The 112,974-nt window shown below is 61.3% G+C and carries 113 protein-coding genes and 1 pseudogene (2 of these 114 running past the window's edge); 61 read left to right on the forward strand and 53 right to left on the reverse strand.

Annotated features, from left to right (window positions below; translation table 11 throughout):
• From LMTR13_RS14250 to LMTR13_RS39240, 4 genes are all read left to right on the forward strand, one after another.
• Positions 1-1,423, forward strand: the 3' portion of a protein-coding gene (locus LMTR13_RS14250) for an amidase (RefSeq protein WP_065732682.1). Its footprint begins 116 nt before the window's first position; 1,423 of the gene's 1,539 nt are visible here — the last part of the coding sequence; the start codon falls outside the window, past its left edge; the stop codon is at positions 1,421-1,423.
• Positions 1,424-1,911: 488 nt separating this feature from the next.
• On the forward strand, positions 1,912-2,973 hold the full coding sequence (locus LMTR13_RS14255; RefSeq protein ID WP_156795623.1) for a YncE family protein: 1,062 nt from the start codon (positions 1,912-1,914) through the stop codon (positions 2,971-2,973).
• Between the two features lie 92 nt (positions 2,974-3,065).
• On the forward strand, positions 3,066-3,239 hold the full coding sequence (locus LMTR13_RS40750; RefSeq protein WP_156795624.1) for a YeeE/YedE family protein: 174 nt from the start codon (positions 3,066-3,068) through the stop codon (positions 3,237-3,239).
• A complete protein-coding gene (locus tag LMTR13_RS39240) occupies positions 3,236-3,397 on the forward strand; it encodes an amidase family protein (protein ID WP_083219040.1) in 162 nt (53 codons plus the stop codon). The genes LMTR13_RS40750 and LMTR13_RS39240 overlap by 4 nt, the downstream gene beginning before the upstream one ends.
• Before the next feature lie 1,032 nt (positions 3,398-4,429).
• Here the strand turns inward: LMTR13_RS39240 and LMTR13_RS14265 are convergent.
• Positions 4,430-4,636 (reverse strand): DUF2905 domain-containing protein, encoded by a 207-nt coding sequence (locus tag LMTR13_RS14265; protein ID WP_249727198.1) that lies wholly within the window; start codon positions 4,634-4,636, stop codon positions 4,430-4,432.
• 152 nt (positions 4,637-4,788) lie between these two features.
• On the opposite strand from LMTR13_RS14265, the gene LMTR13_RS14270 reads away from it, so the two are divergent.
• From LMTR13_RS14270 to cax, 5 genes and pseudogenes are all read left to right on the forward strand, one after another.
• Entirely contained in the window at positions 4,789-5,517 is a 729-nt protein-coding gene (locus LMTR13_RS14270; RefSeq protein WP_065728428.1) for an SAM hydrolase/SAM-dependent halogenase family protein, read from the forward strand.
• Positions 5,514-5,705 (forward strand): hypothetical protein, encoded by a 192-nt coding sequence (locus tag LMTR13_RS14275; protein WP_065728429.1) that lies wholly within the window; start codon positions 5,514-5,516, stop codon positions 5,703-5,705. Before LMTR13_RS14270 ends, LMTR13_RS14275 begins: the two co-directional genes overlap by 4 nt.
• A gap of 94 nt (positions 5,706-5,799) precedes the next feature.
• Entirely contained in the window at positions 5,800-7,071 is a 1,272-nt protein-coding gene (locus LMTR13_RS14280; protein WP_065728430.1) for a radical SAM protein, read from the forward strand.
• Between the two features lie 674 nt (positions 7,072-7,745).
• Positions 7,746-7,949 (forward strand): annotated as a pseudogene (locus LMTR13_RS42480) (hypothetical protein); the annotation flags it as partial.
• A 372-nt stretch (positions 7,950-8,321) separates the two neighbouring features.
• The gene (gene cax / locus LMTR13_RS14285) at positions 8,322-9,425 is read left to right on the forward strand and encodes a calcium/proton exchanger (protein ID WP_065728431.1); all 1,104 of its coding nucleotides are present in this window, start codon (positions 8,322-8,324) and stop codon (positions 9,423-9,425) included.
• A gap of 63 nt (positions 9,426-9,488) precedes the next feature.
• Here cax and LMTR13_RS39250 read toward each other — a convergent pair whose 3' ends face one another.
• Both LMTR13_RS39250 and LMTR13_RS14290 read right to left on the reverse strand, forming a co-directional pair.
• Positions 9,489-9,671 (reverse strand): hypothetical protein, encoded by a 183-nt coding sequence (locus tag LMTR13_RS39250; RefSeq protein ID WP_083219042.1) that lies wholly within the window; start codon positions 9,669-9,671, stop codon positions 9,489-9,491.
• Between the two features lie 100 nt (positions 9,672-9,771).
• A complete protein-coding gene (locus LMTR13_RS14290) occupies positions 9,772-10,290 on the reverse strand; it encodes a GNAT family N-acetyltransferase (protein ID WP_065728432.1) in 519 nt (172 codons plus the stop codon).
• 115 nt (positions 10,291-10,405) lie between these two features.
• Between LMTR13_RS14290 and LMTR13_RS14295 the strand changes: the two genes are divergently transcribed.
• Entirely contained in the window at positions 10,406-12,616 is a 2,211-nt protein-coding gene (locus LMTR13_RS14295) for a DUF3141 domain-containing protein (protein ID WP_065728433.1), read from the forward strand.
• Positions 12,617-12,650: 34 nt separating this feature from the next.
• On the opposite strand, the gene LMTR13_RS14300 is transcribed toward LMTR13_RS14295, so the two are convergent.
• The 4 genes from LMTR13_RS14300 to pflB are packed head-to-tail and all read right to left on the reverse strand — an operon-like array spanning position 12,651 to position 18,271.
• The gene (locus tag LMTR13_RS14300) at positions 12,651-13,508 is read right to left on the reverse strand and encodes a formate/nitrite transporter family protein (protein ID WP_065728434.1); all 858 of its coding nucleotides are present in this window, start codon (positions 13,506-13,508) and stop codon (positions 12,651-12,653) included.
• Between the two features lie 25 nt (positions 13,509-13,533).
• Complete coding sequence (locus LMTR13_RS14305; RefSeq protein WP_065728435.1) at positions 13,534-15,135, reverse strand: aspartate:alanine exchanger family transporter; 1,602 nt, start codon at positions 15,133-15,135, stop codon at positions 13,534-13,536.
• Positions 15,136-15,162: 27 nt separating this feature from the next.
• The gene (pflA, locus tag LMTR13_RS14310) at positions 15,163-15,990 is read right to left on the reverse strand and encodes a pyruvate formate-lyase-activating protein (protein WP_065728436.1); all 828 of its coding nucleotides are present in this window, start codon (positions 15,988-15,990) and stop codon (positions 15,163-15,165) included.
• Between the two features lie 13 nt (positions 15,991-16,003).
• Positions 16,004-18,271, reverse strand: coding sequence for a formate C-acetyltransferase (pflB, locus tag LMTR13_RS14315; RefSeq protein ID WP_065728437.1), 2,268 nt, complete (start codon positions 18,269-18,271; stop codon positions 16,004-16,006).
• Between the two features lie 346 nt (positions 18,272-18,617).
• Between pflB and LMTR13_RS14320 the strand changes: the two genes are divergently transcribed.
• Genes LMTR13_RS14320 through fabI form a run of 3 tightly spaced genes read left to right on the forward strand, consistent with a single transcriptional unit; the run spans position 18,618 to position 21,594 of the window.
• Complete coding sequence (locus tag LMTR13_RS14320; RefSeq protein WP_065728438.1) at positions 18,618-19,586, forward strand: phosphate acetyltransferase; 969 nt, start codon at positions 18,618-18,620, stop codon at positions 19,584-19,586.
• 5 nt (positions 19,587-19,591) lie between these two features.
• Positions 19,592-20,806, forward strand: coding sequence for an acetate/propionate family kinase (locus tag LMTR13_RS14325; RefSeq protein ID WP_065728439.1), 1,215 nt, complete (start codon positions 19,592-19,594; stop codon positions 20,804-20,806).
• The gene (gene fabI / locus LMTR13_RS14330; protein WP_065728440.1) at positions 20,803-21,594 is read left to right on the forward strand and encodes an enoyl-ACP reductase FabI; all 792 of its coding nucleotides are present in this window, start codon (positions 20,803-20,805) and stop codon (positions 21,592-21,594) included. Before LMTR13_RS14325 ends, fabI begins: the two co-directional genes overlap by 4 nt.
• 36 nt (positions 21,595-21,630) lie before the next feature.
• Here fabI and LMTR13_RS14335 read toward each other — a convergent pair whose 3' ends face one another.
• From LMTR13_RS14335 to LMTR13_RS14355, 5 genes are all read right to left on the reverse strand, one after another.
• Positions 21,631-22,089 (reverse strand): MaoC family dehydratase, encoded by a 459-nt coding sequence (locus LMTR13_RS14335; RefSeq protein ID WP_065728441.1) that lies wholly within the window; start codon positions 22,087-22,089, stop codon positions 21,631-21,633.
• A gap of 21 nt (positions 22,090-22,110) precedes the next feature.
• Positions 22,111-22,761 (reverse strand): 3-oxoacid CoA-transferase subunit B, encoded by a 651-nt coding sequence (locus LMTR13_RS14340; protein ID WP_065728442.1) that lies wholly within the window; start codon positions 22,759-22,761, stop codon positions 22,111-22,113.
• A gap of 3 nt (positions 22,762-22,764) precedes the next feature.
• Positions 22,765-23,412 carry a CoA transferase subunit A gene (locus LMTR13_RS14345; protein WP_065728443.1) on the reverse strand — a complete coding sequence of 216 codons (648 nt, stop codon included), beginning with the start codon at positions 23,410-23,412 and terminating at the stop codon, positions 22,765-22,767.
• Positions 23,413-23,490: 78 nt separating this feature from the next.
• The gene (locus LMTR13_RS14350) at positions 23,491-24,108 is read right to left on the reverse strand and encodes a hypothetical protein (protein WP_065728444.1); all 618 of its coding nucleotides are present in this window, start codon (positions 24,106-24,108) and stop codon (positions 23,491-23,493) included.
• Positions 24,105-25,031, reverse strand: coding sequence for an alpha/beta fold hydrolase (locus tag LMTR13_RS14355; protein WP_065728445.1), 927 nt, complete (start codon positions 25,029-25,031; stop codon positions 24,105-24,107). The genes LMTR13_RS14350 and LMTR13_RS14355 overlap by 4 nt, the downstream gene beginning before the upstream one ends.
• Before the next feature lie 131 nt (positions 25,032-25,162).
• Between LMTR13_RS14355 and LMTR13_RS14360 the strand changes: the two genes are divergently transcribed.
• Genes LMTR13_RS14360 through LMTR13_RS14380 form a run of 5 tightly spaced genes read left to right on the forward strand, consistent with a single transcriptional unit; the run spans position 25,163 to position 30,688 of the window.
• Positions 25,163-27,649 carry an alpha/beta hydrolase gene (locus LMTR13_RS14360; RefSeq protein ID WP_065728446.1) on the forward strand — a complete coding sequence of 829 codons (2,487 nt, stop codon included), beginning with the start codon at positions 25,163-25,165 and terminating at the stop codon, positions 27,647-27,649.
• 8 nt (positions 27,650-27,657) lie between these two features.
• Positions 27,658-28,521: an alpha/beta fold hydrolase gene (locus LMTR13_RS14365; protein WP_065732683.1), complete on the forward strand. Its 864-nt coding sequence runs from the start codon at positions 27,658-27,660 to the stop codon at positions 28,519-28,521.
• Positions 28,522-28,545: 24 nt separating this feature from the next.
• Positions 28,546-29,151: a hypothetical protein gene (locus LMTR13_RS43940; protein WP_472297449.1), complete on the forward strand. Its 606-nt coding sequence runs from the start codon at positions 28,546-28,548 to the stop codon at positions 29,149-29,151.
• The gene (locus tag LMTR13_RS14375) at positions 29,103-30,224 is read left to right on the forward strand and encodes an AI-2E family transporter (RefSeq protein ID WP_065728447.1); all 1,122 of its coding nucleotides are present in this window, start codon (positions 29,103-29,105) and stop codon (positions 30,222-30,224) included. Before LMTR13_RS43940 ends, LMTR13_RS14375 begins: the two co-directional genes overlap by 49 nt.
• Complete coding sequence (locus LMTR13_RS14380) at positions 30,224-30,688, forward strand: potassium channel family protein (protein WP_065728448.1); 465 nt, start codon at positions 30,224-30,226, stop codon at positions 30,686-30,688. Before LMTR13_RS14375 ends, LMTR13_RS14380 begins: the two co-directional genes overlap by 1 nt.
• On the opposite strand, the gene LMTR13_RS14385 is transcribed toward LMTR13_RS14380, so the two are convergent.
• Complete coding sequence (locus LMTR13_RS14385) at positions 30,666-31,349, reverse strand: helix-turn-helix domain-containing protein (protein ID WP_065728449.1); 684 nt, start codon at positions 31,347-31,349, stop codon at positions 30,666-30,668. The genes LMTR13_RS14380 and LMTR13_RS14385 overlap by 23 nt on opposite strands.
• A 667-nt stretch (positions 31,350-32,016) precedes the next feature.
• Between LMTR13_RS14385 and LMTR13_RS14390 the strand changes: the two genes are divergently transcribed.
• From LMTR13_RS14390 to LMTR13_RS14400, 3 genes are all read left to right on the forward strand, one after another.
• A complete protein-coding gene (locus tag LMTR13_RS14390) occupies positions 32,017-33,471 on the forward strand; it encodes a sensor histidine kinase (RefSeq protein WP_210184858.1) in 1,455 nt (484 codons plus the stop codon).
• Positions 33,472-33,480: 9 nt separating this feature from the next.
• Positions 33,481-34,092, forward strand: a complete 612-nt coding sequence (locus LMTR13_RS14395; protein ID WP_065728451.1) for a response regulator transcription factor — start codon at positions 33,481-33,483, stop codon at positions 34,090-34,092.
• Positions 34,093-34,311: 219 nt separating this feature from the next.
• Positions 34,312-34,686, forward strand: a complete 375-nt coding sequence (locus LMTR13_RS14400) for a response regulator transcription factor (RefSeq protein WP_156795625.1) — start codon at positions 34,312-34,314, stop codon at positions 34,684-34,686.
• Between the two features lie 22 nt (positions 34,687-34,708).
• Here the strand turns inward: LMTR13_RS14400 and LMTR13_RS14405 are convergent, their stop codons facing one another.
• The gene (locus LMTR13_RS14405; RefSeq protein WP_065728453.1) at positions 34,709-35,281 is read right to left on the reverse strand and encodes an invasion associated locus B family protein; all 573 of its coding nucleotides are present in this window, start codon (positions 35,279-35,281) and stop codon (positions 34,709-34,711) included.
• 7 nt (positions 35,282-35,288) lie between these two features.
• Entirely contained in the window at positions 35,289-36,164 is an 876-nt protein-coding gene (locus LMTR13_RS14410) for an alpha/beta hydrolase family protein (protein WP_065728454.1), read from the reverse strand.
• A gap of 132 nt (positions 36,165-36,296) precedes the next feature.
• On the opposite strand from LMTR13_RS14410, the gene LMTR13_RS14415 reads away from it, so the two are divergent.
• Both LMTR13_RS14415 and LMTR13_RS14420 read left to right on the forward strand, forming a co-directional pair.
• Positions 36,297-37,970 carry a SulP family inorganic anion transporter gene (locus LMTR13_RS14415; protein ID WP_065728455.1) on the forward strand — a complete coding sequence of 558 codons (1,674 nt, stop codon included), beginning with the start codon at positions 36,297-36,299 and terminating at the stop codon, positions 37,968-37,970.
• Positions 37,971-38,193: 223 nt separating this feature from the next.
• Complete coding sequence (locus LMTR13_RS14420) at positions 38,194-38,631, forward strand: hypothetical protein (RefSeq protein ID WP_065728456.1); 438 nt, start codon at positions 38,194-38,196, stop codon at positions 38,629-38,631.
• 42 nt (positions 38,632-38,673) lie between these two features.
• On the opposite strand, the gene ppk2 is transcribed toward LMTR13_RS14420, so the two are convergent.
• Positions 38,674-39,474 (reverse strand): polyphosphate kinase 2, encoded by an 801-nt coding sequence (gene ppk2 / locus LMTR13_RS14425; protein WP_065728457.1) that lies wholly within the window; start codon positions 39,472-39,474, stop codon positions 38,674-38,676.
• Between the two features lie 41 nt (positions 39,475-39,515).
• On the reverse strand, positions 39,516-39,968 hold the full coding sequence (locus tag LMTR13_RS14430) for a hypothetical protein (protein WP_065728458.1): 453 nt from the start codon (positions 39,966-39,968) through the stop codon (positions 39,516-39,518).
• Between the two features lie 162 nt (positions 39,969-40,130).
• Between LMTR13_RS14430 and LMTR13_RS14435 the strand changes: the two genes are divergently transcribed.
• The 9 genes from LMTR13_RS14435 to LMTR13_RS14475 all read left to right on the forward strand — a co-directional run bounded on the left by LMTR13_RS14435 (position 40,131) and on the right by LMTR13_RS14475 (position 48,631).
• On the forward strand, positions 40,131-40,580 hold the full coding sequence (locus LMTR13_RS14435; protein ID WP_065732684.1) for a hypothetical protein: 450 nt from the start codon (positions 40,131-40,133) through the stop codon (positions 40,578-40,580).
• Positions 40,573-41,805: an HlyD family secretion protein gene (locus LMTR13_RS14440; RefSeq protein ID WP_065728459.1), complete on the forward strand. Its 1,233-nt coding sequence runs from the start codon at positions 40,573-40,575 to the stop codon at positions 41,803-41,805. The genes LMTR13_RS14435 and LMTR13_RS14440 overlap by 8 nt, the downstream gene beginning before the upstream one ends.
• A gap of 10 nt (positions 41,806-41,815) precedes the next feature.
• Positions 41,816-42,232, forward strand: coding sequence for a hypothetical protein (locus LMTR13_RS14445; RefSeq protein WP_065728460.1), 417 nt, complete (start codon positions 41,816-41,818; stop codon positions 42,230-42,232).
• Between the two features lie 81 nt (positions 42,233-42,313).
• Positions 42,314-43,114, forward strand: a complete 801-nt coding sequence (locus tag LMTR13_RS14450) for a DUF2092 domain-containing protein (protein WP_083219043.1) — start codon at positions 42,314-42,316, stop codon at positions 43,112-43,114.
• Positions 43,111-43,395, forward strand: coding sequence for a hypothetical protein (locus tag LMTR13_RS14455; protein ID WP_065728461.1), 285 nt, complete (start codon positions 43,111-43,113; stop codon positions 43,393-43,395). The genes LMTR13_RS14450 and LMTR13_RS14455 overlap by 4 nt, the downstream gene beginning before the upstream one ends.
• A 95-nt stretch (positions 43,396-43,490) precedes the next feature.
• Positions 43,491-45,398, forward strand: a complete 1,908-nt coding sequence (locus tag LMTR13_RS14460) for a sensor histidine kinase (protein ID WP_065728462.1) — start codon at positions 43,491-43,493, stop codon at positions 45,396-45,398.
• A 176-nt stretch (positions 45,399-45,574) separates the two neighbouring features.
• The gene (locus tag LMTR13_RS14465) at positions 45,575-47,245 is read left to right on the forward strand and encodes a DUF3300 domain-containing protein (RefSeq protein WP_065732686.1); all 1,671 of its coding nucleotides are present in this window, start codon (positions 45,575-45,577) and stop codon (positions 47,243-47,245) included.
• Positions 47,242-48,177: a DUF2950 domain-containing protein gene (locus LMTR13_RS14470; RefSeq protein ID WP_065728463.1), complete on the forward strand. Its 936-nt coding sequence runs from the start codon at positions 47,242-47,244 to the stop codon at positions 48,175-48,177. The genes LMTR13_RS14465 and LMTR13_RS14470 overlap by 4 nt, the downstream gene beginning before the upstream one ends.
• A 16-nt stretch (positions 48,178-48,193) precedes the next feature.
• On the forward strand, positions 48,194-48,631 hold the full coding sequence (locus LMTR13_RS14475) for a hypothetical protein (RefSeq protein ID WP_236843388.1): 438 nt from the start codon (positions 48,194-48,196) through the stop codon (positions 48,629-48,631).
• Positions 48,632-48,765: 134 nt separating this feature from the next.
• Here the strand turns inward: LMTR13_RS14475 and LMTR13_RS14480 are convergent, their stop codons facing one another.
• Positions 48,766-48,978, reverse strand: a complete 213-nt coding sequence (locus LMTR13_RS14480; protein WP_065728465.1) for a response regulator — start codon at positions 48,976-48,978, stop codon at positions 48,766-48,768.
• A gap of 77 nt (positions 48,979-49,055) precedes the next feature.
• Between LMTR13_RS14480 and LMTR13_RS14485 the strand changes: the two genes are divergently transcribed.
• Positions 49,056-49,412 (forward strand): response regulator transcription factor, encoded by a 357-nt coding sequence (locus tag LMTR13_RS14485; RefSeq protein ID WP_065728466.1) that lies wholly within the window; start codon positions 49,056-49,058, stop codon positions 49,410-49,412.
• A gap of 26 nt (positions 49,413-49,438) precedes the next feature.
• On the opposite strand, the gene LMTR13_RS14490 is transcribed toward LMTR13_RS14485, so the two are convergent.
• From LMTR13_RS14490 to LMTR13_RS42495, 3 genes are all read right to left on the reverse strand, one after another.
• Positions 49,439-51,058, reverse strand: coding sequence for an MASE4 domain-containing protein (locus tag LMTR13_RS14490; protein WP_083219044.1), 1,620 nt, complete (start codon positions 51,056-51,058; stop codon positions 49,439-49,441).
• 345 nt (positions 51,059-51,403) lie between these two features.
• Positions 51,404-51,724: a hypothetical protein gene (locus tag LMTR13_RS42490; protein WP_236843389.1), complete on the reverse strand. Its 321-nt coding sequence runs from the start codon at positions 51,722-51,724 to the stop codon at positions 51,404-51,406.
• Positions 51,725-52,128: 404 nt separating this feature from the next.
• Positions 52,129-52,545: a hypothetical protein gene (locus LMTR13_RS42495; protein ID WP_083219045.1), complete on the reverse strand. Its 417-nt coding sequence runs from the start codon at positions 52,543-52,545 to the stop codon at positions 52,129-52,131.
• Between the two features lie 473 nt (positions 52,546-53,018).
• On the opposite strand from LMTR13_RS42495, the gene LMTR13_RS42500 reads away from it, so the two are divergent.
• Positions 53,019-53,453 (forward strand): hypothetical protein, encoded by a 435-nt coding sequence (locus tag LMTR13_RS42500; protein WP_083219046.1) that lies wholly within the window; start codon positions 53,019-53,021, stop codon positions 53,451-53,453.
• A gap of 120 nt (positions 53,454-53,573) precedes the next feature.
• Here LMTR13_RS42500 and LMTR13_RS43670 read toward each other — a convergent pair whose 3' ends face one another.
• The gene (locus tag LMTR13_RS43670; protein WP_418219773.1) at positions 53,574-53,993 is read right to left on the reverse strand and encodes a hypothetical protein; all 420 of its coding nucleotides are present in this window, start codon (positions 53,991-53,993) and stop codon (positions 53,574-53,576) included.
• 779 nt (positions 53,994-54,772) lie between these two features.
• On the opposite strand from LMTR13_RS43670, the gene dusA reads away from it, so the two are divergent.
• Positions 54,773-55,732: a tRNA dihydrouridine(20/20a) synthase DusA gene (dusA, locus tag LMTR13_RS14505; protein WP_236843390.1), complete on the forward strand. Its 960-nt coding sequence runs from the start codon at positions 54,773-54,775 to the stop codon at positions 55,730-55,732.
• 107 nt (positions 55,733-55,839) lie between these two features.
• Here the strand turns inward: dusA and LMTR13_RS14510 are convergent, their stop codons facing one another.
• The 5 genes from LMTR13_RS14510 to LMTR13_RS14530 form a co-directional block, all read right to left on the reverse strand.
• Positions 55,840-56,907 (reverse strand): maleylacetate reductase, encoded by a 1,068-nt coding sequence (locus LMTR13_RS14510; RefSeq protein WP_065728470.1) that lies wholly within the window; start codon positions 56,905-56,907, stop codon positions 55,840-55,842.
• A 63-nt stretch (positions 56,908-56,970) separates the two neighbouring features.
• On the reverse strand, positions 56,971-58,347 hold the full coding sequence (locus LMTR13_RS14515) for an MFS transporter (RefSeq protein WP_065732688.1): 1,377 nt from the start codon (positions 58,345-58,347) through the stop codon (positions 56,971-56,973).
• 41 nt (positions 58,348-58,388) lie between these two features.
• Positions 58,389-59,414 (reverse strand): amidohydrolase family protein, encoded by a 1,026-nt coding sequence (locus LMTR13_RS14520; RefSeq protein ID WP_065728471.1) that lies wholly within the window; start codon positions 59,412-59,414, stop codon positions 58,389-58,391.
• A gap of 27 nt (positions 59,415-59,441) precedes the next feature.
• Positions 59,442-60,674 (reverse strand): acyl-CoA dehydrogenase family protein, encoded by a 1,233-nt coding sequence (locus LMTR13_RS14525; RefSeq protein WP_065728472.1) that lies wholly within the window; start codon positions 60,672-60,674, stop codon positions 59,442-59,444.
• A 51-nt stretch (positions 60,675-60,725) separates the two neighbouring features.
• Positions 60,726-61,244 carry a flavin reductase family protein gene (locus LMTR13_RS14530; RefSeq protein WP_065732689.1) on the reverse strand — a complete coding sequence of 173 codons (519 nt, stop codon included), beginning with the start codon at positions 61,242-61,244 and terminating at the stop codon, positions 60,726-60,728.
• A 176-nt stretch (positions 61,245-61,420) separates the two neighbouring features.
• Between LMTR13_RS14530 and LMTR13_RS14535 the strand changes: the two genes are divergently transcribed.
• From LMTR13_RS14535 to tnpC, 4 genes are all read left to right on the forward strand, one after another.
• Complete coding sequence (locus tag LMTR13_RS14535) at positions 61,421-61,903, forward strand: MarR family winged helix-turn-helix transcriptional regulator (RefSeq protein ID WP_083219452.1); 483 nt, start codon at positions 61,421-61,423, stop codon at positions 61,901-61,903.
• Between the two features lie 754 nt (positions 61,904-62,657).
• Positions 62,658-63,062, forward strand: coding sequence for an IS66-like element accessory protein TnpA (tnpA, locus tag LMTR13_RS39275; protein ID WP_083218906.1), 405 nt, complete (start codon positions 62,658-62,660; stop codon positions 63,060-63,062).
• Complete coding sequence (gene tnpB / locus LMTR13_RS14540) at positions 63,059-63,427, forward strand: IS66 family insertion sequence element accessory protein TnpB (protein WP_418219759.1); 369 nt, start codon at positions 63,059-63,061, stop codon at positions 63,425-63,427. The genes tnpA and tnpB overlap by 4 nt, the downstream gene beginning before the upstream one ends.
• Before the next feature lie 53 nt (positions 63,428-63,480).
• On the forward strand, positions 63,481-65,118 hold the full coding sequence (tnpC, locus tag LMTR13_RS14545) for an IS66 family transposase (RefSeq protein ID WP_065726659.1): 1,638 nt from the start codon (positions 63,481-63,483) through the stop codon (positions 65,116-65,118).
• Positions 65,119-65,371: 253 nt separating this feature from the next.
• Here the strand turns inward: tnpC and LMTR13_RS14555 are convergent, their stop codons facing one another.
• From LMTR13_RS14555 to LMTR13_RS14585, 7 genes are all read right to left on the reverse strand, one after another.
• Positions 65,372-66,478: a radical SAM protein gene (locus tag LMTR13_RS14555; RefSeq protein WP_156795626.1), complete on the reverse strand. Its 1,107-nt coding sequence runs from the start codon at positions 66,476-66,478 to the stop codon at positions 65,372-65,374.
• Positions 66,463-67,374 carry a polysaccharide deacetylase family protein gene (locus LMTR13_RS14560; RefSeq protein ID WP_065728475.1) on the reverse strand — a complete coding sequence of 304 codons (912 nt, stop codon included), beginning with the start codon at positions 67,372-67,374 and terminating at the stop codon, positions 66,463-66,465. The genes LMTR13_RS14555 and LMTR13_RS14560 overlap by 16 nt, the downstream gene beginning before the upstream one ends.
• 7 nt (positions 67,375-67,381) lie before the next feature.
• Positions 67,382-67,861, reverse strand: a complete 480-nt coding sequence (locus tag LMTR13_RS14565; protein ID WP_197521106.1) for a sugar transferase — start codon at positions 67,859-67,861, stop codon at positions 67,382-67,384.
• Between the two features lie 644 nt (positions 67,862-68,505).
• The gene (locus tag LMTR13_RS14570; protein WP_065728477.1) at positions 68,506-69,063 is read right to left on the reverse strand and encodes a TIGR02281 family clan AA aspartic protease; all 558 of its coding nucleotides are present in this window, start codon (positions 69,061-69,063) and stop codon (positions 68,506-68,508) included.
• A gap of 28 nt (positions 69,064-69,091) precedes the next feature.
• Entirely contained in the window at positions 69,092-69,295 is a 204-nt protein-coding gene (locus tag LMTR13_RS14575) for a DUF1289 domain-containing protein (protein WP_065728478.1), read from the reverse strand.
• Between the two features lie 46 nt (positions 69,296-69,341).
• Positions 69,342-70,946 (reverse strand): sensor histidine kinase, encoded by a 1,605-nt coding sequence (locus tag LMTR13_RS14580; RefSeq protein ID WP_065728479.1) that lies wholly within the window; start codon positions 70,944-70,946, stop codon positions 69,342-69,344.
• Positions 70,947-71,147: 201 nt separating this feature from the next.
• Complete coding sequence (locus tag LMTR13_RS14585) at positions 71,148-72,020, reverse strand: NAD(P)-dependent oxidoreductase (protein ID WP_065732691.1); 873 nt, start codon at positions 72,018-72,020, stop codon at positions 71,148-71,150.
• A 174-nt stretch (positions 72,021-72,194) separates the two neighbouring features.
• Here LMTR13_RS14585 and LMTR13_RS14590 point away from each other — a divergent pair, with 174 nt between their 5' ends.
• The 4 genes from LMTR13_RS14590 to LMTR13_RS14605 all read left to right on the forward strand — a co-directional run bounded on the left by LMTR13_RS14590 (position 72,195) and on the right by LMTR13_RS14605 (position 76,473).
• Positions 72,195-72,632: a VOC family protein gene (locus LMTR13_RS14590; protein WP_065728480.1), complete on the forward strand. Its 438-nt coding sequence runs from the start codon at positions 72,195-72,197 to the stop codon at positions 72,630-72,632.
• 175 nt (positions 72,633-72,807) lie between these two features.
• Positions 72,808-73,941, forward strand: coding sequence for an Mrp/NBP35 family ATP-binding protein (locus LMTR13_RS14595; RefSeq protein ID WP_065728481.1), 1,134 nt, complete (start codon positions 72,808-72,810; stop codon positions 73,939-73,941).
• Between the two features lie 184 nt (positions 73,942-74,125).
• Complete coding sequence (locus tag LMTR13_RS14600) at positions 74,126-75,214, forward strand: TRAP transporter substrate-binding protein (protein WP_065728482.1); 1,089 nt, start codon at positions 74,126-74,128, stop codon at positions 75,212-75,214.
• 170 nt (positions 75,215-75,384) lie between these two features.
• Complete coding sequence (locus LMTR13_RS14605) at positions 75,385-76,473, forward strand: TRAP transporter substrate-binding protein (RefSeq protein WP_065732692.1); 1,089 nt, start codon at positions 75,385-75,387, stop codon at positions 76,471-76,473.
• A gap of 89 nt (positions 76,474-76,562) precedes the next feature.
• Here LMTR13_RS14605 and LMTR13_RS14610 read toward each other — a convergent pair whose 3' ends face one another.
• The 7 genes from LMTR13_RS14610 to LMTR13_RS14640 form a co-directional block, all read right to left on the reverse strand.
• On the reverse strand, positions 76,563-78,218 hold the full coding sequence (locus LMTR13_RS14610; protein WP_065728483.1) for a TRAP transporter large permease: 1,656 nt from the start codon (positions 78,216-78,218) through the stop codon (positions 76,563-76,565).
• A gap of 28 nt (positions 78,219-78,246) precedes the next feature.
• On the reverse strand, positions 78,247-78,828 hold the full coding sequence (locus LMTR13_RS14615) for a TRAP transporter small permease subunit (protein WP_065732693.1): 582 nt from the start codon (positions 78,826-78,828) through the stop codon (positions 78,247-78,249).
• Between the two features lie 238 nt (positions 78,829-79,066).
• Positions 79,067-80,674 carry a TRAP transporter large permease gene (locus LMTR13_RS14620; RefSeq protein ID WP_065728484.1) on the reverse strand — a complete coding sequence of 536 codons (1,608 nt, stop codon included), beginning with the start codon at positions 80,672-80,674 and terminating at the stop codon, positions 79,067-79,069.
• Positions 80,671-81,210, reverse strand: a complete 540-nt coding sequence (locus tag LMTR13_RS14625; RefSeq protein ID WP_065732694.1) for a TRAP transporter small permease subunit — start codon at positions 81,208-81,210, stop codon at positions 80,671-80,673. The genes LMTR13_RS14620 and LMTR13_RS14625 overlap by 4 nt, the downstream gene beginning before the upstream one ends.
• Positions 81,211-81,437: 227 nt before the next feature.
• Complete coding sequence (moaA, locus tag LMTR13_RS14630; RefSeq protein ID WP_065728485.1) at positions 81,438-82,466, reverse strand: GTP 3',8-cyclase MoaA; 1,029 nt, start codon at positions 82,464-82,466, stop codon at positions 81,438-81,440.
• Between the two features lie 259 nt (positions 82,467-82,725).
• Positions 82,726-83,418 carry an HAD family hydrolase gene (locus LMTR13_RS14635; RefSeq protein ID WP_065732695.1) on the reverse strand — a complete coding sequence of 231 codons (693 nt, stop codon included), beginning with the start codon at positions 83,416-83,418 and terminating at the stop codon, positions 82,726-82,728.
• A gap of 115 nt (positions 83,419-83,533) precedes the next feature.
• Positions 83,534-84,070: a cupin domain-containing protein gene (locus LMTR13_RS14640; protein ID WP_065728486.1), complete on the reverse strand. Its 537-nt coding sequence runs from the start codon at positions 84,068-84,070 to the stop codon at positions 83,534-83,536.
• Positions 84,071-84,295: 225 nt separating this feature from the next.
• Between LMTR13_RS14640 and LMTR13_RS14645 the strand changes: the two genes are divergently transcribed.
• The 6 genes from LMTR13_RS14645 (at position 84,296) to LMTR13_RS39280 (ending at position 88,872) form a co-directional block, all read left to right on the forward strand.
• A complete protein-coding gene (locus tag LMTR13_RS14645) occupies positions 84,296-85,321 on the forward strand; it encodes an AraC family transcriptional regulator (protein WP_236843391.1) in 1,026 nt (341 codons plus the stop codon).
• Positions 85,322-85,451: 130 nt separating this feature from the next.
• Positions 85,452-86,150 (forward strand): ribose-5-phosphate isomerase RpiA, encoded by a 699-nt coding sequence (gene rpiA, locus LMTR13_RS14650; RefSeq protein WP_156795627.1) that lies wholly within the window; start codon positions 85,452-85,454, stop codon positions 86,148-86,150.
• A gap of 24 nt (positions 86,151-86,174) precedes the next feature.
• Positions 86,175-86,720, forward strand: a complete 546-nt coding sequence (locus LMTR13_RS14655; protein WP_065728489.1) for a DUF2059 domain-containing protein — start codon at positions 86,175-86,177, stop codon at positions 86,718-86,720.
• Between the two features lie 72 nt (positions 86,721-86,792).
• Positions 86,793-88,178 carry a glutathione-disulfide reductase gene (gene gor / locus LMTR13_RS14660; protein WP_065728490.1) on the forward strand — a complete coding sequence of 462 codons (1,386 nt, stop codon included), beginning with the start codon at positions 86,793-86,795 and terminating at the stop codon, positions 88,176-88,178.
• Between the two features lie 128 nt (positions 88,179-88,306).
• Positions 88,307-88,537 carry an AbrB/MazE/SpoVT family DNA-binding domain-containing protein gene (locus LMTR13_RS14665; protein ID WP_065728491.1) on the forward strand — a complete coding sequence of 77 codons (231 nt, stop codon included), beginning with the start codon at positions 88,307-88,309 and terminating at the stop codon, positions 88,535-88,537.
• Positions 88,534-88,872: a PIN domain-containing protein gene (locus LMTR13_RS39280; RefSeq protein WP_083219050.1), complete on the forward strand. Its 339-nt coding sequence runs from the start codon at positions 88,534-88,536 to the stop codon at positions 88,870-88,872. The genes LMTR13_RS14665 and LMTR13_RS39280 overlap by 4 nt, the downstream gene beginning before the upstream one ends.
• Here LMTR13_RS39280 and LMTR13_RS39285 read toward each other — a convergent pair.
• Positions 88,793-89,739 (reverse strand): IS630 family transposase gene (locus LMTR13_RS39285; protein WP_197521107.1). Its coding sequence is split into 2 segments (ribosomal slippage): positions 88,793-89,398 and positions 89,401-89,739, totalling 945 coding nucleotides; the frame shifts between segments, so codons are not numbered across the junction. The genes LMTR13_RS39280 and LMTR13_RS39285 overlap by 80 nt on opposite strands.
• Positions 89,740-90,262: 523 nt before the next feature.
• Between LMTR13_RS39285 and LMTR13_RS14685 the strand changes: the two genes are divergently transcribed.
• On the forward strand, positions 90,263-91,114 hold the full coding sequence (locus LMTR13_RS14685) for a 3-hydroxybutyryl-CoA dehydrogenase (RefSeq protein ID WP_065728495.1): 852 nt from the start codon (positions 90,263-90,265) through the stop codon (positions 91,112-91,114).
• Between the two features lie 96 nt (positions 91,115-91,210).
• Here LMTR13_RS14685 and LMTR13_RS14690 read toward each other — a convergent pair whose 3' ends face one another.
• On the reverse strand, positions 91,211-92,287 hold the full coding sequence (locus LMTR13_RS14690; RefSeq protein ID WP_065728496.1) for a flavodoxin family protein: 1,077 nt from the start codon (positions 92,285-92,287) through the stop codon (positions 91,211-91,213).
• A gap of 79 nt (positions 92,288-92,366) precedes the next feature.
• Positions 92,367-92,957, reverse strand: a complete 591-nt coding sequence (locus LMTR13_RS14695; RefSeq protein ID WP_065728497.1) for a cysteine hydrolase family protein — start codon at positions 92,955-92,957, stop codon at positions 92,367-92,369.
• Positions 92,958-93,136: 179 nt separating this feature from the next.
• Between LMTR13_RS14695 and LMTR13_RS14700 the strand changes: the two genes are divergently transcribed.
• Positions 93,137-93,367, forward strand: coding sequence for a hypothetical protein (locus LMTR13_RS14700; protein ID WP_236843392.1), 231 nt, complete (start codon positions 93,137-93,139; stop codon positions 93,365-93,367).
• Positions 93,368-93,434: 67 nt separating this feature from the next.
• Complete coding sequence (locus tag LMTR13_RS14705; RefSeq protein WP_065728498.1) at positions 93,435-93,698, forward strand: hypothetical protein; 264 nt, start codon at positions 93,435-93,437, stop codon at positions 93,696-93,698.
• 7 nt (positions 93,699-93,705) lie between these two features.
• Here the strand turns inward: LMTR13_RS14705 and LMTR13_RS14710 are convergent, their stop codons facing one another.
• Positions 93,706-94,608: an alpha/beta hydrolase family protein gene (locus LMTR13_RS14710; protein ID WP_065728499.1), complete on the reverse strand. Its 903-nt coding sequence runs from the start codon at positions 94,606-94,608 to the stop codon at positions 93,706-93,708.
• A 240-nt stretch (positions 94,609-94,848) separates the two neighbouring features.
• Here LMTR13_RS14710 and LMTR13_RS14715 point away from each other — a divergent pair, with 240 nt between their 5' ends.
• Genes LMTR13_RS14715 through LMTR13_RS14725 form a run of 3 tightly spaced genes read left to right on the forward strand, consistent with a single transcriptional unit; the run spans position 94,849 to position 98,389 of the window.
• The gene (locus LMTR13_RS14715) at positions 94,849-96,237 is read left to right on the forward strand and encodes a class II 3-deoxy-7-phosphoheptulonate synthase (RefSeq protein WP_065728500.1); all 1,389 of its coding nucleotides are present in this window, start codon (positions 94,849-94,851) and stop codon (positions 96,235-96,237) included.
• A 1-nt stretch (position 96,238) separates the two neighbouring features.
• Positions 96,239-96,592 (forward strand): diacylglycerol kinase, encoded by a 354-nt coding sequence (locus LMTR13_RS14720; protein ID WP_065728501.1) that lies wholly within the window; start codon positions 96,239-96,241, stop codon positions 96,590-96,592.
• 45 nt (positions 96,593-96,637) lie between these two features.
• Complete coding sequence (locus LMTR13_RS14725; protein ID WP_065728502.1) at positions 96,638-98,389, forward strand: NAD+ synthase; 1,752 nt, start codon at positions 96,638-96,640, stop codon at positions 98,387-98,389.
• Positions 98,390-98,517: 128 nt separating this feature from the next.
• Here LMTR13_RS14725 and LMTR13_RS14730 read toward each other — a convergent pair whose 3' ends face one another.
• The 5 genes from LMTR13_RS14730 to LMTR13_RS14750 form a co-directional block, all read right to left on the reverse strand.
• A complete protein-coding gene (locus tag LMTR13_RS14730; protein WP_065728503.1) occupies positions 98,518-98,922 on the reverse strand; it encodes a cytochrome C oxidase subunit IV family protein in 405 nt (134 codons plus the stop codon).
• Positions 98,923-98,931: 9 nt separating this feature from the next.
• Positions 98,932-99,654: a heme-copper oxidase subunit III family protein gene (locus LMTR13_RS14735; protein ID WP_065728504.1), complete on the reverse strand. Its 723-nt coding sequence runs from the start codon at positions 99,652-99,654 to the stop codon at positions 98,932-98,934.
• Between the two features lie 11 nt (positions 99,655-99,665).
• Positions 99,666-100,370 (reverse strand): cytochrome c oxidase subunit 3, encoded by a 705-nt coding sequence (locus LMTR13_RS14740; protein ID WP_065728505.1) that lies wholly within the window; start codon positions 100,368-100,370, stop codon positions 99,666-99,668.
• Positions 100,367-102,142 (reverse strand): cbb3-type cytochrome c oxidase subunit I, encoded by a 1,776-nt coding sequence (locus LMTR13_RS14745; RefSeq protein WP_065732697.1) that lies wholly within the window; start codon positions 102,140-102,142, stop codon positions 100,367-100,369. Before LMTR13_RS14745 ends, LMTR13_RS14740 begins: the two co-directional genes overlap by 4 nt.
• Positions 102,143-102,223: 81 nt before the next feature.
• Positions 102,224-103,057: a cytochrome c oxidase subunit II gene (locus LMTR13_RS14750; protein WP_065728506.1), complete on the reverse strand. Its 834-nt coding sequence runs from the start codon at positions 103,055-103,057 to the stop codon at positions 102,224-102,226.
• Between the two features lie 537 nt (positions 103,058-103,594).
• Between LMTR13_RS14750 and LMTR13_RS14755 the strand changes: the two genes are divergently transcribed.
• A complete protein-coding gene (locus LMTR13_RS14755) occupies positions 103,595-104,509 on the forward strand; it encodes a DUF2189 domain-containing protein (RefSeq protein WP_065732698.1) in 915 nt (304 codons plus the stop codon).
• A gap of 66 nt (positions 104,510-104,575) precedes the next feature.
• Here LMTR13_RS14755 and LMTR13_RS14760 read toward each other — a convergent pair whose 3' ends face one another.
• Together LMTR13_RS14760 and LMTR13_RS14765 are read right to left on the reverse strand one after the other, a co-directional pair.
• Positions 104,576-105,742: a DUF2865 domain-containing protein gene (locus tag LMTR13_RS14760; RefSeq protein WP_065728507.1), complete on the reverse strand. Its 1,167-nt coding sequence runs from the start codon at positions 105,740-105,742 to the stop codon at positions 104,576-104,578.
• 168 nt (positions 105,743-105,910) lie between these two features.
• A complete protein-coding gene (locus LMTR13_RS14765) occupies positions 105,911-106,219 on the reverse strand; it encodes a hypothetical protein (protein WP_065728508.1) in 309 nt (102 codons plus the stop codon).
• Between the two features lie 464 nt (positions 106,220-106,683).
• Here LMTR13_RS14765 and cysS point away from each other — a divergent pair, with 464 nt between their 5' ends.
• The 4 genes from cysS to LMTR13_RS14785 all read left to right on the forward strand — a co-directional run bounded on the left by cysS (position 106,684) and on the right by LMTR13_RS14785 (position 110,808).
• Positions 106,684-108,099, forward strand: a complete 1,416-nt coding sequence (gene cysS, locus LMTR13_RS14770; protein WP_065728509.1) for a cysteine--tRNA ligase — start codon at positions 106,684-106,686, stop codon at positions 108,097-108,099.
• Between the two features lie 117 nt (positions 108,100-108,216).
• Complete coding sequence (locus LMTR13_RS14775; RefSeq protein WP_065728510.1) at positions 108,217-108,729, forward strand: GNAT family N-acetyltransferase; 513 nt, start codon at positions 108,217-108,219, stop codon at positions 108,727-108,729.
• Positions 108,726-110,324: a citramalate synthase gene (gene cimA, locus LMTR13_RS14780; RefSeq protein WP_065728511.1), complete on the forward strand. Its 1,599-nt coding sequence runs from the start codon at positions 108,726-108,728 to the stop codon at positions 110,322-110,324. Before LMTR13_RS14775 ends, cimA begins: the two co-directional genes overlap by 4 nt.
• A gap of 106 nt (positions 110,325-110,430) precedes the next feature.
• The gene (locus tag LMTR13_RS14785) at positions 110,431-110,808 is read left to right on the forward strand and encodes a VOC family protein (RefSeq protein ID WP_065728512.1); all 378 of its coding nucleotides are present in this window, start codon (positions 110,431-110,433) and stop codon (positions 110,806-110,808) included.
• Between the two features lie 11 nt (positions 110,809-110,819).
• Here the strand turns inward: LMTR13_RS14785 and LMTR13_RS14790 are convergent, their stop codons facing one another.
• Positions 110,820-111,440 carry an LOG family protein gene (locus LMTR13_RS14790; protein ID WP_065728513.1) on the reverse strand — a complete coding sequence of 207 codons (621 nt, stop codon included), beginning with the start codon at positions 111,438-111,440 and terminating at the stop codon, positions 110,820-110,822.
• A 212-nt stretch (positions 111,441-111,652) separates the two neighbouring features.
• On the opposite strand from LMTR13_RS14790, the gene LMTR13_RS14795 reads away from it, so the two are divergent.
• Positions 111,653-112,974, forward strand: the 5' portion of a protein-coding gene (locus tag LMTR13_RS14795; protein WP_065728514.1) for an ABCB family ABC transporter ATP-binding protein/permease. It continues 667 nt past the right edge of the window; 1,322 of the gene's 1,989 nt are visible here — the first part of the coding sequence; its start codon is at positions 111,653-111,655; its stop codon lies beyond the right edge, outside the window.

Genomic DNA, 112,974 nt, shown 5'->3' on the forward strand with positions numbered 1-112,974 from the left:
GTCGTTCCGCAACCTCATGGACGGCGTGCTCGCCTCGTACCGTCGCCTGGACCAGTTCGCGGAGCCGACATTGGCGGTGAAGTACCTGCGGGACGCCGGGTTCCGTCCGCGCGCCTCGGACAATCGGCTTAACGCTTGGTACTGGAGGTGCTCGATCAAAGGCGCAACTTCGGGGGCTCTCGCGGGCAAGAAAATCGCCATCAAAGACAATGTGTGCGTCGCCGGCATCCCGATGATGAACGGTTCCAACGTGCTGGAGGGCTACGTCCCCGACGTGGACGCGACCATTGTGACCCGCATCCTCGATGCAGGTGGGGAGATCGTCGGCAAGGCCGTGTGTGAGCATCTTTGCTTCTCGGGCGGTAGCCATACCTCCGACACCGGACCCGTGCTCAATCCGCACGATCCGAAGCGATCTGCCGGAGGCTCCTCCAGCGGCAGCGCGGCGCTCGTCGTCGCCGGCGAGTGCGACATGGCTATCGGGGGCGACCAGGGAGGGTCGATCCGAATTCCCAGCTCGTACTGCGGAGCGGTTGGCCACAAGCCCACCCACGGGCTTGTGCCATACACAGGTGTCTTCCCGATTGAACTAACACTTGATCATACCGGGCCCATTGCCCGTACCGCCGACGATGCCGCCCGACTTCTCGAGGTGCTCGCCGGGGCCGATGGCCTCGACCCGCGCCAACCGGCGGGAATGCGTACGGAAGCGTATACCAAGCAGCTCACCGGAGACGCCCGCGGCCTGCGGATCGGGATCGTCAAGGAAGGGTTTGGCTGGCCCAATTCCGAGCCCGATGTCGACGCGATGGTGCGCGAGGCGGCGCAGCGCTTGACGCGAGCGGGGGGAACCGTGAGCGAGGTATCGATCCCCCTCCACCGCGACGGCATCCATATCTGGAACGCGATCGCCGTCGAGGGCGCCACGGCGCTGATGGTCGCGGGCAACAGCATGGGAACCAACTGGAAAGGGCACTACACGACTTCGCTGCTGGACTTCTACGGCCGGAGCCGGCGGGTGCGCGCCAACGACCTTTCGGAGACCGTCAAGCTCGTCGTCCTGCTCGGTCAGTACATGCAGGACAACTATCAGGGCCGCTACTACGCCAAGGCCCAAAACCTCGCGCGCGTGCTACGCGCTACCTATGACGAGGCGCTCAAAGGCGTCGATCTCCTGCTCATGCCGACGTTACCTTTGAAGGCCACGCTACTCCCAGCTCCGGACGCGAGCCGCGAGGACTACGTTGCGCGGGCACTCGAAATGATTTCCAACACTTGCCCGTTCGACGTCACGGGCCATCCTGCCGCGACGGTTCCGGCAGGCATGTCGGCAGGGCTCCCTGTCGGCATGATGCTGATCGGGCGCCACTGGGAGGACGGCACCGTGTTGCGTGCGGCCGACGCGTTCCAGACCGTCGGGTAGAAGCAGCAGCAAATTGCCGGCTAACGGCGCCGCCGGGGTCCAAGGTTTGGAGGCAAGAGCTTTCTTCGCGTATGCAGGATTGGTCGGTGCGGCCATATGTTCGGCCTGCAGGTCCGGTTCACATGACCGCTGGCCATGCGGATCAGGTCCCGGTCAAAAACCCGCATTCGACAATGCGATGGCACTAGTGGGTTGTCCCGATCGCCGGATCGATCGGCTCTGCATTACGTGATGTTCGCCCCTCCAAACCATCACATCACGCCGGACCGGGAGCTCGGCGCAATCACTTCGCCAGAATATTCTGGTTCGCGGCGGGTTGGAGTACGATATCCGCCGTTGAATATGCCGCACCCACACGATCAGGGGAGGATAGCATGTGCATGTTTGAACAGTGCCGCGAGGCTCTGGGCGAATCTTTCCGCCATTTAGCAGCTCGGTTGGCGGTGACTGCCTTCGCGGCGACCGCAGTTCTGCTGCCGACTGGTCCCTTGAGTGCCCAAGGATACGAGATTTGGGCGCTCGATCAGGGCACCAACATCGTTCACATTTACAACGCCAGGCTTGAAGAAGTTGGCCGCATCGACATGAACGCGCACGGAGTACGTGTGCCGCACATGATCCACTTCACCTCCGACTACGCCCATGCCTTCATCGCCAGCACTGCGTCCGGGGATGTCTCCATGATCCGAACGGCGGACCGCCAAGTCGTTTCAGTGCTCAAGACCGGGCCGGGCACCCACATGGCGGTGGTGAAGCCCGACGACAGTGCGGTGATCGCCGACGTGATCGGCGATCCGAAGGATCCGCGCTCCGGCAGGCTCGTCGAGATCAAGATCGACAAGCAAAGGGGCGAATTTACTCTCGGCCGGACTCTTGTAATTGCCGACGACCCGATGATCAAGAAAGCCGCCGACAGGTTCAGTGTGACGCGGGCGATCTGCCACGACTATTCGGCGGATGGCCGCTTCGCCTATGTGACGCTCGGACCGGCGTTGAAGGACGGTGGCCTTGTCGTTCTCGACACCCAGAAGTTCGAACTGGTTGCCGCTTTTCCGGCGACCGAGATACGTGCGAATTGCGGAACCGTGGCGCTCCCGGACAAGAAGCACATCATCATCAACGGCGGCGACAAGGAAGTCGGCGTCTGGTACGTATTGGAGACCGGGACCCACAAGGTGGTGAAGCAGGGCGAAAGCCGCGGCTTCGATGCGCACGGCACTTGGGCGACACCGAACGGCCGCGAGATCTGGATGGTGAACCGAGTGTCCAGCAACGGCATCATCCTTGATGCCAAGACGTTCGACATCATGGCCGAGTTGAAGGACATCGGGCCGACGCCGGATATCATTGCAATGTCGCCTGACTCGCAGTTTGCTTTCATCAGCCTGCGCGGCCCAAACCCGGTGTCGGCACCGCATCTGGCGAAGGGGACGACGCCCGGATTCTCGGTGGTGAGCATCCCGGAACGCAAGCTGATCAAGCTGATCGAGCCGGCGAAGGGGAACGAGAAGAGCGATTTTCATGGCATTGGCGTACGCCAAATAAGGTAACCTCCGTGCCGCAGGTTGCTCGCGCCAAAAAGAAACAGCCGGTATCCAGGATGTGGACCGGCTGAAACGGCTGAGGCTGTTTTGGTGCAACGATGGTGGTCGAGAACTTTGCACCGGTAAGCGCCCTGGTTGGCGGCATCCTGAATGGCGTCGCAACCTTACTACTGCTGGCGGCGAACGGGCGCATGGCTGGGATCGGCGACATCGCGGGAAGGCTGCTCAATCCGCGCCCCGGTGAGATTGCGTTGCGCAGGCACTCGAAATGATTTCCAACACTTGCCCGTTCGACGTTACTGGCCATCCCGCCGCCACGGTTCCGGCAGGCATGTCGGCAGGGCTCCCTGTCGGCATGATGCTGATCGGGCGCCACTGGGAGGACGGCACCGTGCTGCGTGCGGCTGACGCGTTCCAGACCGTCGGGTAGAAGCAGCAGCAAATTGCCGGCTAACGACAACACTAGCGTCCAAGGTTCGGAAGCGGAGGCCCGCGCGCTATCCGACGCGAGCCTCTGCCGTTTACGGTCCACCCTCATCGTCTGCTCTCCAGATGACAGGTTATTAGGATAGCCCTCAAATGCGCACTCGGTCGCAGGGCTATGTAAGACCAGATTCTCTCATGACTGCGGAGGCAAGAGACGCATACGGGCGCTTCTAGCGAACCGAAGGGAGAAACAAGATGGAAGACGTCGACCCAGATCTTTGTACCCCGCCCCGAGCAGTTTCGGGCTATGCGCAGCCACCCATACGCAGGGACTGTCACAAAGCGCCTCCGTTTACGCGTGCCTGCCTTGGTTGCGGCCACGGCATCCATCGGACATTCAAATCGAGGATGTCCGTCGACGGGTGGCCCGCCTCGCGCAGCTCGTGCCGCGCCCACCGCGCGGAACCGACTGGCTTGGGAGGGCAAATGACGACCGGTCGAAGGTCTTCTTGCAGGCAAGGCGTGCGGCCGGCACAGCTCACGGCCAACCGGCTTCAACCGGCGCAGATGAGCTATGCGCGCCTCAAGGAGGTGGGGGGCCTATCCTTCCGCACGCCGCGGCCGTGTTCGTAGCCGCAAGTCTCCGAGCTTTCATTGCCGGGAATGATGAGCGATAATGAACAGGCCAGTCGCGACAGGTATGTGCCCGGCGTGGTGGAACCTGTGCATGGAGGTGGTAAAGGCCGATGCGATGCCACGAGAGCAAGCGCTCGTTTGGCCGACCTCGACATCGACATCGTTCACCGGCAATCGCCGAATGGTGATTGGGAGCAGATATCAATCAACCTGCGGGCAACGCCATCCTTCGAAGCGCTCGGGTCCTCGTTCGAGGCAGCTAACCCTTTCACGTTTTGGGTGCAGGCCACACGATTTATGTGGATACCGTGGCTGCTCACGGCGCAGACGATGATGCTGCCGGCAAGCAGGCCGCGAACGCTCCCGAGCGTCGTCCACCCAGAGCAAGAGGCGCCGACGGCTAACGGTTAGCGAGCCAAAGGATCAGGGAAAGGATCACGCTGACCAGCAGCGATGTTGCGAGCGGGATATAAACGCGGAAGTTGTCGCGCTCGATGACAATGTCGCCGGGCAACCGGCCCAAGCCGATCTTGTTGATCACTGGCCATAGCAGCCCAAGCGCAACGAGCGACAAGCCGAAGATGATAAGCAGACGCGAGATCGACATTGCGCCGAGCCTACGATCACAGTGGCGAGCCGATTGAGGGAGACCAAGCGGGATTTGGCGTGCTGTTGTGACCGCGTCCGTCGCACGGCTCGGATGGGTCAGTATAGCGTTTTCGAGCGAAGTGCATACACGCAGTTGGGCAAGCTAACACCATGATTGCCCTGTTCACGGATTTTGGGTTGCACGGCCCGTATACGGGTCAGATGAAGGCGGTGCTGCACCAGATGGCGCCGGGCATACCCATTATCGACCTCTTCGCCGATGCGCCAGTCGGCAATTCCAGGGCATCGGCGTATCTGTTGGCGGCCTATGCTGGATGGTTTCCGGTGCGAACCGTCTTTCTCTGCGTTGTCGATCCCGGCGTCGGCGGAACGCGGCCATCCATTTTTCTCGAGGCCGATGGCCGCTGGTATGTCGGTCCCGGCAACGGCTTGTTTGAGCTGATCCAGCGTAGAGCCCAAGAGACGCGCAGCTGGGACATCGACTGGAAGCCGAAGCATCTCTCGGCCAGTTTTCACGGGCGCGACCTCTTCGCCCCGGTGGCAGCCATGCTGGCGCGCGATGATCCGCCCCCCGGCCAGCCACGTCACGATGACGCAGATCGCCGAGCAGACTGGCCGGACGACCTCTGCGAGATCGTCTACATCGATCACTACGGCAATGCGATGACCGGGCTGAGGGCGGCTATGCTGCCGCCCGGCGCAAGGCTGACCGCGGCAGGTCGGGTTCTGGACCGCGCGAGGACCTTCAGCGATCTGCCGCCAGGCGTGGCCTTCTGGTATGAGAACTCCAACGGGCTTGCCGAAATTGCCGTCAATCAGGGGCGGGCGGACCGCGATCTCGGTCTTGCCATCGGCGGTCCGGTCGAGATTGTCGCATGACGTCGCATGAACAAAGGCTTGCCGCTTTGACCCGAAATCAACATTGGACCGAGCAGCGCCCTCATCCGCATCGGCCGAAGCAGCCGGAGCGCCGCGACAAACCGCAGGCTAGCGCTAACAGGCGCCTTGCGGAGCAGATCCGCAAGATCCTGCGCAAACACTACATGAGCAAATACCGGGTGCAGTGAAATCGCGAAGTCTGAACTTTAAAGCAAGCCTCCTATGGTTGCCGGAGCGCGATCGCGCTTCACCAGCCGCTGCCAGGGCGGGGGAGCAGGTCCCATGAGCGATTTGACCAGACTGACAGTTTGGGACGACCCGGCCATCTACGGTGCCTTGTCCTGGTACCTGGCCGTTGCGGAGAACCAGCGACCGGCCAAGTTTCGCATTGCCGCGACGGTCGCCACGAAGCTCGACCCGGCGACCAGCAGCGAGGGTGCGCTCTGGGTCGAACTCGACCGCCTCACGCCGATATTTCTCGCGCGCTGGGAGGCGATCCGGGCGGGTCAACGATTGCCGCCGGCGGCGGAAGGACCGAGCCTGCTGGAGCTGTGCCGCGAGCTCGCCTACCGCATGCTCGGACACTGCAATTTCTGTCCATGGGATTGCCGCGTCGACCGTGCGTTGGGGGCCAGGTTCGGCGCCTGCAAACTCGCCGCCGGCTCGCGCGTGAGCTCGCATTTCCATCACACCGGCGAGGAACTGTTCTATCGCGGCAGCGAGGGCTCGGGCACGATCTTCTTCACCTCATGCAACATGCGGTGCGCCTTCTGCCAGAACGGTGACATCAGCACCGATAAAGACAATGGCGAAGAGACGGACCCGCGCACGCTAGCGGCGATGGCCTGGACGCTGCGCCGCGAGGGTTGCCACAACATCAATTGGGTCGGCGGCGAGGTCGTCATTCACCTGCATGCCATCGTCGACGCCATCGCGTTGTTGGGCCGCGACTACACGCCCACGCAGGCGGAGCTGGCGCGAGCGCGCAAAACGAAGGCTGACCGTTTTCTCTGGTACGACGAGGTGCCCGATGCCGCTCTCTATGACGAGGCGTTCAATGCGCCGATGCTCTGGAACAGCAACTTCTTCATGACTCTCGAAAGCATGAGGATCCTGCGCATCCTGACCGATGTGTGGCTCCCCGATTTCAAATTCGGTCCCGGCCGCTGCGCGACGACGCTGGCGAAGACGCCATGGTACTGGGAGACGGTGACGCGCAACATTGAGCTGCTCGACGAGTGGGGGGAGGATTTCTCGATCCGCCACCTGGTGATGCCCAATCACATCGAGTGCTGCACATATCCGGTGCTGGAATGGATTGCCGAGCGCGTGCCGGCCGCGCCGGTGAACGTGATGGCGCAGTTCCATCCCGACAATTTCTGTGATCCGGCGAGCGCCAAGTACCGGGACAAATACGCGGAGATCGCCCGCCGACCGACGCACGCGGAGCTTGAGGATTCTTGGCGCCGCGCTCGCGAACTAGGCCTCAAATTCGAGACCGCTACATTCGAGCGTCGCAATACTTTCGGCATATCGGCGATGCTCAAGATCTGATAACTCGCTGAAGCATGCGCTTCTTAATCAGCCGTCCCAGGTTCGAGCCGTGTGCACCGAGAGTGCGAAAGCGCGATTTTCGCTTCCAATCTAGTCGGATATGATCCTAGAGAAACCAATCTGCGGAAGCTCGGTCGCACGAAATTCTTCAGTCGGTCCAGTCATACGCAGGACCGAGCGAGAGAAAAATAAATAAACGAAATGAATGACTTACGCTGGAAGTTTTCTTGCGCGCCCATGATGGATTGGACCGGGACATCTCAAAAAGCAAAGCGCGATCAGCACTTAAGCGCAGTCGTTGCCAGCTATGCTGTACTAAATGCTGTACCGTCCGACTGACGATTGCTTGTTAGCGAACAAGATTCTGCGCTAGGCGGCGTATGGCGGCCAAAGAGAGTCGTCGTCGTGTCCGCCAAAGCGGAGCGGCGATCTGGCCTTCAACGTCACGATCGAGTTGGGAGAACGTTTGGGTAGCGCTTTCCCGCTAGCAATCTGATTTTGTATGCCAACCGACGACCTAGAAATTCAGGAACTCCGGTTTTCCACTGAAGCGTCGAGTGATGAGAAAACGAAGCAGGCCAGACATGCGATTGAGCTTCTATCATTGTTCCGCCACCTTGTTTGCCCTCAACGTATTGCTAGTCCTCAATTTGTGTGCGTCGCGTGGCGTGCTGGCACAGTCCCTGACGCCCTTCCGTTATGAGTCGCAGGCGCAACGCCATTGTCCCGGCGATACCGTCGTCTGGCTCGATTTCAGACGTGAGCGATACTACACCAGGGGTCAGAAGCGCTACGCGTTGGGGTTTACCGGCAGTTTTGTGTGCAGAAGTGAGGCTCGAAACAATGGCTACCGGCGCTCGCCATTAGGTCTACGGTAGGCCTGCAGCCGCAAGCCGGACTTGCAATCGCGCTTAATAATCTTCTGCGGGATCACCGCGCGCAAGGCGCTCCGCGCAGTCTTCGCGCCTTATTAATAGGCAATGATGCAGCTTCAGGGCGAGGGGCAAAGGCGGGCGTAGCGCCATCGTTTCATCGCTCCGATCATGGCCAGAACTCACCGCTATGACAGCGGAGACGTCATCTGCAAGCTCAGCTTCGCGGGAGCAGTTAGTAGCCTCCGTGCAAAGAGCGCATAGCGGAGTAGCGACTCAGATCGCGGCACAACCAACTAATGGGCTTGACTTAAATCAAGGTCCAGACCGGCGCTCACGTGTGCGATTTGTCGGCAGAACCCTTATGGGTCAGGTCACATGAACCCGCTATTCAAAGAAATTCGACACAGCCCGCTCCTTTGGATGCTTGTCTTCGTTCCGACTGTGCTTGTTGTCGAAATAATTGCGCCTTCGGCGCATACCTCATTGTTTGTCCTCGCCGTGTTGGCGATTGTGCCTCTTGCTGCCTTACTCAGCCACGCAACCGAGAGTGTGGCCGAGAAAACGGGAGATGCGGTGGGCGGGTTGCTCAACGCGACCTTGGGGAATCTGACGGAGCTGATAATCGCGTTGGCTGCTCTCCGCGCCGGAGAGTATATGCTTGTGAAGGCCTCGATTGCCGGCGCAATCGTCACTAACTCTCTCTTTATGTTGGGTGCGTCGTTCCTGTTAGGCGGGTTGCGTCATCGGGTGCAGGATTACAATCGCGCCAGCGGGCGGCTTCATGCGGCCTTGCTGTTGATGGCCACAATCGCGCTTCTTGCCCCCGCGGCGGTGGCTGATCTGAATTTGGCGCAAGGAGAGGCTGTATCGCAGAAGCTAAGTATCGGCTTGGCGATCTTGCTCATATCGGCATACGCGTTGAGTCTGTTGTTTTCGCTTCGAACGCACAAGGACCTGTTTGTCAGCGCGAATCACGACGGCAAGGATGCGTATGGGGCCTGGCCTACCGGCTTAGCCGTCGGAACCTTGATCATCGTCACCATTCTCGTAGCACTTGTTAGCGAGATTTTCGTCGGATCTGTCCAGAAGGCGGGAGAGACGTTGGGCATGAGCCCGGCCTTCGTCGGGTTTATCGTGGTGGCGCTTGTCGGTGGTGCGGCTGAAATGGCCGTTGCATTCTCTGCGGCGCGGAAGAACCGCCTTGATATGAGCGTCAGCATTGCGCTGGGCAGCGCGTCCCAGATCGCTCTTTTTGTCGCGCCGGTTCTCGTCGTGCTCAGTTACTTCATTGGCCCCAAGCCAATGGATCTGCTGTTTTGGCCGGGCGCAGTTACGATGGTGATGATCGCAACCGTGACGTCTTGCTTCATAACCAACAGCGGACGCTCTGCATGGTTTATCGGCGCGCTGCTGATATTCATCTATGCGATCTTTGCCATGACCCTCTACATCGTTCCTCCGGGCGTGCACGCCCATTGATCAGCAGGCGGGGAAAGGGAGGTCCTCCACGACTTTGTTGCCGCACACCTCCCGAAACATTGCTCACGATGAGGGTGGCTTCGGGCGCCGCTCCAGCCGGAGTCTCTGCGCCCTCATGCGCTTGGTCTCTTCATCAAGCGCATTCATCTCCTCATCGCGACGCGCTGCCTTTGATTTGGGCGAGGCATCGGCCTTACGCAGTCGGTTAAGTGCTTTTTCGACGGAGAGCTTTGTGGTTTCACCCATATTTCTCCTCCTTGTGAACCGGCGCTATTCTTCCATCTGGCAAAAGCTAAGGCGGCCTTGATTCAGGTCGATGGCCTGCAACTCTCATCATCCTGTTTCGTCAGAGCTTCAGTACAAGGTGCAATACCTGCGGATCACTTCCGCGTTGAGCTCGGAAGCCGAATTTCTCAAAGACTTTCCGCATGGCAACGTTCTCGGGCAGGACCTCGGCGATCAATTCCTTCACTCCAGCCCTTCGGGCAATGATCGACAGGTGGCGCATCAACATCGTACCCAGGCCTTGGCTCTGATAATTGTCGATCACGACAAAGGCGATCTCGGCCTGGCCGGGTTGGGTAACGACGTAGCGTCCGCCGCCAATGATGACGCTCCGTCCATCTTCCTCGGCGAGTGCGACGAGGGCGGCGTGATTGACGAAATCGATATTCATGAAGAAGGCGATTTCCGTTTCCGAGAAGCCTCGCTTCACCACAAAGAAGCGACGTTGCAGCGACTGTGTCCCGGTGCGGCCGATAGCCGCTAGCATGTCGTCCTTGTCGTCGGGCTGTAGCGCGCGGATCTTGACCTCGCGGCCGTCGCGCAGGTGTTCGGTAGCAGAGTAGTTCGCCAGGTCCTGCATCCATTTCCTTCCGCTTCTAGCAGTGCCGACGGGTGCTTGAGCGGTATTGACTTAAATCAACGTCTGCCAGGTTTGAGCCGCCTTCTATCTGCTTTCCAGTAGGAGGATCGTACGAATGTCTCTCGAGAAACTGGAACTGCCCGGCGGCGCAATGTCGGGGCTCGTTGCCTCCGCAGTGGAGTATATGGTCGATGCCGGACAGCGCACGGCGCTGTTCCTCGACATCATGCGCCAGCGCGGCGACCAATATCGCGAGCATGTGGCGCAGACGGCGCCGCACGTATTGAGCTATGCCGCGGAACTCATCATAGATGGCCGCAAGCTCGAGCATCCTGTCAACTACGCGCTGGTTAGGATCATCCCGCCCAAGGGCGTAGAGATCGATCTGAAACGCCGGCCCTTCGTCGTGGTCGATCCCCGCGCCGGGCATGGACCGGGCATTGGCGGATTCAAGGCTGACAGTGAGATCGGGGTCGCGATGAAGGCGGGCCATCCCTGCTACTTCATAGGGTTCCTGCCCGAGCCCATGCCCGGCCAGACCATCGAGCGTATCGCGCGGGCCGAGGCCATCTTCATCGAGAAAGTGATCGAGCGACATCCGGAGGCCGACGGCAAGCCGTGCGTGATCGGCAACTGCCAGGCGGGTTGGGCGGTCATGATCCTCGCTTCACTGCGACCCCAACTGTTTGGTCCGCTGATCATCGCTGGCGCGCCGCTCGCCTATTGGGCCGGCGTGCACGGCAAGTATCCGATGCGCTATTCGGGCGGACTGCTCGGGGGAAGCTGGCTGACGGCGTTATCCAGTGATCTCGGCGGCGGAAAGTTCGATGGCGCCTGGCTGGTGCAAAATTTCGAGAGCCAAAATCCGTCCAACACGCTGTGGACCAAGCAGTACAATGTGTACTCCAAGGTCGATTCCGAGGCCGACCGCTATCTCGAATTCGAGCGCTGGTGGGGCGGACACGTCAACCTCAACGCGGAAGAGATTCAATTCATCGTCGATGAACTCTTCATCGGCAACAATCTCGCTGCCGGCCAGGTCAAGATGTCTGACGGTACGGCGGTCGACCTCCGCAACATCCGTTCGCCGATCGTTGTGTTCTGCTCAAAGGGTGACAACATCACCCCGCCGCAGCAGGCGCTGCACTGGATCCTCGACCTCTATGCCAACGTCGACGAGATCAGGGCGTACGGCCAAACCATCGTCTATACGGTGCATGAGACGATCGGTCACCTTGGCATTTTCGTCTCCGGCGGGGTGGCCAAGAAGGAGCACGCGGAATTCTCCAGCAACATCGACCTGATCGATGTTCTGCCGCCCGGCCTCTATGAGGCGACCTTTGAGGCGAGGGGGCCGGAAACGCTCAATGATGAGTTCACGGTGGGGCAGTGGGTTATGCGCTGCGAGGCTCGTACGCTGGACGATATTCGCGCCATGGGCGGCAACTCGCCGGAGGATGAGCGCCGCTTCGAGACTGCCAAGCGCATCTCGGAAATGAATCTCGCGGCGTACCGGAAGTACCTCCAGCCCTGGATCAAGTCGATGGTGACACCGCAGATGGCGGAGCTGATGCGCAATTGGCATCCGCTACGGCTGCAATATGAGATGTTCAGCAGCCAAAATCCCTGGATGAAGATGGTAGAGGGCGCAGCAGAGAGGGCGCGCGAGGATCGCAAATCGGTGACCATGGACAATCCCTTCCTGGTCTTGCAGGAAAAGATATCGAAGCAGATCGTCCGTTCGCTCGACCAATGGCGAGACTCCCAGGAAGCGCTCAGCGAAGCAATGTTCTTGTCCATCTATGGCTCGCCTGCATTGCAGGCCGCCGTCGGGATCGGTCCGAAATCGACACCCTCGCGCCAGCGCGAGATGGACCCGAAGCACCGTGCGTTTCTGGAGGCACGTATCAAGGAATTGAAGTCGAAGATTGGAGCCGGCGGTTTGAGGGAGGCCGCTATCCGGGCGCTGCTCTATGTTGGGTCGGCCCGCGGCATGGTGGACGAACGCAGCCTCGAGGCATTGCGGCGGCTGCGCCAGCAGGACGAGTCGGCGCGGATGACGCTGGCCGAGTTCAAGATGCTGGTGCGGGAGCAGTTCTTCATGCTGCTGCTCGACCGGGAGGCCGCGCTCGCGGCCATCCCAACGCTCCTGCCCGAGAACAAAGGTGAGCGCCGCAAGGCCTTCGCTGCCATTCAGGAAGTGCTCTCGGCGAGTGCGGAAATATCCGGTGAGGTGGCAAATCGCCTGAAGCAAGTGGCAGGGCTGTTCGGGCTTGATGCGGCGGACAGCTCGAACGTCAGGTCATTCGGGAACAGGGCGTCCTAGGATCGCTTGCGTATGGGTGCCCCGGACCGTCTTCTCAACGGGATTTGCCGAACGTTACTCGATAGATCGCCCAGTAGACGGCGCCGACAAAGCCGGCGCCGCCCACGATATTGCCCAGTGTAACCGGCACGAGGTTGTGCAGTATGCCGGAAAGCGTGATGAGCGATGAATCGAAGTCTGCTGGAACCTGACCTGTTTGGACCAGCAACCACGCCAACGGCAGGAAATACATGTTGGCAACGCAGTGCTCGAAGCCGGCGGCTATGAAGGCAGAGATCGGCAGTATGAGGGCAACCATCTTGTCAGTTACCGTGCGGCCCGCATAGGCAAGCCAGAGTGCCGCGCACACGAGGACGTTGCACAGAATGCCTTTGAAGAACAACGCGATCACATCCGGACGGATCTTTCCAGCCGCCGTGTTCAATACCGACGCACCGACGCGGCCATCATTCATGTCGAGATGATGCGAATAAAAGACCAGGACAATGAGCCCAAGCGCCCCAACGAAATTGCCGAAGTAGACGATGGCCCAGTTGCGGAGCATCGTACGCGTGGAAACCTTGCCGCTGGCCCATGCCATCACGATCAGGTTGTTGCCGGTAAACAACTCGGCTCCACCGATAAGAACAAGAGTCAGTCCGAGGGTGAAAACAAGCCCCCCGACGACGCGCACGGTAGCGAAGCTCAACGTCGGATCACTGGCCACGATGGAGTAGTAAAGCGCGCCAAATCCGATGCCGCCGCCGGCCACGATCGCCAGCATGAAGGAGGTCAGAAAAGGCAGATTTGCCTTCTTCACGCCAACCTTTTCCACGGCCTCCTCGATCTCCGCGGGGCTATAGGCCCGCAGGTTGAAGATCGGAACTTGGGGCGCGGACGCCGGTTCGGTCATCCTGGATTTCACGCGACTACGTCCTTCATCCACCCGTGCTGCCTATGGCAAGAAGTCCGATGATCTGCACGGCGATCACCTTCACCAGCGTCATCGATGGAAAGATCATGGCGTAGCCGATGTCAGGCCGCTCGGTCGGCGCCATCTTGGTCGAATAGACGAGAATGGCGGGATTGCCCGTTGCACCTGACGCGATGCCGACGAGGTCATCGTACGGGATGCGCATGAGGTAGTGACCGACCAGCAGCACGATCGCCACCGTGGTAAGGAGGACGGCGGCACCGATGAACAGCATGGTGAAGCCTGATTCGGCGACGGTGCGGACAAAGGGTTGTCCGGCATTGACGCCCACGGTGGCAAGGAACATCGCAAGACCGAAGTTTCGCAGGACGATGTTCGCCGGCAACGGCATGGTCCAGAGCATGGGTCCGGTGCGGCGTAGTTTGCCGAGGATGAGGGCGACGATTAGCGGGCCGCCGCCGATACCAAGAGTCACGACGCCGACTCCCGGAATCGGGATCGGGATCAGGCCGAGGAGGACGCCCATCACCATCCCGAGTCCAAGGGATACGTAGCTAAATTCAGCAGTCGCTTTCACCGTATCGCCGAAGTGCTTGCGAATATCCTCCTTGCGGTCCGGCGGCGTCAGCACGCCGACGCGATCGCCAAATTCCAGCATCAGGTCGGGTGACGGCACCAGGTCGGCATCGTAGCGCCGTACGTGCAGCAGGTGCGTCGGAAAGCCAGAAGGCATCGGCAAACTTGAGAGCGGGATTCCCACCACGCTGGCCTTGCCGACGAAAACGCGGATGTAATCTAGATCGGCACGGTCGCTGGCGAGCCGGCCCGGCTCAAGCTTTCCAAGCTTGGCTGCCGCCCGTGAGATCGCATCCCGGCTTTCGCCGACAACGAGCAGGGCATCACCTGCCGATAGCACCGTATCGCCCGCTGGGACGATGTTCTGGCCCGCCTTGCGAACCATTGTGACCTGGACATAGCTCAGAGCTTGCTTGCTCAATTCGTCGAGCGTGCGTCCGGCGAAGTTGGGGCCAATGGAAATTTCGCCCATGTGAAAGCGCTGGGTTTTGGCCGGGAATTTCGGCTGCACGAGGCGCGTCATGAAATAAATGCAAAGGATCGGACCGATGACGCCAAAGGGATAACCAATCGAGTAACCAATCGAGGGATCCTTCGTCTGGGTGACATCAAGCGCCGCCTGCAGCGTTGCCGTGCTTGTCATCGAACCCGCGTAGAGGCCGAGCGTATGGCCGATCTTGATACCGAAGAGCTGTCCCAACGCCAGCGCGACACCGAGGCCCGCCAGACAGGCGATAAGCGCCAGAAAATTGTATTTTTGCCCGGCGCCGACCATGCCTTCGAAGAACTGCCGGCCGTAGAGAATGCCGATGCCATAGAGGAACATGATAAGCCCGGTCAGCCCGATCGGCCCAATGATCTGGGCTTTCGGCGCGAACGCACCGATGGCCAGGCCCACAAAGAGCACGGCGCCCACACCGAGCGAGAAGCCGCCGATGCTGATCTGCCCCACCAGATAACCCACGCCAATGGCGAGAAATGCCGTCAGGATCGGCTGGCTTCCTATGATGTCGCGGGCTAGGTCCAACATTCTTCTCTCCGGAGCAATCCAGGTCTGTTACCGGGCGTTACAGCCCGCATCGCGAAACTGACCGATGACTCTGTTCACCAGCTCGCGAGAGGGGGGTGGTGTATCGTGGTGCTTGTAGTCGAGGCCCATCGCCTTCCATTTGAATGAACCCATCTGATGGAAGGGCTGCACCTCGACCCATTCGACATTCTTCATGGGGGCGACAAAGCGCGCGATGCCGGCGACGTTTTCCGGGTCGTCGGTGGCGCCGGGCACAAGGGTGAAGCGCACCCAAACGGGCTTGCCAATCGACGCGAGCCGCTGGGCGAAGCGCAGCGTCGGCGCGATGTCCCGCCCCGTTACCCTGCGATAGGTGTCGGGATCGGAGCTTTTGATGTCGAGCAGCACAAGGTCGATGGTATTCAGAAAGGCATCGTCGGCGCGATCGCCGAGGAAACCGGAGGTTTCGATGGCCGTATGCAGGCCCATCGCCTTGGCGCCTGCGAAGATACGCTTGACGAAGGCGAGCTGAACCATCGCTTCGCCGCCCGATATGGTCAGCCCGCCTCCGAGGTCGCGCAGTGACGGAGCGAAGTCACCAAGGCGACGCAGCACCTGTTCGGCCGAAACGTATGTTCCGTCCTTGAGGTGCCACGTGTCCGGGTTGTGGCAATAGGTGCAGCGGAGCAGGCAGCCGGAGACGAACAGCACGACACGCAGGCCCGGACCGTCGTAGCGCGAGGACGTCTCGTAGGAATGGCAGTAGCCGAATGCGCCTTCCTCGTCCTTGAACTTGTCCTCATCGGGCGCGTCGGGCGAAGCGCCCGTGCGCAGGTCGTGACGGCTTCCCGATTCGAGTGCCTGCGGGGTCGACATCGAAGACCCCGGCTCAGATCTGGCCGTGGAAGGTACGGCTGATCACATCTCTCTGCTGCTCCGGTGTCAGTCGAACGAAATTGACGGCATAGCCGGATACGCGGATCGTGAGCTGCGGATATTTGTCCGGATTCTTGATCGCGTCTTCCAAGGTCTCCCTGTCGATCACATTCAGGTTCATGTGGAAGCCGCCACGCCCGAAATAGACATCGAAGGCTTTGGTTGCCTCGTCGATCAGTTGGGCTTCGGAAAGATGTGCTTTCTGCGGGGCGACCGACACGGTGTAGCTGATGCCATCGAGAGAATCCTTGTAGGGAAGTTTTGCCACCGAGAGACATGACGCGAGCCAACCGTGGCTGTCGCGTCCATGCATCGGGTTGGCACCGGGGCCGAACGGCTCGCCCTTGCGGCGGCCATCCGGCGTATTGCCGGTCGCCTTGCCGTAGACGACGTTGGAGGTGATGGTCAGGACACTCTGCGTATGCGTCGCGTTCCTGTAGGTTGGATGCTTGCGGATCTTTGCCATGAACCGCGTTACAAGCTCGGATGCGATCTGATCAACCCTGTCGTCGTTGTTGCCGAATTGCGGCGTCGAGGCGTTGCCCTCGTTCTGGTAATCGACCACGAGCCCGCTTGCGTCGCGAGTTACACGAATCTTGCCGTATTTGATCGCGCTGAGACTATCGGCGACCACCGAAAGTCCGGCGATGCCGAATGCCATGGTGCGCAGTATGTCGCGATCATGGAGCGCCATCTCCAGGCGCTCGTAAAAGTACTTGTCGTGCATGTAGTGAATGCAGTTCATTGCATGCACATACGTCTTGGCGAGCCACTCCATGGTGGTGTCGAACTTTGCCATGACGTCGTCATAGTCGAGGAAGTCGCCGGTGACCGGCATGGTCCGGGGCGCGACCTGGTCGCCGGAGACCTCATCGCGGCCGCCATTGATGGCGTAGAGCAGGGCCTTTGCGAAGTTCACCCGGGCTCCGAAGAACTGCATTTGCTTGCCGAGCCGCATGGCCGAAACGCAACAGGCGATCGCATAATCGTCGCCCCAGTACGGGCGCATCAGATCGTCGTTCTCGTATTGCAGGGATGAGGTGTCCTTGCTGACCTTGACGCAGAAGCGCTTGAAGGCTGGTGGCATGTGATTGGACCACAGCACCGTGATGTTCGGCTCAGGTGCCGGTCCAAGATTGTAAAGGGTATGGAGCATACGGTAGCTGCTCTTCGTCACCAGCGCCCGCCCGTCGAGGTCCATGCCGCCGACGCATTCGGTTGCCCAGTAGGGGTCGCCGCTGAACAGCGCATCGTAGTCGGGTGTGCGGAGGAAGCGCACGATGCGCAGCTTCTGCACTAGCTGGTCCCACAGCTCCTGTGCGCCCGCCTCGTCAAGAGCGCCTTCCTTCAGGTCGCGTTCGATGTAGATGTCGAGGAAGCTCGAGATGCGCCCAATCGACATCGCTGCGCCATTGGCTTCCTTGATCGCTCCGAGGTAGGCGAAGTAGGTCCACTGGAACGCCTCCGCCGCATTCGTTGCGGCCTGGGTGATATCGTAGCCGTAGAGCTTCGCCATCGACGCAAGATCCTGCAGCGCCCTCATTTGTTCCGCGAGTTCTTCGCGCTGGCGGATCACTTCGTCCGTCGGCCACATGTCGTCGATCTGGGCCCGCTCTTGCCGTTTGGCCTCGAGCAGGCGGTCGGTGCCATAAAGTGCGACCCGGCGATAGTCGCCGATGATGCGGCCACGGCCATAAGCGTCGGGAAGGCCGGTGATAATGCCGGACCGCCGGCAGTTCATGATCTCCGGAGTGTAGGCGTCGAATACACCGTCATTGTGTGATTTGCGGTATTTGGTGAAGGCTTCGTGCACCTTTGCATCGGGCTCGAACCCCGCGGCCTTCAGGCCTGCTTCCACCATGCGCAGTCCGCCGAACGGAAAGATTGCCCGCTTGAAGGGTTGGTCCGTCTGAAGGCCGACAATGACCTCGTTGTCGGGGTCGATGTATCCTGCCTGGTGCGCCAGCATGGTTGACGGATTCTGCGCATCCACGGCGAGGACGCCTTTTTTCCTTTCTTCGGCAAAATAGGGCTGCAGCTTTGCCCACACCGCCTTGGTGTGCTGCGAGGGGCCTGCCAGGAATTTCTCGTCCCCGGAATAGGAGGTGACATTTCGGACTATGAAGTCGCGTACGTTGATCGTGGAGGACCAGTCGCCCGGTTGGAACCCCCTCCAGCCATCCGCCTTCGCGTCCTGCTTGAGCGCTGCGCTGCCCTTCATAGCGAATCTCCCTGGCCAAACGATTTGTTGACCTGGCTTTGCATCCGACCTGAAACGGTGCATCGGGCGCGCCAGGCTGTTGGCGCATGGTAGAGACACCGAACCGACGCTCTGCTTGATCTATGTCAAGCTCGGCCAACCTTGGCCTTGCGTCAGCGGAAGCTTTGTGCGGCTTCGCTTGTTGTTTCGCGATTGCGTGTCGCGAGAGTCGGGTTCGTTGACTTATGTCAAGGTCACCGTCAGCACGCGCTTCAATCAATAGCTTGATCGGTCGAACGCCGCGGATCAGGAGTTTCCTTTCGACCAGTCTGCGGGACGTCGAATTTCCTCGGATGGGAGCGCGCCAATGAGTGCCATGCCAGCAGCAGCGAGTGGGACGGGATCAAAGTATGACCGCCTGATTGCGGCGGCGAAAAGCGTCCCTTCCGTTTCAACCATCGTCGTGCACCCCTGCGACGAAAGTTCGCTGCGCGGGGCGATCGAGTCGGCGGAAGCCGGAATCATCAAGGCGATTCTCGTTGGGCCCGCGGCCAAGATCAAAGACGTCGCTGCCAGGCACAACTTGAACATCTCGGGCTACGAGCTCGTCGATACGCCGCCGACGGAGGCCGCTGCGGCCACCCGCGGCGTCGAGCTGATCCATGAAGGCAGGGGCGAGGTGCTGATGAAGGGCAGCCTTCATACCGACGAGATCATGCGCGCTGTCACCGCAAAGGTGGGCGGACTGCGCACTGAGCGGCGGATCAGTCACGTATTCATCATGGATGTGCCGGCCTACACCGATACCGTGTTCGTAACGGACGCTGCGATCAATATCTTCCCGGACCTCGACGCCAAGCGGGACATTATCCAGAACGTCGTCGACCTCTTCAACCAGGCCGGCTTCGGCACGACCCCTCGGGTCGCTATCCTGTCAGCCGTCGAGACTGTCACCTCGAAGATTCCCTCCACCATCGAAGCTGCGGCGCTCTGCAAGATGGCCGATCGCAAGCAGATCACGGGGGCGTTGCTCGACGGGCCGCTCGCCTTTGACAACGCCATTGATATGGAGGCGGCGCGGATCAAGGGCATCAAGTCGGAAGTTGCCGGCCGGGCGCAGATACTGGTCGTGCCTGACCTCGAGTCCGGCAATATGCTGGCAAAGAATCTTTCCTATTTCGCCAAGGCTGACGGCGCCGGCATCGTGCTGGGCGCGCGCGTGCCGGTCGTGCTGACATCACGGGCGGATTCCGCGCGGTCGCGCATGGCTTCCGCTGCCGTGGCGGCCCTCCAAGCCGATGCCCGGCGGCGCAAAGCGCCAATTGCTGCAGCGTGACCACTATGGATACGATTCTCGTCGTCAATGCCGGCTCCTCCAGCGTGAAGTTCCAGATCTTCGCGGTGGAAGGCGAGGGCGCCTTGCGTCGGCAAGTCAAGGGGCAGATGGATGGGATCGGCAGCCGGCCGCGACTGCGCGCCAGCGGCGGCACCGGCGATCCGCTGGCCGACCGGGCCTATCCGATCGAAGCGGCAGCCGACGTTCCGGCGGCAATGGCGGTCGCAGGTGCCTGGCTGCGCGATGAACTCAATATCAATCCCATCGCGGTTGGCCATCGCGTCGTGCACGGCGGGCCGGATTATGCGCGCCCGGTGCTGATCGATCATGCCGTGGTAACGCGGCTCGAGCGGTACATCTCGCTGGCGCCGCTGCACCAGCCGCATAATCTGGCGCCGATCAGGACGCTGCTGAGCAACTTCCCGACACTGCCGCAGGTCGCCTGTTTCGATACTGCATTCCATCGCGACCATGATGCGCTCGCGGATCACTACGCGATCCCGCACCAGCTTCATGCCGAAGGCGTCAGGCGCTACGGCTTCCACGGCCTGTCCTACGAGTACATCGCAAAACGCCTGCCGCAAGTCGCGCCTGACATCGCCGACGGACGAATGATCGTCGCCCATCTCGGCAGCGGTGCTTCGATGTGCGCGATGAAGAGCGGGAAAAGCGTCGAGAGCACGATGGGCTTCACGGCGCTGGACGGGCTTGCGATGGGAACGCGGCCAGGCCAGCTCGACCCAGGCGTCGTACTTTATCTGATCGCAGAAAAAGGCATGTCGGCATCGAATGTGCAGAATTTTCTGTACCGCGACTGTGGCCTGAAGGGCCTGTCGGGCGTCAGCAACGACATGCGGGAGCTCGAGACCAGCGAGGACCCGCGTGCGGCATTTGCGATCGACTATTTCGTCTACCGGATCGGCCTCAACGCCGGAATGTTGGCCGCAGCGCTGCAGGGGATCGACGGCTTCGTCTTCACGGCCGGCATCGGTGAGAACTCGGTTTCAATCCGTGCGCGCATTGCGGAGAAGCTGGCTTGGCTTGGCGTCACCCTCGACCCAGCGGAGAATGCCCGCCACGCCACCAGGATATCACGCTCCGACAGCCGCATTCCGGTTTATGTCGTGCCCACCGACGAAGAGCTGATGATTGCGCAGCATACGCTGGCGCTGATCATGAACCGGCAATCGCCAAACCAGAAACGCGAGAGAGTGTCATGAACATCCCGGTTTTTCCCGAGACCAATGTCGCGCTGAAAGGCAAGAAGGGTCTGATCGTCGGCATCGCCAATGACCAGTCCATCGCGTGGGGTTGCGCCAAGGCGTTTCGTGCGCTGGGCGCTGACCTTGCGGTCACCTATCTGAATGAGAAGGCCAAGAAGCACGTCGAGCCACTGGCCAGTGCATTGGAATCACCGATCTTCATGCCGCTCGACGTCATGGTCGAGGGTGAGACGGAGAAGGTATTCGAACGGATCGAGAAGGAATGGGGCCAGCTCGATTTTCTGCTTCACTCCATCGCCTTCTCGCCCAAGGGCGCGCTGCACGGCCGGGTCGTGGACGTCGACCGCGAAGGGTTCCAGAAGACCATGGACGTCTCGTGCTGGTCGTTCATGCGCATGGCGCATTTAGCGGAGCCGCTGATGAAGAACGGCGGCACCATTTTCACCATGACCTATTACGGCAGCCAGATGGTGGTGAAGAACTACAACGTGATGGGGGTCGCCAAAGCCGCCCTTGAAGCCGCGGTGCGCTACATCGCGGCCGAGCTCGGGCCCAAGGGCATTCGCGTCCACGCCATTTCACCGGGACCGCTCGCGACCCGCGCGGCATCGGGTATCCCAGAGTTTGATGAATTGATGGACAAGGCGCAGTCGCAGGCGCCGACGCGCAGCCTGGTCAGTATCGACGACGTCGGGAAGGCGACCGCTTTCCTTGCGCTGGACGGCGCCAAGCTGATTACCGGCAGCGTGCTCTATATCGACGGCGGGTACCACATCATCGATTGAGGCTTCGACCTAGAGCCTTGATCAATTGAATAAAATCTAACGGTAGTGCAATCCGATCACCTCGGCAACGCAGGCTGGGCGCCGGCCGCCTTCAATCTCGATCACCACGCGATAATGCACCCGCAAGCCATCGGGCGGTACCTCCTCGGCTTCGGCCACACTGATGCGGCCGCGCAGTTTCGATCCAGCCGGGACCGGCGAGAGATAGCGGATGCGGTCCGCGCCATAGTTCAACGTGTTCTTCAGCCCCTTGAGGCCCATCACGGAGCGGATGAACATCGGGGTCAGGCTGAGGGAGAGCAGGCCATGGGCGATGGTCTTGCCGCCCGGCATTTCCGCCTGAGCGCGCTCCTGGTCAACATGGATCCACTGCTCGTCGCAGGTCGCTTCGGCAAACTTGTTGATGCGGTCTTGCGTCACCTCGATCCATTCGCTGGTACCGACTTCAGTGCCGACCGCCGCCTTCAGTTCATCGAACCCGTTGAATATCCGCATGGCTTGGTCCGCCTTAGCGCTTCACAGCTTCATTTCGGGCACCACGTCCGGAACGGCGAGTTCGGCTTCCGTCACCGCCAACACCTCGGCGATCTTGAGGCCGGGCGCTGTTTCCATCAGGGTTGCCTTGCCGTCGGGAAATGCGATGACGGCCATGTCGGTTACGACCATGTCGACGGGACGGGCCGAGGTCAGGGGCAGGCTGCATTTGGCAACGATCTTCGACTTGCCCTTGGCGGCATGTTGCATAGCGACGATCACGCGCTTGGCGCCGCTCACGAGATCCATTGCTCCGCCCATGCCAGGCACCATCTTGCCCGGGATCATCCAGTTGGCGAGGTGGCCGGCTGCATCGACCTGCAAGCCACCCAGCACCGTAATGTCAACGTGACCGCCGCGGATCAGGCCGAACGACATCGCGCTATCGAACGTCGCAGCGCCGGGCAGGGCGCTGATCGGCTTGCCACCGGCGTCGGTCAGGAGCGGATGTGCCATGCCTTGCTCGGGTATCGGCCCGGTGCCGATCAGCCCGTTCTCGGACTGGAAGAAGACTTTCAGCCCTTCGGGCAAATAGTTCGCAACCAGTGTCGGAATGCCGATGCCGAGATTGACGAGGTTACCTGGGCGAAGCTCCTTCGCTACGCGCCGGGCAATTATGGTTTGTGCATCCATGGGTCACCCGTTCGCAACGAGGTAGTCGACCAGGGGGCCGGGCGTGACGACATGATCGGGCGCGATCACGCCGACCGGTACGATGTGCTCGGCCGTGACAATGACGGTGTCAGCGGCCATCGCCATCACAGGGTTGAAGTTGCGCGCGGTCAGCGCATAGGAGAGGTTGCCGACATAGTCGGACAGAAAGGCATGCACGAGCGCGAAATCGGCGCGCAGTGCGGTCTCGAGCAGGAATGTCTTGCCGTTGATCTCGACCCTCTGCTTGCCTTGCTCGACGAGGGTGCCAACGCCCGTCGGCGTCAACACGCCGCCAAGGCCGCAACCGCCGGACCGGATGCGTTCGACGAAGGTGCCCTGCGGGATCAGGTCCACTTTGATCCGGGTGGCCAGCATCTGCTGCTGCGCTTTCGGATTGAGCCCGATATGGGTGCCGATCATGCTCGACACCTGTTCGCCGTCGAACAGCTTGCCGACACCCTTGCCGGGAACAGCCGCGTCGTTGCTGATCAGGGAAATGCCAGTTTTCTTCTGCCGCACCAGCTCATCGAGCAGGCGTTCCGGCGTGCCGACGCCCATGAAGCCGCCAACCATGATGCTCGCGCCGTTGGGAATCATCGCTACGGCTTCTTCGGCGGAAACAGACTTCATGGTCGGACTCCGGCAAGCGATCGGCGGTGTGATTTCCGGAAAATGTCGCCGCGCCGCCAGCCCGGACCTTGATCTGCATCAAGGCTTCAAGTCTTCGGAGCCGGCGCCGCGCCCGATGCCAATGCTCTCGAGCACCTCTTCCCACAACTTGCGGACCCGGCGATGCCGTGCCTCGACCGCCGCAGTCACTGCATCGCGCAACCCCTTGAGCTCGTCGCTCTTGAGGAAGTGAATCTGTGCCTGGATGAGCCGGCTGCTTTCGAATTCGACCCGGCGCAATGCAACCACGAACGGATCCTCGGCCGACGCTTCGACCGGCAACAGGGCGGCCGGCCGAATAGTGGCATGAACGGCGTGCCCAAGTGCCGCGATATCGATGGTTATCGCCAGTCTATGGTCTTGTACACCGGTCACCGGTTTGGACAGCCAAGATGCTTCCCATGTCAGAGCCCGATAGGGAAACGTAAAATCCGGCACCCAGCTAGTCGCGCGCAACAACAGCGAGACGGTCTCCGTCTCACGGTGGAGTTGCGCATTCAGCTCGGTTTGCCAGCCAGCTTTGAGCTGGGCCGGCAGAGCCAGGGCAAGCTGCCTGGCCAGCGCGCCATGCGCCGAGATCAGGAACGAGGCGACACGCGTCTGCTGAAGCGGCGGGACGCGCCCGATGGAATCGAGAGGCCCCAGGAATTGATTCATGGCGGAGCCCCCGCCACTGGGATAGCGCGCAAATGGTCGTAGCCGGCGGGAAACGGCATCATCTCCCCGCCCGGCTCGTCGGGCGCGATCCAGATCGCCTTGTTGCCTTGCCAGCGTTTCGCGAGCACATCCTCGGCGAAGCGCGCCAAGAGGTCCGCGGTCAGCGCTGCCTTTTCCAGCGTGAAGGCGTGATAGGCTTTCGGAATGATGACCAGCGAACTGTCGGGAATGCCGATACGTAGCGTTTCATGCAGGGACCGTGGCGTGAGAAAATCGAACTCGCCGTTCAGGATCATTGTCGGCGTCTTGATCGAAGAAAGCAGCGGCGAGAGCGGTTGAAAGTCGAGGAAAGACTCCATCAGATTTTGCAGCGCATAGACGTCGTTGATCAACCAGCCCTGTCGTTTCACCGCATCGAGATTGCTAAGCAGGGGCTTGAGCCATGAATCCGAAAGATTCATTGGCAGCAGCAGGTCCTGCAGATAGCCCGTGCCGCCGAGGATGAGCCCGGTTCGTAGCGCATTGCCGAGCAATAGGAGCTGGGGCGACAGCTCGGCGAACGCACTCATCGGTATCAGCCCGGCTAGTCTGTCACCGTGCTCGATGGCATAGCGCAGGGCGATCAGACCACCAAAGCTGATACCGCTCAGGAAGACCGGGCCGCTGCCGAGTTCGCCGATCAATAGACGCAGCGCGTCGACCTGGTCGTCCTGGCTGATGAAGAGCTCCGGCTTATCGGATGCGCCCTGTCCGAGCAGGTCGAATGTTGCGACGCGAAAACCTCTACTGATCAGAGCCTCGCGATAGGGCGTCCACAACTCGGCATATTGCGTAAGCCCGTTGACGAATACGTAGGCCGGCGCGTCTTTCGGACCGTCCAGCCCATAACGGATGCGGTGCGAGCCATACGCCAAGAACGGCATTCGATCTGCCTAATCCGTGTTCCCGAACCCAACCCTGGGATGCGGCACCGATGCTTCCCTTGAGATAAATCAAGGTTCGGACCGATGCCGAGACTGAAGCTTTTCCCAAAGTAACATCAGGGAGGCTTTCCATGAGGCGGCTCTTAGTCGGTATCGTCCTTCTTGCGATGAGCGCGTCGGTCGCGACCGCACAGCCCTTCACGCGGCGGTCCTCGCAAGTGCAGCACGACGGCTTGAAGCAATACTATGAGATCGCAGACTTCAAGCTCGGCGGCAAATACGATCTCGCCAATCCGTCGAAGTGGGAAAATGGCGGGGAAGGCGGCGTGACTCTGGAGTCGCTCGCCGGCGGTAAGCTGCGCACGGCATACATTGCGATCGGCACGCCGCGGCGCAACGCCGCTGGCGATATCACCAATGCGGTCGTCATCAATTCCTATTACTCCGGCGACTCCACGGACATGTACGAGCAGTGGGTCAAGGGCGCCGCGCTTTCGGGCGGCGTTCCGATCATCGGTCCGGGTCGACCGATCGATACCGACCGCTACTACGTCATCATGGTCGATCCGCTCGGCACCTGGGGCGCAAGCAAGCCGTCGGACGGTTTGGGGATCAAATTCCCGCAATATAGCTATTTCGACATGGTGCAGGCGAACTATCGGATGCTGCGCGATCACCTGAAGGTGGCCAAGGTCGCGCTTGCCGCCGGCGTCTCGATGGGAGGCACGCAGACCTACGTCTGGGGCGTCATGCACCCCGAGTACGTCAGTGCAATTATGCCGATCGGCGGCACTACCCAATCGGATGCCGGCGATCCTGTCGGCAACTGGACCTTCCAGTTGATGACGGCTGCGATTGAGTCCGATCCGGTCTGGCAGCAGACCAAGGGCGACTACTACAAGATGCCCAAGGAAAAGCATCCGTTGATGGGCTTGGCGTTCGGATGGTCGGTTCTGGGCTTGACCGGCTACGACTTGTCCTTCCGTACCACACAGGCGTTCACGGCGGTGCAGCCGGAGATATTCTACTGGGACCCGCCGAACGAGAAGGCCGGTCTCAACGTCATCAACCGCTCCAAACTGTATGACGCGGTCGACCTTGTTTGGCGCAACCGGGTGGGCGAGACCCACAATATCAATGACCATCTCGGCCGGACCCAGGCGCGAACGCTGGTGATCCACATCAAGAACGACCTCTGGCTCAACTTCACGCTGGCAGAGAGAGCGGTCGAACGTATCCCCGGTGCCGACCTGATGGCCGAAGAAAGCCCGGTCGCGCATTACGGCGTCTTCTCGATTCTCAATACACGCAAGAACGACCCGAAATTCGTGTCGTTCATGGATGATGTCGCGAGCCTCGATAAGGCGCAGCAGTTCGCCGACAAGAACTTCCGCGTTCCGGGGATAGCTTCTAACATCGACCCGAAGAAGTCATTCTGGAAGCACCACGTCACGTATCCCTATCCCGTAAAATACGCGAACGCCAAAGATGGCCGGGGGACGACGTACCAGATCGGCTACATGGACGAGTACTACGGCACCGACAAGGATCCCAAGGTGCTTGTCATCGTCCACGGCAAGGGCGCGTTCGCCGGTCACTACGGCAACGTCATGCAGTATGCGCTGCGCAGCGGCCTGCGGGTGATCGCACCGGACCTGCCGCACTACGGCATGTCCGGTCCGGGCAATCTCGACAAGAGCCCGGCGAGGACCATGCGGGACCTGCGGGAGGTGGTCCATGACCTCGTCGTGAACCAACTCAACGTCAAGCAGGCGACCTACCTGGGTCATTCGCTCGGCGGCCAAGTCATCCTGGGCTACGCGCTGATGTACCCGGACGCGGTGAAGAGCCTCGTTCTCGAGGCGCCGGCGGGCCTTGAGGAATATCCGCGCGAGGTGACGATCGGCCCAGGCAAGAAGGCAAAGCTGTTCGACGCCGCGCTCGCGCGTGATTTCGACAAGTGGAAGGAGGTCTGGGGGCCGACCCAGGTCCTCGCCAACGAAATCGCTCGCCCGGAGCAGAACATCCGCGAGTTCTTCTATTTCAAGAAGCGCGATCCGGTCACCGGTGTGGTCGGCCGTAGCAAGAGCGGCTACTTCATGAATGACAGCCAGTATGCGCGGCTGCACACCGAACAGCGCGTCGGATTGATCAAGGGCAATCCGAAGGAGCTGGAGCAATGGGCCAATGTCTACATCTTCGACATCTATACCATGGTTTCGGAGCTGCAGCAGGATGACCCAAAGAACCTTTATCGGCGGCTCACTGACATCAAGGCGCCGATCTTCCTGGCCTTCGGCGACAAGGAGCCCTTCATTCCCGGCACCGCGTTCAACGGGCTGAAGGATCTCGGCCGCGACATCATCACGCCGTTCATGACGAGAATGACGCGCGCCAATAACCAGCCGATCCTGAAGATCTATCCAGACACCGGGCACTTCATCCATACCGATAACCCCGTGGAGTTTCCGGCAGACGTGACTGATTTCGTCTCGACGGGCTTCCTCGACACAAGCTCGCCACTCGAAACCGACCGCATCATCAATGGCGTAGTCAGCACCGTGGCTGAAGCGCCGACGCCGGAAGGACCCAATCCAACGGCTGGCTTGAACAAGTAGGGATGCAGATGCCGCGGGTACGTGCGGGAGCAGTCAGCCTTGGCTGGCGGGAGTGGGGGGAAGGCGATACTACCGTCGCCTTCATCCATGGCAATCTCGCCAGCAAGGATTGGATTGAGCTGGCGGCACCTTTGTTTCCGATCGGCCTGCGGGTGATCGGGATCGACTGGCGCGGCTGCGGCGAAAGCGACCGGCCGAAGCATGCGGAAGGCTATGCCAACTACTCGATACATCAGCATGCGCAAGACATGCTGGCTGCCCTGGACGCCCTGGACGTTCCCTTCTGCCATCTGGCCACCCACTCGACCGGCGGCATTATCGCGGCTCGGATGCTGCTGTCGCAGCCGCAGCGGTTCGGCCGGGTGTTCGCGCTCGATCCGGTGACGCCGCTCGGCATGGCCTTCAGCGATGAACAGATCGGTCTCTTCCGCGCCATGATGGCAAGCCGCGAGGTGACGCGCGCGGTGATGGCGACGGCCGCATCCTCGCTGTTCGTGCCGGAAAGCTTGCGGCCTGGCGTTATGCCGCGCTTTCGGGAAGGGCTGGGCGAGATCCAGAAACTTTTCGAGCGCATCCTGGAACAGGCCTTTGGCGTATCGGAGGGAATCTGGATCGGCACGCCGGTCAATCTCACGCGGGAGCGCGAGAGCGGTGAACTGGAGCGGCGGATGCCGGAGCTTCATCATCCCCATCTCGTGCTGTGGGGTGAACAGGATGGCTGGATCGCAAAAGCCGATCTGCTGGCTATGGCGGCCGCCATGCCTGACTGCCGCGTCGTTCAGGTCTCCCGGATCGGGCATTCGATGAATCTGGAATTGCCGGCGCTCTATGCCGGCTATTTCGGCGCCTGGTTCGGTGGTTTTGATAGGTAAGGAAACTCACGGGAGGAGAACGCAATGGCCGAGCCGACGATGTCTGCAGAGAGCGTCCGAACTATGCTGAGCGAAAATCTCGACAGGCTTCGGAAGGCCAACGCGGATTATTTTCAGATGCTGGAGAAGAATCTGGCTTCAGCGCAACTGCCTATTGGCGGCCACGCCATGCAGTATTTTGAGCTCATGCAGCGCAACGTGACCGCGACCTTATCTCTGCGACAAGCTCATCAAGGCAAAGGACGTGAAGGATTCCATGAGGATCCAGTCCGAATTTGTCCAGGATCAGATGCGCGCAATGACCGATCAGGCGAGGAGCTTGGGCGAGTCCACAATGAAGGCGATGACAGGAGCCTTCGTGCCCAAGAGCTGAGGCCGGCGGCCAACTTCTGTCGCTTGCGACGGCAGGAGAGCGATGGCGGACGCTCACGTGGCACTCATCTGGCAGCAAAAATCGAGCGACACTGTGGGCGCCATCGCGACCAGGCTGGCACTGTGCAACCGCAGGGCTTTGATTTGAGTCAAGCCTATTCAGCGCTGACTGCAGAATCCTTGCTGCCGGGCAGACATGGGGGTGCCGCTTGCGACCCATTCGACAGCTCCTCTCGGGAGAGGACGAAATCCAGCTAGCGGTCCGGCTCGCGCTTCTGGCGCTCCTGATCTATTGGTCGTTCGTTGTGATCCGGCCGTTCATCCCGATCCTCGCCTGGAGCGTGGTTCTGGCTGTAGCGCTTTATCCGGTCTTCAACTGGTTGTCGGGTCTGCTCGGCAATCGTCCGAAGCTCGCAGCCACGGCCCTGACGCTCATCAATCTCGGTATCGTCATCGGCCCCGCGACGTGGCTTGGCCTCGGCGCTGTGGAGGGGATTCGCAGCTTTGCAGCGCAGCTCGGCGCCGGCACGCTGGCCATTCCGTCTCCGCCCGCCGGCGTCAAGGATTTGCCGGTCATCGGCACGCAGCTCTTTGCCCTCTGGGATCAGGCGTCGACCAATCTGCGCGCGGCGCTGCGTGAATTTGCCCCACATTTGAAGCCGATGGCCGGTACGATGCTGGGCTTGGCCGGTGGCGCTGGCGTCGGAACGTTCAAGTTTCTCGTCGCCGTCGCGCTGACCGGTTTTCTGCTACCAGCAGGGCCGCGGCTGGTCGCGGCTAGCCAGCGTTTCCTGTCTCGCGTTGTGGCCGAACGGAGCGAGAACTTTCTGGTGCTGGCGGGCGCGACCATTCGTTCCGTGGCACAGGGTGTGATCGGTATTGCGGTGGCTCAGGGACTGGTGATCGGGATGATCCTGAAGTTTGCTGACGTCCCGCGGGCGGGACTGCTGGCTTTTGCGGTGATGATGCTCGGCATCCTTCAGATCGGATCGGCCATCGTCGTAATTCCTGTTCTCATTTGGATATGGGTGACCAAGTCCTTTGCCGCTGCGCTCTTGATCACGGCTTGCCTGCTGCCGGCCTCGCTAGCCGATAATGTATTGAAACCTATCGTGATGGGGCGAGGGCTGACCACGCCCTCGCTTGTCATCTTCCTCGGTGTGATCGGCGGTACGCTGGCGCACGGCATTGTCGGCCTCTTCATAGGGCCGATCATCCTGGCGGTGGCCTGGGAATTGCTGACCGCATGGGTGCGCGACGACGAGGTGAGGGTGGCACCTGAAACCGAGCCGGTCGCGAAGACTCGTGCGGCAAACGTTGAGACCGCGTGATGGCAGGTCAATTTCTGATCGGCTTTCTCGTCAGCATGATCAACATCATGATCCACGCATTGGCGACGATTACCGCCATCAGTGTCGCGCGCGCCGTCGGCTTCAAACATACCAAAACGCCACGATTGCATCTGATGGCCGTCATGGTTGCCGCGGTGGTGGTGCTGAAATTCGCTCACGGCCTCGAAGTAGCCGTCTGGGCGCTATCCTATGCGCTGGTCGGTGCGGCCCCCGAGGGAAGTGATCTGCTCTACTTCGCCTTCGTCAACTACACGACGCTCGGCTATGGCGACGTCACGCCGGTCAAGGCGTGGCAGCTGCTTGGCCCGATGGCCGCGATGACTGGCATCCTGATGTTTGGCTGGTCCACGGCAGTCGTGTTCGAGGTGCTGATGAAAACGCTGGCTTATCTTGGTTCTACCGTGGCTTCCGGCGCGCCGTTCAGTTCTGCAGATCGAAGCTAGCGAGCTTCTTGCGATCGAGCAGCACGATCTGGCGCTGCGTGTTGCCGATGAAACCGAGGATATCGAGATCGTGCAGGCGTGACAGCGCGCGTGACACCGTTTCCAGCGTCAGGCCGAGATAGTCGGCGATATCGCGCCGGCACATCGGCAGGGCCAGGACGCCGGCGGCCGTCGACCGCCGGTCCATCTCGATCAAGAACGCGGCGACGCGCTCTAGCGACGTCTTGCGTCCGAGCAGCAGCATGTGGTCCTCGGCGTGCCGCAAATTGCTCGTGGTCATGCTGAGCAGATTGCGAGCAACCGTGACGTCGCTCTCGGCTACCAGCTCTAGACTGCGCCGCTTCATCAAGCGAACCGTCGTATCAATGATTGCTTCGGCGGTGAAGCGATGATCGGATCCGATCTCGAGGCCGAAAATGTCGTTGGTGAGGTGGAAGGCGCCGATCTGACGTCGGCCATCGGAGAGCAGCTTGTAGCTTCGTACCGCGCCGCTCACGACCTGGTAAACGTAATCGGCCGGCTCCTTCTCGCCAAAGATCTCCGTACCTTTCTTGTAGCTAAATTCATTCAAACTGACTCGTCGCGATAAATCGTTCTGGATGAGGCTCTCACCGAAAATTCCCGGAAACTCGGTAGAACGGTCGCTGATGCGGGCAAACATGGACCATCTCCTTCGAAGGGTGATACTTCGGTGGTGGCCTCGATTTTCGAACTCCTGGGACGCGACGCCGCTGTCGCATCCCGTGAAAATACGCTCTCAGTGCGGGCATTCTCCCGATCAGTGCCGGGCGGTCCATTGTCCCAAAGGACAGGTTCATGGGGATGCGTCAATATGGCTGTCGGGGTCTCCGCTTGACGGCAACTGCAGGCTTTCCCCGATATAGGCCGGTGTTAGAATTGCGACGTAAGAATATGGTTTCGCCTGCAACTGGGCGGCTCTCAGGCGCATGATTACGACCATTGTGGCAAGAGTATTTCTGGTTGGCTTTTTCGCGCTGCTGGTGCCGACCTATGTTTCGGCGCAGGACAGGCGACCGCAATCCGTCCTCGTCCTCGATCAGTCGAATCTGCGTGGACCATTCTACTATCAACTGTCTTCGGGATTGCGGGAAGTGTTCGACGTCGACGGACGCATCACGGTCTACGGCGAGAACCTCGATCTGACGCGTTTCGGCGACGCCGCCTATGAGGAAAGCCTAAAGCGGCATCTTAACGAGAAATACCGGGACCGGCAGATCGGCGTCATTGTGGCAAATGGTGTCGGTACGTTCGAACACACATTGCGCTGGCGCGAGGAATTGTGGCCTGGCATACCGATCGTTTTCGCCATGCTGGAGGCAACCCAATTGGCCAAGCTCGGGCAGGTGGCAAACGTTACCGGCGTGGCTATTAGAAATTCTCTGGCGGATGCGATCAAGACCGCGCGTGCGGTGGTCCCTGCCCTCGACACGATCGTTCTGGTCGGCGACAGCTGGGACCGGCAGTCGCTCTTCCGACACTGGGGTGAGGAGATCCCGACCGCGACATCCGGCCTGAAGGTGATCGACTTGGTCGGGCAAAAGATGCCGGAGATTCTCAAACGGGTCGCCGAATTGCCCGAACGGAGCGCCATCGTCTATTCGGGCGTGTTTTCAGACGGTGCAGGAACGTACTATCCGCCGGCAACCGCGATGAGATTGATCGCCGATGAGGCAAACTGTCCCATCGTGGTTGGCGCCGAACCACTTTTGGCTGCGGGCGCGATCGGCGGATACAGCCTGATTGCGAAAGAGATTGGCACAGCGGCGGGCAGACTCGCGCTGCGCGTTCTCAACGGCGAGCAGGCAGGAGATATCCCACCAGTCACGCACGAGTCCAAACCGCTATTCAACTGGAAACAGATGCAGCGCTGGAACGTCAGCGAGTCGAGCCTGCCCCAACAAAGTGAAATTCGATTCCGTGAGCCGAATTTACTTGAGCAGTATCGCTGGCAGACCATGGCCGTCGCAGCGGCGATTTTGATCCAGGCCGGCCTGATCATGTTTCTGCTGCATGAACGTCATCTGCGACACAGTGCCGAAGTGGAGTCCCACAAGCGGATGACGGAGCTCGCACATGTGAACCGGCAGGCGACGACCGGCGAATTGTCCTCGTCGATTGCTCATGAACTGAATCAGCCGCTGGGATCCATACTCACCAATGCCGAGACCGCCGAGCTAATCTTGAAATCGGACCAGCCCGACCTCGAAGAGATCAGGGAAATTCTTGCGGATATCAAGCGCGACGACCAGCGTGCCGGCGAGGTGATTCGCCGCTTGCGTAATTTCCTGAAGAGAACGCCATTCGAGACCCGGGATGTCGATCTCAACGAGGTCATGGGCGAAGCGTTCAGGTTTCTCTCTGTCCAGGCATCGGCGCGTAACGTCGCGCTATATCTGCAGACCGCGCCGGGCGCCCTGCGCATCAAGGGCGACCCAATCCAGCTCCAGCAGGTCATCCTCAATCTGGTCGTCAACGCCATGGATGCGATGGCGTCAATTCCCTACGGACGAACGGTAATCGGCCGAACCGAATGGAACGGTGGCTCGTCGGTCATGATCTCGATTTCCGATTCCGGGCCCGGAATACCGGCCGACAAGCTTGCGCAGGTGTTCGATCCTTTCTTCACCACCAAGGATCAAGGCATGGGAATCGGTCTTTCCATTGCGCGTACCATCATTCTTGCCCACAAGGGGCAGATCTGGGCCGAGAATCAGAGCGGGGGTGGTGCGGCATTCCATTTCTCGTTGCCGCTCGTCGCATAGGAGGGAACGATGCCGGGCCACGTTCATGTCGTCGATGATGATGCATCCTTCCGCACCGCGATCGAGCGCAGGCTGACCCTTGCCGGTTACAAGGTTGCGACCTATCCGTCCGCGCAACAATTGCTCGACTGTCCGCCCGACGAAAATGAGCCCAGCTGCATCCTGCTCGACGTGCGGATACCCGGCCTGAGCGGACCAGAGCTGCAGGGCCGCCTCAGCGCGCTCGGCTCCACGCTGCCGATCGTGTTCCTGACAGGCCACGCCGATACGCCGACAACGGTACGGGCGATCAAGGCCGGCGCGGAGGATTTCCTGACCAAGCCGGTCGAGTCGAAAGAGTTGCTCGGCGCAATCGAGCGCGCGATGGCCCGTCATGCCATCACGCGCGGCGAACAACACAGGCTGGAAGAGATGCGGGCGCTGCTCTCCACGCTGACGGCGCGTGAGCGGCAGGTGTTCGGTCTCGTCGTGCGCGGCAAGCTCAACAAGCAGATCGCGCATGAACTAGGTACGACGGAGCGTACGATCAAGGCGCACCGGCATCAGGTCATGGAGAAGATGAAGGTGCAATCCTTGGCGGAGCTGGTCAGAATGGCGGAGCGGCTCGGTGTACTAAGCTAACTCTGCTACTACAATCGATGGTTGCATATCTGAAGTAGTTCAGCGATAGTTCTGATGTCCGAAAGGACAATATGAAAGCCCCACGCGAGGCGTAGCTTCAAAGCAGGGCTGAGGTGCGGTGGCGAGTGTTCTTGGAACCTCGCTCGATCTCTAGGGTTAGCAAGCCGCTCCGATGACTAATATCGGCTGCCTTGTAGAATGAACTATAGGCCAACTATCTTGGATCAGCGCAAAGTCGTCTTTGTCGTCGATGACGACCCTTCCATGCTCAAGGGCGTGCGCCGCCTGCTTAAGCAGCACGGTTTTGAAACCGTACCCTTCGAAACGGCCAAAGCATTGCAGGATCACGACGATTTCGAGCGGGCCATTTGCCTCGTGGTCGACGTCAATCTAGGCGATGGGTCGGGCATCGAACTGCGCCACCGCCTGGCGGAAGCAGGCGTGTCCCTGCCTGTGATCTACATCACTGGGAACGACAGTGATGCGACGCGGATGGCTGCGATGGCGTCCGGCTGTGTCGCCTATCTGACAAAGCCGTTCCCGGCGCAGTCGCTGATCGAGCCGATCAAAAGGGCCGCTTCTGGTCTCGCATAGGGCTGCAGCTGGCCCTTCTAGTTCACTCGTCGATGCTCTGTTCGAAGATCTTTATCGGCGCTCCCTTGCGCACCGTGGCGAACTGGTTGAGCGGCAGTGTTGTCGTGACTGCGAGCATGTTGGTGTCGACGACCTCAACGGCGAGATTGCTGCCATTCTCCAGTTCGCGTAGCAACTCCGGATTAGCGACGTCGCCGGCAATGCAGGTGTTGGTCAGGCACCAGGTGTAGGGAATCTTGTGTGCCACGCCCTTGTCGACCGTGAGTTTGGCACCGGCCGGCATGTAGAGCCCGACGGGCAGGAACATTTGCAATCTTGTAGTGCTCTGGTCTTCGCGCTCGACAATGTAAACGCGCACGGCGATCTGGCCGGTCTCGAAATGGCCGGCGATCGTCGTGCGGCAGACCATCTTCGCGCCGCCGGGCTTGAAGCAGACTTTCTCCCAGTCTCCATATTTGATGGCGCGGGCCTCGCGCTGGCCGCGCACGGCGAATTCGTCAGCGGCTGGTTTGGCGGCTTGCGCCATTGCCCAGTTCGTCGCCGGCGAGGCGAGAGCAATACTGAGCAGCGCGCCAGGCAACAGTGAATGGTGCATTGTCCCCTCACTTGTACTTTTCTAGGAAGGCTCCGACGATCGGCGACCAGATCGGAACGGCATCCGCCGTGCCGATGAAGAAGTGACCGTCGCTGCCGTGAGGCGGGAAGAGGTGATACTCGGCATTGCCTCCGGCGCCAGTAAACGCCGCATACATCCGCTTCGACAGTTCGGGTCCAAAGAAGGTGTCGTTCTCGATATAGAGCCACAGCATCGGGACGCGGGAGGTGCGGCCGAACGCAGCGGTCGCTTCCACGAGCTTGTCGGGCCCGCAATTGTTGTTCGGCTTGCCGTCAACGCGACCGCCACGGCCTGCCGCAAAAGCAATGATTGCCTTCACCGGCGGCGGATTGACGCTCGACAGCGCAATCGAACCCCAGCCGCCGGCGGATTGGCCGATCACGATGACATTATCGCGCACGATCCGCTTCAGCGTGTTCATGTATTCGATGATCCAGAGATTGAGCTGGGCCGCTGCAAGCCCGGCATCCCGGAAGTTCGGATTGCTGCACTTGCCGATCTTGGAAAAGAACGCGGTGAAGAGGCCTGCTTCCGGCATGTCGATAGCGGCCGCGCCATAGCCGGGACCTGAAGGCGCCACCACCATGTAGCCGCGGCGCGCGAACCACATCGCGGCGTCGCGGAATTCGACCAGTGGGAAGAAACCGCGCTGAACCGGATCGAGCGATACGCCGTGATTCATGATCGCAAGCGGAAAGGGACCGCCGCCAACCGGGCGCACCACATAGGCGATGGTCGGCGCTGGAAGGGGAAGTGCCCACACCTCTTCCTGCAGTTGCGGCGGATCATCGGCCGCTGCCGCGAGCGAGGTCCTCGCCACAGCCGCCGCGATGATGAGGAACCTCCACACACGACGGTGCATGCTTTGCGCTCCGGCCAGAGATCTCCGCACAAGTCTTTGCTGCCCGAAGGATGAAGCTTTGATCTGGATCAACGGCACCAGCACAGTCGGCGGCACGTTGCCGGTAGACGAGATTTTCGAGCCGGGGCGGGCATGAAATCGAGCTGGCCAAGGTTGTTTCCGCCCGCCGAGTGGCTCGCCGGCTACCGCGCTTCCTGGCTGCGCCCCGACATCATCGCAGGCGTTACGCTCGCAGCCTATGCAATCCCGGTCTCGCTAGCCTATGCCGCGCTTGCCGGCCTGCCGCCACAGGTCGGGGTCTACGGCTATATGCTCGGCGGCATCGGCTACGCGCTGCTTGGCTCCTCCAGACAACTGGCGGTCGGTCCGACCTCGGCGATCTCGTTGATGATCGCGGCAACGGTCGGGGCACTGGCCGGGGGTGACGGTGTCCGCTATGCGCAGATCGCGAGCCTTGCCGCGCTGGCAGTCGCGGTACTCTGCCTGATCGCATGGCTGTTCAGGCTCAGCATGCTGGTGCGCCTCGTCAGCGACAGTATCCTCGTAGGCTTCAAGGCCGGGGCAGGCCTCACCATCATCATGACGCAGTTGCCGAGTCTGTTTGGCGTGACCGGCGGCGGACGTCACTTCTTCGACCGCGCTGTCAGGCTGACCGGGCAGCTCGGCGATGTGCATCTGATCGTACTGGCAATCGGTCTTGCAGCGATCGTGCTGCTGCTGCTTGGCGCTCGGTTCTTGCCGGGAAGACCCGTCGGGCTAGCGGTCGTGGTCCTGTCCATCCTCATGGCGACAATCCTTGGGCTGCCCGCGCTGGGCGTCGCGGTCACCGGAGAGATACCGAAGGGACTGCCTAGTGTTGCCATGCCTACCTTCGGCCTGCTGGAGTTTGACGAGTTATTTCCGCTCGCCGCAGGCATCCTGCTATTGGCCTATGTGGAGGGCGTCTCGGCCGCGCGAAGCTTTGCGGCCAAGCATGGCTATCCCCTCGATGTACGGCAGGAGTTTTTGGGACTGGGCGCCGCAAACCTCGCGGTGTCGCTGGGGAATGGTTATCCCGTCGCGGGCGGATTATCGCAGTCCGCCGTCAACGATCAGGCCGGAGCTCGCACGCCGCTTGCGCTGGTCATCTGTTCGGCCACGCTTGCGATCTGCCTGCTCTTTCTTACCGGACTGCTGACGAACCTTCCCAAGGCGGTGCTGGCAGCGATCGTTTTCACCGCAGTCTACAAGCTGGTCGATGTCGCAGCACTCGTCCGCATGTGGCGGATCAGCCGGATCGATTTCTATGCGGCGGCGATTGCGTTAGTTTCGGTGCTGCTGCTCGGTATCCTGCAAGGCATATTGCTGGCTGCGATCGCTTCCATCTTCCTGCTTCTGGCGCGCGCCTCGCAGCCCAACGTGGCGTTCCTAGGCCGCCTGCCTGGGACCGGGCGATACGCCGACAGCGCCCGGAATCCGGATGTCGAACCGCTCGCCGGCATCATCGCCTTCCGCCCCGAAGCGTCACTGCTTTACATCAACGCCGAAACTGTCTTGGAGACGGTGCTGGCGAGAGTCCACGCCGCGCCAGATACGAAGTTGGTCGTCTGCGGACTCTCGTCCTCACCCTTCATTGATCTCGCGGGCGCCAAAATGCTGCACGACCTTCATGGCGAGCTTTCCGCTAGCGGCATCGCGTTCCAGATCGTCGGCGCCCGCGGGCAGGTCCGCGATGTCCTGCAAGCAGACGGGCTGGCAGAAAAAACCGACAGTGCCAATTGGACTCGACGGATGGACAGTGTGCTCGGCGATCTGAAGGTCGGCTGACTCCTGCTGCATTGCGACGTGCGCGACCGTGCGGAACGTGCAGCTTCGCTCTCAGGTCAGCATTCGTTGATTTGGATCAAAGTCCGCCATCGGGGCCAGCACGAGCATCGACGAAACGCCCCCGCGCAGATTTGGAGAGCAAGATGATCCTCGCGCAATAGGCGGCCTGCATTTCCGAGCCCGGGTCATGGTGACCTGGGTTCAAACCTAAAAAGGAAGCGTGATGACGAAATATCGAAGAATGATGCTGGTCGCGGCGCTGGGATTTCTGGCTTCAGCCGGTTTGGTGACACCGAGCCTGGCCGAGGTCGGCCAGGTCAGCGTCGTCTTCACCAAGGGCGGCTTCATCGTCGGCGTCGGGGGTGGGCAGGGCGTGCTGACCTTCCGCGGCAAGAAATATCCCTTCACCGTGTCAGGCATGAGCGTGGGCTTCACGGTCGGTGCTTCGACCACCAAGTTCGTCGGAAGGGCGTTGAACCTGCGCAGCCCCGGCGATCTGGCCGGCAGCTATGCGGTTGGCGGAGCAGGTGGCGCGCTCGCAGCGGGCGCCGGCGGCGTGCAGTTGCAGAATGCCAAGGGGGTGATCCTGCAGCTCAGTGGACCAAGGATTGGCGTGGAAGCCTCTGCCGCCGTGGGCGGCGTTACCATCGCGATGCAATGAATAGCGTGGCGTGAGCCGTCTTGCGCGGCTCACGCCTGCTGCCTAGTAGCATTCCTCGACGAACTTCATCCCGCGTAGGCTCGACTGGTCGTTGTAGCGTCCTTTCTGGGACCGCTTCGGCAGCTCGACCTTGTCGCGCTTTATCTTCTTGTACGGAATTGTCGTGAGTATGTGCGAGATGACGTTGAGGCGCGCGCGCCGCTTATCGTTGGAGCGGATCAACCGCCAGGGCGCATGCTTGGTGTCGGTCGCCTTGAACATCATGTCGCGCGCCCGCGAGTAGTCGTACCATCGCCCGAACGACTCGGTGTCCATGGGGCTGAGCTTCCACTGCCGCAACGGGTCCTCGATGCGGGCCTGGAAGCGTAGTTCCTGCTCTTCCATGCCTACCTCGAGCCACAGCTTGATCAGGATGATGCCGCCGTCAACGGCGAACTTCTCGACTTGAGGGCACAATTCCAGAAAGCGCTTGTGCTGCTCCGGACTGCAAAACCCCATGACATACTCGACGCCGGCGCGATTGTACCAGCTACGATCGAAAATCACGATCTCGCCGCCGGCGGGGAACTGCTCGACATAGCGCTGCAGGAAGAGCTGGCTCTTCTGCCGGTCGGAAGGGGTGGGCAGGGCGCAGACACGGAACACCCGCGGGCTCACCTTTTCGGTCAGGGCCTTGATCGTGCCGCCCTTGCCGGCGGCATCGCGGCCCTCGAACAGGATAATTACCTTTAATTTTTGCGTCTTCACCCATTCCTGCAAATGGCAGAGCTCCACCTGCAGCTTGTGCAGTTCCTTCTCATATTCCTTCCGCTTCATTTTCGGCGGAGCGTCGGCGTTAGCCATGCGCAATGATCCCGTTTCGACGGTGACTGGTCGCTAAGCAGCTAGCCGTCCCAGCTTAGGGTGATGCCGATATCGCCGGGCATGCCGCCGGGAAAATCGATGATCTGGTAGCTGATGCGGTAGCCGCGCGGCTGCAGATAATCGCTCCAGAGCTGGTAAATTTCCTTCGGAATCCCCGTCAGCGTCTTTTCCCAGCCGCGTTCCATCTGATTGATGGCGCGGCCACGGTCGGTGCACAGCGTGTTCGGGAACCGGTAGACTTGCACCTCAGACAGGCCGTTGCGCACGGCGCGCTGGATGACTGTAGAGGCGAGCTGGACCTTCTCATCTTCGGACAGGCCCGATGGCTGGCTCAGCTTCTCGATCAAGGCCCGCTTCTCGGCCTCGGCCACCGCCAAGCGCTTGGCCTGCTCGTCGGCCTTCTGGGCCTCTTTCAGGGCAGCCTGTTTCTGGATTTCCTTCGCGCTGGGGATCAGGTCGTCGATTTTGGGCATGGAAGCCTCTCCTGAATGACCGGGTGCCGCTTCTTGCCCTCCAACGTTAGGGCCGCCGTGACGGGGCACCTCTTGATCCAGATCAAGCATTCTCAGGGCAGGGGCCGCACTGTGCCGGGTGTGACTGCGGCGCACCCGCCCGTGCGTGAGGGAGGACAGCCCTTGAGCGACCAGATGCATCCGGCAGCTCCCCATCATCTGCCGTTTTTCATTCCCGGCGCTGACGGGTCGGACACCCTGATGGTGGTGATGGGATTTTTTCTTGTGGCGACCGTCTTATGGGTAGGCAACCTGTACTTGAAGCTGCACAGTCTGCCGGAGCGCATGGCGCACCGGACGCACAAGCTGCAGTTCGAGATCGTCGCCGTCCTCGGCCTGATCTCCCTTTTCACGCACATGCACATCTTCTGGATCGCGGGGCTGCTGCTCGCGATGATCGACCTGCCGGACTTCGGCACACCGCTGCGCAATATCGCCGGGTCGGTCGAACGGATTGCCGGCGCGAGCCCGGGTGCGCCGGATGCAGTAGCTGCACCCAAACCTGAACCCGAGATAGCCAGTCATTCCGGCGCCAAGACTGCCGAAAGGGAAAAGGTGCGCGGCCATGCTTGAGCTGATGATCTGTTCGCTCGTGACGATCCTGCCCGACTACCTCTACCGCCGTTACGCGCAGGGCAAGCGGTTTGGCAAGGAGATTACTTTCTTCTCCGTCTGGTATGAGCTGCGATGGGGAATCACGGGTTGCTTGGTGCTCACGATCGGGCTGATTACGATGATTTTCTACTATCATCCCTCAACCACATCAGCGGCGATCTATTTCCGTACGGTGCCGATCCTGCCCGAAGGTTCAGGCCGCGTCGCCGAGGTCAATGTGGGCTTCAGCCAGGACGTGAAGAAAGGCGATGTGCTTTTCCGGCTCGACAGCTCGAAGCAGCAGGCGGCGCTGGAGACCGCCACGCGCAAGGCCGCCGAGGTCGATGCCGCGCTGATCTCGGCGCGCTCCGACGTCGTCAAGGCCGAGGCCCAGATCGGAGAGGCGAAGGCTTCGCTTCAACAGGCCAGGGACGAGTTGGACGTGAAGAGCGAGCTGCAGCGTCGTAATCCCGGTATCGTGCCACAACGCGATATCGAAAAGCTGCAGGTGGTCGTCGATCAGCGGCAAGCCGGCGTCGACGCGGCGAATGCCGTCAAGGAATCCGCCGCGTTACGGGTCTCCACGTTGCTGCCGGCGGAGAAGGCAAGTGCCGAGGCCGCCATGGCCCAGGCGCAGGTCGATCTGGACAAGACCTATGTGCGCGCGGGCGTCGATGGGCGCGTGGAGCAATTTCTCGTGCGTACCGGCGACGTCGTCAATCAACTGATGCGGCCTGCGGGTCTCTTGATACCGGAAGGCGCCGGTCGGATCAGCCTCCAAGCCGGCTTCGGCCAGATCGAGGCCCAGGTCATGAAGCCGGGCATGATCGCGGAGGCGACCTGCATCTCAAAGCCGTGGGTGATCATTCCGCTCGTGGTCACCAACGTGCAGGACTATATCGCCGCCGGGCAACTTCGATCCGGTGAACAACTGATCGATCCGCAGAGTCTGCGGCAGCCCGGCACGATTCTGGCCTTCCTCGAGCCGCTCTACAAAGGCGGGCTCGAGGGTGTGACGCCGGGTTCGAGCTGCATTGTAAATGCCTATACCAGCAATCATGACGTGATCGCTGACCCGAAGACCGGCCGGTTGAAGGGCTTTGTTCTGCATGCCGTCGATGCGACCGGCCTCGTGCATGCGCTGCTGCTGCGCATCCAAGCGCTGCTGCTGCCGATCAAGACGCTGGTGCTGAGCGGGCATTGAGGAGAAGGGCATGAGATCCGTGTACAGGAATTCCGCGCTTGCGGCGCTGCTTGCTGGCGCCTCCCTCGTCATGCCTGGTCCGGCCCTTGCCTTTGATCTCAATGGCGCCTGGGCGAGCGACGCCGAGAACTGCGCCAAGGTCTTCGTTCGCAAGGGAGCGCAGGCGACCTTTACCGACATGTCGGACGTCTATGGCGGCGGATTCATCATTGAGGGCGACCAGATTACCGGCAAGTTTGCACGATGCCGGATCAAGGCGAAGAAGGATGAAGGCGCGACGATCAATCTGGTTGCGGCCTGTGCTTCCGACATCATGCTGCAGAATGTGCAATTCAGCCTCAGGGAAGTCGACGCCAACACTGTGATCCGGATGTTCCCGGGCATGGGGGGCATGGAAATCAAGTATGCGCGCTGCCCGGCGTCTTAGCCGATAAGAGCAGCTTGATTCATGTCAAAGGTGGTCCCCACGGATGCGCGCTCAATGGCGCGCATTCAGGGAGGAGCACAAATGACGCAGGGATCACATCTTCGGACCATGATCCGAGTTTCGGCGGCAACCGCCGCAATCGCCATTCTATCGCTCGCAGCAAGCGAGAAAGCACGCGCCGACGATCCTGCCAAGGTATTGAAAGCGATGTCCGATTATCTGGCGGGCCAGAAGTCGCTCTCGGCGAAGTTCGACAGCGATGTCGAGGTGGTCACACCAGAACTGCAGAAGATCCAGTTCACCAGCTCCGGCGAGATGAAGATGAACCGGCCCGACAAGCTGCGTGTCCGCCGTACCGGCGGCTATGCGGAGGTCGAACTGGTCTATGATGGCAAGACAGTTTCACTCTACGGCAACAACGCGAAAGCCTATGTGCAGGCCGATATTGCCGGCGGTACCGACAAAATGATTGACACGCTGCATGGCCATTCGAGCGCTGGCTTGCCCGGCGCGGACCTTCTGCTGTCCAATTCATACGACGAGCTGATGGCCAATGTGATCCAGGGCAGTCATATCGGCCAGGGCGTGGTGGATGGTGTCGAGTGCGAGCACCTGGCCTTTCGCGGACCTGATACCGATTGGCAGATCTGGATCGAGACCGGCGCAAAGCCCGTGCCGCGCAAGTACGTGATTACCAGCAAGACCGTCACCGGCGCTCCGCAATACACGTTGAGGATCAGGGACTGGAAGACGGACGCCATTGCCGAGGCGGACTTCACATTCAAGCCGCCGGCCGACGCAACGAAGGTCGCGCTCGATTCCACAGCCATGGTCGAATTCGACGAGATTCCCCCCGGCACACCCGCAGGAGCAAAGAAATGACCGTCTTGCCACGCAAGCTGATCGTACCCGCTGCCGCCGCTGTCGCGATTGCCGGCGGCTTGTTCTGGAACGGAGAGACGACCATCGATACTGGCCTGATCTCCTCTGCCGAGGCGCGCATCGGCCGTCCGTTGACGCCGATGAGTTACGCCGGCGTAGCACGGCGCACGACGCGCCGTGCTGTCGCTGTTGGCGCGGGCGCGGCCGCTGCCGGAGCCTATTACGGATCGGGCTGCGTCCAAGCCGTCGACGCCTACGGCCGGGTCGTCACGCGCTGTTAGAAACGGTAATTCGCTGCCGTCGAGCTCGCGGTTCGCCGCAGTTTCCTCGCGCGTTGAATCATGCTGCTATGGCCGCTTGTATGGTCGGTAGCAGGATGCGGGCAGTGAAGCGCCGCAGGTTGGTCGAAGCCGTGGAGAGGTACCAGACCGTGCTGGTTTGGTGCCTCTTCGCGCTGTTCGCCGCGATCTGCTCTCCGCAGACGGCCCACGCGGCATCGCCTGAGCCGAAACGGGTGATGATTCTGCATTCCTTTGGGCAGGATTTCAGACCGTGGGCCGAATACGCCAGAGCCATCCGTGCCGAACTTATCCGGCAGTCGCCGTGGCCGCTGGATATTCACGACCACTCGCTTGTCACGGCGCGGTCGACCGACGAGGATACGGAAGTCCCGTTCGTGAATTACCTGATGGCGCTTGGCGCCAAGCATCCTCCCGACCTGATTATTTGCGTGGGGGCCCCGGCGGCCAATTTCGTACAGCGGCAGAGAGATCGGCTTTTCCCGGCGACGCCCGTGGTCATCACGGCCATCGAACAGCGCCGCGTCAACTTCGCGCGTCTCGGTGAAAATGACACCGTCGTCTCGGTGTCACATGATTTCTCTGCGTCCTTTGCGAACATACTCAGGGTTTTACCTGAGACGAACAAGATCATCATCGTCATCGGTACTTCCCCCAATGAACGTTTCTGGCTCGAGGAAGTACGCAAGGAAATGCCGCCATTCGAGAACCGCGTCGAATTTTCCTGGACTGACAAGATCCCCTTCGAGGAATTTCTCCGCGCCGCATCTGCGCTGCCGCAACACACCGTGCTTTTCTGGGGACTCATGAACGTGGATGCTGCAGGTATCGTCCATGAGGGCGGTAGCGCGCTGAAGAGGCTCCATGCGGTCGCCAACGCACCGATTTTCTCCTACGACGACGGCTTCTTCGGAGATGAGCTCGTCGGCGGGCCCATGCACTCGGTAGCCGGAGGCAGCCGACGTACGGCGGATGTCGCCGTCCGCATCCTTGGCGGTGAGAAGGCCGGCGACATCAGATTGCCGCCGACGCGGTATGCTGCGGCGAAGTTTGACTGGCGGCAAATGCAGCGATGGGGCATCAGCGAGAGCTCGCTGCCCCCTGACAGCCAGGTCTACTTTCGCGAGCCTTCCGTCTGGGAAACCTACCGTTGGCAGGTTGCCATGGTCTGCTTGGTCGTCTTGCTGCAGGCCGTGCTGATCTCCGTTCTGCTCTACGAGCGCCGCCGCCGCCGCTTCGCTGAAGTTGAGGCACGCCGGCGCATGTCGGAGCTGGCTCATGTCAACCGCTATAGCACGGCAGGAGAACTCACAGCCTCGATCGCGCATGAGCTCAACCAGCCGCTCGGCTCCATCCTCGTCAATACGGAGACAGCAGCGCTGATGCTCGAGCAGCCATCGCTCAACACGAAAGAGCTGAAGGAAATCCTTTCCGATATTCGACGCGACGACCAGCGCGCCGGCGAAGTAATCAGACGGTTGCGCAGCCTCTTGATGCGGACGCCTTTCGAGGCAAGAGAAATCGATCTTAACGAAGTCATCACCGAAGCGCTCGATCTCGTTTCGGGGCTGACGCATGCGAGGGACGTGACGGTGGAAAGCATTCTGCCCGCGGAACCGCTCCGCGTCCGGGGCGATCGCATTCAGCTCCAGCAGGTGCTGCTCAACCTGATCATCAATGCGGCAGACGCGATGGAGCATCTCGGCAAATCGCACCGCCGAATGGTGGTGCGTGCAGCGCAGGATCGCGGCTTTGCCGAGATCGAAATAGTAGACAACGGCCCCGGTATTCTCGCTGCCAACCTTTCGGAGGTGTTCGAGCCGCTTTTTACGACCAAGCCGAACGGCATGGGGATGGGGCTTTCTATCGCACGGACCATCGTCGAGGCGCATGACGGACAGATTTCCGCGGAAAACCGGGCCGGGCAGGGCGCGGCGTTTCGCATCAGGTTGCCGCTCGCGCCTAGCGCGGGCGCGGCAGCTTGATACCGAGGGCGCGTAAAACCTGATCCACGACCGCCGGAGTACCCTTGCAGCGCAGCAGAAGTGAATGCCGCGCGCGAAGGCGACGACATAAGCAGGCGGATTCCTTTGATCTTTGTCAAACCTCGGGCCTGCCTGCGGCCTGAAGCTTCCATCCAAGGACAGGAATGGAGGCGACGATGTTTCGTTGCGACAAGATGCTGCTTGCGCTGGTGCTGCTGTTGACCGTTCCCGCCACCGCGCCGGCACAAGCACCCGCCACCGCGCCTGCACCGAGCCAGGCGTCGGTACAGCCGCAAGCCGAACAAGCCTTGTTGAAGCCCGAGCAGCTCGAGGCTCTGGTCGCCCCGATCGCGCTCTATCCGGACGCGCTCGTGGCCAACGTGCTGGCGGCATCGACCTATCCGCTGGAGGTCGTGCAGGCGGATCGCTGGGTTAAGGCGAACAAGACGCTGAAGGGCGATGCGCTGAAGAGGGGAGTCGACAAGCAGGCCTGGGACGACAGCGTCAAGGCGCTTGCGAGCACCGCAGACGTGCTTGCGATGATGAGCGACAAAATCGATTGGACCAAAGGCCTGGGCGATGCGGTGCTTGCGCAACAGCCCGACGTGATGGACGCGATCCAGCGGCTGCGCACCAAGGCCTATGACAATAAAAAGCTTGTCACCACCAAGCAGCAGAAAGTCAGCGTCCAGACGCAGGAAGCCAAGCAGGTCGTCGTCATCGAATCGGCCGATCCCGAAACGATGTATGTGCCCTATTACGACCCGGCGACGGTCTACGGAGCCTGGCCCTACGCGGAGTATCCGCCGTATTACTTCGGATATCCACCTTACATCGGGGCGGGCGTGATCGCGACAGGCCTCGCCTTTGGCGCCGGCTGGGCGATCGGACGCTGGGGAAATTACTGGGGCGGCGGCTTCAACTGGGGCAACCGCAACCTCTACGTCAATCATTTCAACAGGACCACCAACATCGGGAACAGTTGGCAGCATAACCCGGCGCATCGGCAGGGCGTGAGGTACAACAACGCCAACGTTGCGCAGCGCTTCGGCAACAACAATCTGAAGGCCGGTGCCTCGAATCGGATGGACTTCCGCGGTCGTGACGGGCAGCAGGTGCTTCGTCCCGGACAGGATCGCCCCGGTGGTGCCGATCGCGCTGGCGACCGTGCAGGTGATCGCATCGGCGATCGAGCAGGCGACCGCGGCGGCGATCGCGTCGGAGATCGTGGCGGCAGCCGACCGGGCACGGCGGATCGTGCCAAGGGTGGCGATCGTGGTGGCGATCGCGCCAAGGCCGCAGGCGGAGATCGCGCCAAGGCTGCCAATCGCGGTGGCGGCAGCGCAGCGCGTGGAGATCGCGGAGGCGGTCGCGGCGAGGCAATGAATGTGTCGTCGGGCCGGGCTGCCGCTGCCCATGCGGACCGCGGCCGGGCAAGCATGGCGAGCATGAGCCCGCGCGGCGGCGGTGCGAGCTTTGCGGGACGAGGCGGGGGCGGCTTTGGCGGCGGAGCCGCCATGAGAGGTGGCGGCGGTTTTGGCGGCGGCGGAGGTTTTCGCGGCGGCGGCGGACGACGCTCCGACATCGCCCTGAAGCATGGCATCGTTCAACTCGGTTATCTCGCCAATGGCCTCGGCTACTACCGTTTCAGCTACCTCGGCAGCAACAAGGCTTATGTCGGTGTGATGGCCCAAGAAGTCGAGCGCGTTATGCCGGAGGCAGTGATGCGCGGCAGCGACGGCTATCTGCGCGTTTACTACGACAAGCTCGGATTGAAGCTGCGCACTTACACTGACTGGCTCTCCTCGGGCGCAAATATTCCGTCACGATCGGAGGTACCACGATGATCACGATTGGAAAGTTCCGGTTTGATCGCACTGCTGCAGCGGGTGCCGCCGCCGCGATCGCGCTGGCGCTCTTGGTGTCGCCGGCGCATGCACAGCAGGCCTTTCCGACTCCAGAAGAAGCCGCCGCAGCGCTGGTCGCAGCCGTCAAGACCGGCTCCAAGAGGGCCATGCTCAGGGTTCTTGGCAGAGAAGCCGAGGAGATCATCGAATCCGGAGACGATGTCGCAGATGCGGAGACACGCGCGAGCTTCTTCAAGGCGTACGAAGCTAGACATTCCATCAAATCGGAAGAAAACAAGAAAGCGACACTGATCCTGGGCACGGATGATTTTCCGTTCCCGATCCCGCTGGTCAACAGCAAGGATGGCTGGGAATTCGACGCCGCCGCGGGACGCCTGGAAATCCTCTATCGCCGCATCGGGCGCAATGAAGCCGATGCAATTCAAACCTGCCTTGCCTTCGTCGACGCGCAAAACGAATATGCGGACAAGGATCGCGGTGAAGGCGCAGGCGTCTACGCCCAGCGCATCGCCAGCAGTCCGGGCAAGAAGGACGGCCTGTTCTGGCGAGACGATCGCGATCCGAGCCCGCTTGGAGAACTTGCGGCGCAGGCGTCGGCTGAGGGCTACAAGGCCGGGGCTGAAGGCGCCGCGCCCTACCACGGCTACTACTTCAGGATACTTAAGGGACAGGGCCCCAACGCGCCCGGCGGCGCGCTGAACTATGTCGTCAAGAACAAGATGATCGGCGGATTCGCGCTGATTGCCTATCCTGCGGAGTACGGCAATTCGGGCGTCATGACTTTCTTGGTCAACCACGCGGGCGTCGTCTACCAAAAGGATCTCGGTGAACGCACGCCCATCGTCGTTAAGCGCACCTTCCTGTTTGACCCCGACCAGACCTGGAAGAAGGTCGACGTGGGCAATCCCTGAAAGTGGGAGCGAGTGAATGTTGACGCCCATGCTTCGTTGTGTCGCGATCGTGTTGTTTGTGTTTTTTCTGCTTCTTCCACCGCCGTCGGTTGCGCAGGCACCAGGCTTCGTTCGCGTCAACTTCGTGAAAGCCGGATTGTTGGCGGGTGTCGGCGGCGGGCGAGGGGTGCTGACCTATCGCGGCCGCAACTATCGCTTCACGGCAACCGGCCAGAGCCTCGGTATCACCGTGGGCGCAACGGCCAGCCGCCTCGAAGGATGGGCCTCCGGTATACGCGACGTCAGGGACTTCGCCGGCACCTACAGTGCGGTCGGAGCGGGCGGAGCGTTAGTGGGCGGCGCGGGCGGCGTCAGTCTGCGAAATGAAAAAGGGGTTGTGCTCGATCTGAAAGGCCCCAAAGCAGGCCTGGAGTTTGCTGCGAACCTGAGCCGGATCACGATTTCACTCAGGTAGACGCCAGAATGGCGCACTCGTCAGGCACAGTACCACCATTCGGAAACTGGCGGAAACACCGCGGTACCGCAGTGCCGCGGCTTTGCCTCCGCAGTTTGGGATTCGGCTGGATATTTCTATAGTCGTTGCGCCGACTAGTAGTCGGAAGAGCGTTGCGAGTGCCGTTTAAAAGCTGAATGGACCGCCGCCAGCAATGCGTCCTTGCGCACCGGCTTGCGAATAAGGGCTGCCGCCCTGAGCGACTTGGCCCGAGTTGCGATGATCTGGTTGTCGCTGGCAGTCATCACGATCGTCGGAATGCGGATATCACGCTTCAGGAGTTCGGACTGCAATTCCAAGCCGGTCATCTCGGGCTATTTACATCGACGATGAGGCAACCGGGCCGGTCGGAGTGTAGCGCCTCAAGAAAGGTCCGAGCAGAGGGATGGGTCCTCGTGTTGATGCCAAGCCGATCAACTCGGATCAACTGCTGGACGCCATTAAGCGTGCGATGACGCAATATAATCATACGAGAGCCGAAGCTAAGCTCGCGGAAGCTGTATCTGTTCGACTGGAGAGGTTGACAGACCGTGAACGAGAAGTCTTTCGGCTGGTCATTGAGGGAAGAACCAATAGGGAAATCGCCAGCGAGTTAGGTACGACAGAGCGAACCATCAAGGCGCACCGACAGAAGGTGATGGAGAAGATGGAGGCTCATTCAGTGCCGGAATTAGTAACGATTGCATCAAGGCTTGAGTGGAGAGGTGGCTTTGACAATCCTAAGGCAGGCGCAGAACAATGAGCTCAGCGGTCCCGCAATACATCGGATCACGAGAAGCTTGATGGCTGAGTGGCTCGCTTCGCGGCACCTATTTTGACCCTGAAAATGGTGCCACGAGGCTTTACGCTGGAAACCGAAATCTCCCCATCATGATGCTCGACTATCTTGCGGCAGATCGCCAGACCCAATCCCATCCCCTGCGGCTTGGTCGTCACGAACGGCTCAAATACGCTTCCTGGCTGCTGCGTCCCGACGCCCGGGCCGTTATCCTGTACTTCTACGATGATGCTGCCGTCATCCTGAGCGCTCGTTCTCACTTCCAGCATCTTGTTGCTCTCTGACGTCTCCGACAGCGCTTCGATCGCATTGTGAACCAGATTATAGATGAGCTGATGTAATTGGTTCCTGTTGCCGTGGATTGCCGGTAGCTCAGTCGTCAGCCTCGTTCGCACCGCGATGCGTTTATCGCGGAGATCGATCTGGACCATCTTCAACACGTCGAGAATGACGTCATGTATGTCGACTGGCTGTCGCTTCCGTTCGATCCTGCCGAACAGAGCGCGAAAGCCGGAAAGCGTCTCATCAATGCGGCGAGCCGCATCTCTCGTGTCGTCCATGATCGCCCGCATCTCGCGGACGTCGATGGGACTCTGCTCCAGGATCTGTTGCGCCGAGCTGCTGTTCAGTTCGATGGCACCGAGCGGCTGCTTTATTTCGTGGCTGATAGCCGCCACGATCGCCTCAAAAGTCATCAGCTTATTGTCTCGTTCGCGCTGCAGACCGGCATGGGATCGGGCCAGGAGAACATAGAGCCGCGTTGTCTCCGCGAGCAGAACAATCAGGACGATGCTCGAAGCGATGATCGAGAATAGCCGACCGGCATAAAATCCAAGACTAAAACGGACGCTGGGCAGCAACCCGCTGAAGGCGAGTTCGCCAATATAGACAAAGGCGACTACCATCAGCCATTGGTCGAGCACCGAGCGCCGGCGAAACCCGAGCACCACCAGTGCCGAAGCCGAAATCAATATCGTGAACCAGATCGGGTAGACCACCAAAGGGCTCATTCTGCTGTTGTCGAGAATGATCGGCGGCAGGAGATCTGTCCCGGCTGTGGCAAGCCATGTCAGGCCGCAGGTCAGGGCTAGGGCGCCTGCCACGCTCCAGCGAATGGCCGATAGCGCTCGTCCCGGCTGGATTGGGTGCGCTCGGCCGATGCTGAGCAGGGCATAGGCCAGCAACGCCAGAGCAAAGCCGATATGCCAGAAGATGAATAGCCACGAGCCGGTCTGGATATTCGCTCCCAAAAGTCCGGTTGGCGAGAAAGCGCCGGTGAATGTCAATGCGTGAGGGACGACGATGAAGGCCGTGAAGAGATATCCGTTTGCAAGCGCGAGCAGCGGCCGCGAGCCGGAAATCGCGAACTGTGAAAACAGCAGCACCGCTGTCACCAGATCGGTGACGAAAACGAACGCGTCCAGCAGCGGAAAGAAGATGTTCAGTGCGCTCAGCGGCGTCCCGGAAAACGGGGCGATGGCGATGAACGCAACGAGCACACCGGCCGCGACGGCAAGCGCCGACCTGGTCTGAAGCGCTGTAGGCGGCAGGTCGGACACCCATGGAGCGGGCCCGTCTGCCTCCTTAGCTAATGCGTCCCCCATGCTCATGCGACCGTCTGCCGAACCAGCAGCTTCTTCCTTTCTTTGATCCCGGTCAGTTTAGCCTGTTGCCAGCAGAAGGGTACTGTCAGGTGAACGGGGCTTCATCTGTTACCATGGACCCTAAGCACGTCGCGGAATATTCGCTCTCGCTGCTGTAAAAGGTACTTGTCGGCGCTGGCAAATGCTGTTTCGAGCACGTCACCGATCGGCTGCCATGTTTCGGCCATCGAACTGAACGAGCCGCATGTGCTTGATTGGGCGAAAATTCCAGGCGAGCCTCGCCGACCGGCAGGCGTTCCTGGAAATCTATCATCGCCCCGGCGGCAGGGACGAAAGCGCGGCTATGTTCGGCTACGCACCGCATGACGTTCTCGCGCGAAAGATCATCGCCGCATTGCCTGAGCGCCAGCGTCTCGGCGATCGGGCGCCAAAATTCTCATGTTCGCAGGCGTGCCCGAAAATGCCGCGAAAGTAATCCGCCTCGCGGCCGGGATAGACTGCCTGAATGTAGTTGGCATAGATGCGTCCCTCTTCTCGGAAAGAGGGCTGCCAGCCCATGGTCCATGGAAATAGCGAGGGATCGCTGAGATGATCGTCTCCGGAAGCAACGAACAGTTGGGGGATCTGTCGTTCGTTGCCCGGCGTTCCGAACGAGCCGAACATCAGAACCACCTTGTCCTCTTCGACGAGGTTGCGCGTCAGACTAACAGCGGAAGCAGGATCGGATTTGTCGTCCTAAGAGATGAAGCGCACCTTGCGGCCATTGATGCCACCGCGCTGGTTGAGCATCTCGAAATAGGCCGCTTCCGCCTTGCCGATCGCCCCGAAGATCGCGAGGCTCCCGCTATACGGCATGAGATTGCCAATTCGGATCTCGTCGCCCGTTACCCCTCTGGCGCACGCGTTCGGAAATTGCGCCCAGCGATGCAAGAGCAACAACGATGGCGAGTAGAGTGCGGAGCAGGGTGGTCATGTCAGGAACTCGGCTTCATAGATTCAGGCCCGCCTAGTTGCTGCAAGCGAGTTCAGGACAGCGGCAAATTTCGATGCCCTGAACTCGAGTCGCGGTAATCCTATCAGTACCGATACGGATATTGTCCCGGACAGATGTACTGGCCATAGCTGTCATAGTAACAGCCGTAGTTCCCGTAATAGCCATACGCGCCTGCAGCGGCCGCCGCACCAACTGCTGCGGCACCATAACCCCAACCTGGCCGATAATAGCCGCGACCATAGCCCGGGTAACCCGCGATTGGGCGGCCGGGGCGACCTGCTATCGGACGACCGGCAATCGGGCGACCTGCTATCGGATGCGATGGCCGTGCAATACGCCCAGCATGCATGCCGCCGCCCCGGAAGCCTCCTGCGTGAAGCCCGCCCCCACCGCCACGAAAGCCGCCGCCTCCACCGCGGCGAGCGTAAGCGTCATCGGGAACGAGGGTTGCGACGAGCAGAACTGTTGCTGCAAGTGCGACGAGAATGTAGCGGAGCATGGCATTTCCTCCTGTGATTGGGGTGCCAGCGGCTTCGTAAGGTGATGCCGCGAATGGTACCCGACGTCAGCTTCGAGGCGTGCTGCATTGATCAAATTGACCTATGTCAACGTGTTCGACCGCATGGCGCGCAAGCGCGCGAAAACCATCTACTCTGCGTGCATCGACGCCGTTGGGGCAAGAGAGAGCAAGCGTCTGCGTAGTCGGAAGACAGGGTTCCTGGTGGACTCTCCGTGCCCGATTGGTCGAAGACCGCGATTACAAGGTCGCGTTGGTAGGGAAAGTGCCGCTGCCTGGGTCGCGCCGCCATGTCTCGGCCGCGCTCGAAAACTTTTCGGTCAAGACCAAGGCTTACCTCAAACTGGTGCTTTCACATCGAGGATGAACCGCGGCACTCGGCACTTGATCTAGATCAAGTGGGGACACGAAACGCGTAGGAGCATTCGGCGGTTCTCTTGCTGCGAGACGACCGCATGGGGCACAAGTATTGGGTGGGATTAGTCACCGTAGCGTTTGTACTCGCGTGCACAGTTGCGAGCGAGGCGGCGGTTCGCATCGCGGGGGATCCAGGTGGATACATCGGAAGATATGTACATAAGTATCAGCGACTGCGCGCGTCAGGTCAGCCCGTAGTTATCGATGGGCTGTGTGCATCGGCGTGCACAATCGTGCTTTCGTCGATCCCTGCGAACAGGATTTGTGTTACCGCTCAGGCGAACCTTGCTTTTCACGCGGCGTGGGATTTCGTTCCTCGTGGACGACCGGTCACGAACCCGGGAGCGACGCGAAGGCTGTATTCAATGTATCCCGCACCTGTGAGACGATGGATCGCTGATCGCGGTGGCCTGACGCCCCGAACGATCTTCCTGCACGGAAAGCCATTACAGGCGATGTACCGCACATGTTGATCGTGTGCCCCGGAGAGAAGCAGCTTTGAGAGCTTTATCAGAGGCCGATCGGCCTTTGACAGCATCGGCGGCACGGACATCTCAATCGGTTTGCTCGTGAGCAATGAAAAACTGCAGTTCTTATTCGTCGTAATATTCGTAAGGCGCTGGACTGTAGTAAGGCCTTGGACCGTAGTAAGGCCGGGGCCCATAGCCCCTGTCGTAAGGTCTCGACCCATAATCCGGATCGGAGCGCCGCGGCCCATAGTCTCGATCGTAACGTCTTTGCCCGTACTCACGATCCTCACCCCGTGAAGGCACATCGCGTTGTGCAAAGACCGCGCGGCACCGGTCGCTGAGTTGCGGAGCATTTCGCCGTAAGCAAGCCACGATCCGGTCCACATCTGGAATTTGCGCGCCGCATAGCCTCCAGACGTCGGGCGTGCAGGCCCTTTGCTGTTCCCACGTTCCTCGATACTCTTGCGAAAATGCGGCACTCTGAAGTGTGATTCCACAACCGATCGCTACCGCGAAGCTCAGGAAAATTCGGCTCGCTCGCATGTGCACCTTTCATTGATTGAACGTGCGGAGTATCCGCACGAAGTGCTTTGGCCTGCGGTTGAAATAGATGCAGCTCGGGAAGGTTCGTGTCGCACAACAACTTGTGAACAGCGAGGGGGCGCAGGCCTCGCGAGCGGTGGAATTGATCCTGCACGCACGGGCCAAACGTATAAGGCTCTCGGCGTCGGTAGAATCGGATGCGATAGAGAGAAAGGAAAGAACTAGTTTAGCGGCCTCGTCGCGATGCCCTAGCCCGAGCGGCAGAGGCCCGTATGTTAGAAGCCCTGCTTCGTGCGGATACCAATCGACAACGCTTGAATGGGACAAGGCTAGCCGAGCTCCCTAAGCGCGACGGCTAGGCTGGTGGCTTTTGCTGACACGCTGATTTGCTTGGCCCCGGTTGTCATAGCGAAATACTAGCCTCCGACCCACAGGCGCAGGTTTTCTTACGCCATCATCGCCAGAACTACGATGGCGATCCTGAAGCGCTAGGCTTCGGGAGAGCGGCAGATTACTTTGCGGCCAAAGTGGATGAAGCAGTTCGGGTACAAGCTAACGCGGTACTGCACGCGCTCATCCGGTACTGCAATGCTGTACCGGACCCGGCGCGGCATCATCGGAGAACGAACAGGCGAGTGACTTAAGCACTTGAAATGAAGGGAAAATGCCCAAATAGTCAGCTTTGAATTTGCGTGTCGGCCCAACGATCAGCTATTCCAGATGAGGCGATAAAGCGAAATAACATCAATATGTTAGCGCATAGATTTAGCGTTGCCCCCATGATGGATTGGACCGACCGGCATTGCCGCGTCTTCCACCGTCTGATGAGCCGGCGCGCGCGGCTTTATACTGAGATGTTGACGACCGGCGCCATCATTCATGGCGACCGGAGGCGGCTGCTCGGATTTGATCCAAGCGAGCATCCGGTGGCGCTACAGCTCGGCGGTTCCGATCCGGATGATCTCGCGACCGCTGCAAGGATCGGCGAGGATTTTGGCTACGACGAAATCAACCTCAATGTCGGCTGTCCCTCCGACCGGGTGAAGGACGGCCGCTTCGGTGCCTGCCTGATGGCGGAGCCGGCGCTGGTCGCCGAGGGCGTCACCGCCATGAAGCGTGCGGTCAAGATTCCTGTCACGGTGAAATGCCGTATCGGCATCGACGACCAGGACCCGGAAGTGGCGCTCGACGTGCTGGCGCGCGGTGTGGTCGCCGCCGGCGCCGACGCGCTGGTCGTGCATGCCCGCAAGGCCTGGCTCAATGGATTGTCGCCAAAGGAAAACCGCGATATCCCGCCGCTCGATTACGACAGGGTTTACCGGCTGAAGGCCGACCTGCCGGATGTGCGCATTATCATCAATGGCGGCATCGGCAGCATTGCCGAGGCGAAGCGGCATCTGGATCACGTCGACGGCGTGATGCTGGGGCGGGCGGCTTATCAGGAGCCGTGGCGCTTGCTCGATGTCGATCCGGAATTGTTCGGCGAGGCGGCGCCGCGCGCCACCATGAAGGACGTCTTCGAGGCGATGTTGCCCTACATTGATGACCAGTTGGCGCAAGGCGCAAGGCTGCATGCGATGACCCGGCACTTCGTCGGCGCGTTTCACGGCGTGCCCGGCGCGCGCGCCTTTCGCCGCCATCTGGCGGAGAAGGGCACCAGGCCGGGCGCCGGCGCCAGTGTGCTGCGCGATGCGATCGCGCTGGTTGACGACCGCGCGGCAGAGCCGGTCGCGGCATGACCTGCTAAGCGGCACGCTCTCCGGCGCGGCGCATTTCAGAATCCGCCTTCAAGCCGAAATCGTAGTTCAGATGAGAAGTAGTTCAGATGAGAATAAGGCTGCGTCGATCATGAGGCGGTTTGTGGAGGGTCTCCGCGCCAGGCGCGCGCGATCAATGCGCCGATCGCCTCTCGCTCGATCGGCCGCGGATTCCAGTAGGGATTCGTCACGGCGAGGTCGGCGGCCTGATCAATACCGCTCTCTGGCATGCCGATCTCGCGCAGCGACAGCGGCGCGACAAGCTTTCGCGCCAGATCTTGGAGGCCGAGCGCCGGGTCGGGCACACCAAGCGCTGTGGCGATACGTGTCATCGCCTCCGGTGCGCCAGGCGCATTGTAGGCGAGGGCATGCGGGAGAATGACGGTGTGGGTCTCCGCATGCGGCAGATTGAACAGCCCGCCCAGCGTATGACAGAGCTTGTGATGCAGCGCCATGCCGACCGCGCCGAGGCAGACGCCGCAGAACCAGGCGCCATAGAGCGCGTCGGTGCGTGCGGCTTTGTCGCCCGGCTCGGCGCAGATTTTCGGCAGCGTCCGCGCCAGCGTGCCGATACCTTCCTGCGCCATCAGCGATATAATGGGGTTGCGATCCCGCGCGTAGAGCGCCTCGACCGCGTGCGCGATGGCGTTGATGCCCGATGTCGCCGAAAGCTTTGCCGGCATCGTCATAGTGAGGTCGACGTCGTAGATCACGATCTCGGGGAGAATTTTCGGGCTCGACTGGGTGGTCTTGATCCCGCCGCTGGTCTGGCCGACCACCGGCGTCATCTCCGAGCCGGCATAGCTGGTCGGCAGCACGATCTGCGGCAGATCGGTGCGCAAGGCGATCGCCTTGCCGAGGCCGGTGGTCGAACCGCCGCCGATCGCCACGATGCCATCGGCTTGCACCTCGCGCACGGTTTCCATCGCCCGCTCCGTCACCTCGACGGGAGTATGCATGACCGCTCCGGTGAAGACGCCGGCGAAGCGTTCACCGATCATCTCCCGGATATCGGCGACAAGGTCGTTCTGCCGCGGGGTCGCCAGCACAACCGCGCGGCTGACGCCGATGCGGGACAATTCATCGGGTAATTGACGAAGCGTGCCGGCGCCGAACACCACCCGCATCGGCGCGCTTTGGTAGACGAAGTCTTGCATGGTTGCTCCTTGCGGACGAATGGCCGGCTCCGGGATCACGCCGCCCGGAGCCGGTCTTCCGGCTCAAGAAGCAGGCTGTGCAACCTTGCGCAAGCCGACAGCCTCTTCAAGACTGCTTGCGGGTGCGCTCGCCGGCCGCCTGGCCAGCAGGATGATCGCGCCGGCGGCAATCGCGGAGACGCCGATCGACAGGAACATCGGCGTCGGGCTCTGGTAATATTGCTGCAGCGCGCCAGCGACGAACGGGCCGAGAATAGCGCCGACGCGTGCGACCCCGAGCTCCATTCCGACCGCCGTGGCGCGCACGCCGGTCTCATAGGACGCCGCGGTAAAGTTGTTTAGCACGAATTGCGCGCCGATAATGAAGAAGCCGGCGGCGGCGACCGAGGTGATGTTGACGATGTGGACGTTCAGCACCACGAGCGACAACACGGCGAGGCCGCCAAAGACCCACCAGGTCGCGATCAGCCCGCGGCTGCTGCCGGACCGGTCGACGAGGTGGCCAAGCACGAGGCCGCCGACGAACGACATGATCTGCATCAGCGCGCCGAAGCCGAAGCTTGCGGCAAAGGTTTCTCCACGCTGCATCATCACCGTCGGAATCCATCCCGACAGGCCGAAGATGCAGAACAGGCTGAGGAAGGCCGAGGCCCAGATCGCCAATGTGGTCCGTCGATATTTCGACTGCAGCAGCACTGCCACCGAATTGACCGGCTTCTCCACTTGTCCGACGGCAATTTCAGCCGACTTGTAGGCGCTGGCGCGCTCCGGCCGAAGCTTCGTCAGCATGTCGCGAATTTCGCCGGTACGGCCCTGGAGTGCGAGGAATTTCGGCGACTCCGGCAGCATCAAATGCATGAAGGGAAGCAGCAGGAAGGAGAGCGAGCCGATCCAGTACAGCGACGTCCAGCCGAAGATCGGCGTTGCAAACACGCCGGCGACACCGGCAAGCGTTCCGCCGAGCGCCCAGCCAAGTGCGACGCCCCACAGCGCAAACGTGTTCGCCACGCGCCGCGGCGCCAACTCGTTGATGTAGGTGGTCGCGAGCGGCAGCAGCACGCCGAGGCCGATGCCGGTCAGGAGCCGCAGGATGCAGAACGAGAGGAACGAGTCCGCCGAGGTCGCTGTGAGCAGCGTAAAGATGCTGGTGATCCACAGACCCCCGAGCAGGGTGCCACGGCGGCCAAGCCGGTCGGCGATGATGCCGTGGATGGCGGCCCCGAGCAGGAACCCGACCAGTCCGCTGGAGATCAACAGTCCCGCCTGGCCAGCCTGCAGGCCCCAGGGCTTTGCGACGTAATGAATGATGTAAGCCGGGTTGAACGTGTCATATCCGTCGAACAGCGTCAGCAGTCCCATGATGGCGCCGAGGCGCCAGTGAAATTTTCCTACCTTTGCTTCGGCGAGTTCTTCGTGAAGATCGATTGCCTGCGCGGCCATGGCCTTGTTCCCTCCCAAGATTGTGTTCATTGTGATGCCGCTTATTCCGCGGCTTGATGAATGCCGTGCTCGGCGATGCCATGCTCGCCGAGACCGAGCTTGAACAGGTCGATGGCATTGCGCCGGCCGATCTTCAGGCGATCGTTCTCACTGATGGTGGCGCCGTTGATCCAGTCGGAAGCATGGTCCACGTTCTCGAACGGCCAGTCGACCGAGAACAGAATGCGGTCGGCTCCGATTTCGAGAATGGAATCGATCAGCGTCTGCGTGCGGAAATTGCCCGACGTGGTCAGGAAAAAGTTGGCGTTGAAGTAGTCGCAGATCTTCTTTTTCGCCTTGTGTTTCGGCGGCGCCTTGACCCAGCCGTTGCGATGATCGACGCGCCACATGCTGTAGGGCAGGCCTTCACCCATATGGCCGAGGATGATCTTCAGTTTTGGATAGGCATCGAATAATCCCGATCCCATCAGCCGCAGCGCATGGACTGCGGTCTCCTGTCCGAATGCCCAGGTCGGGCCCATCAGCCACGGATGTCCTTCATAGATCGCGCAGTCTTCCGGCAGCGGATTGCGCGGGTGCAGATAGAAGGGCAGGCCGGTCTGCTCCACGGTCGCCCAGAACGGCCAGTATTGCGGCAGGTCATAATAGACCGGCCGCTTGCCGTCGCCGATTTGCGAGAAGCCGTTGACCAGCGCGCCGCGGAAGCCGAGCGTCTTGATGCAGCGCTCGAGTTCGGCGATCGCGAGATCGGGGTCCTGCATCGGCAGTGCGGCAAAGGCCTGAAAGCGCGCCGGTCGTTTTGCGACCTGCTCGGCGAGGAAATCGTTGGCCCGGATCGCAATCTCATTGGCGCGTTTGACGTCGGGGATTGCCTGAACCGCCGGCGCGTTCAGCGACAGGATCATCATGTCGATGCCGTGCCGGTCCATCTGCGCCAGCCGCTTGTCCTGGATATCGAGGAGGCGATCCTTTAACTCCGGCCAATAGGAGGCCGGGACGAAGCCCGCCGAATCCATCAGCGTGTCCGGAATGGCGAAATGTTCCTCTAAAGCGATCTTGCCCTGCATGTCGTCCTCGCTGATGTCTGATGTTGGTTAGTATTGGCCTTGCGGTGTCAGCCCGAGCGCGAGCTGGCCGTACATGGTGCCGACGGCGTCCCAGTTCATGCTGATGTGGCGGCCGACGGCATTTGCATCGCGCCAGGCGCGCTGCACCGGATTGGATAGATCGAGGCCGAGCCCGCCGGTCGATGCGTTCAGCGCTTCGCTGGCGCGGATGGCGAGCGCAACCGAAAACGCCTGGCCGCGGCGGCTGACGATGCGGTTCTCGATCGAAACCGGCCTGTTATCGCGCACAGTTGCCGCGCGATCTCGGAGGTCGCGCAGCAGCACTTCGCGCGCCGCATCGACCGAGGCGGCCGCTTCCGCAACGCGCAACTGTATGGTCGGGAAATCCGCCATGCGGTTGTTGTGGCCGGCCACCGCGCCGCGCGTAATTCGGCGGGAGGTGACGGCGAGATAGTCCTCCAGCGCGCCGGCGGCGGCGCCGACCGCGGCCGATGCCAGGCAAGAGGGAATGTTCGACAGCATCGGGATCGAGAAGGTTGGGTTGGCGGCATAGAGCGCAGCGCCCGGCGTCTTGCCGGATGTGGTGTCGGCGAACGACAGCAGGCGGTGCGTCGGCACGAACACGTCCGACAGCACCAGCGTCTTGCTGCCGGTGCCGCTGAGGCCGACGACATTCCAGGTATCGTCGATGACGTAATCGGAGGCGGGCACCAGCAGGAAGGCCGGCGCAAATTGGCCGCTGTCGGTCTTGGACGGCAACAGCGCCGCGCACAACGACCATTGCGCGTTGTCGCAGCCGCTCGCAAACGACCAGCGCCCGGTCAGGCGATAGCCACCCTCGACCTCGATCGCCTTGGCGGCCGGCGCATAGGAGCCGCAGGCGAGTGCATCGGGATTAATATCCCAGACATCGCGCTGCGCGATTTCCGGAAATCCCGCGATCAGCCATTGATGGGCCGCCAGCAGGCCGCCGACCCACGCCGTCGAGGCGCAGCTTTTCGCAACTTCGATGTTCAGCTCGACCAGCACGTCGAAATCGTGCTCGTAGCCGCCGAACATTGCCGGCTTGACGACGTCGAAATAGCCGATCTTGCGCAGCGCCGTGATGTTCTCTTCGGGAACGCGTCCGGCCTTTTCCGTGGTGTGGGCGCGCGCCTTGATCTGCGGCGCGATCTGCGCCACGCGAGCCCGCAACTCGGCTAGATCAGGGCGAGGGGCGGGCGGCGCAGGCACATCCTTCAACTGGGCGACTGAGACCATTGGTTTGCTCCGTATCTTCGATGGGCTGAAAGGCGGCTTGCGGTCGGTGAGTCACGCAGCCTGGCTGTCGTGGGGCACCGAGAAGCAGTAGGTCGCATCCTGGTAGATCAGGGGCTCGATCGGATCGCGCACGTTCACGGTCTCGGCTTCGCCGATGAAAATCGTGTGCGTGCCGTAGGGCACCGCGGCCGCCTTCTTGCAGAAGATGTTGATCTGCGCGTCGGCGAGGTAGGTGACGCCCTCAGCCGAGGTCATCCATTGGCCGAGCCCGAACCGTTCCTCGGCGGGGACCGCGCCGCTGAACGCCGATGAAAGGGAGATCTGATCACGACGCAGCACGTTCACGCAAAACCGGCGCGCCAACAGCATGATGTCGTGCAGCAGCGTCTGCTGGTTGACGCAAACGATCAGCGAGGGCGGATCGAGCGAGAGAGAGGTCACCGCGGTCGCCGTCATCCCGTGACGGCGGTTCTGGTCTGCAGACGTGATCACCGAAACCGCCGCGGGAAATCGCCGCAATGCGCGCTTGAACGTTTCACGCAATTCGTCGGATGTCGAATCCAGCGACATGGTTTCCTCCACTGAACGGTCCGCTCTTGTCCGGCGGCTTAACTTTCATAAACAATAATTGCGTTTGCAAATGATAGTCAACGGAAAATTTTCAAATGCAACAATTGCCTTGAAAAGTGATCGGCTCCCGGCTATTGAAGGAGTGCAAAAGTTGCACCAGAGCGGGATGCAAGATCTTGTACCGGCTGACGAATTCCTTGCCCTACATGCTCAACCGCGTCGGCGTGCGGATGGGCGACCTGTTTTCCCGGCGCATCGCGGGCTACGGCGTGACGCTACCCATGTACCGCGTCATGGCCGCGCTCTGGGAAAAAGGCGATCAGCGCCTCGGCGATCTCGCCGACATGACGACGATCGAGATATCGACGCTGTCGCGCCTGATCGGCGAGATGAAGCGGCGAGGCCTCGTCACGCGCACGCGGCTGAAGGACAACGCGCGCACGGTCGCGATCAACCTCACGCCCAAGGGGCGGACGCTGGTCGAGGAGCTGATCCCGATCGCCATCCATTTCGAGGAAGTGGCCGTCCGCAATTTTCCGTCGAAGAACGTTTCGGACCTGAAGACGGTGCTCGCAGAAATCTACCAGAGCCTGAATTCGATCGAGCCCGAAATCGAGGAAGTGAACAGGACGCGCAAGGCGGCGAAGTCGAGAGCGTGACGCTCCCAGACGACTCGTGGCGGGCAACAGATCGGCCCAGCCAGATTATGCCGGCCTTTAGCTGCGCATGGCGGTGCGAAAGCCGACGAAGCTCAACGCGCCGTCACGATGACCGAAATCCAGCTCGCCCAGACCCGCACATCGACGCCATTCAAGATGACGGACCATCCATCACACCTGCAGAAGCGCAATCGGGGCAAAGATGGCGGCGGCTAGCGTGCAAAAGCCCAGTGGGCGGCGGTGCGAACGGTCTAGCCTGCGTTCTGCCGCCGGTACACAATCTGAGACTTCGGGAAACCGAGGAAGTATTCGATCGTCAGCCGTGAGTCCGGAAAGAGTTGACGAAGCCGGCTAGCCCATATCGGCCTGGTCGACGCCATTTGTCGGGCCATGAAGGGATTTTCTCCGCGATGCCATTCCGAAATCATTTTCTTCCGCTGGGACAGCGGTATGAACCACCAGAACGGCACATCGCAATGCGCTTCCAAAGGAAAGAGCGGCGACGGCGTCTGTATCCAGTGGCTGTTGCCAGCCGAAAGGATGAAGTCGGCGAGTAGCTTCTGTCGCTGGAAGTTTCCAACATGCTCGATAAGCGCATTACTAAAAACAATGTCGTAGGACTGTGATAACCGGCAATTGCAGGCGTCTGCCTCAATCAGTTCGTAATGTGCAAGTTCACTCGCGCTGAACTTATCGTCTCCCTCCGGTGACGGCCGCCTTGTCGAGTTAAGTCGAGTGCTGTGTAACAGTCCTTATGGACAGCAATAAGTGCAGTGCTCAGATTGAACGGTTCGAGATTGTTGAGACTGGTCGGCGTCGTCGCTGGACCGATGATGAGAAGCTCAAGATCGTTTTGGAGAGTTTGCAGACACCGCGCGCCGTCTCATCGACAGCTCGGCGATATGGAATCTCGCGCTCGCTGCTGTTGACTTGGCGGCGATCGTTTGGGACCCGGGCGAGCGGTAATGAACAGCCTCAGCCCGGCTTTGTGCCGGCGATGGTGATGCCGGACCCACCTCCAGCGCGGTCGACCGTTTTGGCGACGCCGGCGAGCGGACGCATGGAGATTGTCGTCGGCAAGGCTTGTCGAGTGATCGTGGACGCGGGCGTTGATATGACCGCGTTGTCTCGAGTGTTGGACCTTCTGGAGCAGCGATGATCCCGATCGCAGCAGGCGCGAGAATCTGGATCGCGACTGGTCACACTGACATGCGCAAAGGCATGCAGGGCCTGGCGTTGCTGGTGCAGGAGGGCCTTGGGCGAGATCCTTTTGCCGGCGACATCTTTGTGTTCCGTGGTCGCGCCGGCACGCTGATCAAGGCGCTTTGGCACGACGGGGTTGGACTGTCGCTCTACGCCAAGCGGCTGGACCGTGGCCGCTTCATCTGGCCGGCGACGGTGGACGGCGTGGTGGTCGCTGACCGCAGCTCAGATGGGCTATTTGCTGGAGGCGATCGACTGGCGCAACCCTCAACACAGCTGGCGGCCGCAGAGCGCGGGATAGGTTGCGCAAAAATCCCGTGAGATTGCAAAAAAAAACCCGCGCCAAATCGCAGCTTTTGTGATTCCATCAGGGCATGGGTGACAGTCCCGAGAAGCTGCCGGAAGATATTGAGGCGCTGCATGCGGCGCTGCTTGCGACGCGCGCCGAACTCGCCAGCGTTCGCGCCCAACAATCCGACGACCAGGCGCTGATCGCTCACCTGAAGCTGCAGATCGAAAAGCTGAACCGTGATCGTTATGGCCCGCGCTCGGAGCGTACCGCAAGGCTGCTGGACCAACTTGAACTGACGCTGGAGGAGCTCGAGGCCTCAGCGACCGAAGATGAACTGGCCGCCGAAATGGCCGCGGCCAGGATCACGAACACCACCACCGTAGCGTCGTTCACCCGCCAGCGGCCATCTCGCAAACCATTCCCGGATCATCTGCCCCGCGAGCGCGTGATCGTATCAGGGCCGACGTCGTGCGCCTGCTGCGGTGGCTTGCGGTTGTCCAAGCTCGGCGAGGACATCACCGAGACGTTGGAGGTGATCCCGAAATCCTGGAAGGTGATCCAGCACGTCCGGGAGAAGTTCAGCTGCCGGGACTGCGAGAAGATCAGCCAGGCGCCGGCGCCGTTCCACGTCATCGCTCGCGGTTGGGCCGGTCCCAGCCTTTTGGCGATGGTGCTGTTCGAGAAGTTCGGCCAGCATCAGCCCCTGAACCGGCAGGCCGAACGCTATGCCAAGGAAGGCGTGCCGATCAGCCTGTCGACCCTGGCCGACCAGGTCGGCAGCTGTACGGTCGCGCTGACGCCGTTGTTCCAGCGCCTCGAGGCCCATGTGCTGAGCGCCGAGCGGCTGCACGGCGACGACACCACGGTGCCGGTTCTGGCCAAGGGCAAGACCAGCACCGGCCGGATCTGGGTCTATGTCCGCGACGACAAGCCGTTCGGCGGGCCAGAACCGCCGGGGGCGGTGTTTTACTACTCACGCGATCGTGCCGGCGAACATCCTCAGACGCATCTGGCCAGCTACAGCGGAATCTTCCAGGCCGATGCCTATGGCGGCTATGGCAGGCTTTACGAACCGGGCCGCAACGCAGGTCCGATCCTGGAAGCCGCGTGCTGGGTCCACGCCCGACGGCCGTTCTTCGTGATGGCTGATCTGGCGGAGAATGCGCGCCGCAAGGTGCAGGGCAAAAAGCCCGCGGTGATCTCGCCCCTGGCGCTGGAAGCAGTCCGCCGGATCGACGCCTTGTTCGAGATTGAGCGAGGCATCAACGGCCAGAGTGCCGAACGGCGCCGGGCCGTCCGCCAGGAGCTGAGCGCGCCGCTGGTCGCCGATTTGGAAACCTGGATGCGTGAGCAACGCGCCAAGCTCTCACGTCGCAACGACGTCGCCAAGGCGATGGACTATATGCTCAAGCGCTGGAGCGCGTTCACCCGCTTCCTCGACGACGGCCGCATCTGCCTGTCGAACAACGCCGCCGAACGCGCCGTGCGCGGCATCGCTCTGGGCCGGAAGTCGTGGCTGTTCTGTGGCTCCGATCGCGGCGGCGACCGTGCCGCGGTGATGTACAGCCTTATCGTCACCGCCAAAATGAATGACGTGGATCCGCAAGCCTGGCTCGCCGACGTCCTGGCGCGCATCGCTGCGCATCCAGTCCAAAGGCTCGACGAACTGCTTCCGTGGAATTGGCGCGACCAAAACAAGCGAGTCGAAAAGGCAGCCTGAGTGGACCGCTACGCGGTCTTCACCGGATGCTTACAACTTATCAAACGAGCCCGGAAGATTAAGCAAAGTAATCTCATAAGTCGTCATATGATTATTCCAAAGTCCAGGCACGCCGTTCAGCGCCGGCAATCCACCGACGTCCAAGATTTTGGAACCGGGCCGCGGGCGCATACTTTGGAAAAATCGGTCCATCCGCTGCGCGCGAAAGACGGGCAGCAAGCGCCATTTGAGCTTGTGATAAATGGACTTCGAGCTAGTGAGCACGCCTTGACCCAAATCCGATAATGAGCAGTGCTCGGCGGAGATCGTCTCCTATTGTTTTCTGCGCCATGCAGGAACTGGCACCCTTGGCCTTTGCGACTGTCAGGGAACAACCCAAGGATTTGACGCGAGCACTTCTGGCCGCTTTCCCGCGCCAAATCTGTCTTGCAGGCTGCTCGCGCACGTTTCCGATAGGTGGGGAACAGCCGCATGTGGTCACGTCACCGCAGGCCTTGATTATAAAGTTACGAACAGGATCCCGACACGGCGCGGTGCCGAACTCGGTAGTCCCGGAGAAGTGATCGACCATTCCGAGAAGGCGCTCGTTGCTAGTCTCGATCGGCGCACCTTCCGATTTCATATGGATCAGTTTGTGAATCTCGCTGTTCAATTCATCAAGGTCACTGTCGCGAATAGATAGGTGTTCCATCTGCTCTTTGCGCCACAATCCGCCGACGGGATTGAAGTCGACCGAAGTCGCGCCGACAGCCTCAGCCCATCTCACCACAGGCGTCAACTCGTGTGCGTTAAGTCGATGAACGGTTACCTTGATCCTGATTGGGAATCTGTGGCCTGCTCTCTCCTGTTCGGAGACGAGATGCCGCAGTCCGTATTCAATCCGGGCCAAAGACCCTGCAACGCCACGGGCATTGTCATGCACGATGCTCGATCCACTATCCACCGACACGTCAATCTTGAGAGGATGCGTTGCAACTAGCCGTTCTACGAATCGGGTTTTCGAAAGCGTCGATCCGTTGGTAGTCATGAACCAGTCAACGCGCTTGGATCGGCAGTACTCGACGATCTCAAGAAAGTGCGGGTGGATGGTGGGCTCTCCACCCGTAAAGTCGATTGCCAGCGGGCTAGCCAGCTTGGTGAGACTGCTAATGGCTGCTCGCCATTCATCGAACGACATTTCGTCAGAATATTTGTCCATGCGCCAATGTGAGCAGTATTGGCATTTATAATTGCAGCGTTCTGTGAGAATGCACTGAACAAAGGCTGGTTTGGTAACATCCCAGCCGAAGCGGCGGAACATTCGTTCCCGGAAGCTTCGTTCAATGCGAGCAGATCCATGTCTGATCAGGCTGGCAAGCAAATTTTCCTCCCATTCGGGATAGATAATGAAGTGCCATCCAACTGAAGCTTTGGAAGCGCGTCCCAATCGAGCAACTTGTTCGCTTCGCTGATATCGATAAAGTGAAAGTGCCCGAGAAGGGCTCTGAATTTCGCAAGCGCCGATTTCAAGCCGACATATGATCGAAAGACGCGGTGAAGTGGAAGATTCGGTATCAGCGGCTGATCGGGATCAAAATCGCGCGGATGAAAGTATGTCATTGCGTAGTCCGACTTGCTCATCAGGTGCCGGATGAGACCGTAGGGCAGCAGCCGAAAGTATCCCCCTCCCGAAAAGCTGATGCGCCGGCCGAGTACGCAGCCAGGAACTACCGGAAACTGCTTGAGCCGCATGCCGCGCCATTCAAGGGTTACAGGACCGGTGATGTCGAGCGCCGGCTCCCTGCTGTGGGAATGAGAAGACGCGAAAACTGAGGAATCCCATTCCACGCCGTTCTCGGCCAGTACCGAAAACGCCCAAATGCTTTGGCGCGAAATGGAGAATCCGGGAGAGCGGAAAGCACGAACCTGATGGCCGGTGAGGTCTTCCAATGATGCAATGGAAGTGCGGAGATCGTCCATGAATTGCCGTTGCGTCATTTGGTTCACAAGCAAATGACGATCAGAATGCGATCCGATTTCGTGTCCGGCAGCGCTTATTGCCTTGACAACTTGCGGATGGGTCCGAGCGATCCAACCAAGGCAAAAGAAAGTCGCTCTTACGTTGGCCTCATCGAGACATTCGAGAATGCGATCGGTGTTCCTTTCGACGCGGGATTCAAAACGACACCAATCGCCTTCGGAGGCTGTATCCCGGTGCTCAAGAACGTGAAACCAATCCTCGATATCGAATGTCAGAATGTGGACCGATTGGGACATGGGACGATCAAAGACCTCTGCCTTGTGCTACGCGGAACAAACCCAAGCAGATTAGTTTTAGGTCATAGAGTAGCAGTTGGCCGGCTGGCATCCGCAGGACTGCATCGAGGTATTCGTATTCGTCATCCTGCTGGCCATACCGGGCGGTGCCCTTGAGGGCTTGTGATGGGCCGAACAGGCCAGCCTTGATCATTCGTCGCTGGATGTTGCCTTGTGCGGAATCGCGCTGATAATGATGCAGGGCAAGCGGCCGCGGCCCTACTAAGCTCATATGTCCCAGAGCGACATTGATGAGTTGCGGGATTTCATCCAGATAGAACTTTTTCAAGAGATTGCCGAGGAGAGTCCGGCAGGCTGGATCCCACTCTGCCGCATATGCATGCCAGTCGCCATCCAACGCCGCGGCAGCATTGATGTGAGCTATTCTCACCACCCGAAGCTTGTATTTTGGAAAGATCACCCCTCTGCTCACCGCCTTGTAGCTCACCAAGAGGACCGCGTTCGCGGGGCGAAATCATCGAAATAATGCCGTGGGCAATCGCTATGGCGAGAAATAAAGGGGAGACTGCCAAGAGCGCGATAAGGCCAACAGCCAGATCGAACGCATCCTTGGATGGTCGATCCATCAGGTCAAAATGGAGGAATAGGTGCCTATATTTCTCGCGAATACCCGGCGAGGGAGGCACATGGGGGAATGCCTGTGGCGGCTCCGAAGCCATACACTAAAACTCAAAACTAAAATGGTACTGACTGAAACAACGACGGATTGTGGTTCCGCTTCTGGCCTATTGTCAATAGTGCTATTTTCCGGGACCGAAAGCCCCAAGAGGCGGAGTCGGCGGTGGACAATTGGCATCTCGCGATTGATCGCGGTTAGGATATCGCTAGCCGGACAAGAAAGTAGAGCGCCAGCGGCAGTGCCACGTTGGCTATTGGTTGCTCTTAGCCGAAATTCACGAATGGCCCTCTAGCGGGCAAGGCTCAGGTCGCGGCCGATGTCAGCTTCCGACTCTTCTCGGATCAGAAGTGCCGCCCATATTAGCTTTGGCCCAGCGCGCCGATATCGGCATATGTGCTTTCGCGTTGCTATTTAGATGCTAAGCGGACCTGATCAACCGACGAGTCCACGCCCTAATTCGCTGCCGACCGGGTGCGTTTGCGGTTGGACGCTGCCACCTCGGGATAGCCGTGCAGCATCAGCTTGTCGGACTGCACGCCCCAGCTTTCGAGCCGATCCAGAAAGCTCATGCCGAGCAGGTTGGTCTTCATCAGCCCGCGCGGCACTACCAGCGCCGGGACCGATTTCTCGACGAGGCCGCCGACCGCGAGGCGATCGAGCGTCAGCCGCGCCGCCTTGGTGTGGCCGCCGGCGGTTTCGACGTCGACATTGTATTCGAGCATCTCGATCGGCAGGCCGATCGCCTTCGCCGTCTCCCAGGTCAGCACCACAGATGTTGCGCCGGTATCGATCACCATCGGCGCCTTGACGCCGTTGATCTTGGCGTGCAGTGCGAATTCGCCGGCCTTGCCGCGCGCGATCTCCACGGCGGGCGCGGGCTCCAGGCTGCGTTGCCGCAGCATTTTCGATACTGAGTTGCCGGCGCGCGCGATCTGGTCTGGATCGCCATAGGCAACGACGGCGCCGGCGGTGGCGGCGAGCATCGCCAGAACGAGCATGATGCGGATCACTTGGCGCCTCCGCCATTTCCTCCGGCGATCAGCCGCGCTCGCTGCGCGGCGGCATCGGAACCAGGCCCGCATCCACCATGCGCGCCGCAAGCCCTTCCATCACGGCCAATCGCTCCGCCGTTTCCATGCGGTGCCAGCGCGCGATCTCCGGCAACGTTCGTCCGCAGCCGAAGCAGAGTTTGGTTTTGGGATCCATCATACAGACTGCGATACACGGCGTTTCTTTGCTCATTCCTGGATAGTGAAGTGGTTTGCGTCCTTTGCGCAAGCGCTTGCAGCTATAACCCGGTGCCGGCGCTCATGATCGGTTTGTGACGCGGCCGCCGCCTGTCCTCGGCGACTGCGGTGACGGCGGGTTCGGGCTGCAGCGGCGGGGCCTCCTCGGCCATCGGCGCCAGCGCGCTCATCACGCGTTCCGGCGGGAAGGTGACGATGACTTCGGTGCCGATACGCAGCTTCGATTTCAGCGTGAAGGTGCCGCCATGCATGTCGATCAGGCTTTTCGCGATCGGCAAGCCAAGGCCCGCGCCCTGTTCGGCCGATTTGATCGAGTTGGAGCCCTGGCCGAACGACGCCAGCACGATCGGGATCTCGTCCTCGGCAATGCCGGAGCCGGTGTCCTTGACACTCAGATACTGTCCGCCTGAAGCAGTCCAGCCGACCTTGAGCCAGATATCGCCGCCCGGCGGGGTGAACTTGATCGAGTTGGACAACAAATTGAGCACCACTTGACGCGTGGCGCGCTCGTCGCCCCAGATCCGGGGCATACCGTGTTCGAACACCTCGTGAATGGTGATGCCGCGGCTGGTGGCGCGCAGTTTTAGCAGATGGTGGCAATCGGCGACGACATGCACCAGTGACACCGCTTCCTCATTGAGTTCGTAGCGGCCGGCCTCGATCCGCGACAGATCGAGAATCTCATTGATGAGATTGAGCAGATGGACGCCCGAGTTGTGGATGTCGGCGGAATATTCCTTGTAGACGGGCACGGCGTGCGCGCCGAAAATTTCGCTCTTCATCACCTCGGAGAAGCCGAGGATCGCGTTCAGCGGCGTGCGCAGCTCGTGGCTCATCTGCGCCAGAAAGCGCGACTTGGCCACGTTGGCGGATTCGGCGCGGTGCCGCGCTTCGTCCGAGATCGCCTTGGCCTGTTCCAGTTCGCCGATCAGCGCGTCCTTTTCGGCGCGCGCTTCCAGGGTGGCCAGCGTCGTCGAATGGAGCTGATGGGCGAGCAGAGCAAAATAGGCTTCGGCGGCGACCGCAAGCAGCGCGAGCGCATAATTGTCGAAAGTCCCGCCCATCACGAAATTGAGCGCGATCGCAGCCGTCACCGGCGCGGTTGCCGCCACCGCCGCAATGGGGAGCGTCGCCGCCAGCATGCTCGACACCGCAATCACCAGCAGCATCAGGAACATCATCATCGTGTTCGAGACGGTGTCGAGGCCGGCCGGATGGAGCAGGATCGCAGTCCAGCACAGGCCGTAGAGCAGATCGAGCAGCACGAAGCGCGTCTGCCATCGGCGCGTGGCGGCAAGCGTCGGCTGTTCGCCGAGGAAGCGCTTGCAGTTGCGAATGATGGCGGCATGGATGCAGAGCATGCCGACCGTCCAGATCGTGGCCGGCACGGCGTACTTCCAGAGGCCGAACAGCACGCCGGTCGCAACCACCAGCAGCATGACGACGAAGGAGGCAGATACCCGGGTCTGGGCGTATTGCCGGAGCAATTCGGTATCGAAGGCGGGGCGGGTGCCGCTGGTCGACGTTAACCGATCCCGCGCCTCGCGCACCCGCTGCGCCGCCACGCGCCGGGTGTTGATCGCTGGTGCGACCGGCGCTTCTGCCGGAAGCTGGACAACCTCGGGCTTCTCTGCGGGGCTACTCATCGAACAACACAAATCCTGCCCGCGAACCGCGCGGGCTTTTGCATTGTCTATCTGTGCCGCTAAATCATTAAGCGATGACTTAAAGAGCTAAAAATTCTCGTTAACGGGAAGTTAAAATTAACCTGTCGGGCAGATGGAACCCCGCTTCTGATGGGATAAGAAGCGGGGGCTTTGCTCGTTGCCTTAACCTGTTTCTTTAACTCAACGCTCCAGCCTGGCCAAAAGGCTCGACGTATCCCAGCGCTTGCCGCCCATCTTCTCGACCTCGGCGTAGAACTGATCGACGAGGGCGGTCACCGGCAGGTTGGCGCCGTTGCGGCGGGCCTCGGCGATGCAGATCGAAAGATCCTTGCGCATCCATTCGACGGCGAAACCGAAGTCGAACTTGCCCTCGTTCATGGTCTTGTAACGGTTCTCCATCTGCCAGGACTGCGCCGCGCCCTTGGAGATGGTCTCGATCACGGCCGCAACGTCGAGCCCCGACTTCTTGGCGAAGTGAATGCCCTCGGACAGGCCCTGGACCAGACCTGCGATGCAGATCTGGTTGACCATCTTGGTGAGCTGGCCGGCGCCGGCGGGCCCGAGAAGTTTGCACATTCTTGCATAAGCGCCGGAAATGATCGGCTCGGCAGCAGCATAGGCGTCTTCCTTGCCGCCGCACATCACCGTCAGCACGCCGTTTTCCGCACCCGCCTGGCCACCGGACACCGGCGCGTCGATGAACTTGAAGTCGGCCTTGACGGCGGCGGCGTCAAGCTCGCGGGCGACTTCGGCGGAGGCGGTGGTGTGGTCGACGAATATCGCGCCCTTTTTCATGCCGGCGAAGGCGCCATCGGTACCGATCGTGACCGCGCGCAGGTCGTTATCGTTGCCGACGCAGCACATCACGAAATCCTGACCCTCGGCCGCGGCCTTCGGCGTCGGCGCGGTGCGCCCGCCGAACTTGTCCGCCCACTCCTTCGCCTTGGCTCCGGTCCGGTTATACACGGTCACCTCGTGGCCGCCTTTTTTCGCCAGATGTCCTGCCATGGGGAAGCCCATTACGCCGAGACCGATAAAAGCGACTTTAGCCATGTGAGTTACCTTGGAGTTTTCGCCGGCGACGTTGGGCCGGCCGGACGGTGTTTTTTGGAGGAGCCGCACCATACAAGCTGCGCAGGGCAGGGCAACGCCTTCGTTGGTGGGCGAGGGCGGATTCGTGCTAGGATAGGTTCCTCAAGAACCTCACAAAAAAGGGAGTGACATCGCATGGGCGTCAGCGTGGGCGTGCTCGACCATTTCAACATCCGGACCCGCAACCTTGCCGATACGGTCCGGTTCTATGAGGACATTCTGGGCCTGGAAAAGGGCGCCCGGCCCAATTTCGCATTTCCGGGGGCGTGGATGTACAGCGAGGGCAAGGCGGTGGTGCACCTCGTCGATATTTCCAAGACCGACGAGCCGCAAAAGCCCGATTCCGGCGTTGTCCATCATGTCGCGTTTGCCAGCTACGGCTTTGACGGCATGAAGCGGCGGCTGGAGCAGAAGGGCATGGCATACGACTCCCGCCAGGTTCCGGGCGGTGACCTCTGGCAGATCTTCGTCAATGACCCCAATGGCGTCATGATCGAACTGAACTACGAGGCGGCCAAGGAGCAGGCGGCTGCCGCCCCGGCGGAGCGGCGGGACGACGTGGGAGCGAGGTAGCCTTTTGCGCTGAACCGCTCTATGGGTCGCATCGGACTGGCATGGCGCCTTGGAACGAGGCTCCGCTTTCGGACTTGCTCCGAAGCGGGTCGGATCGCGTCAAGAAAGCGCGCCAACACAAGAGAGTAAGGCCCGGTTCTCACTCGGAACCGCAAGGGCTTCAGGAGATGCGCGAGTGAGCGTAACGCAGCAACAGGTTCTCGATGTCCTTGGCCGGGTGGCCTCGCCTCGCGGCGTGCCGCTGACCAATGCCAACGTGCTGTCGGTGATCTCGGTTACCGACGGCAAGGTGTTCTTCTCCATCAATGTCGACGCCGCCGAGGCTAGAGCCTGGGAAAGCGTGCGCGCGCAGGCCGAAGCCGCGGTGCGTGCTATTCCCGGTGTGAGCACGGCGATGATCGCGCTCACGGCCGAGCGCAAGCCCGGATCGCCGCAGGCCGCGCCTGTGGCCCATCGGCATTCGCATGGCGTGCAACCCGCTTCCGCCCACCGCCCGCCGCAAGGCGCGGCGTCGCCGATGTCGAAACAGGCAGAGATTCCTGGCGTTGCCGCCGTCATCGCGGTGGCTTCGGGCAAGGGCGGCGTCGGCAAGTCGACCACCGCGCTCAACCTGGCGCTCGGCCTGCGCGACCTCGGCCTGCGTGTCGGCCTGCTCGACGCCGACATTTACGGCCCGTCGGTGCCGCGGCTCACCGGCATCAACTCGAAGCCGCAGCTCAACGACGATCGCAAGATGATTCCGATCAAGCGTTTCGGGCTTTCGATCATGTCGATCGGCTTCCTGGTCGAGGAAGACACCGCGATGATCTGGCGCGGGCCGATGGTGATGTCGGCGATTACCCAGATGCTGCGCGACGTGGCATGGGGCACGCTCGATATTCTCGTCGTCGACATGCCGCCCGGTACGGGGGACGCGCAATTGACGCTGGCACAGAACGTCCCGCTGAAGGGGGCGGTGATCATTTCGACCCCGCAGGACCTCTCCCTGATCGACGCGCGGCGAGGGCTTGCGATGTTCAAGAAGGTCAACGTGCCGGTGCTCGGCATCGTCGAGAACATGAGCTACTTCCAGTGTCCCGAGTGCGGCACGCGCTCCGACATTTTCGGCCATGGCGGCGCGCGTCATGAAGCGGAACGGCTGGGCGTCCCGTTCCTGGGCGAGATCCCGCTGCACATGTCGATCCGGACCACCTCGGATGAAGGCAATCCGGTGGTGGCGAGCGAGCCTGATGGCCCGCATGCCGCGATCTACCGGGCCATCGGGACCAGGGTCCGCGACCAGCTTCAGGGCGCCATTGCCGCGGCCTGAGGTGGCTTTATCCGCGCCCAATAAGACTTTCGTTTAATCAGTGCAGTCATGCCTTTGTCGCGTTTTCGAACGCGAACTTCCGTGTTAAAGCGCCCCCCGCCAGAGCGCCCCGGATGCCGTGGAATTCGCCCCGCCGGAGTAAAACGCTCGAGGGAATTTGGGAAACGACCCGAAGGAGACTTGAATGAAGCGTCGTGATTTTTTGAAGGTTTCAGCGGCCGGTGCCGCCGCGACAGCCGTTGCCTCGCCCGCGATCGCGCAATCATCGCCTGAGATCAAATGGCGCCTGACATCGAGCTTCCCGAAGTCGCTCGACACCATCTATGGCGGTGCCGAGTACCTGGCGAAGCAGGTCGCCGAAATGACCGACAACAAATTCCAGATCCAGGTCTTCCAGGCCGGCGAACTGGTTCCTGGCCTGCAGGCGCTCGACGCGACCTCCAAGAACACCGTCGAGATGTGCCACACCGTTTCGTATTACTACGTCGGCAAGGATCCGACCTTTGCGATCTTCTCGGCGGTGCCGTTCGGCCTCAATGCGCGCCAGATGAATTCGTGGATGAGCCAGGGTGGCGGCAATGAGCTCGCCAACGAGTTCTTCAAGAAATCCGGCGTGATCGGCTTCCCCTGCGGCAACACCGGCACCCAGATGGGCGGCTGGTTCCGCAAGGAGATCAAGACCGTTGCCGATCTCTCGGGCCTCAAGATGCGTATCGGCGGCATTGCCGGCCAGGTCCTGCAGAAGGTTGGCGTGGTCCCGCAGCAGATCGCCGGCGGCGATATCTATCCGGCGCTCGAAAAGGGCACCATCGATGCCGCAGAGTGGGTCGGCCCGTACGACGACGAGAAGCTCGGCTTCGCGAAGGTCGCGAAGTACTACTACTACCCCGGCTTCTGGGAAGGTGGCCCCACGGTTCATGCCTTCGCCAATCTGGAGAAGTGGAATGAACTGCCGAAGGGCTATCAGGCGATCCTCACGAATGCCGCAGCGAACACCAACGCCTGGATGAACGCGCGCTACGATATGCAGAACCCGGCTGCGCTGAAGCGTCTGGTCGCCGGCGGCACGCAGCTTCGTCCGTTCACCAACGAAGTGCTGGAAGCCTGCCTGAAGTCGACCAACGAATTGTGGGCCGAAATCTCCGGCAAGAACGCGGACTTCAAGAAGGCAATCGACGCGATGCAGGCCTATCGGTCCGACCAGTATCTGTGGTGGCAGGTCGCCGAATATACCTATGACAGCTTCATGATCCGGTCGCGCACGCGCGGCTGATCGGAGCCGGATACCTTTCCCAAATTGCTACAACAAAGCCCGACCTTCGCAAGAAGGTCGGGCTTTTTCGCGTTTCCATCCAATTACTTATGGAAATCTCCAGCCGGATGCTCCATGCTGGTTCCAAGCCTCGACACGAAGGCTGACTGACACAACCAAAAGGGATGAATATGAAGCGAAGAGATTTTCTCAAAGTAACCGGCTTGGGTGCGGCAGGTGCTGCAACGATTGCAGCGCCCGCGATTGCGCAGGGATTGCCCGAAATCAAATGGCGCATGCCGACGAGCTGGCCGAAGTCCTTGGATACGCTTTATGGCGGCGCCGAATTGATGGCCAAGATGGTCGGCGAAGCCACCGATAACAAGTTCCAGATTCAGACATTTGCCGGCGGCGAAATCGTCCCCGGTCTGCAGGTTCTCGACGCCGTACAGAACGGCACCGTCGAGATCGGCCATACCGCGTCATATTATTATTTCGGCAAGGATCCAACCTTCACGTTCGGCTCCGCGGTGCCGTTCGGGCCGAACATGCGTCTCAACCAGGCTTGGTACATGCTCGGCGGCGGCAGGGATCTGCTCAACGAATTCTACAAGAAGTACAACGTGACCTCGCTGCTCGCCGGCAATACCGGCGCGCAGATGGGCGGCTGGTACCGCAAGGAGATCAAGACACCCGACGACCTGAAAGGGCTGAAGCTGCGCATCGGCGGGTTTGCCGGTCGTGCGCTGCAGAAGCTTGGCGTCGTCCCGCAGCAGATCGCCGGCGGCGACATCTATCCGGCGCTCGAAAAGGGCACCATCGATGCCGCGGAGTGGGTCGGCCCCTACGACGACGAGAAGCTCGGCTTCGCGAAGGTTGCCCCCAACTACTATTATCCCGGCTGGTGGGAAGGCGGCCCGATGCTGCTGGCCTTCGTCAATCTCGACAAGTGGAACGCCTTGCCGAAATACTACCAGTCGGTTCTCGAGCAGGCCGGCCACTACGCCAACAACTGGATGATGGCGAAATACGATCAGGCCAATCCGCCCGCGCTGCGCAAGCTAATCGCAGCCGGCGCCAAGCTGCGCCCATTTCCGGCGCCGGTGATGGAGGCCTGTTACAAGGCGGCAAAGGAATTGCACAGCGAAGTCGCGGCCACCAACGCCGATTTCAAGAAGGTGTATGAATCGCTGACGTCGTTCTCGAACAACGGCTATTCATGGTTCCAGGTGGCCGAACTCGGATACGACGGCTTCATGGCGCGTCACTCGCAGGGTTGATTTCGTCGAACCTGCCAAGCAAGCAAAAACCCCGGAGCGAAAGCTCCGGGGTTTCTTTTTTGGGGAAGCGGTTGACTTGACCCGGGGCGCTACTGTTTGGGTTGGCCGAAATCAAGTGGCGGCAACTCGATCTGCGGCACTTCGATCTTGATCGAATTCGGATCGATGTTCGATGCCACGCCCTTGTAGTGCATCACCATCGCCGGGAACATGATGACCAGTATTACCATGATGACCTGGATCACCACGAACGGCACCGCGCCCCAATAGATCTGGCCGGTTGTCACGGGGTCCATGCGCTTGCCGGTAATGCGGTCGATATAGGATTCCTTTGGCGCCACCGATCGCAGATAAAACAGCGCGAACCCGAATGGCGGGTGCATGAACGACGTCTGCATGTTGACGCCGAGAATGACGCCGAACCAGATCAGGTCGATGCCCAGTTTTTCCGCCGCGGGTCCGAGCAGCGGAATGATGATGAAGGCCAGTTCGAAGAAGTCGAGGAAGAAGGCCAGGACGAAGACGAGGGCGTTGACGAAAAGGAGGAAGCCGATCTGGCCGCCGGGCAGGGAGGTCAAGAGATGCTCGACCCAGATGTGGCCGTTCACGCCATAGAACGTCAGCGAGAAAACGCGCGCGCCGATCAGGATGAAGATCACGAAGGCTGACAGCTTGGCCGTCGATTCCGTCGCTTGCCGGATCAGATCCCAAGTCAGCCGGCGCTTGGCAGCGCCGAGAATGAGGGCGCCGGCCGCGCCCATCGCGCCGCCTTCCGTCGGCGTGGCAATGCCGACGAAGATCGTGCCGAGCACCAGAAAGATCAGGAACAGCGGCGGCACCATCACGAACGTCGTCTGCTGTGCCATCGCGGAGAGGAAGCGGAAGCCGGTAAACTTGTGAATGAGCCAGTTCGCCACCGCCACGAAGAAGGCGAACAGGATGCCATAGAACATGCTGAGCACGACATAATCGGCGCCGCGCGATTCCGAATGGCGCATCATGAACCAGCCGAAAACGCAACTGGCGATGAAGAGGACGCCGAGCGACCAAAGTCCGCGGCTGCCATCAGGCTCGCGGAAGCCGACCGCCTCCGCTGGCAGACCCGGAGCAGCCTTGGGAAAGATCATGCTTACCAGGAACGCGTAGCCGGCATACAGAGCAGCGAGCACCATTCCCGGGATGAACGCGCCCTCGTACATGTCGCCGACCGACTTGCCGAGCTGGTCGGCCATCACGATCAGGACGAGAGAGGGAGGAATGATCTGCGCCAGCGTACCGGAAGCGGCGATGACGCCGGTCGCCATCCTTCGGTCGTAGCCATAGCGCAACATGATGGGCAGCGAGATAAGGCCCATCGAGATGACGGAAGCGGCAACGACACCTGTGGTCGCCGCGAGCAACGCGCCGACGAAAATGACGGCATAGGCGAGGCCGCCGCGGACCGTGCCGAACAACTGCCCGATGGTGTCGAGCAGATCCTCGGCCATACCGGATCGTTCGAGTACCAGGCCCATGAACGTGAAGAATGGAATGGCAAGCAGCGTGTCGTTGTTCATCACGCCGTAGACGCGCTCAGGCAGCGCTTGCAGGAAGTCCGGGCGGAACTCGCCGAGCTCGATGCCGACAAAGGCGAAGATCAGTCCAACCGCGCCGAGCGAAAATGCCGCCGGATAGCCCAGCAGCAGGATGATCACCAGCGAGGCGAACATGATCGGCGCCATGTTGGCGATGAGAAAAGCAGTCATCTAGTCCCCCTGAGATCGCGCCCGACGATCAGCGTTTTTCGATCGCCTCGACGAGGTGCTCGACCTCGGCCTCGAGGGCATGCATCTGCGATGCGTGTGGATCCGGAATTAGGCCGCGCATGACGGCGATTCGCTTGATCAGTTCGGAAATGCCCTGAGCGAACAGGAGCACGAAGCCGATGATGATGAGCGATTTGGCCGGCCATTGCGGCAGACCACCGGCATTGCCGGACTGCTCGTTGATTTCAACCGAGCGCATGAAGAATGGACCGCCCGTGATGATCATCACGATGCAGAGCGGCAGCAGGAAAAAGACGTGGCCGACGACGTCGATGATATTGCGGCCGCGCCTGGAAAACAGGTTGTTCACGATATCAATGCGGATGTGCTCGTTGTCGAGCAGTGTCCAGGGCGAGCACAGCAGGAACACTATGCCGAACAGCACCCACTGCAACTCCAGCCAGGAATTCGACGAAACGTCGAAAGTCTTGCGCACGATCGCGTTGACGGCCGAGATGAGCACGGCCACCAGGATGAGCCATGCCAGGCGTTTGCCCGTCCACCGTGTGAACGCGTCGATTCCCCGGCTCAATTTCAAGAGCGATTGCAACGATGACCCTCCCAGACTGACCCCTGCCGTCTTGACCACGCTGTTGGGCGCAGCCGGCTTATCCTGCCGAGCTAGCATGAAGCCGACGCACCAAACCAGCGCGCGCTGCCGCCGTCAATCGGAAGTTTGTTGATATTGAAGGGGAATATATCGCCTGCGGAATACCGTTGCGCCTTGGCCCGGGCGGCAGGCCGGGGGCATGATTTCGTCAACGAGTCATTGTTTGCAGGACCAACTTCTACTGCTGCTTGAGTGGACCTAAATCCAGCGTCGGCAACTCGACCTGCGGCACCTCGATTCTGATCTTGCTGAGATCCTCCGCGCTCACCGGCTTGTCCAGCAACGCGGTAACGGTCCAGGGGAAAGCGATCACCAGCACGACCATGATGACCTGCAGGCCGATCCAGGGGATCGCTCCCCAATAGATGTCGGAACTCTTGACCTCCTTGGGCGCCACGCCGCGCAGGTAAAACAGCGCAAATCCGAACGGCGGATGCAGGAACGACGTCTGCATGTTGACGCACAGCATCACGCCGAACCAGATCAGCGCGGCATCCGCGCCGACCACCGGCGCCAACACCTTTTGCGCAATCGGCGCAACCATCGGCAGGATGATGAAGGCGATCTCGAAGAAGTCGAGGAAGAACGCAAGGAAGAAGATGAACAGGTTGATGAAGATCAGGAAGCCCCAGACCCCGCCGGGGACCGAGGTCAGCATGTGCTCCAGCCAGACGCCGCCGGAGACGCCGAGGAACACCACGGAAAAGCAGGTCGAGCCGATCAGGATGAACACCACCATCGAGGTGATCCGCATCGTCGTCTGATAGCCCTGCCGGATAAGCTCGCGGAGGTCGGGAATCCGCACCGCCTCCAGACAAATCCAGATCACCGCCAGATAAGTGATTGCGAACGCGATCTTGAACAGAAAGCCGCCCGTGTAGAGGATTCCGAGGATCGTTCCGACGCCTGCGGCGACGATGCCGATCAGCAGAATCCTGTTGCCGGCCGCGCTGAATTCCTTGTGGTGTATTGCGGCAAGCACGACAGCGCCGACGGCGCCCATCGCGCCGGCTTCGGTCGGCGTCGCCAGGCCCAGCATCATGGTGCCGAGCACGACGAAGATCAGCACCGCCGAGGGGATGATTCCCATCAGGCATTTTCGCCACAGCGGCCAGCCGGTCAGCGTCAACGCCGACTTCGGTACCGGCGGCACGTGGTCCGGCTTGATGATGCCGAGCAGAAAAGTGTAGCCGGCGAACAGCGCGATCTGGAACAGCGACGGTCCCCAGGCGCCGAGATACATGTCGCCGACCGACTTGCCGAGCTGGTCGGCCAAAACGATCAGCACCAGCGACGGCGGCACCAATTGAGTGATGGTGCCCGACGCCGCCAGCACACCGGTGACGTAGCGCATGTTGTAGCCATAGCGGATCATCACCGGCATCGAGATCAGCGCCATGGCGATGACCTGCGCCGCCACCGTGCCGGTAATCGCGCCGAGGATGAAGCCGACGATGATGACGGAGTAGCCCAATCCGCCGCGCACCGGGCCGAACAACTGACCCATCGAATCCAGCATATCCTCGGCCAGGCCGCATCGTTCGAGGACGGCGCCCATGAAGGTGAAGAAGGGGATCGCCAGCAGCAATTCGTTGGCCAGCACGCTGCCGAAGATGCGGCCCGGGATCGCCTGCATGAAGCTGAAGTCGAAGAAGCCGAGATGGATCGCGAGAAAGCCGAACGAGAATCCGACCGCGGCCAGCGTGAATGCGACGGGAAAGCCGATCAGCATCGCCAGGATCAGCCCGCCGAACATCAGCGGCGGCATCATTTCCAGCGTGATCATTGCATCGGTCTTTCGTACCTGGCGTCGATGGTCACGAGATTCTGCAGCGCGGCGATGCGCTTGATAACCTCCGAGACGCCCTGCAGCGCGAGCATCACGAAGCCTGCGGGCACGACGAGCTTGATCGGCCAGCGCAAGAGGCCGCCGGCGTTACTGGATTCTTCGCCGACAGCGTAGGCCTGCAGAAAGAACGGCCAGGACAGCCAGGTCAGCAGCAGGCAGGCCGGGATCAGGAAACATAGCGTTCCGATCAGGTCGAGCCAGAGTTGGCCGCGTTCAGAGAGCATCAAATAGAAGATTTCGACGCGAACATGCTCGTTGCGCTTGAAGGTGTAGGAGGCGCCGAACATCACGAAGATGGCGAACATGTACCACTGCAGTTCGAGCCAGCCGTTGGAGCTGTAGCCGAACGCGTAGCGGATCATCGCATTGCCGGCGCTGACCGTGCACGCTGCGAGGACCAGAAAGTTACAGAGATTGCCGATCTTTTCGTTGAGCAGATCGATGCCGGCACTGAGCGCTAGCAACGGCCGCATCGTACCTGCCCAGGCGATGGCCACGATGCCATCGCCGACGTCGCGATCGATTGCATCGATCGTCCTCCCCCTTTTTGGCTTCCGCCGTCTTGGATCGCATCATGAAGATGCGGCGGCCTGTCCGGCCATGCTGGCGTGAAGTAGCCGCAGCATTCCAGTGCGCCGTGACACGGTCAATCGGAAAATGCGTGGATGGGGGAGACGAGGGCTGTCCGCCGCAGCGGTAGCTAACCGCCGGTCACGCTCATGTGGCGCGAGACGCTCGGGCGATTATGCCGGCGATCGATGATGAAGTCGTGACCCTTCGGCTTCAGCCCGATGGCGCGATCGATCGCTGCCGAGAGCAGGTCGTCGTCGGCGGAAGCCCGCAGCGGCTTGCGCAAATCGGAGGCATCCTCATGGCCGAGGCAGGTGTGCAACGTGCCGGTGCAGGTGATCCGTACCCGGTTGCAGGATTCGCAGAAATTATGCGTCATCGGCGTGATGAAGCCGAGCTTGCCGCCGGTTTCCGCGATGCTGACATAGCGGGCGGGGCCGCCGGTGTCATCGTCGAGATCGGTCAGCGTGTAGTGCTGGGCGAGGCGGGCGCGCAGCAGCGACAGCGGCACATATTGGTCGATCCGCCCTTCGCCGATGTCGCCCATCGGCATGACTTCGATCAGCGTCAACGCCATGCCCTTGCCGTGCGCCCATTCCATCAGCGAGGGGATCTCCTCCTCGTTCATGTTCTTCAGCGCGACCGCATTGATCTTGACCGCAAGCCCCGCGTCCCGCGCCGCCTCGATGCCGGCCAAAACCTTGTCGAGATCGCCCCATCGCGTGATGGCGCGGAACTTTGCGGGATCGAGCGTGTCGAGCGAGACGTTGACGCGGCGGACGCCGCAGTCGCGCAACTCGGCTGCGAACCGCGCCAGTTGCGAACCATTGGTGGTCAGCGTCAGCTCATCGAGCGCGCCGGTGCCAAGATGCCGCGACAGCGAGCGCACCAGCGACATCACGTTGCGCCGGACCAGCGGCTCGCCGCCGGTGAGGCGGATTTTGCGCACGCCCTTGGCGATGAAGGCCGAGCACAGCCGGTCGAGTTCCTCCAGCGTCAGAAGGTCCTTCTTCGGCAGGAACGTCATGTCCTCGGACATGCAGTAAAAGCAGCGCAGGTCGCAGCGATCGGTCACCGACACGCGCAAATACCGGATGGTCCGGCCGAAGGGATCGACCATCGGACGTATCAGCTGATCGGGTGACGGGGAGCCGCTCATTCAAACTGCCTTCAAAGGGGGCCTCTGCCCGCTGGGTTCGCTAGCATAATCTAGGCACCTTGTAAGGCGCCTACAATCCGCAACCTTTCGGAGGCCGTCGGCGGCGAGGCAAAATCGCCGGGATTGCAGATCCACTGCTAGCGTCATAATCGCTGGTGACGAACCATAGGAGCGCCGCGATGGTGCTACAACAGATGCTGGCAGAAACTTAAAGAATGGCAGGCGGCGAGGGCCTGGCGGTTCAATAATAGTTGAAAAATCAAATAGTTAAGTTGGCAAAGCGACCGCGGAGCCCACCCACGGCGGCCGGCAATTCGCGCATATGCCCGATCAGCCGGTCAGGCTTGAGCTGGGCAATCGGAACATCGGTGTAACCGAATTCGACACCGATCACGGGAACGCCGGCCCGCCTGGCGACGCCGACGTCAGGTCCCGCGTCGCCCACCATGATGGTCGCGCCAATGTCCCCGCCGGCGCGCGCTACCGTCTGCTGCAGGATCACGGGGTCGGGCTTGGAGACGCCGAACGTGTCGGCGCCGCAGATCGCGGCGAACCGTCCGCTCAAGCCCAGTTCGTCGAGCAGCCGCTTCGACAGCCATTCCAGCTTGTTGGTGCAGACCGCAAAGCGACAGCCCTGCGCCTCGAGGTCGTCGAGCGCGGCCTCCAGCCCTTCGAAGGGGCGCGATTCCACGGCGATATGGGCGGCGTAATAATCGATAAAATCCCGGGTAAGGCGATCGACGTCGTCGGCGCTCGCGGCACGGCCTTCCAGCTCCAGCCCGCGTTCGATCAGCTTGCGGGCGCCCGCGCCGATCATGTTGCGCGCGGCACGCAGCGGCACCGGCGGCAATCCTTCGCGATCGAGCACGAAATTGAGGGCGGCGATCAAGTCGGGCGCGGTGTCGACCAGCGTGCCGTCGAGGTCGAAGACTACGGTGCGGGGAAGGCTCATCCGGAATTCGCTATCCGCAGGCGCGCCTTCATGCAAGTAGGGAAGGCCGCTCGGCGGCAAATCTCCGAGGATAACGACGCTTATTCGCTGCCGTCTGTGGCATCCGCTCCTATTGTCACGGCAGGTTACGGCCGTCCGCCAATCCCACCCGCGCATTCTCTTCGGGGCTTGCATTCCAATAGCCGAAGCTTTCCGCGGTCGCGAGGGCCTGACGGACTCTCTCGGGCGATATCGAACTGGTGCCCGGTGCGGCCACGCTGGCCGGCACGCTGATCGCTTTCAAAAGGCCCGCGAGCTTCGGCGTCGTCACGATGATCGATACCGCGGGTTCGGAGAAGCGATTGCGAAAGGCGTGCCGTGCGTTGGGAGGCACGTGAAATACATCGCCCGGCCGAATCCTCAGCCATGTGAAATCTCCGGCCGCTTCCGAAAGCCCCTCGAACTCGCCCGAAATTTGCACGAACGTTTCCGGGTCGTCATGGCTGTGAAGCGGGATGAACGCACCCGGCGGGACGGTGCCTCGCATGATGCATGGTGATATCTGCGTTTCCGTCAGGAATTCTATCGTCGGTCCGAGGATCTCGAAGTGTTCGAGGTCCTGCCAATTCACCAGATGTGCGATCGGCCTGTTCTGCGTGTCCTGATTCTGCATGAAATTTCTCCCGGTTATTGTTTCGGATCGGGCGTCATCAACTGGCGACTATCCGCGTCGACCACGAACACGACGAGCAGTTGCACCGGAACCACGGTCCTATTGCCGATGATAGGGAGGGCGCGCGCTTCCGGCTTGGGCAGAAGTGAACAAAGATTTGGGAACGAGTGCACAGCGGCGGGATTTTCTGCGAACGCGCAGCGCCGGCCAGGCGATGAGGTGCATGTGAGTTCCGCTCCGAACCAGATGCGGTTTCGTTTCTCGACACGCGGGCTGACGCCGGCGCAGCGTCTGCCGGCCTGGTACCAGGTGTTTTGCCGATCGGCCTCACGGCGTTATTGCCAGGCGCTCGACGCGAGCTGTCACGCCGACATGCAGATATGGACGTTTGGGCCCGGCGAAGCCGCCCACGCCTCGGATGTGCACGTCCGGGTCCAGTGGACCACGCTCACGCACGGCATCGAAACCCAACGCGCGCGTGAGCTTCTGAGCGATGGCAGCGATGATCTGGTGCTCACGATTCAGCAGGCCAATGGAACCGCGGTCTCCCAATGCGGCAGGGAAGTGATTGCCGGAGCGGGCGCAGGAGTCCTGACGTCGAACGCCGACGTCAGCGCGATGGCGTTTGGCGGACCGGCGAAGTTCGTCAGCATCGCGCTGTCGCGCAGGATGATCATGGCGCTGGCGCCGGGCGCGGAGGATGCGATCGCAAGGCCCATGCATCTGGACTCCGCCGTGCTGCCATTGCTCGTCAACTATCTCGGCATCCACGATGATCAATCCGCGGTGCAATCCCCTGACGTAGCGCGGACGGTATCGCTGCATATCCACGAGCTCTGCGCGCTCGCGATCGGCGCCTCGCGCGATGCGGCCGAGCTCGCGAGAGGACGCGGACTGCGCCAGGCGCGACTGCAGATGCTGAAGGACGATATTGCGAAAAACCTGACACGCGGGCCGGTGAGCGCCGCGGATCTCGCCCGGCGCCATCGCGTGACACCGCGCTACGTGCACAAATTGTTCGAGAGCGAAGGGGTCTCGCTGTCGCACTTCGTCCGGGCTCAGCGGCTGGCGCTGGTGCATCGTAATCTTACCAACCCGAACCTTGCGGGCCGCACCATCGGCACGCTGGCGTTTGAAGCCGGCTATAGCGATCTATCCACCTTCAACCATGATTTCCGCCGTCACTATGGAGTGACCCCGTCCGCCCTGCGCGCGGCCGCCAATGGCGCCGGCAAGGCCGGGCCTTGGTAACCGTGGCCCGTTACCCCCGGAATCGGCATTTTCGGCGGCAAACGGCGCTGTCCCTCGGCCCGAAACGACGCTAGATATGCGCCCGCCGGATCGGCGGTTTTTCAGGTTTGTTCGGGGGGAATGTCAGCACGTGGATATGGATGGACTTAAGCGGCAAGCGGCGGCACAGGCGCTGGAGCATGTCCAGGATGGCATGAAGCTCGGGCTCGGCACTGGCTCGACCGCCAGGCATTTCGTCGAACTGCTTGGCGAGAGGGTTGCCGGCGGGATGAAGGTGATCGGCGTGCCGACCTCGGAAGCGACCCGCGCCCAAGCCGAAGCCTGCAACATTCCGCTGACCACGCTCGATGAAGTCGACCGGCTCGACCTTACCGTCGATGGTGCCGACGAGGTCGATCCCGCCCTCAATCTGATCAAGGGCGGCGGTGGGGCGCTGCTCCGGGAAAAGATCGTGGCGGCGGCGTCCGATCGCATGATCGTGATTGCCGACGATACCAAATGGGTCGATGTTCTCGGCCGGTTCCCCCTACCTGTAGAGGTGATTCCGTTCGGGCTGGCCGCCACCCAGCGGGCCATGGCCGCCGCATTTGCCCAAAGCGGCGTTTCCGGGCAAATGGGTCTCCGCAAGGGCAGGGACGGCCACGTTTTTGTCACCGATGGCGGCCACTGGATTGTCGATGCCCATCTCGGGCGCATCGCCGATGCGCCCCGTCTGGCGGGCCTGTTGAGCCTGATCCCGGGTGTCGTCGAGCACGGGTTGTTCATTGGCCTGGCCAGCACCGCCGTCCTGGCAGGTGCCCAGGGAATTCGCGTAGTTGAGCGGCGGTAACGCCGGTAATCGAGGAGAATTGGAATGAAGAGGCTTTCACGGATTTTGTCGGCTGCCGGCCTTGCGATGGGATTGGCGCTGACCGCCGTACCGGCCGACGCGCAGCAAAAGAACGCGCCGGCAGCACCTGCGGCCACACCACTCAAGCCCGGTTCGCCGGCGGCGATCGCCGCCGCCAAGGAAATCCTGACGATGAAGAACGCGGCAGCGATGTATGCCAACGCCGTTCCCAATCTCGTCGAGCAGACCAAGAACGTGCTATTGCAGAGCAATCTGAACTACCAGAAGGACCTCAACGAGGTCGCCGTGATCGTGGCCAAGAATCTTGCCGGCCGCGAAAAGGAGATCGGCGAAGGCATGGCGCAGGTCTACGCCAACGAGTTCACCGAGCAGGAGTTGAAGGACCTCGTGACCTTCTACAAGTCGCCGCTCGGACAGAAGCTGCTCGCGGCCGAGCCCCGTGCCATCCAGTTCAGCATGTCCTACATGAACCAGTGGGCGCAGGCCTTTGCCGAAACCATCAACGGCCAGTTCCGTGCCGAGATGAAGAAGCGCGGCAAGGATATCTGATCTTCAAGCGAAGCATGCCCTCGGATTTGATCCGAGGGTGGACTTCCAGAAGCGGCTTCGGGCGGGGTTGAGATGGCTGAGTTCGACGTCGATCTGTTCGTCATCGGCGGTGGTTCGGGCGGCGTTCGCGCCGCCCGCATCGCCGCCGGCCATGGCGCAAAGGTCATGGTTGCCGAAGAATACCGGATGGGCGGCACCTGCGTAATCCGCGGCTGCGTGCCGAAAAAGTTGTTCGTGCTCGGCTCGCATGTCCGCCATGAGATCGAGGATGCCGCAGGCTTCGGCTGGACCATTCCCGAAGTCTCCTTCGACTGGACGACGCTGGTCGCCAACAAGGACAAGGAGATCGCCCGCCTCGAAGGCATCTACGCCGCCAACGTCGAGAAATCAGGCGCGCGCATTGCGAAAACCCGCGCGGTGCTGGAAGACGCCCACACGCTGCGCCTGTTGACCGGCGAAACGGTCACCGCAAAATATATCCTGATCGCGACCGGTGGCGCGCCCAACCATGGGCGGGAGATCCCCGGCATCGAACACGTCATTTCCTCCAACGAGGCGTTTCACCTCACCGAACTACCGAAGCGCATCGTGATCCAGGGCGGCGGCTATATCGCGCTGGAATTCGCCGGCATCTTTGCCGGCTTCGGCTCCGACGTGACGGTGATTTATCGCGGCGACAACATCCTGCGCGGTTTTGACGAGGACGTCCGCCAGCACGTGCGCGCCGAGATGGAGAAGCAGGGGATTACGATCATCACCGGCTGCACCATCGATAAAGTGGACAAGCACGGCAATGAGTACACCACGCATCTATCCAGCGGTTCGAGCATTGCCTCGGAGAAGGTGATGTTCGCAATCGGCCGACACCCGAACGTCGCCAATCTCGGGCTCGAGAAGGCCGGCGTCGCCATCAACCCCGCCAACGGCGGCATCGCCGTCGATGAGTGGTCGAAGACCTCGGTCGACAACATCTTTGCGATCGGCGACGTCACCCATCGCCTCAATCTGACGCCGGTCGCGATTCGCGAAGGCCATGCCTTCGCCGACACCGTGTTCGGCAAGCGCCCGGTGCAGGTCGATCATGCGACGATTCCGACCGCGGTGTTCTCGCAGCCTGAAGTCGGCACCGTGGGCCTGACCGAAGCGCAGGCGCGCGCACAAGTAAGCCACGTCGACATCTACAAGGCCGATTTCCGCCCCATCAAGGCGACGATGTCCGGTCGCGACACCCGCGTGCTGATGAAACTCGTGGTCGACGGCACGACGGATCGCGTGCTCGGCTGTCACATCGTCGGCGACACGGCGGCCGAGATCGTCCAGGCGGTCGCGATTGCGGTGAAGATGAAGGCGACCAAGGCCGATTTCGACGCGACGATCGCGCTGCATCCGACGGCCGCGGAAGAACTGGTGACCATGCGGACGCCGACGGCGAGGCATGTAAGGCAGGCCGCGGAGTAGGGACAGACGCAGACAGTCCGAAGGGCGCTTCCACGGACCATGCGGAATTTTCCAGGGCCGGCCCGCTTGAAATCTGACGATATCCCTCCTATGATATCCTTGAATTTGATGATATCACGGAGGCGGTAATGTTGGTGTCCAAATGGGGCAACAGCCTTGCGGTCCGCTTGCCCAAGAAACTGGTCGAGGCATTGAAACTCAGCCCCGGCGACGAACTGGATGTGGTCGCGGCCTCCGAGAGCAGGATCGCAGTCGAGAAAATCGACAAGCGCGCCGAATTCCTACGACAGGCGGAGGCGTTCCGCTTTCCCTTGCCCGAAGGCTACAAGTTCGACCGCGACGAGGCCAATGAGCGGTGAGCGCGTTCTTCGACAGCAATATTCTGATCTACGCCTTCTCGACCGACACTCGCCGCGAACGCGCACTGGCCGTGATTGCCGGCGGCGGCGTCATCAGCGTGCAGGTGCTGAACGAGTTCACCAACGTGTTGCGCAAGAAGCAAAAGCAGGATTGGCCTGTGATCGAAGCGGCGCTGCATTCCCTGCGCTTCCGGTTTCCCGACATCGTGCCGTTGACCGCTGACACTCACGCTGCCGCACTAGAGCGTGATGACATTAGGTTTGTTCATATCCGGCGTTGGCGAAGTAATTGGCGCACTCGGCCGGTGAGACAGTATCGAGGATCGGGGCGATAGCATTGTAGACGGTTTCGGTGGTTCGCTGCGCGGCTTTACGCAGGCAGTGTTTGAACTTGGCGAAGAACTGCTCGATCGGGTTCAGATCGGGCGAGTACTTCGGCAGGTAGAAGAGCCGGGCGCCGGCGGCGCGGATGGCATGGCGAACGGCCTTAGCCTTGTGCGAGCCGAGATTGTCCATGATGACGATGTCACCGTGCCGCAGCGTTGGAACCAGCACCTTCTCGATGTAGAGACGGAAGGCTTCGCCATTGATCGGTCCCTCGATGAACCACGGTGCGGTGATACGATCGTGGCGCAAAGCGGCCATGAAGGTCATGGTGTGCCAGCGGCCATGCGGCACCTTGGATTTAATGCGCTGACCGCGTGGCGCCCAGCCCCGCAGCGGCGCCATATTGGTTTTGGTCCAGGTCTCGTCGATGAACACCAAGCGAGTGGGATCGATCCGATCTCGATACTTGGTCCACTGCGCCCGCCGACGTGCGACATCGGGACGGTCCTGCTCGGCGGCAATCAACGTCTTTTTTTGTAACTGAGCTTCTCAGCGTGGACGAACTCCCACATCGTGCGGTAATCGACCTTAAGGCCACGCTCGGCGAGTTCGGTCACCAGCCCGCGCACGGTGAAATCTGTCTCTCGACATCGTTGCACCAGCCATTCGCGGTGCGACCCCTCAATCTTCTTTGGTCTATAGCCGCCGATCTGATCCGGCTTGACGCTGCCAGTCTCTCGGAACCGCCGTACCCAGTTGATCGCCGTGCTGATGCCCACCCCAAATTGGGCTGCCGCCTGATGCCGTGACAGGCCGCCTTTGATGACAGCCCTCACCACTCGCTCGCGAAGATCGTCCGAATAAGGTCGTCCCATCCATGCTGGCCTCCTTCCCAGCCGGCATGTTGAATCAGAACCGACCTGATTTGGGAATCCTCAATCGATTCAAACTAGACCCATCCCGCTCTAGGGTTCGCGCGCGAACATGGCCTGGCATTCTACGATGCGCTCATCGTTGCCGCAGCCACCGAGGCTGGCTGCGACACTCTCTACAGCGAAGATATGCAGCACGGCCGCGCGATTGCCGATCTGACGATCTGCAATCCGTTTGGCGAGAGCGCGTAGCAGCTAAGCCTTGGCGAATTTGGCAAGCTGACCCGATGCCGAAATTTCGGTGCGCAAGGACCTCGAGCGGTATCGACTCTATATTGTGCCCGGCAAGCCGGAAACGGAAGGACGTCTTATAGATCGCCCGGTCCCATTGAGTCCGAGCGTATAGGAGTGCAGTCCGCTATCAAACGAACATAGGCTGATGTGCGGCTAATTGCTTCGGGCTACCGGTGATGGTCGCACTCTGATAACGATATGAGCCAGCATCAAGTAACGGAGTTACCCAGCAATGATTGAGCAAATCGGTATCGTAGGCGCGGGGACCATGGGTAACGGCATCGCCCAGGTTTGCGCCGCAGCCGGCCTCCCCGTGGTCATGACCGACATCTCAGACGCCGCGCTCACACGTGGCATGTTGGTGGTGTCGAACAGCCTGGAGCGCCTCGTCAACAAGCAGAAGATGACCGACGCCGACCGGCAGGCCGCGCTGGCGCGCATCACGACGACTACGGACACGGCGAAGTTTTCCACCTGCGATCTCGTCATTGAGGCGGCGACCGAGAATGAAGAGCTGAAGGTCAAGATACTGAAGGACCTTTGCCCAAAATTGCGGCCGCAGGCGCTGCTCGCCACCAACACGTCCTCGATCTCGATCACAAAACTCGCGGCGGCGACCGACCGGCCGGACCGCTTCATCGGCATGCACTTCTTCAATCCGGTGCCGCTGATGGCGCTGTTGGAACTGATCCGGGGCTTGCAGACCTCCGATGACACGCATGCCAAGGCCGCGGACTTCGCCAAGCGCATCGGCAAGGTGGCGATCACGGCGAAGAACAGCCCGGGCTTTGCGGTCAACCGCATCCTCTGCCCGATGATCAACGAGGCGATCTTTGCTCTGCAGGAAGGTTTGGCGACCGCCGAGGATATCGATGCCGGCATGAAGCTCGGCTGCAATCATCCGATCGGCCCGCTGGCGCTCGCCGACATGATCGGCCTCGACACCATGCTGTCGGTGATGGAAGTGTTCTACCAGGGCTTCAACGACCCGAAATACCGCCCCGCGCCGCTCCTGAAGGAAATGGTCGCCGCCGGCCATCTCGGCCGCAAGACAGGGCAGGGCTTTTATAGCTACGGGAAGTAGTGGAGCGATAGCATGTAGGATGGGGAGAGCGCAGCGAAACCCATCTTTGCGCCGAGACGTGAAGGGTATCGCTTCCGCTCTACCCATCCTACCAAGCTACTTCGGATCGGGCTCGACAAGACCCTTGGCCGGATTCTCCAGCTTTCCCGCACGCGCGAGCTTCACCGCATTACCGAGCGCGCGTGCCGCATTGCGTACCTCGTCGTGGAATTCGTGATCCTCGTCCAAGGCCTGATGCGAGGTGGCGTAGGGCTCCATGTAGCCGATATAGCCCTCGGCTTCGGCGGTGCGGCCGGCCGAGATCAGCGCCATATCGGTCAGCCAGTCCGAAAGTGACCGCCGCAGCGTCTCCGCGCCTCCGCTGTCGCCGTGAATCACAAGCCCGAAATGCCGGCCGGCCAGATGGCGCGGATAGGGCCATCCTTTCAGTTCGAGCGCCTTGGCCTGGCCGGCGTGCTTGCCGTGGGTGGAGGTCGGATCGGGATTGCCGCCATCGGCGCAGACCAGGCGATCCATCATCGCCTTCAGCGGCGTCGGCGCGTGATACCAGTTCACGGGCGCCACGATCAGGATGCCGTGCGCTGCCACCCAGAGCGGATAGATTTCGTTCATCCAGTCGTCGGTCTGGCCGAGCGAATGGTTCGGATAACAACTGCAGGGCCAGTGGCAGAGCGGCATCGCGGTGGCGACGCAGGATTTGCAGGGATAAATCTGCCGGCCATATTCCGACGTCAGCCGCGAGAGATCCAGAATGTCGACCGCAAATCCCATTTCGGCCAGCACCGGCTCGGCGAGCTTGACCAGCCGCCATGTCTTGGACGTCTCGCCGGGGCAGGTATGCTCGCTACGCGCCGAGCCGTTGACGATGAGGATACGCGGCTGCGCAGCGGCATCGTCGTGGCGCCGCTGCGCTTCGAGAATGGCCTCGCGTGCGGCGAGCCAGTCCACCGCGATTTCGTACTCGGGATCGGCGAAGCCCGCTCCCGCCTTGCGCGTCAGCGGGGCTTTGCGGGAATGGCTATAGGCGTCCCATGCCGCCGCGACGATGGCGTCGAGCTCGCGCTGCAGTGGCTGGAAGACCGGATCGACGAAGCGGCCGCGATAGCGCCTCTCGAATTCCTCGCGCGGCAATTTGACGGGCGGCATTTCCTTGCGAACGTCCGGCGCCGCCATGGATCGATCCTTTCGCGCGATGATCGCTGCCGTCTCAACGTTGGAGCCGGAGCGGCGGTTCCGGGCTTGGCCGGCGCATCTATTCCGGACGCCACATGTCGAACAGTTCCGCGGTACTGACCAGCTCGATCTGCTCGTTGAACCGCGTCCGGTACATGGTCATCAGCGCATCATGCCCGGTGTCCGAGGAACTGCAGAGCGCATCCTGCACGATGACGACGCGGAAGCCGAGATCGACCGCGCCGAGCACCGTGGCGAGCACGCAGACATCGGTCTCCGCGCCTGACACCACCACCGTGCCGACATGCCGCTCGACGAGCAGATGACCGAGCCGCGATCCGAAGAATGCCGAATAGGCGGGCTTGTCGACGACCAGGGCCGGCGGCGAATATCGGGACAGCGCCGGCACGATGTCGAGTGCGCCGGGAGCGAGGTCATCGCGCGTCGCGCGCTTCCATTTGGTGAAATAGGCCCGCCACTGGCCGCGGCGGTCTTCCGGCCGCTCGGGTGTGATGAAGCGCGTGAATACCGTCCGCTCCTGATATCGCGCGGCGATCTCCGAGATCACCGGCAATACCTTCTCCATCCATGGCGTTTCCCACACACCGCCTTTGGCGAAGATGTTCTGCATATCGATGCACAGATGCGCGGCGTCGCGAATTCCTTCCATGGCTGGCCTCTTGCCTCATTGAGAAGGCTAATTCGGAAATTGGGAACTGGTTTCATTAGCCGGACGGGGAGCGTCCGGCCTTGCTGGGCATCCGTAAAGTCGCGACCGCGGATCGGCGATGGCCGAGGATGAACGGAACTCCCGCCTTCGTGCCACGTTGCATTCGTGGTTGATGGTGCGTGGACGAAGAGGAGGCCATGGCTTACTTTTCCACAGGACAGGACGCGATCGAGCGGAGCGGCAAGATCCTGGCGGACGTCGTATCCGCCTTGCTTCTGTTGGCCTTTGCAATTGCGTTCTTCGGCTGGCTGGGCGGCACGGTTGCGTTTCTCCTTCTTGAAGGCGGGCTGCTGGCGGTCGAATACGTCTTGCCCGGCGACGACGGCGACGCGGCCGCCGTGGTGAGGTGAGCGCCGGCCGCCAGGCGCATGCGTGGTCTCAATGCCCGATGGCCGTCCCAGCGTATGGGGACTAGTCATGCCCGTGAAGGTCGATGCCGACGATTTGACAGCGACGGTGCGCTACGCGCTGGAGACCACGCGCGCGACGGCAGCATGCCCTTTCCATTGGGATGTGATTGTTCGCGTCGGCGATGACGCCGCCGAGAGCCATGCTTTCGAGCGCGCAAGAAGAATCGTAAGGAGCGACGGCACCCATTGGCCGGTGGAAGCCATCAGGAGCGAATTCGCGCGTCAGCTTGGCGAGGCCGCAGACGGCCAATGCCCCCGCTGCGAGGGCTGATCGCAAGCTACGCCGCCTCAATCCACTCCGCCGCCCCGCGCCACAGCGTGTCGCGATGCTCGGGCCGGAAAAATCCAAGATGCCCGATCTTGCTCACGCCGGTATCCGCAGGCGTCACCGTGATGATCTCCGGCGTGATCGAGGTAAATCCCGAACACAGCAATTCGACCGCCGGCGGCGTCGCCCACGGATCGTCGGACATGCAGAGTGCGCGCAACGCGCCGTGGTATTTCGGGAAATTCTGCACGGCTTCGAGCCTGGCATCGTCGAACAGATAGCGCGGGCTCATCACCCAGCGCACCCATTGCAGGAATGCATCCTTCGGCAGATCCATGCCGAGGCCGGCCTCGCCGGGCATGTAGCCGAGCGCGCGGGTTAACGGAGCGCCCACAAAATTCAGCAGGGCGTAGACGCGGTAGCGCTCCGGCGCCGTCATCAGTTTCCAGTAACCGGCCTGAGCGGCGATCAGGAGTGCGCGCGAAATCTCCGAATTGTTCGGCAATAGGCCGAGCGCCTGGCCGCCGAACGAATGCCCGACATAGGCGAAGGGCAGCGCCTTGTAGCGCTCGCGCATCCAGGCGACCGCCGCGGTGATGTCCTGAGCTGCCCAGTCCGACATCGAGGCCTTGAAGCCGACGAGCGATTTCGGCCTGATGGAGCCGGGCAGCGCCTGCTGCCTGGAGTCGCCGGTGCCGCGGTAGTCGTAGGTCAGAACCGCGCAGCCGCGGTGGGCGAGGTAGCCGGCAAAACCCCGGTAGAGCTTGCGGGGAACGGCGGTCGCCGAATTGACCAGGACCGCACGGCGCTTGGCCCCTCGGGGCAGAAACAGCGTCGCGGCAAGGGGATATCCGTCCGTCGCGGGCACCGTGATGTCGTCGCAAAATACGTCGTCCAGTCCCGGCTCGGCCACCGTGTTCTCCTGCCAGCTTTGCGAGCGGCCATAGCAAATGCGAATTCGGATTTCGCCGCAAGAGCTTGTCAGGACTACCGGAAATCTAACTGGCGGTCGGTCCGCAGCCTGTGTATAACCCGGCCTTCGTAACCTTCGACCCGGCTCCGCCGAGGCTTCGCCTTGGTCCTCTCGACTTTGGTCGCGCCGAAGTTTTAACGAACGCGGATAAGTAGCGGTTTTTGCTCAGGAGTTAACGTCATGTCCGAGCGGTGGACGCCCGACAACTGGCGCACCAGGCCGGTGCTGCAGGTGCCCGATTATCCCGATGCCAAGGCATTGGCCGACGTCGAGGCGCAGCTTGCCACGTTTCCCCCGCTGGTGTTCGCCGGTGAAGCCCGTAACCTGAAAAAGGCGCTGGCCCGCGTCGCGGCCGGCGAGGCCTTCCTGCTGCAGGGCGGCGATTGCGCCGAGAGCTTTGCCGAGCACGGCGCCAACAACATCCGCGACTTCTTCCGTGTGCTGCTGCAGATGGCGGTGGTCCTGACTTATGCCGGCGCGCTGCCGGTGGTGAAGGTCGGCCGCATCGCCGGGCAGTTCGCAAAACCGCGCTCGTCGAACACCGAAAAAGTCAACGGCGTCGAGCTGCCGAGCTATCGCGGCGACATCATCAACGATATTGCCTTCACCCCGGAGGCGCGCATCCCCGATCCGCAGCGCCAGTTGATGGCGTATCGGCAGTCGGCGGCGACGCTGAACCTGCTCCGCGCGTTCGCGACCGGCGGCTTTGCCAATCTCGGCAGCGTTCACCAGTGGATGCTCGGTTTTCTCAAGGATTCGCCGCAGTCCCGCCGGTACAAGGAACTGGCGGATCGTATTTCGGACGCGTTGAATTTCATGCGTGCCTGTGGTCTCGACCTCGAAAGCCATCCCGAACTGCGCGCCACCGATTTCTACACCAGCCACGAGGCGCTGCTGCTCGGCTACGAGCAGGCGCTGACCCGGGTCGATTCCACCACCGGCGACTGGTACGCCACCTCAGGCCACATGATCTGGATCGGTGACCGCACCCGCCAGCTCGACCACGGCCATGTCGAATACTTCCGCGGCATCAAGAACCCGATCGGCCTGAAATGCGGCCCCTCGCTGAAGCCGGACGAGCTGTTGAAGCTGATCGACATCCTCAATCCCGACAACGAGGCGGGACGGCTGACGCTGATCAACCGCTTCGGCTCCGACAAGGTCGGCGATCACCTCGCGCCGCTGATACGCGCCGTGCAGCGGGAAGGGCGGGTTGTGGTCTGGTCGTGCGATCCGATGCACGGCAACACGATTACCTCGACGTCAGGGTACAAGACCCGGCCGTTCGACCGGGTGCTGTCGGAGGTGAAGTCGTTCTTCGCCATCCATGCGGCGGAAGGGACCCATGCCGGCGGCGTGCATCTGGAGATGACCGGCCAGGACGTCACCGAATGCATCGGCGGCGCCCGCGCCATCACCGACGAGGACCTCAACGACCGCTACCACACGGTCTGCGATCCCCGCCTCAACGCCGAGCAATCGATCGATCTGGCTTTCCTGATTGCCGAACTGCTGAAGCAGGAACGCGCCGGTAAGGCTCAGCCGATGCCGGCCGCAGCGGGACTCTGATTTGCTGCGACTTTGGCGGGCCACGATCAACACGCGTAACGGCCTCGCTTTTGCGATCCGTTCGGAGCAGGCCGTCCGCGAGGAACTGATCGCATTGGCGCTGTCGGTGCCGCTGGCCTGGCTGATTGGCGTGACCACCATGCGCCGCGTGGAACTTGTCGCGGCCGTCGCCTTTGTCCTGGTGGTCGAACTGCTCAACACCGCGATCGAGAAGCTCGCCGACCGCCTGACCACCGATCACGATCCGAAGATCGGCCAGGTCAAGGACATGGGCTCGGCTGCGGTTGGCGTCGCGCTGCTGATGGCCGGCCTGTTCTGGCTGTTCGCCCTCGCCGAACGCATGGGCGCAATTTGAAGCAAGCAATTGCAGTTTGCTCTTGTGCAAGGCACCATTGCTCCCATGACCGAACCCACCTTCAAGATCACGCTGGCGCAGTTGAACCCGACGGTCGGCGACGTCCCGGGCAACGCCGCCAAAGCCCGCGCCGCGCGCGACAAGGCTGCGGCCGATGGCGCCGATCTCCTGCTGCTGCCCGAATTGTTCATCTGCGGCTATCCGCCCGAAGATCTGGTGCTGAAGCCGGCGTTCCAGGCCGCCTGCCGCGCCGCGGTCGAGGAACTGGCGCGCGAGACCGCGGGCGGTGGTCCGGCTGTTCTGATCGGCACGCCCTGGGTCGAGGACGGCAAGCTCTATAACGCCTGCGCGCTGCTAGATCAGGGCCGCATCGCCGCGTTGCGCTTCAAGGCCAACCTGCCGAACTACGGCGTGTTCGACGAGAAGCGGCTGTTCGCGCGCGGCCCCGCCGCGGGCCCTGTGACCGTCCGCGGCATCCGGGTCGGCGTGCCGATCTGCGAGGACATCTGGCTCGAGGAATCCGAAGAATACGAAAACGTCGTCGAATGCCTCGCCGAGACCGGCGCGGAAATCCTCGTCGTGCCGAACGGCTCGCCCTACGCGCGCGACAAGAACGATCTCCGGCTGTCGATCGCGGTCGCCCGCGTCACCGAAAGCGGTCTGCCGCTGGTCTACCTCAATCAGATCGGCGGGCAGGACGAGCTGGTGTTCGACGGCGCGTCGTTTGCGCTTAACGCCGACCTTTCGGTCGCGGCGCAACTGCCCGCTTTCGAGGAAAACATCGCCACACTGCGCTGGACCAAGGGCGTCGAGGGCTGGCGCTGCTCGGGCCCCGTAGTGCCGCTGCTCGAGGGCGACAAGGCGGATTACGCCGCCTGCGTGCTGGGCCTGCGCGATTATGTCCGCAAGAACGGCTTTCCGGGCGTCTTGCTTGGCATCTCCGGCGGCATCGATTCCGCGCTGTGCGCGGCGATCGCTGTCGATGCACTTGGCGCCGACCAGGTCCGCGGCGTGATGCTGCCGTTCCGCTTTACCGCACAGGTGTCGCTGGACGACGCCGCAAAGCTCGCGAAGGCGCTAGCCATCCGCTACGAGGTGCTGCCGATTGCCGATGCCGTGAACGGCTTCGAGAAAATCCTGTCCGGTCCGTTCGCTGGCCTGCCGCGCGACATCACCGAAGAGAATTTGCAGGCGCGCACCCGCGGCACGCTGCTGATGGCGATTTCGAACAAGACGGGCGCGATGGTGGTCACCACCGGCAACAAGTCGGAAATGTCGGTCGGCTACGCCACCATCTATGGCGACATGAATGGCGGCTTCAATCCGATCAAGGACATCTACAAGACCGAAGTGTTCCGCTTGTCGAGCCTGCGCAACGAGTGGAAGCCGGATGGCGCCCTCGGGCCGTCGGGAGAGGTGATCCCGGTCAACATCATCACCCGGCCGCCGACGGCGGAACTGCGCGAGAACCAGACCGACCAGGATTCGTTGCCGCCCTACGACATGCTCGATGGCATCCTCGAGCGGCTGGTTGAGCGCGAGGAGCCGCTGGCCACGATCATCGCGGCCGGTTTCCCGGCTGAAATGGTGACGCGGATCGACCGCCTGCTCAACGTCGCCGAATACAAGCGCCGGCAGGCCGCGCCGGGCGTCAAGGTGACGGAAAAGAACTTTGGCCGCGACCGCCGCTATCCCATTACCAACCGCTTCCGCGACAACGGCAAGGCGCTGCCCGCACCCGACGAAAAGCTGGTCGCGCGCGCCGGCCGCGCGTCGGCGGACGTATTTGATGGGTAACTGCGGATATTCCGTCGGAAAAAAACAAGCGGGACGACGATTCGGAGAAACGTCATCCCGCTCCGTTTAAGCCAGCCAGTTGATGGCTTCCCGATAGGCTGCTTCGGGAAGCGCCTTCAGTATACGGGCTACGCCGCTTGCGAGAAGAACAACACCCGTATGAGGTGCGTATACTCGGATTCGAACACCATGATGGCCACAAATACCAACACCAAGACAGGCGGTAGCAGGATAGCATAGGTCAGGGCCAACCGCTCCCAGGCCATATGCATGAAGACGGCGACGATCAGGCCGGCCTTCAACACCATGAACAGCAGGATCAGCGACCATCTGAGATAGCCCTGCAAGCCGAAATAGTCGACGAGATAGGAACAGGCGCTGAGAACGAACAACCATCCCCAAACCACGAGATAGAGCTTGATCGGGTGCTGCTGCCCCTCTGCGTGTGTGGTGACAGCTGACGCCGCCGCATCGGGCGCATGGGCGTGTAGCGGATGTCGTCGACCTTCTATTTGTACTGCTGCCTCTGTCATGCGCCGGCCTCACCATAGGTAAAAGAAGGCAAAGATGAAAACCCACACAAGATCGACGAAGTGCCAGTACAGGCCCATTGTTTCGACGATCTCGTAATTCCCTTTCCTGCTCGTGAAAAAGCCGCGTCGTCCGTGATCAAAATCTCCGCGCCACACCTTTCGGGCGATGGCGATCAGGAAAATCACCCCGAACGTCACGTGAGTGCCGTGGAAGCCGGTGATCATAAAGAAGCTGGATCCGAACTGCGCCGCACCCCAGGGATTTTCCCAAGGCCGAACACCCTCCTGGATCAGCTTGGTCCATTCGAAAGCCTGCATGCCGACGAAGGTTGCGCCAAGTGCCGCCGTAACCAGCATCAGGACTGCAGTTTTGACGCGATCGCGGCGGTAGCCGAAATTGACGGCCATCGCCATCGTCCCGCTGCTGCTGATCAAGACGAAGGTCATGATGGCGATCAGGATGAGGGGAATATGGTGTCCCCCAATCGTGAGCGCGAATACCTCACTCGGGTTGGGCCACGGCACGGTCGTGGACATCCGCGCCGTCATGTAGGAGAGCAGGAAACAACTGAAGATGAAGGTGTCGCTGAGGAGGAAGATCCACATCATGGCCTTGCCCCAGGACACATTCTTGAACGCGCGCTGATCCGAGGACCAGTCGGCGGCGATGCCCTTCAAGCCGGCAGTCCGCGCAGGCGACTGTCCAGGGTTTGTCAGCGCAGTCTCTGCCATCTGGGTCCTCCCTAGCTCAGCAACCGGCGACAGATGTTGATGAAATCGTCCGTCCAGCCCGTCAGCACACCAAGCACGACGAGCCAGACCAACAGCAGAAAATGCCAGTAGATGACACAGAGCTCTACGCTCAGGCGTAGCTGGGGCATCTCAGCGCCACGCCACACCTTGGCGGTTGTTCTCCCCAGGGCCACCAGACCGCCCATCAGATGGAGTCCGTGCGCCGCAGTGATCATATAGAAGAATGAGTTGGCCGGATTGGATGCCACGAAATACCCCGCGGCGCTCAGCTGTTGCCATGCGAGCAACTGCCCGATCAGGAATATGATGGCGGATGCTGCTCCCGCGCAGAGGCCGACGATTACACCGTCCATGTTGTTCCGCTGTGCGGACACATATGCCCATTGCATCGCGACACTGCTCAAAACCAGGACGCCGGTGTTGAACCAGAGCAGTGCCGGGACTGGGAGTGCCCGCCAATCCACCATGTCCATGCGCATGGAGTAGGCGCTGATGAAGAGCGCGAACAACGAGGTGGCAACAGCGAGGAACACTCCCAATCCGAGCTTCGCTGCCGGCAGGGTAATCGCTCCCGTGCCCGGGAAGTCATCGATCGAGCCTTCTTCCAGCCAGGGCTTGGCCGTCAACCGCTGCTGCGACAGCCACCATCCGGCGATGACTGCGATCACCGCCATGACCAGGATGATGGCGCTCACGGTGCAGCTCCCTGGGCGCCCCGTTTCGCCGGCGGCTGGTTCTGCGGAATGAAGTCCTCCGCGGCACCTGGCACGCTGTAGTCATACGCCCAGCGATAGACCACCGGGAGCTCCTTGCCCCAGTTGCCGTGCCCAGGAGGCGTCTCCGGCGTCTGCCACTCCAATGTTGTCGCCCGCCATGGATTGCCGCCGGAAGCCTTGCCCTTGAACAGGCTCCACACAAGGTTGAACAGGAACACCATCTGGGCGAAGCCCACGATCAACGCGACAACGCTGATGAAGGCGTTCAGCGTATGAACCGATGGGGTGATGAACGCCGCTTCGCCAAGGTCGTGATAACGGCGCGGGACTCCCTGCAGCCCGAGATAATGCATGGGGAAGAAGATGAGATAGGCACCGAGGAACGTGACCCAGAAATGAAACTTGCCCATCCAGTCATCCAGCATCCGCCCGGTTACCTTGGGGTACCAATGATAGATCGCCCCCATCACGACCATGATGGGCGCCACGCCCATCACCATGTGGAAATGCGCGACGACGAACATCGTATCCGAAAGCGGGACATCCACGACGACGTTGCCAAGGAAGAGGCCGGTGAGCCCGCCGTTCACGAACGTGATGATGAAGCCGAGGGCGAACAGCATCGGAACGGTGAGATGGATGTCACCGCGCCACAGGGTCAGCACCCAGTTGTAGACCTTGATGGCGGTCGGGATGGCGATGATGAGCGTCGTGGTGGCGAAGAAGAACCCGAAAGTCGGGTGCATGCCGCTCACATACATGTGGTGCGCCCACACGATGAAGCTGAGCGCGCCGATGGCCACAATGGCCCAGACCATCATGCGATAGCCGAAGATGTTCTTCCGCGCATGCGTGCTGATCAGATCGGACACGATGCCGAAGGCCGGCAGGGCGACGATGTAGACTTCGGGATGACCGAAGAACCAGAAAAGGTGCTGGAACAGGATCGGGCTGCCGCCGCCATACTTCAACTGCTGGCCCATTTCGACGAGTGCGGGCATGAAAAAGCTGGTTCCCAGGAGGCGGTCGAACAGCATCATGACGGAGGCAACGAACAGCGCCGGGAAGGCCAGCAGCGCCATGACGGTAGCCGTGAAGATGCCCCATACCGTCAGGGGCATACGCATCAACGTCATGCCGCGCGTGCGCGCCTGCAGCACCGTCACCACGTAGTTCAGCCCGCCCATGGTGAAGCCGATGATGAACAGGATCAGGGAGGTCAGCATGAGAACGATGCCCCAATCCTGCCCGGGTGTGCCGGAGAGAATCGCCTGCGGCGGGTACAGCGTCCAACCGGCGCCGGTGGGGCCGCCAGGCACGAAGAAGGTCGAGGCCAGCACTAGAACTGCGAGCAGATAGACCCAGTAGCTCAGCATGTTCACGTACGGGAAAACCATGTCCCGGGCGCCGACCATCAGCGGGATCAGGTAGTTGCCGAAACCTCCAAGGAACAGGGCAGTGAGCAGGTAGATCACCATGATCATGCCGTGCATGGTGATGAACTGGAGGTATTGGTTCGCATCAATGAAGGAAAATGTGCCGGGAAATCCGAGCTGCAGCCGCATCAGCCACGACAGCACCAGGGCTACCAGCCCGATTGCCGTCGCCGTCAGCGAGTACTGAATGGCGATGATTTTGGCGTCCTGCGAAAAGACATAGTGCGTCCACCAGCTCTTGGGGTGATAGAGCTCAACCTCCGGCACTTCGGCAGGCGGAACGTCTGCGATTCTGTCATACGGGACATCGACCATCGAAGACACCTCCTCGGTCGCTTTCATCAGGGGGCGATGAGTTGTTCTCACGCGCCCAATCTGTATTCGCCGCGGCGTTTCTTACTCGCCGCCGGATTTGTACGTCGCCCTCATAACGGCGCTTCGGCCTGACAATTCCGCAAACGTCTTCTGCTTCTCCAGCCAGGCCCGATAGTCACTCTCTTCTTCGATGATAACCTTGGTCCGCATCTGCGCGTGCGCTGCCCCGCACAGCTCGGCGCAGAGCACATCGAACGTTCCGGTTCGGATCGGGGTCATCCAGAAATAGGTGACCATGCCTGGGACCATGTCCATCTTGGCGCGGAATTCGGGCACATAGAAATCGTGCAGGACATCGAGTGAGCGGAGCAAAACCTTGACGGGCTTGCCGACCGGGAGATGCAACTCGTCACTCGCGATTACAACGTCGTCTTGCCCATGCCGATCGTCGGGGTTCAAGCCCATCGGGTTCTCGGAGCTGACGTAGCGGACGTCGGTAGTGCCCATCCGGCCATCCTTGCCGGGGAGGCGGAAGCTCCAGCTCCATTGCTGACCCATGACCTCGACCTCGGTCGCATCTGCCGGAACCGTGACGAACTGGTGCCAGACAAACAAGCCGGGTGCCAACATGGCTGCGACGCCGACCGCCGTCCCTATGGTGAGCCACCATTCGAGCTTCTTGTTTTCGGGATTGTAGGCCGCCTGTCTGCCTTCCTTGTGATGGAAGCGGAAGACGCAATAGGCCATGAACGCGATGACCGCGAAGAACACCGCCCCGGTGATCCAGAAGGTGATGTTGATGGTGTCGTCTATGTAGCGCCAGTTAGTGGCGATCGGCGTCCACCACCACGGGCTGTAGATGTGAAACAGCACCGAGCCGACCGCGACCAAAAGCAATATGATGGCAACAACCATCCTTCATTCCTCCTTGCCACTAAAGGCAACGGAGACGAAAACAAAGGGCGGAGCTCGCACCTGTCTTGATGGCTGACTTCGCATGCGCCATCGCAGTGCGTCTTGCCTCGCCCACTATGACCGGTCGCGACATCCAAACGTGGCACCGAGCGCACGTTACGACCGCTTGCCATCAGATCTGGGGCGTCAGAAACGAGGATGATACGCGTCGGGGCTGGCGTCAATAGAACACTTCAGCGTCGGGAACGCTGCGCGGATGCCGCAAGCTGAGCAGCGTCAGACGGCCAGATCGTTTGACCCATGATGCAATGCGCCAAATGACCGTGAACGTGCACAGTTCACCGAACCGTGAGCGCTGTCCGGCTCGCATAGCGCTAAGTTCGTCGGGCAGGTCGCGACGAGTTTCGTCCGGCTAAGCTCCTTTTGCTGAACCTGGGTGGTTTGCCGTCGCGTTTCCCGCACATGAGGGCGGATTACGCGTGGCTGGAAAGCGCGTCGTTTCACCGCCGCGACTTTTCAGCACGGGAGGGTGCGTCCATGGCCACTCTGTATTCTGACGGCATCGCAAAAGTAGGACGGCACGTATTTGGCGAGGCCGCCACATATCCCATTCGCAAGATCGAACTTTCCGACCTGAGCGAGGCGCTGCGCCTGGGCTGGGAAGACTTCAAGGCAGTGCCAAGTCACGCGATTGTCCTGTGCGTGATTTATCCCGTCCTCGGTATTGCTCTCTTCAGGATGGTCCTTGGCTACTCGGTACTGCCGCTGCTGTTCCCGCTGGCAGCCGGGTTTGCCTTGATTGGACCCTTTGCCGCGGTTGGTCTCTACGAGCTCAGCCGCCGCCGCGAGCGCGGCGAGGAGGTCGGCGCATGGGATGCGCTTAACGTGCTGCGCGCTCCATCTTTCGGGGCCATGCTCGAGCTCGGCGTGCTCCTGCTTGTTCTGTTCGGGGCCTGGATCGGCGCGGCGAATGCTATCTACGTCTCGATCTTCGGCCACGCACCGGCTGCGAGCATCCCTGATTTCGTAACGCGCGTGCTGACCACGTCGGACGGATGGTCACTCATCATCGTCGGTTGCGGCGTCGGTTTTCTGTTCGCGGTCGTCGCCCTGTGCGTCAGCGTCGTGTCGTTTCCGCTGATGCTTGACCGGCATGCGACTGCGATAGACGCTATCCGCACGTCACTGCGCGTTGTGATGAAAAATCCGGTTCCGATTGCCGGGTGGGGCCTGATTGTCGCGGCGTTGCTGGTGATCGGTTCACTGCCCGTCTTCGTTGGACTCGCAGCCGTTCTGCCGATACTCGGCCATGCCACCTGGCATCTGTATCGGAAGGTGGTCGAGCCCGATCCCAATCCTCCACAGGAACCACCGCCCCGGCGGAAAGGGCACCGCTACGCAGCGGATTTTCCGTCCGCTCTCTTCCCGTGGGGCCGTGAGCGCGAGCCGTAGCCGCGAAAACAGGCGCGGCTGATCGCGTCAGCCGCGCCTCAGCAAGGGCGCTCGAAGGTTGGGCGCCTACTGCTTCGGCGGAATGAAGGTCGGGCCCACGGTGCGGATCGGCTTGTCCTTGTCGTTGGTCGTAGCCGCCGTGTCGGCCGGAGCTGCCGGTGCAGGCGCGGCGGCGGTGGTGCCTGCGGGCGTGGCGCCCTTCTTGGGCGGCGGCGAGCCTTTCGACTGCGCGCGCTGCTGCATCCGCCTCGCACTCTCCTCGGTGACGATGATGTCGCCCTGCTGTTCGACCGCGGCCTTGTCGTCGACCGACTTCAGCGCTTCCGACCAGGTCTGGCCCGCGGGCTTGCAGGAGCAGGATGCGTTGAACTCGGTGCGGAATTTGAACGCGTTGGGCAGCGATGAATAGGGCTGGCCGTTGATCGAGACCGCCTGGTTGATGTCCTCGCCGGGATTGCGGTAGGCGAACAGGGTCGCCTCCGCCGCCGGGCACAGCGCCTTGCAGGTCCGCTCATCATCCTGGAAGCGGGCCTGCACGGTCGCGAATGAGACCGGGAAATAGGCGCCGTCGCAGGTGCGGACGCAGACGGTGCGGAAGGTGCCGGATGGCGCGCCGAGATCGGCACTGGGCGGCGGCAGCGTATTATTGTTGCCGAACAGGCTGTCGATGAAGTTGCCGGGGCCGCGTGCGGCAGCGGCATATTGCGGGCCGCAATTGTTCTGCGCGAGAGCCACCAGCACCGAGCGGCGCTGGTTTTCGCGGTCAGCGCCGCCGATGCCGCCGCTGCGCAGCCGTTCCAGGCTGGTGGTGATCTGGTCGAGATTGGCGCGCATCTGCTGAATCTGGTTGTTCACCGGACCGCATTGGGCGGAGCGGCCGTTGAACAGCGAGAAGAAGCCCGAGCTTTCGCAGCCCATGCGCTTGGCTTGCAGCGTGACCCGGTCGAGCTCGGCCTGCTGCTTGGCCTCGGCGTCCTGATAGCGGCGGATCTGCTCATCCTTGGCGGGGTCGCCGGTGCCGGCGCCGCGGTCGATCGTCGCCAATTGTCCTTCTAGCCGGATGCAGATCGGATTGGCTGGCGCGCCCTGTTGTGGCGGCGCGTCCTGGTTCATCTGCGCCATGGCGTCTTCGTTCGTCTGCGCCAAAGCGGGTGTGCCCGGGGCAGCGATGCCGAGCAGGATGGCGCAGGTCAATATCCGAAGGGGGAGGGAAGCGTTGCGAATTTCCAGCATATCCGGCCATTGAGAGCTGATCCGCGCGGCTCAAAAACCTGATGACGCGGCCAAGGCAGCGTTCTGCGGCCAAGGCCGCATCCAATACCCGCTTCTCAGGGCAGCGTCACGTCGTTTCCGGGGCGCGGGTGTGGCAAACCGGCCCTTGAAACTACGGAATTAATGCCTCTAGCGCTGGCAGGTGATGGCGACGTATTCGCCGCACGCCGGGCCTGCGCAGCGGTCGCCGCCGCCGATCGGAACCGCGCTGGTGATTTCGTCGCGCTCGACGCGACGATAGGCGATGGCCTGGGCAAACTCCCGTGACTGGCAATAGGAGCGGGCGGCGTGGGCGCCACATTTGTCGCCCCTGGCGAGGCACTCATCCACACCATAACCGTCGGCCTGGTTGGCCACGATGAAGACGCGGCTGTCGGCGGAAGCGGCCGAGGCGGCAAACAGGAAGGCACAGGCAATGAGTGCGGAGGAAAGTCGCATGGATGGCACCGGCAGGGAGAGAGAGCGCCTTCAGAAATAGGCCAAAAGTGTTAATAATGATTAACCATGAGGGCCGAGGGCGGCAGTGAGTGGCGGGGTTCGCCGGCCTGATCGGACCCAAATCGGGCATGAGCAAGGCCTTGACGGCGTGCCCCCGATACCGCAATGGTGGAACCATGAACGGTCTCCTCGCCATCTGCGCCATTTGCCGCGAGATTATTAGCTAGCGATTCGCTGGCTGAGGCCGTCTTTTCTCAAAAACTGAGATCACTGGACGCCCGGCCGGCAGCGCACCGGCTCTCGCATTCGCATGGTTTTGCGGCGAATGGGGTTACGAATGGGAGAGCCGGGGCGCTGCAAGAAACTAAAAGTTTAGCGCCGCCTGCGATTTGAAGTTCCTGGTCGATCTCGCTGCTACCTCTGCAGGAACTTCAAATCGCCCTCGGCACTGGGATGGGTTTGTCATGGATTTGCGTCTCTACGATACCTTGACCAAGGAGAAGCGGCCGTTCGTGCCGCTCGATGCCGGCAACGTCCGCATGTATGCCTGCGGACCGACGGTCTACGACTTCGCCCATATCGGCAACGGTCGCGCGGCGATTGTGTTCGACGTGCTGTTTCGCGTGCTCCGCCATCGCTATGGCGCGGATCAGGTGACTTATGTCCGCAACATCACCGACGTCGACGACAAGATCAACGTCCGTGCCGCGCGCGACTATCCCGGCGTGCCGCTGAATGAGGCGATCCGCAAGGTCACCGAAGAGACGTATCAGCAGTACCAGGACGACGTCACCGCGCTCGGCTGCTTGGCCCCGACGGTGCAGCCGCGCGCGACCGAGCACATCCCGGAGATGCGGGCGATCATCGAGAAGCTGGTTGCCGGCGGCTTCGCCTATGTCGCCGAAGACCACGTGCTGTTCTCGCCGCAGGCGATGAACGAAGCCAATTCCGTGATGCCGCGCTATGGCGCGCTGTCGAAACGCTCGCTCGACGAGATGATCGCAGGCGCCCGCGTCGACGTTGCGCCCTACAAGCGCGACAATACCGACTTCGTGCTGTGGAAGCCTTCGAAGCCGGGCGAGCCGTCGTGGCCGTCGCCATCGGGCATCGAGGTCGAAGGCCGCCCTGGCTGGCACATCGAATGCTCGGCGATGGCCTGGAAGCATCTCGGCGAGAAGTTCGATATCCATGGCGGTGGCATCGACCTGGTGTTTCCGCATCATGAGAACGAGCTCGCGCAGACCTGCTGCGCGTTCCATTCCGACCGCATGGCGAATGTCTGGATGCATAACGGCTTCCTGCAGATCGAGAGCGAGAAGATGTCGAAATCGCTCGGCAACTTCTTCACGATCCGAGAACTGCTGGCCGATTGGCCGGGTGAGGTGCTGCGTTTGAGCATGCTCAAGACGCACTACCGCTCGCCGCTGGATTGGACCGCGAAGGGTGTGGAAGAGAGCGCGAAGACGCTCGACGACTGGTACGCGATCGCGGCCGACGCTGTGGCCACCGAGCCGTCGTCCGCCATGATCGAGGCGCTCTATGACGACCTCAACACGGCGCTGGCGATGGCAGTCCTGCACGGCCTGCGCAACGCGGCGGCGTCGGGCGGGGCGCGGGAACGCGGCGAGTTTGCGGCCTCGCTTCGCCTGCTCGGCTTCCTCTCGATGAGTGCTGCGGAGTGGAAGGGGCGGAAGCAGCAGGCGAGCGGCATAGATGCGCAACACGTCGACCGCCTGATTGCCGATCGCGCGGCGGCGCGCGCGCGCAAGGATTTCAAGGAATCCGATCGCATCCGCGATGAGCTCGCCGCGATGGGCGTTGCCATCAAGGACAGCAAGGACAAGGACGGAAAACCCGTCACCACCTGGGAGATCGCGTGATGGACAAACCCGATACCCCGTTTCCCAAACACTGGCGCTACTACATCTTCATCAAATGGGCGCTGATCGTTGCCGCGGTCATACTGGCGCTGCGGCTGTTCGGAGTGATTTGACGCGATGGGACAGGCATTGCCCAAACCTGGCTTGCGGCCGTTTCTGCCGGCGGATGTTCCGATGCTGGCGGCGATCTTCGTTGCCGCCATCGAGGGACTGACCGGCGACGACTACAGCGAGGCGCAGCAGGAGGCCTGGGCTCAGGCAGCCGAGGACGAAGCGGCGTTCGGCAAGAAGCTCGCCGGGCAACTGACGCTGATCGCGACCATCCAGAACGCGCCGGTCGGCTTCGCCTCGCTGAAGGGCGCCGACCATCTCGACATGCTCTACGTCCACCCGAGTGTGGCAGGGCAGGGCGTTGCGTCGATGCTGGTAGACGCGCTGGAGAAACTGGCGGGCGCGCGCGGGGCCAAGGTTCTGACCGTCGATGCCAGCGATACTGCCGAGCCATTGTTCAGAAAGCGCGGCTATGCCGCCAAGCAGCGCAATACGGTTTCGCTCAATGGCGAATGGCTTGCCAACACCACGATGCAGAAGACGCTGGCGACAAGCGCCGCGCCGGGAGCGCCGACATGAGCCGCGAACGCCTATATCTGTTCGATACGACATTACGCGACGGCGCGCAGACCAACGGCGTCGATTTCACCCTGCATGACAAGCAGATCATCGCGCAGATGCTCGATGAACTCGGCATCGACTACGTCGAAGGCGGCTATCCCGGCGCCAATCCGACCGATACCGAATTCTTCGCCGAAAAGCCGAAGCTCGAGCACGCCAAATTCACCGCGTTCGGCATGACGCGCCGTCCGGGCCGTTCGGCCTCGAACGATCCGGGGCTGGCGGCGCTGATCGAGGCCAAGGCCGATGCGATCTGCTTCGTCGCAAAATCCAGCGCTTATCAGGTGCGGGTGGCGCTGGAGACCACCAACGAGGAAAACCTCGCCTCGATCCGCGACAGCGTCAGCGCCGCCAAGGCCGCGGGCCGTGAGGTGATGGTCGACTGCGAGCACTTCTTCGACGGCTACAAGGAGAGTGCCGATTTCGCGCTCGCCTGCGCCAAGGCTGCCTATGATTCCGGCGCGCGCTGGGTCGTGCTGTGCGACACCAATGGCGGCACCATGCCGCACGAGATCGAGACCATCGTCGGCGACGTCGTGAAGCACATCCCGGGCAGCCATGTCGGCATCCACGCCCATAACGACACCGAGCAGGCGGTGGCCAACTCGCTCGCCGCAGTACGCGCCGGCGCCCGCCAGATCCAGGGCACGCTGAACGGACTCGGCGAGCGCTGCGGCAACGCCAATCTCTGCTCGCTGATCCCGACGCTGCGGCTGAAGAACGAATTCTCCGACGCGTTGGAAATCGGCGTCACCGCGGAGAAAATGGCGACGCTGATGAAGATGTCGCGGACGCTCGACGACATGCTCAACCGCGCGCCGAACCGCCATGCGCCCTATGTCGGCGAAAGCGCGTTTGTCACCAAGACCGGCATTCATGCTTCCGCGGTCCTGAAGGATCCGCAGACCTACGAACACGTCATGCCCGAATCCGTCGGCAACCACCGCAAGGTGCTGGTCTCGGACCAGGCCGGCCGCTCCAACGTGATGGCCGAGCTCGACCGCGCCGGCGTTCCTTACGAGAAGAACGATCCGAAACTGGCAAGGCTGGTCGAGGAGCTGAAGGAGCGGGAGGCTGCCGGTTTTGCCTATGAATCCGCCGACGCCTCGTTCGATCTCCTGGCGCGGCGCACGCTCGGCCGGGTGCCGGAATATTTCAAGGTCGAGCAGTTCGACGTCAATGTCGAGCAGCGCTACAACGCCAACGGCCAGCGCGTCACGGTGGCGCTCGCGGTGGTGAAGGTCGACGTCGCCGGCGAGCGGTTGATCTCGGCAGCCGAAGGCAACGGCCCGGTGAATGCGCTCGACGTCGCGCTGCGCAAGGATCTCGGCAAGTACCAGAAGTACATCGAGGGCCTGAAGCTGATCGATTACCGCGTCCGTATCCTCAATGGCGGCACGGAAGCGGTGACGCGGGTCCTGATCGAGAGCGAGGACGAGAATGGCGAGAGCTGGACCACGATCGGCGTCTCGCCCAATATCATCGACGCCTCGTTTCAGGCGCTGATGGATTCGGTGGTCTACAAGCTGGTGAAATCCGGCGCGCCGACGTGAGGTGAGTTCGTCATTCCGGGATGGTCCGAAGGACCAGACCCGGAATCTCGAGATTCCGGGTCCGATGCTTCGCATCGCCCCGGAATGACTGCAGGGGTAGGTGCGAATGATCGACCACATTTCCGTCGGCGTTGCCGACCTCAAGCGTTCCGCGCGCTTCTATGAAGCAACTCTGGCCGCCCTCGGCCTCACACGTCTCGTCACCCGTCCCGCCACCATCGGCTTCGGCAAGGCCTATCCCGAATTCTGGATCAACCTGCGCGCCGGCATGACGCTAGTGCCGCTCGAAAGCGGCACGCACATCTGCCTTCGCGCGAAATCACCCGCCGATGTCGATGCGTTTCACGCGGCTGCGTTGAAGTCCGGCGGACATTCCGACGGCGCACCGGGCCTGCGCCCGCATGATCGCGTCAAATATTACGCGGCCTTCGTCATCGATCCCGATGGCAACCGCATCGAGGCCGTGACGTTTCCGGCGGAGTGAAGGCGCAACGACTACAACTTCCGCGCCAATTCCGGCGCCATCTCCTTGGCGCCTGCCGGAGCACGGGCAGCGGCGGCGCGCAGCCGCGGCACGATGTCCTCGACCTGTTCGGCTTTGAGAATGTCGATCTCGAACGGCGGCCGGATGAATTTGGTTTCGCGCATATGCGCGAGCAGCGCAAACAGCGGTTCCCAGAAGCCGTCGATATTGGCGAGCAGCACCGGCTTGGTGTGACGGCCGAGCTGCTGCCACGTTATCTGCTCGACCAGTTCCTCCAGCGTACCGACGCCGCCGGGCAGCGCCACGAAGGCGTCGGAGTGTTCGAACATCAGCCGTTTGCGTTCGTGCATGTCGGGCGTGACGATCATCTCCTGCACGCGCGCCATCATATGTTCGCGCGACTTTAGAAATTCCGGAATGATGCCGGTGACCAGTCCACCGTGATCCAGCGTGGATTTGGCGATCGCGCCCATCAGCCCAACTGATCCGCCGCCATAGACGAGGCGGATATTGTTCTCGGCAAACGCTTTTCCCAAGGCTTGGGCCGCTTCGACGAAGCGGTGGTTGGAGCCGGGGCCGGAGCCGCAATAGACACAGACGGTTTTGATTAGTTCGGTCTTGATTTGATCCATAACGACCATGTGGCACCGCACCCAGAAAACCTCAAGTCTGGCTGACTTCGCTGATGCAGCAGAAATAGGCCCGAAATCAAACCAAACGGGGGAAAGATTTATCTTTCAAGGCTGTACGGGCGAGTTAAACGCTCTATATGACGGGCGTATGCAGATCATCAGAAACCATCTGACGGCGGCCGGTGCGCCATCCTGCGTTGGGCGCGACAGCGATGGCTGATCCTGATTCGCGCGCCGATGCCGCCCAACTGCCGGCCGACAATGCTCCCGAAAGAGCGACCCTGATCGGGACGCTGGTTCACCTCTGGCCCTATATCTGGCCCGGCGACCGCACCGACCTGAAAATGCGCGTGGTCTGGTCGATGGTGCTGCTGCTGGCCGCGAAGCTCGCGACGCTGACGGTGCCGTTCACCTTCAAATGGGCGATCGATGCGCTCAACGGCATGGGCACGGCGCCGGTCGAAGCCTCGAACTGGATGCTGTGGCTGATCGCCTCGCCATTGCTGATGACCGCGAGCTACGGCGCGGTGCGCGTTTTGATGGCGGTGCTGACGCAGTTTCGCGACGGCATCTTCGCCCGCGTCGCGATGCATGCGGTGCGCAAGCTCGCCTACATCACGTTCGTTCACATGCACGAATTGTCGCTGCGCTTTCATCTGGAGCGCAAGACCGGCGGCCTGACGCGCGTGCTGGAGCGCGGCCGGACCGGCATCGAGGTGATCGTGCGGATGGTGATCCTGCAGCTCATCCCGACCATCGTCGAGGTCTCGCTCCTGATGGCGGTGCTGCTGTGGCAGTTCGACTGGCGTTACGTGCTGGTCACCGCGATCACGGTCGTGATCTACATGTACTACACCTACATCGCGACCGAATGGCGGATCGAGATCCGCCGCAAGATGAACGATTCCGACACCGAAGCGAACACCAAGGCGATCGACTCGCTGCTCAACTACGAGACGGTGAAATATTTCAGCGCCGAGACGCGCGAGGCCGAACGCTACGACCGTTCGATGGAGCGCTACGAGCACAACAGTGTCAAGACCTACACCTCGCTGGCAGTGCTCAACACCGGGCAGGCGGTCATCTTCACCATCGGCCTCACCGCGACCATGCTGATGTGCGCGATCGGCGTGCGCAACGGCACCAACACGGTCGGCGATTTCGTCATGGTCAACGCCATGATGATCCAGCTCTACCAGCCGCTGAACTTCATGGGCATGGTCTATCGCGAGATCAAGCAGGCGATCATCGACATCGAGAAGATGTTCAACGTGCTGTCGCGCAATCCGGAGATCAAGGATATCCCAGGCGCCGCGCCGCTCGTGGTCAGCGCCGGGAGTGTGCGCTTCGACGACGTGCGCTTTGCCTATGATCCGGAGCGGCCGATCCTCAAAGGCCTCAGCTTCGAGGTGCCCGCCGGCAAGACGGTTGCGATCGTCGGTCCCTCCGGCGCCGGCAAGTCGACGATTTCGCGATTGCTCTTCCGCCTCTACGACGTCTCCAGCGGAAAAATCCTGATCGACGGCCAGGACAT

Origin of the sequence: Bradyrhizobium icense (genome assembly GCF_001693385.1) — a bacterium.
Lineage (GTDB): Bacteria > Pseudomonadota > Alphaproteobacteria > Rhizobiales > Xanthobacteraceae > Bradyrhizobium > Bradyrhizobium icense.

Bases quoted from the DNA above. Each gene is read 5' to 3' on its own strand.
- LMTR13_RS14305 (WP_065728435.1), bottom strand. From the start codon at position 15,135: ATGTTGGACCTAGCCCGCGACATCATAGGAAGCCAGCCGATCCTGACG.
- LMTR13_RS14480 (WP_065728465.1), bottom strand. From the start codon at position 48,978: ATGACCGGCTTGGAATTGCAGTCCGAACTCCTGAAGCGTGATATCCGC.
- tnpA (WP_083218906.1), top strand. From the start codon at position 62,658: ATGGACAGCAATAAGTGCAGTGCTCAGATTGAACGGTTCGAGATTGTT.
- LMTR13_RS14560 (WP_065728475.1), bottom strand. From the start codon at position 67,374: ATGTCCCAATCGGTCCACATTCTGACATTCGATATCGAGGATTGGTTT.
- ppk2 (WP_065728457.1), bottom strand. From the start codon at position 39,474: ATGGCTAACGCCGACGCTCCGCCGAAAATGAAGCGGAAGGAATATGAG.
- LMTR13_RS14380 (WP_065728448.1), top strand. From the start codon at position 30,224: ATGGCAGGTCAATTTCTGATCGGCTTTCTCGTCAGCATGATCAACATC.
- LMTR13_RS14410 (WP_065728454.1), bottom strand. From the start codon at position 36,164: ATGCACCGTCGTGTGTGGAGGTTCCTCATCATCGCGGCGGCTGTGGCG.
- LMTR13_RS14475 (WP_236843388.1), top strand. From the start codon at position 48,194: ATGTTGACGCCCATGCTTCGTTGTGTCGCGATCGTGTTGTTTGTGTTT.
- cax (WP_065728431.1), top strand. From the start codon at position 8,322: ATGAACCCGCTATTCAAAGAAATTCGACACAGCCCGCTCCTTTGGATG.
- LMTR13_RS14725 (WP_065728502.1), top strand. From the start codon at position 96,638: ATGACCGAACCCACCTTCAAGATCACGCTGGCGCAGTTGAACCCGACG.
- LMTR13_RS14405 (WP_065728453.1), bottom strand. From the start codon at position 35,281: ATGCACCATTCACTGTTGCCTGGCGCGCTGCTCAGTATTGCTCTCGCC.
- LMTR13_RS14265 (WP_249727198.1), bottom strand. From the start codon at position 4,636: ATGTCGATCTCGCGTCTGCTTATCATCTTCGGCTTGTCGCTCGTTGCG.
- LMTR13_RS14445 (WP_065728460.1), top strand. From the start codon at position 41,816: ATGAGATCCGTGTACAGGAATTCCGCGCTTGCGGCGCTGCTTGCTGGC.
- LMTR13_RS14450 (WP_083219043.1), top strand. From the start codon at position 42,314: ATGACGCAGGGATCACATCTTCGGACCATGATCCGAGTTTCGGCGGCA.
- LMTR13_RS14295 (WP_065728433.1), top strand. From the start codon at position 10,406: ATGTCTCTCGAGAAACTGGAACTGCCCGGCGGCGCAATGTCGGGGCTC.
- LMTR13_RS14640 (WP_065728486.1), bottom strand. From the start codon at position 84,070: ATGCAGAATCAGGACACGCAGAACAGGCCGATCGCACATCTGGTGAAT.
- LMTR13_RS14520 (WP_065728471.1), bottom strand. From the start codon at position 59,414: ATGCAGGGCAAGATCGCTTTAGAGGAACATTTCGCCATTCCGGACACG.
- LMTR13_RS14655 (WP_065728489.1), top strand. From the start codon at position 86,175: ATGAAGAGGCTTTCACGGATTTTGTCGGCTGCCGGCCTTGCGATGGGA.
- LMTR13_RS14580 (WP_065728479.1), bottom strand. From the start codon at position 70,946: ATGAGTAGCCCCGCAGAGAAGCCCGAGGTTGTCCAGCTTCCGGCAGAA.
- LMTR13_RS40750 (WP_156795624.1), top strand. From the start codon at position 3,066: ATGGTGGTCGAGAACTTTGCACCGGTAAGCGCCCTGGTTGGCGGCATC.
- LMTR13_RS43940 (WP_472297449.1), top strand. From the start codon at position 28,546: ATGGCCGAGCCGACGATGTCTGCAGAGAGCGTCCGAACTATGCTGAGC.
- LMTR13_RS14365 (WP_065732683.1), top strand. From the start codon at position 27,658: ATGCCGCGGGTACGTGCGGGAGCAGTCAGCCTTGGCTGGCGGGAGTGG.
- fabI (WP_065728440.1), top strand. From the start codon at position 20,803: ATGAACATCCCGGTTTTTCCCGAGACCAATGTCGCGCTGAAAGGCAAG.
- LMTR13_RS43670 (WP_418219773.1), bottom strand. From the start codon at position 53,993: ATGCGAGCGAGCCGAATTTTCCTGAGCTTCGCGGTAGCGATCGGTTGT.
- LMTR13_RS14590 (WP_065728480.1), top strand. From the start codon at position 72,195: ATGGGCGTCAGCGTGGGCGTGCTCGACCATTTCAACATCCGGACCCGC.
- moaA (WP_065728485.1), bottom strand. From the start codon at position 82,466: ATGAGCGGCTCCCCGTCACCCGATCAGCTGATACGTCCGATGGTCGAT.
- LMTR13_RS39240 (WP_083219040.1), top strand. From the start codon at position 3,236: ATGATTTCCAACACTTGCCCGTTCGACGTTACTGGCCATCCCGCCGCC.
- pflB (WP_065728437.1), bottom strand. From the start codon at position 18,271: ATGAAGGGCAGCGCAGCGCTCAAGCAGGACGCGAAGGCGGATGGCTGG.
- cysS (WP_065728509.1), top strand. From the start codon at position 106,684: ATGGATTTGCGTCTCTACGATACCTTGACCAAGGAGAAGCGGCCGTTC.
- LMTR13_RS14280 (WP_065728430.1), top strand. From the start codon at position 5,800: ATGAGCGATTTGACCAGACTGACAGTTTGGGACGACCCGGCCATCTAC.
- LMTR13_RS14395 (WP_065728451.1), top strand. From the start codon at position 33,481: ATGCCGGGCCACGTTCATGTCGTCGATGATGATGCATCCTTCCGCACC.
- LMTR13_RS14755 (WP_065732698.1), top strand. From the start codon at position 103,595: ATGGCCACTCTGTATTCTGACGGCATCGCAAAAGTAGGACGGCACGTA.
- LMTR13_RS14455 (WP_065728461.1), top strand. From the start codon at position 43,111: ATGACCGTCTTGCCACGCAAGCTGATCGTACCCGCTGCCGCCGCTGTC.
- LMTR13_RS14515 (WP_065732688.1), bottom strand. From the start codon at position 58,347: ATGGCCGCGCAGGCAATCGATCTTCACGAAGAACTCGCCGAAGCAAAG.
- LMTR13_RS14575 (WP_065728478.1), bottom strand. From the start codon at position 69,295: ATGAGCAAAGAAACGCCGTGTATCGCAGTCTGTATGATGGATCCCAAA.
- LMTR13_RS14625 (WP_065732694.1), bottom strand. From the start codon at position 81,210: ATGCGGCCGTTGCTAGCGCTCAGTGCCGGCATCGATCTGCTCAACGAA.
- LMTR13_RS14785 (WP_065728512.1), top strand. From the start codon at position 110,431: ATGATCGACCACATTTCCGTCGGCGTTGCCGACCTCAAGCGTTCCGCG.
- LMTR13_RS14275 (WP_065728429.1), top strand. From the start codon at position 5,514: ATGACGTCGCATGAACAAAGGCTTGCCGCTTTGACCCGAAATCAACAT.
- pflA (WP_065728436.1), bottom strand. From the start codon at position 15,990: ATGTCGACCCCGCAGGCACTCGAATCGGGAAGCCGTCACGACCTGCGC.
- LMTR13_RS14685 (WP_065728495.1), top strand. From the start codon at position 90,263: ATGATTGAGCAAATCGGTATCGTAGGCGCGGGGACCATGGGTAACGGC.
- LMTR13_RS14705 (WP_065728498.1), top strand. From the start codon at position 93,435: ATGCCCGTGAAGGTCGATGCCGACGATTTGACAGCGACGGTGCGCTAC.
- LMTR13_RS14600 (WP_065728482.1), top strand. From the start codon at position 74,126: ATGAAGCGTCGTGATTTTTTGAAGGTTTCAGCGGCCGGTGCCGCCGCG.
- LMTR13_RS14360 (WP_065728446.1), top strand. From the start codon at position 25,163: ATGAGGCGGCTCTTAGTCGGTATCGTCCTTCTTGCGATGAGCGCGTCG.
- LMTR13_RS14325 (WP_065728439.1), top strand. From the start codon at position 19,592: ATGGATACGATTCTCGTCGTCAATGCCGGCTCCTCCAGCGTGAAGTTC.
- LMTR13_RS14355 (WP_065728445.1), bottom strand. From the start codon at position 25,031: ATGCCGTTCTTGGCGTATGGCTCGCACCGCATCCGTTATGGGCTGGAC.
- LMTR13_RS14430 (WP_065728458.1), bottom strand. From the start codon at position 39,968: ATGCCCAAAATCGACGACCTGATCCCCAGCGCGAAGGAAATCCAGAAA.
- LMTR13_RS14385 (WP_065728449.1), bottom strand. From the start codon at position 31,349: ATGTTTGCCCGCATCAGCGACCGTTCTACCGAGTTTCCGGGAATTTTC.
- LMTR13_RS14465 (WP_065732686.1), top strand. From the start codon at position 45,575: ATGTTTCGTTGCGACAAGATGCTGCTTGCGCTGGTGCTGCTGTTGACC.
- tnpB (WP_418219759.1), top strand. From the start codon at position 63,059: ATGATCCCGATCGCAGCAGGCGCGAGAATCTGGATCGCGACTGGTCAC.
- LMTR13_RS14750 (WP_065728506.1), bottom strand. From the start codon at position 103,057: ATGGTTGTTGCCATCATATTGCTTTTGGTCGCGGTCGGCTCGGTGCTG.
- LMTR13_RS14620 (WP_065728484.1), bottom strand. From the start codon at position 80,674: ATGATCACGCTGGAAATGATGCCGCCGCTGATGTTCGGCGGGCTGATC.
- LMTR13_RS14525 (WP_065728472.1), bottom strand. From the start codon at position 60,674: ATGGTCTCAGTCGCCCAGTTGAAGGATGTGCCTGCGCCGCCCGCCCCT.
- LMTR13_RS14745 (WP_065732697.1), bottom strand. From the start codon at position 102,142: ATGGTCGATGTCCCGTATGACAGAATCGCAGACGTTCCGCCTGCCGAA.
- LMTR13_RS14345 (WP_065728443.1), bottom strand. From the start codon at position 23,412: ATGAAGTCTGTTTCCGCCGAAGAAGCCGTAGCGATGATTCCCAACGGC.
- LMTR13_RS14270 (WP_065728428.1), top strand. From the start codon at position 4,789: ATGATTGCCCTGTTCACGGATTTTGGGTTGCACGGCCCGTATACGGGT.
- LMTR13_RS14460 (WP_065728462.1), top strand. From the start codon at position 43,491: ATGCGGGCAGTGAAGCGCCGCAGGTTGGTCGAAGCCGTGGAGAGGTAC.
- LMTR13_RS14585 (WP_065732691.1), bottom strand. From the start codon at position 72,020: ATGGCTAAAGTCGCTTTTATCGGTCTCGGCGTAATGGGCTTCCCCATG.
- LMTR13_RS14420 (WP_065728456.1), top strand. From the start codon at position 38,194: ATGACGAAATATCGAAGAATGATGCTGGTCGCGGCGCTGGGATTTCTG.
- LMTR13_RS14350 (WP_065728444.1), bottom strand. From the start codon at position 24,108: ATGAATCAATTCCTGGGGCCTCTCGATTCCATCGGGCGCGTCCCGCCG.
- LMTR13_RS14665 (WP_065728491.1), top strand. From the start codon at position 88,307: ATGTTGGTGTCCAAATGGGGCAACAGCCTTGCGGTCCGCTTGCCCAAG.
- LMTR13_RS39250 (WP_083219042.1), bottom strand. From the start codon at position 9,671: ATGGGTGAAACCACAAAGCTCTCCGTCGAAAAAGCACTTAACCGACTG.
- LMTR13_RS14735 (WP_065728504.1), bottom strand. From the start codon at position 99,654: ATGGCAGAGACTGCGCTGACAAACCCTGGACAGTCGCCTGCGCGGACT.
- tnpC (WP_065726659.1), top strand. From the start codon at position 63,481: ATGGGTGACAGTCCCGAGAAGCTGCCGGAAGATATTGAGGCGCTGCAT.
- LMTR13_RS14440 (WP_065728459.1), top strand. From the start codon at position 40,573: ATGCTTGAGCTGATGATCTGTTCGCTCGTGACGATCCTGCCCGACTAC.
- LMTR13_RS14300 (WP_065728434.1), bottom strand. From the start codon at position 13,508: ATGACCGAACCGGCGTCCGCGCCCCAAGTTCCGATCTTCAACCTGCGG.
- LMTR13_RS14470 (WP_065728463.1), top strand. From the start codon at position 47,242: ATGATCACGATTGGAAAGTTCCGGTTTGATCGCACTGCTGCAGCGGGT.
- LMTR13_RS14290 (WP_065728432.1), bottom strand. From the start codon at position 10,290: ATGCAGGACCTGGCGAACTACTCTGCTACCGAACACCTGCGCGACGGC.
- cimA (WP_065728511.1), top strand. From the start codon at position 108,726: ATGAGCCGCGAACGCCTATATCTGTTCGATACGACATTACGCGACGGC.
- LMTR13_RS14530 (WP_065732689.1), bottom strand. From the start codon at position 61,244: ATGTCGCTGGATTCGACATCCGACGAATTGCGTGAAACGTTCAAGCGC.
- LMTR13_RS42495 (WP_083219045.1), bottom strand. From the start codon at position 52,545: ATGCTCCGCTACATTCTCGTCGCACTTGCAGCAACAGTTCTGCTCGTC.
- LMTR13_RS14695 (WP_065728497.1), bottom strand. From the start codon at position 92,957: ATGGAAGGAATTCGCGACGCCGCGCATCTGTGCATCGATATGCAGAAC.
- LMTR13_RS14335 (WP_065728441.1), bottom strand. From the start codon at position 22,089: ATGCGGATATTCAACGGGTTCGATGAACTGAAGGCGGCGGTCGGCACT.
- LMTR13_RS14635 (WP_065732695.1), bottom strand. From the start codon at position 83,418: ATGAGCCTTCCCCGCACCGTAGTCTTCGACCTCGACGGCACGCTGGTC.
- LMTR13_RS14510 (WP_065728470.1), bottom strand. From the start codon at position 56,907: ATGCAAGACTTCGTCTACCAAAGCGCGCCGATGCGGGTGGTGTTCGGC.
- LMTR13_RS14690 (WP_065728496.1), bottom strand. From the start codon at position 92,287: ATGGCGGCGCCGGACGTTCGCAAGGAAATGCCGCCCGTCAAATTGCCG.
- LMTR13_RS14485 (WP_065728466.1), top strand. From the start codon at position 49,056: ATGGGTCCTCGTGTTGATGCCAAGCCGATCAACTCGGATCAACTGCTG.
- LMTR13_RS14610 (WP_065728483.1), bottom strand. From the start codon at position 78,218: ATGACTGCTTTTCTCATCGCCAACATGGCGCCGATCATGTTCGCCTCG.
- LMTR13_RS42500 (WP_083219046.1), top strand. From the start codon at position 53,019: ATGGGGCACAAGTATTGGGTGGGATTAGTCACCGTAGCGTTTGTACTC.
- LMTR13_RS14415 (WP_065728455.1), top strand. From the start codon at position 36,297: ATGAAATCGAGCTGGCCAAGGTTGTTTCCGCCCGCCGAGTGGCTCGCC.
- LMTR13_RS14320 (WP_065728438.1), top strand. From the start codon at position 18,618: ATGAGTGCCATGCCAGCAGCAGCGAGTGGGACGGGATCAAAGTATGAC.
- LMTR13_RS14775 (WP_065728510.1), top strand. From the start codon at position 108,217: ATGGGACAGGCATTGCCCAAACCTGGCTTGCGGCCGTTTCTGCCGGCG.
- gor (WP_065728490.1), top strand. From the start codon at position 86,793: ATGGCTGAGTTCGACGTCGATCTGTTCGTCATCGGCGGTGGTTCGGGC.
- dusA (WP_236843390.1), top strand. From the start codon at position 54,773: ATGATGGATTGGACCGACCGGCATTGCCGCGTCTTCCACCGTCTGATG.
- LMTR13_RS14765 (WP_065728508.1), bottom strand. From the start codon at position 106,219: ATGCGACTTTCCTCCGCACTCATTGCCTGTGCCTTCCTGTTTGCCGCC.
- LMTR13_RS14790 (WP_065728513.1), bottom strand. From the start codon at position 111,440: ATGGATCAAATCAAGACCGAACTAATCAAAACCGTCTGTGTCTATTGC.
- LMTR13_RS14605 (WP_065732692.1), top strand. From the start codon at position 75,385: ATGAAGCGAAGAGATTTTCTCAAAGTAACCGGCTTGGGTGCGGCAGGT.
- LMTR13_RS14490 (WP_083219044.1), bottom strand. From the start codon at position 51,058: ATGAGCATGGGGGACGCATTAGCTAAGGAGGCAGACGGGCCCGCTCCA.
- LMTR13_RS14760 (WP_065728507.1), bottom strand. From the start codon at position 105,742: ATGCTGGAAATTCGCAACGCTTCCCTCCCCCTTCGGATATTGACCTGC.
- LMTR13_RS14390 (WP_210184858.1), top strand. From the start codon at position 32,017: ATGCTGGAGGCAACCCAATTGGCCAAGCTCGGGCAGGTGGCAAACGTT.
- LMTR13_RS14730 (WP_065728503.1), bottom strand. From the start codon at position 98,922: ATGACAGAGGCAGCAGTACAAATAGAAGGTCGACGACATCCGCTACAC.
- LMTR13_RS14715 (WP_065728500.1), top strand. From the start codon at position 94,849: ATGTCCGAGCGGTGGACGCCCGACAACTGGCGCACCAGGCCGGTGCTG.
- LMTR13_RS14340 (WP_065728442.1), bottom strand. From the start codon at position 22,761: ATGGATGCACAAACCATAATTGCCCGGCGCGTAGCGAAGGAGCTTCGC.